This is a genomic window from Endozoicomonas sp. ALC020 (genome assembly GCF_049275935.1).
Classification (GTDB): Bacteria; Pseudomonadota; Gammaproteobacteria; order Pseudomonadales; family Endozoicomonadaceae; genus Endozoicomonas_A.
In genome coordinates this window covers 5521860-5637202 of the sequence record NZ_CP184830.1, presented here as the reverse complement: position 1 = coordinate 5637202, position 115343 = coordinate 5521860, and the positions used below count along the sequence as shown (strand labels likewise).

Genomic DNA, 115343 nt, shown 5'->3' with positions numbered 1-115343 from the left:
GCAGGCGAATAATCGCTCTCCAGCGAGAGATTTGCCATTGACTCGGCTAACGCCTCATCTTTCATAAAGGGCTGCAACCAATCACGAATTTGATTCCTGTCTTTTGCATTGATGGCCGTATTCAGTTGCTGCTGGTGTGCTGAAGAAAACTGTTGATACCAGGCTTTTGCCAGAGCGTTCTGTTCTTTGAAAGCCGTTCCAAGGTGTTCACGTCTCAGTGTTGTATTGTCAATATCTCTAAGCTGCAAACAGCGAAAAATTGTGGAAGGTGAGGATAAAGACACTAGTGATGGTCTTTGCTTTTTTTCCTCGCCAACAACAGTGACGCTCCTGCCCGCGCTGTCATTGGTTGGTGTTGCCAGTCGAGCTCGCTTTGGTGGTGAGACTGGACCTTCAACGATGGGATTATTATCTATTCCGTGCATGTCTGACTCCTGAAAAGTTTGGAATTTATCTTCGATCAACAGAGAGTTCGAAAAGTGTATGATGATTTAGAGACTGTTCTGGAATGAAAGTTCAAAACATTTTGTTAAGTACAACTAACATTTTTTTCGAGATCTGTATGTGGCTCGGCAACCTTCTCAGCCTTCGAAAACGATTCAAACCAGTCACTGAGTTGATGCCTGTTTTTTGAGGTGATGGCTGTTCTTGGTTGATACTCTGGCAAGAGGTAACAAGGATAAATGCTGCAGTGAAGGTTTTTTCAGCACAGGTGCAATGTCGTTAGTCATTGAAAAGCATTCATTTATTTCTCTGCAGTTCATTGATTTGCACTGTTCCATCCCAACTGGCGGTTACCACATAGCGATTATCGGCGCTAAAGTTGGCTGTCGTAATCCTGTCATAATCGCTGATGCTGGCTCTTTCTGACCATGACCCATCGATCGCCTGAGCAATAATTTTTACTATACCGTTATCGCAAGCCGTCGCTATAAGTTGGCCATCAAGGCTGAAGGTGGCAGAACACACAGCGTCAGAATGTTCAATCACGGCTTTTATTTGCCATGATTCATTAGCGTCCAGGTAGTAAATTTTCACTGTACCATCATGACTGGCAGTCACTATATGGCGGCTATCGGGGCTGAAGGCAGCTGAGTTGACAGAATCCTCGTGGTCAATGGTGGCTATTTGTACCCATAATCCATTGCTATCCCTGGTAAAGATTTTCGCCTCTTTGTCTCTGCTGGCAGTCACTACATAGCGGTCATCGGGGCTGAAGCTGACTGAATTGATCGTTTTTTTATGGGAAATGATACCTTCTAAGTCCCAGGATCCATCGGTCTTCCGGCTATGGATGTTCGCTGTGTGATTCCCCCAGGTGATTACCAAATGGTTGCCATCGGTGCTGAAGGTGGCAGATATCTCATTGGCGTCATCGGCCCTCATGAATTTACATGATTCGATAGGATCCCGGGAAAGGCTGGCTGTTACTGCCCATGATCCATCGTCCATCCGGCTATGGATTTTCGCTGTGTGATCCCGAAAGACGGTTATCACATGGCAGCCATCGCTGCTGAAAGCGGCTGATTGGACAATACCATCATTGCGCAGGGTGAGGGTGGTTGATAATGCCCATGATTCATCGGACCCCAGGCTATATATTTTCGCCGTGCAATCGCTGCTGATTGTTAGCAAATGCAGACCATCAGGGCTGAACATGGGTGGTTTGACCCTGCAGTTATGGGGAATGCTGGTTTTTTTTACCCATGATCCAACACTCTTATGGTCATAGATAGTTGCCTCATGGTTATCATTGGCAGTCACAAGATGACGGCCATCGACGCTGAGGGCGGCTGAGTTGATCAAACTATTTTCGTGAATAGTGGCTTCTGTATTCAGATTAAATGTTTCACATTGAGACATTAGCCGGGTTCTGGTGAAATATAACAGCGCAGGCGAATAATCGCTCTCCAGCGAGAGATTTGCCATTGACTCGGCTAACGCCTTATCTTCCATAAAGGGCTTCAACCAATCACGAATTTGATTCCTGTCTTTTGCATTGATGGCCGTATTCAGTTGCTGCTGGTGTGCTGAAGAAAACTGGCTATACCAGGCTTTTGCCAGAGCATTCTGTTCTTTGAAAGCCGTTCCAAGGCGCTCGCGTGTCAGTGTTGTATTGTCAATATCTCTAAGCTGCAAACAGCGAAAAATCATGGAAGGTGAGAATAAAGACAGTAGTGATGGTCTTTGCTTTTTTTCCTCACCAGCAACAGTGACGCTCCTGCCCGCGCTGTCATTCGCTGGTGTTGCCAGTCGAGCTAGCTTTGGTGGTGAGACCGGACCTTCAACGAAGGGATTATTATCTATTCCGTGCATGTCTGACTCCTGAAAAATTTGGAATTATCTTCGTCCAATAGAGACGTTCGAAAGTTAATCATTCAGGTTAGAAACTGTTTCGGAATGATAAGTTCAAAACATTGTGTTAAGTGCAACTAACAAAGTTTCTGTCTTTTCGCCTGCGCAGAAAGATGTCAGACAATGACAGCAGGTAATGAATCATTCATCCGTAGTTCAGTGATTTGCACCTCACAGTCCCTGCCGGCAGTAATCACATGGCTGCCATCGGCGCTGAAGGTAGCATATAAGACGTTGCCTTTGTGGTAAATTCTGGCTTTTTCTGACCATGATCCATCGTCGTTCTGGCCGATGATTTTCGCCGTTCCGTCCCAGCTGGCAGTGACCAGATGGCGACTATCAGGGCTGAAGCTGGCTGAATTGACCCCATCGTCATGGTTAAAGGTGGCTTTTTTTATCCATTTTTCATCAGCGTTCAGGTAATAAATTTTCACCGTGCAGTCGTTACTGGCAGTGAGCACGTAATGGCCATCGGGACTGAAGGTGGCTGACTTGACAGCACAATCGTGTTCAATGGTGATTTCTGGCAGCCATGACCCATTGGCCTGCCTGCCATAGATTTTCGCTGTGAAATCACGGCTGGCGGTCACGATATAGTGACTGTCCGGGCTGAAGTTGCCCGTGTAGACGAGACTTTTATGGGGAATGATACCTTTCACTTCCCATGATCCATCGGTCTTCTGACTGTGTATTTTTGCTGTGTAATCAAAACCCGCTGTGACCAGATGGCAGCCATCGGCGCTGAGGGCGGCTGATTCGATACGTGCATTATGGGAAAGGGTGGTTGGTAATTCCCATGATCCATCGTCTTTCAGGCCATGGATCATCGTCGTTCCGTCCCTGCTGGTAGTCAAGACATGGCGCTCATCGGCAATGAAGCTTAATGAATGACGATTATTTGCAAGGGTCGCTTTATGTTTCCATGACCCATCAGCCTCCTTGTCATAGATTTTCACTGTGCCATCGCTACAGGCGGTCAACACACGGTCACCATCGAGGCTAAAAATAACTGAGTTGACCCAGTCCTCATGGGGAATGGTGGTTATATTTTCCCATGATCCGTCAGTCTTATAAACGTAGATTTGCGGCGTTCTTTCTCTTGGGTCTTCAGCGACGGTTACCATATGGCGGCCGTCAACACTGAGGAGAGCTGTTCTGATAGCCCTGTCTTCCTTGATGGTGGCTTTATTAACCAATTTAAAGGTTTTACACTCGGACATCAGCTTAGTCTTGGTGAAATATAACCGTGCAGGTAAATAAACACTCTCAGGTTTGCAATCTTTGAACGACGTCAGTACCGCCTCATCATTAGTAAATGACTGCAACCAGGCACGGAGTTGATTCCCATTTTTTGTATTGATGGTTTTCCTGAGTTGATACTGGTGTGGTGAAGAAAACTGTCGATACCAGGCTTTTGCCAGAGCGTTATCTTCGTTGATAAGGTCGCGAAAGCGGGTACATACTTTTGTTAAGCTGCTAACATCCCGAAACTTCAAATGAGAAAAAATCATGGAAAGTGATAATGAAGATAAAACCTGCAATGAAGGTTTATTCTCGGTTTCCTTGTCGGGTTCAGTGACGCTCCTGCCCGCGCAGATAACCTTTGGTGTTTCCAAACGAACTTGCCCGGGTGGTGGTGAGTGTGAACCATCGGTGCTCGATTGATTATCTATTCCATGCATATTTTATTTCCCTGAAAGTGAGTATGGCAAAGACGTCCAATATTGATTCAGGTAGTTAGAATCGGATTTAGAGGGAAAGTTCATGACATGTTGTTTAGTTCAACTAACAAAAACAGGACTCTGATTCCGGACAATGGTTAATAATTTCTATCTTTCAACACAGGCAGAATGGCGTCACTCAGTGACGCTAAACAATGAATGATTCTTCCGCAGTTCAGTGATTTTGACCGAGCGGTTGCTGGCGACGCTTACCACATATTGGCCATCGGTGCTGAAGCTGGCTGAGTTGATCCAGCAGCCATCCTTGTGGGAAATGCAGGCTTTTTCTAACCATGTCCCATCGTCCTTTTTGCCAATGATTTTTGCTGTTCCGTCATTGCCTGCGGTCACTACATTCCGGCCATCAGGGCTGAAAATGCCTGAGAAGACTCCCTGTTCATGGACAATGTTGGCTTCTGGCTGCCATGATCCATCGGCTCTCTGGCTATGGATTTTTACCGTGCCTTCCAAACTGGCAGTTACCACATAGCGGCTATCGGGGCTGAAGTTGGCTGTGAGCACACGGCTAATATGGTGAATGGTGTCTTCTGGTTCCCATGACCCATCGGCCTTTTGGCCATTGATTTTTGCCGTTTTATCCATACTGGCGGTCACCACATGGCGGCCATCGGGACTGAAGGCGGCTGAGATGACCATATCAAAATGGGGAATGGTAGCTTTTTCTCGCCATGATCCATCGGTCTGCTGAGTATGGATTTTCGCCGTGTCAACTAAACACGCGGTTATTAGGTGGTAGCCATCGGGGCTGAAAGTAGCAAATATGATCGGACTGTTCGTGAGTATAGTGGCTTCACTTTCCCAGGACCCATCGTCCTTGAGGCCATAGATTTTCGCCGACATATCGGAACTGGCGGTCACCACACGGCGGCCATCGGTGCTGAAGGTGGCTGATTGGACTTTTTTGGTATGGGAAATGCGGCCCACTGGTTCCCAGGACCTGTCGGCCTTAAGGCCGTAAATTATAGCCGTGCCATCTTTACTGGCAGTCACCACATGGTCACCAGAGGGGCTGAAGCTGGCAGAAGTGACCGCTTTGGCATGAGGAAAGATGGCCTCTGGTTGCCATGATCCGTCAGGCTTATTGACGAAGATTTTTGCTGAGTCATTAATACAGGTGGTGATCATATGGCGGCCATCAACACTGAGGCTGGCTGAAGTTACCTGTTCATTTTTCTTAATCTTTGATGCTGTAACTAATTTAAACGTTTTACATTCAGACATCAGTTTACTCTTGGTGAAAAAAAACAGAGCGGGTACATAAACTTCCTCCGGGTTGCGGTCTGCCAGTGATTTCACCAGTGCCTGATCACTGGTAAACGACTCAAACCAATCATAAAGTTGATTCTTGTTTTTTGCAGTCATAGACATCTTCAGTTGGTACTGGTGTGACGAAGAAAACCGACGATACCAGGCTTTTGCCAGAGCATTATCTTCTTTGACAACCTTGTGAAGGAAGTTACATACCTGTTCTAAACTGCGGATATCCCGGAGCTGCAGATAACGAAAAATCCTGGAAAATGCTAATGAGGGTAATTTCCGCAATGAAGGTTGATCCTCCATTTTCTCGTCAGGTACCCTGATACTCCTGCCCGCATAGGTACCCCTTGGTGTTTCCATACGAACTTGCTCAGGTGGTAAGAGCGAAACTTGAGTTCTGGCGTTATTATCTGTTCCATTCATATTTTTTTCTCTGAAAGCAGGTAGCTATCCTCGATGAGCAACGATGTTCAATATTCATCCAGCTGCTTAGAGTTGGTTTTAGAATGAAAGTTCATGACATCTGGTGAAGTTTCTCGTCATTCCCGCGAAAGCGGGAATCCACACTGACTCACCACCAGAACCATACTGCCCGGTGCCCCCCGGCCTTGTCATCCCCGAGAAGGCAGAGACCCACTGTTGGCGCTGGATTCCCGCCTTCGCGGGAATGACGACTTCAGAGCGTGAGAACGAGCTGTTGAAGTTTTGCGACACCCTCTTGAGTAAGAAAAATCACAAGATGGTACAGATACGCTGAAGAAGGGGTGGGGCAGCAGGCAATAAATCACTCCACTGTAGTTCAGTGATTATCACCTTGTTGCCACCAGCGGTCACCACATGACTGCCACCGTCGCTAAAACTGGCTGACATAACCCGGTATCCATGGGAAATGCGGGCTTTTTCTAACCATGACCCATCGCGCTGCAGACCAATGATTTTCGCTGTGCCATCATTACTGGCGGTCACCAAATGGCGGCCATCAGGGCTGAAGGCCGCTGAGCTGACAGGATCATTATGTTTAAAGGTGGCTTTTATTACCCATGATCCATTGTTTTTCTGGCGATGGATTTTCACTGTATTATCCCAACTGGTGGTGACCACATGGTGGTTATCGGGGCTGAAGGTGGCTGATAGAACCGTGTGATCATGGGAAATACAGGCTATTTCTAACCATGAGCCATCGAGCTGCTGACTAATGATTTTCGCCGTGCCATCTTCGCTGGCAGTCACCAGGTGGCGGCCATCAGGGCTGAAGGTGGCTGAACTGACACGATTCTGATGGTTAAAAGTGAAGGCTGCTTCTTCCCATGATCCATCGGTTTTCTGGCGATGTATTTTCACTGTCTTGTCCCAACTGGCGGTGGCTACATGGTGGCCATCGGGGCTCAAGTTGCCTGAGTAAACAGCTTCATTATGGAAAAATGTGGCTGTCAATTGCCATGATCCATCGTCCTTCCGGCTATGGATTTGCGCCGTTCTGTCCGAACTGTTGGTTATCACATGGCGGCCATTGCTGCTAAAGCTGGCTGCCAGAACCGAGTCATTATGGAAAATGCAGGCTTTTTCTGACCATGATCCATCGCACCCCAGACGGTATATTTTCGCTGTGCCATCCCAACTGGCGGTTAACACTTGCTCCCCATCGGGGCTGAAAATAGCTGAGACGACCCTTCTTCCATGGGGAATGGTGGTGTTTGTTTCCCATGATCCATCAGCCATGCGGCGGTAGATTTTTGCTGTATAATCGAAACTGGCGATTAACAGATGGCGGCCATCGACACTGAGGGCGGCTGAGTCGACACATTCATTTGCGTGAATGGTATCTTTTCTCACCAAATTAAATATTTTATATTCGGACATCAGCCTGGCTCTGGTGAAATATAACTGAGCAGGCACAGAAGCCCCCACCGGGTTGAGGTCTGTGAGTGACTTCAACAATGTCTGATTATTCGTGAACGACTTTAACCAATCACGGAGTTGAGTAGCATCTTTTGTTTTGATGGCTGTTCTTAGTTGATACTGCTGTGGTGAAGGAAACTGACGGTACCAGGCTTTTGCCAGAGCCTTATCCTCTTTGACAGCCTCGTGAAGAAAGGTACAGGTACGTTCTATGCTGCGGATATCCCTAAGCTCCAAATAGGAAAAAATCATGGAAAGTGATAATGGGGATAAAAACTGCAATGAAGGTTTATCCTTTCTTTTCTGGTCAGGTACCCTGACCCTCCTGTCTGCATGGTTACCCTCTGGTGTTTGCAATTGAGCTCGCTTGGGAGGCGAGTGTGAAACTTCAATTCTGGGGTTATTGTCTATTCCATTCATATTTTTTTCTCTGAAAGCAGGTACGTATCCTCAATGAGCAGCGACGTTTAATATTGATCCAGCGGTTTAGAATCGGTTTTAGAATGAAAGTTCATGACATGTTGTTAAGTGCAGCTAACAAAATTTATTTTTTTCAACACAGGCCGTATGGTGTCACTCATTGACCACCCGTGTTGAGTAAGAAAAATCACAAGATTGTACAGATACGCTGAAGAAGGGGTGGGGCAGCAGGCAATAAATCACTCCACTGTAGTTCAGTGATTATCGCCGTGTTGTCACCAGCGGTCACCACATGACTGCCATCGTCGCTAAAACAGGCTGATATAACCCAGTATCCATGGGAAATGCAGGCTTTTTCTAACCATGAGCCATCGAGCTGCAGACCAATGATTTTCGCTGTGCCATCATCACTGGCGGTCACCAAATGGCGGCCATCAGGGCTGAAGGTCGCTGAGGTGACAGGATCCTCATGTTTAAAGATGGCTTTTTCTACCCATTTTCCATTATTTTTCTGGCCGTAGATTTTCACTTTGCAATCACTGCAGGTCACCAAATGACGGCAGTCGGGGCTGAAGCTGGCTGATAGAACCTTCTTATCATGGGAAAAGCAGGCTATTTCTAACCATGAGCCATCGGGCTGCTGGCTGATGATTTTTGCTGTGCCATCGTCGCTGGCGGTCACCAGATGGTGGCCATCAGGGCTGAAGGCGGCTGAACTGACTCGATCCTGATGGTAAAAAGTGAAGACTGCTTCTTCCCATGATCCATCGGTCTTCTGGCGATGGATTTTCGCTGTCTTGTCCCAACTGGCGGTGACCAGATGGTGGCCATCGGGGCTCAGGTTACCTGAGTAAACAGCATTATCATGGAAAAATGTGGCTGTCAATTGCCATGATCCATCGTCCTTCCGGCTATGGATTTGCGCCGTTTTATCCGAGCTGTTGGTTATCACATGGCGGCCATTGGCGCTAAAGCTGGCTTTTATAACCGAGCCATTATGGAAAATGCAGGCTTTTTCTGACCATGACCCATCGCACCCCAGACGGTATATTTTTGCTGTGTCATCCCAACTGGCGGTTAAAACTTGCTCCCCATCGGGGCTGAAAATAGCTGTGCGGATCCTTCTTCCATGGGGAATGATGGTGTTTGTTTCCCATGATCCATCAGCCATGCGGCGGTAGATTTTTGCTGCATAATCGCAGTTGGCGATTAACAGATGGCGGCCATCGACACTGAGGACGGCTGAGTCGACTGATTCATTTTCGTAAATGGTGTCTTTTCTCACCAAATTAAATATTTTATATTCGGACATCAGCCTGGCTCTGGTGAAATATAACTGAGCAGGCACAGAAACCCCCACCGGGTTGAGGCCTGTGAGTGACTTCAACAACGCCTGATTATTCGTGAACGACTTTAACCAATCACGGAGTTGAGTAGCATCTTTTGTTTTGATGGCTGTTCTTAGTTGATACTGCTGTGGTGAAGGAAACCGACGATACCAGGCTTTTGCCAGAGCGTTATCCTTTTTGACAGCCGTGCGAAGGATGGTACAGGTAAGTTCCAGGCTGCGGATATCTCTAAACTCCAAATAGGAAAAAATCATGGAAAGTGGTAATGGGGTTAAAGCCTGCAATGAAGGTTTATCTTCTATTTTCTGGTCAGGTACCCTGACGCTCCTGTCTGCATGGTTACCCTCTGGTGTTTGCAAATGAGCTCGTTTAGGAGGCGAGTGTGAAACTTCAATTCTGGGGTTATTGTCTATTCCATTCATATTTTTTTCTCTGAAAGCAGGTACGTATCCTCAATGAGCAGCGACGTTTAATATTGATCCAGCTAGAATCCAACCATTGACCACCCTGTTGAGTAAGAAAAATCACAAGATTGTACAGGTACGCTGTAAAAGGGGTGGGGCAGGCAATAAATCACTCCGCTTTAGTTCAGTGATTTTCACCATGTGGCCACCAGCGGTCAGCACATGACTGCCATCGTCGCTAAAGCTGGCTGATAGAACCCAGCCATCATGGGAAATGCAGGCTTTTTCTACCCATGACCCATCGGGCAGCTGACCAATGATTTTCGCCGTGCCGTCGTCACTGGCGGTCACGAAATGGAGGCCATCAAGGCTGAAGGCGGCTGACCTGACGCGATCCTTATGGTGAATGATGGCATTTTTTAGCCATGATCCATTGTCTTTCCGGGCGTAGATTTTCACTGTGCCATCATAGCCGACAGTCACCAAATGACGGCAGTCGGGACTGAAGGTGGCTGATTCGACAATACCATCATGGAGTAGTATGGCGGTTAATTCCCATGAACCATTGTCTTTGCGGCTATGGATTTTTACAGTGCAATCACTACTGGTGGTCACGAGATGGCGGTTATCAGGGCTGAAGGTGGCTGATAAGACACTACTCTCATGGTCAATGATGGCTTCTTCTTCCCATGATCCATCGGTCTTCCGGGCAAGGATTTTCGCCGTACTATCCCAACTGGCGGTGACTGCATAGCGGCTATCAGGGCTGAAGCTGGCCGATTCGACACCATCATTATGGGAAAATGTGGCTGTCAATTGCCATGATCCATCGTCTATCTGGCTATGGATTTGCACCTTTCCATCCGAACTGTGGGTTATCACATGTTGGCTATCGGCGCTAAAGTTGGCTGATAGAACCATGGTATCATGGGAAATGATGGCTTTTGGTTGCCATGATTCATCCAGTTTCCATGCTTCTTCGTACCCCAAACTATATATTTTTGCTGTGCCATCGCGGCTGGCGGTCAACACATGCTTCCCGTCGAGGCTGAAAATAGCTGAGTAGACAAAGCTTTTATGGGAAATGGTGGTTACTTTTTCCCATGATCCATCAGTCATGTGGCGATAGATTTTTGCCTTGTTTTGGTAATTGACGGCTACCAGATAGCGGCCGTCGGAACTGAGTGCGGCTGAGGCGATACGTTTTTTTCCGTGAATGGTGGCTTTTGTCAGCAAATTAAATGTTTTACATTCGGACATCAGCCTGATTTTGGTGGAATATAACCGGGCAGGGAAACAACTATCCTCGCGATCGAGATTTATGAGTGACTCCACCAACGCCCGGTCATTCGAGAACGACTCTAACCAATCACGAAGTTGATTATCATCTTTTGTTTTGATGGCAGTGCCTAGTCGACACTGCTGTGCTGAAGAAAACCGACGATACCAGTCTTTTGCCAGAGCCTTATCAGCTATGACAGTCTCGCGAAGGGGGGGACAAACCCGTTCTGAACTGCGGATATCCCGAGGCTCCAAATCGTGAAGAATCATGGCAGATGATGACGGGGATATAACTGATAATGAAGGTTTTTCTTTTTCTTCCCAGTCAGATACCGTGATGCTCCTTCCTGCCCTTGTAATCGCTGATGTTTCCAATCGAGCTCGTTTGGGTGGTGGCGAGTGAGGGCCTTGAACGATGGAGCTATTGTCTATTTTATTCATGTTTTGTTCCTTGAAAGTGAGTATTTCATCCTTGATAAGCAAGGGGCGCTATAGTTGATACTTGAATTTAGATTCGATTTTTGCAGGGAAGTTCATAACAGGTTGATAAGTAAAACCAACAAAATTTTATTATCTGACACTGGCAGAATGGCTGATTTTCAGGATGGTGCGTAACTTGAGTTATTTAAATCAGCTCATTTTTTGTATTTTCGGAGGTGTGGCTCCGTCAGTCGAGGAGTTAGTGAACGGACGCTTAGATGATTTCATTGTATTCCCACTATTTGTTGGGAAAGCACCGGCTGTTGAAACAACATCGGACAGAAATTCGACAATTGTATGAGCACCTTTTTTTCTTGCATAATCTAATGGACTATCACCTTCAGTTGTTAACTGGTCAAGACTGAAGTCAGATCGTTTTAATAGTAATTGGATGAAACTTAGTGAATCAGACTCAATAGCTGCCATCAGCACAGTTTTTTTGCAGCCTTTTTTCTGAAGAAGTGTTTTTCTATTGCTGATCGCCTCTTCAACTTTTTTACGTGCTTTATCATTATTGTGAGAAGTTTTATTGTACTCGCCAATTAATGCCACAATGTCATCTCCGTGAAATTCAACTCCCACTCTTGTATCTTTCAGATTATCTGCCAATGTCTCTATGTCACAAAATTGCTTCTCGTTTAGCCTCCTCTTTATAAAGCTACGTACTGTTATATCGCGTTTAATGGGCTGATCAATATTGGCACCCAGATTGATTAGTTTGTTAATAATCTCATAGCTTGTTGAATCAATTCTTCTCTGACGGGCAATATGGCATAATGCGGTCTTGCCCCGAAAGTCTTTAGCATCAACGCAGAGTTTATGACAATCTAATAGGGACTTAATTATCTCAGTAAAATCACTATTGGTATTCTTGTCTTTGCTTTTCTTGAAACAGTCAATAGCTACTTGGAGCGCTGTTTTTCCTTTGAGGCCGGGAGCATTGATATCTTGTTTTTCTATTAATATCCTGACAACCTTCACGGCAGTATTCTGGATAGCATAAATAAGTGGTGTTTCATTGTTGGCTTTTAAATTATTAATACCTAGGCGATTTATCATTATTTTCATCAGATCTGGTGTGTCGGTTTGGATAATCGACGTTAATAATCTTTCTTTGTAGTTATCTTTCAGATCACTAGCCTTGAGTGACAGCATCTCTTTTCTTATTATTTCATAAGCTTCGAACCGATCCATGTTGGGAAGTCTGTTTAGTTTGGCAATCGATGGTATTAATGGAAATCGGCCATTTCTAAAGTCTTCCAGATTATCTGCCAATGCCTCTATATCATAAAATTGCTCCTTATTTAGCCTCCCCTTTATAAAGTTACGTACTGTTATATCGCGTATAATGGGCTGATCAATATTGGCACCCAGATTGATTAGTTTGTTAATAATCTCAAGGCTTGTTGAATCAATTATTTTCTGAAGGGCAGTATGACATAATGCGGTCATACCCTCAGAGTCCTTAGCATCAACGCAGAGTTTATGACAATCTAATATGAACTGAATTATCCTAGTAAAATCACTAATAGAATTACGATCGGTAATCATATCTTTCCTTTTCTTGTAACAGTAAATAGCTACTTGGAGTGGTGTTTTTCCTTCGAGGCCGGGAGCATTGATATCTTGTATTTCTATTAATATCCTGACAACGTCCACGGCAGCATTCTGGATAGCATAAATAAGCGGTGTTTCATTGTTGACTTTTAAATTATTAATACCCAGGCGATTTATCATTATTTTCAGCATATCTGATGAGTCGGTTTGGATAATCGACATTAATAATCTTTCTTTGTGGTTATCTTTCAGGTCACTAGCCTTGAGTGCCAGCATCTCTTTACTTATTTTTTCACGAGCTTTGAGTTCATACCAGTTGGGAATTTTGTTTATGTTGGCGATCGATTCTATTAAAGAGTCAATAGTTAATTCATGGCTAATACCCTTTTGACTTCTGGAGTTCTCTGTTTTCTCGACATCCCATAAATTTTTTATGTGATCGATAATACGGAGTCCATTGCTTAAAATGCAGGAATATAAATCGCTATTCTTACCAGAACATCTATCAGGATGAAAATATTTTGTTAACGTTTTAATAATGTACTCTACATTTAAATTGTCTGCATTTTGATCAATCTTCAATATGTTGGCTAACAGAAACTTGAATATTTTTTTTTCGTTATAAGTTATTGTAACTTCGTTCTCAATTTTATTTAAAATTGATTCTATGAAGTTTCCGACACCTTTAAGTTCCCTTAAAGATTCTTTTAAATTGATCCTCTTCGATCTATGTTCCTTGTTGAGCTCTTCTAGAGCGTCTTGTATTTCTATTGAATCAGCAATATTACTCTCTATCGTTCTGCAGAAATTTTCGGCATGCTTGTTTAATCCATCAAAAAAATCAGAGGTTTGAGCAAGGGTGGGTAATATATGAATGAATTCGATAGTTCTTTCATTGATAGGTGTGTCATTCGGAAGTTTATTGGAAAATTTAAGGCTCTGCTGACTATAAACTTCCATAAGTCTAATTTTTAAAAAGCGTCCCACAGATCTGCTGTTGCCTGAATGAATCAGGCAGCCACCTGTGTTATGTTCGTCAAACAGAACCTTTGAAATCAAACCAAGCGCTTCCATGTTCATAGTTATGTACTTCCTTTCATTAATTTTTTGTAAATGGTTTTTAGACTTTATTATTGATTAGGTCATCCGTTAGACTTTTACTTCTACTAAAAGTTCAATTAAGAGAATTTTGACTCGTGCCCACGGACCAGAGAGGCTGTCGCAAAACACTGGTTCCCATGCTTTTAGACCCTGTGGGTCCCAGCGTGGGAACCCATACCCAGCTCGCGCTGCAGAGTCCGTTTCTCATGGCAGGTATGCATTCCCACGTAGGGCGAGTGTGTTGCAAAACTTCAACAGCTCGTTCTCACGCTCTGAAGTCGTCATTCCCGCGAAGGCGGGAATCCAGTGCCAACGGTGGATCTCTGCCTTCTCCGCGATGACAAGGCCAGGGGTACACCGGGCAGTATGGTTCTGGTGGTGAGTCAGTGTGGATTCCCGCCTTCGCGGGAATGACGAGAATGAAGCCGGGAATGACGAGAATGAAGCCGGGAATGACGGGAGTCAACTCGTTCCCAGGCTGGAGAGAGTTTTGCGACACCCTCTCCAGCGTGGGAACGAGCCATGTCACCTATAGTGACTGATTTTCAGGATGATGCGTACTTGAGTTAGTTAAATCAGCTCATTTTTTGTATTTTCGGACGTGTGGCTCCGTCAGTGGAGGTGTTAGTGAATGGACTATTTGATGACTGCTTTGTATTCCCACTATTTGTTGGGAAAGCACCGGTTGTTGAAACAACATCGGACAGAAATTCGACAATTGTATGAGCACCTTTTTTTCTTGCATAATCTAATGGACTATCACCTTCAGTTGTTAGCTGGTCAAGACTGAAATCAGATCGTTTTAATAGTAATTGAATGAAACTTAGTGCGTTAGACTCAATAGCTGCCATCAGTACAGTTTTTTTGTAGTCTTTTTTCTGAAGAAGTGTTTTTCTATTGCTGATCGCCTCTTCAACTTTTTTAAGTGCTTTATCATTATTGTGAGAAGTTTTATTGTACTCGTCAATTAATGCCACAATGTCATCTCCGTGAAATTCAACTCCCACTCTTAAATCTTTCAGATTATCTGCCAATGTCTCAATATCATAAAACTGCTTTTCGTTTAGCCTCCTCTTTATAAAGCTACGTACTGTTATATCGCGTATAATGCGCTGATCAATATTGGCGCCCAGATTGATTAGTTTGTTAATAATCTCAAGGCTTGTTGAATCAATTTCTTTCTGAAGGGCAATATGGCATAATGCGGTATTGCCCTCAAAGTCTTTAGCATCAACGCAGAGTTTATGAGAATCTAATAGGGACTGAATTATCTCAATAAAATCACTATTCGCATTCTTATCTTTCCTTTTCTTGTAACAGTGAATAGCTACTTGGAGTGGTGTTATTCTTTCGAGGCCGGGAGCATTGATATCTTCTTTTTCTATTAATATCTTGATAACCTCTACGGCAGTATTCTGGATAGCATAAATAAGCGGTGTTTCATTGTTGACTTTTAAATTACTAATACTTAGCCGATTTATCATTATTTTTATCAGCTCTGATGAGTCGGCTTTTATAATCGACCTTAATAATCTTTCTTTGTAGTTATCTTTCAGATCACTAGCCTTGAGTGCCAGCATCTCTTTTCTTATTTTTTCAGAAGCTTCGAATCGATCTATACTGGAAAGTTTTTTTAGGTTGGCAATCGATGGTATCAATGGAAACCGGCCATTTCTGAAGTCTTCCAGATTATCTACCAATGTTTCTATGTCACAAAATTGCTTCTCGTTTAGCCTCCTCTTTATAAAGCTACGTACTGTTATATCGCGTATAATGCACTGATCAATATTGGCACCCAGATTGATTAGTTTGTTAATAATCTCAAGGCTTGTTGAATCAATTTCTTTCTGAAGGGCAATATGGCATAATGCGGTCTTGCCCTCAAAGTCTTTAGCATCAACGCAGAGTTTATGACAATCTAATAGGGACTGAATTATCTCAGTAAAATCACTATTGGCATTCTTATCTTTGCTTTTCTTGTAACAGTGAATAGCTACTTGGAGTGGTGTTATTCTTTCGAGGCCGGGAGCATTGATATCTTCTTTTTCTATTAATATCTTGATAACCTCCACGGCAGTATTCTGGATAGCATAAATAAGCGGTGTTTCATTGTTGACTTTTAAATTATTAATACTCAAGCGATTTATCATTATTTCCATCAAATCTGATGAGTCGGCTTGGATAATCGACATAAATAATCTTTCTTTGTCGTTATCTTTCAGATCACTAGCCTTGATTGCCAGTATCTCTTTTCTTATTTTTTCATAAGCTTCGAATCGATGCATACTGGAAAGTTTTTTTAGGTTGGCAATCGATTCTATCAAAGAGTCAATAGTTAATTCATGGCTAATACCCTTCTGACTTCTGGAATTCTCTGTTTTTTCGACATCCCATAAAATTTTTATGTGATCGATAATACGGAGTCCATTGCTTAAAATGCAGGAATATAAATCACTATTCTTACCAGAACATCTATCGGGATGAAAATATTTTGTCAAGGTTTTGATGATGTACTTTACATTTGAATTGTCTGTGTTTTGATCAATCTTCAATATGTTGGCTAACAGAAACTTGAATATTGTTTTTTCGTTATCGGTTATTTTATCTCCGTTCTCAACTTTATTTAGAATTGAATCCATCAAGTTTCCGACACCTTTAAGTTCCCTTAAAGATTCTTTTAAATCGATCCTCTTCGATCTATGTTCCTTGTTGAGCTCTTCTAGAGCGTCTTGTATTTCTATTGAATCAGCAATATTACTCTCTATCGTTCTGCAGAAATTTTCGGCATGCCTGTTTAATCCATCAAAAAAATCAGAGGTTTGAGCAAGGGTAGGTAATATATGAATGAATTCGATAGTTCTTTCATTGATAGGTGTGTCATTCGGAAGTTTATTGGAAAATTTAAGGCTCTGCTGACTATAAACTTCCATAAGTCTAATTTTTAAAAAGCGTCCCACAGATCTGCTGTTGCCTGAATGAATCAGGCAGCCACCTGTGTTATGTTCGTCAAACAGAACCTTTGAAATCAAACCAAGCGCTTCCATGTTCATAGTTATGTACTTCCTTTCATTAATTTTTTGTAAATGGTTTTTAGACTTTATTATTGATTAGGTCATCCGTTAGACTTTTACTTCTACTAAAAGTTCAATTAAGAGAATTTTGACTCGTGCCCACGGACCAGAGAGGCTGTCGCAAAACACTGGTTCCCATGCTTTTAGACCCTGTGGGTCCCAGCGTGGGAACCCATACCCAGCTCGCGCTGCAGAGTCCGTTTCTCATGGCAGGTATGCATTCCCACGTAGGGCGAGTGTGTTGCAAAACTTCAACAGCTCGTTCTCACGCTCTGAAGTCGTCATTCCCGCGAAGGCGGGAATCCAGTGCCAACGGTGGATCTCTGCCTTCTCCGGGATGACAAGGCCAGGGGTACACCGGGCAGTATGGTTCTGGTGGTGAGTCAGTGTGGATTCCCGCCTTCGCGGGAATGACGAGAATGAAGCCGGGAATGACGGGAGTCAACTCGTTCCCAGGCTGGAGAGAGTTTTGCGACACCCTCTCCAGCGTGGGAACGAGCCATGTCACCTATAGTGACTGATTTTCAGGATGATGCGTACTTGAGTTAGTTAAATCAGCTCATTTTTTGTATTTTCGGAGGTGTGGCTCCGTCAGTGGAGGTGTTAGTGAATGGACTATTTGATGACTGCTTTGTATTCCCACTATTTGTTGGGAAAGCACCGGTTGTTGAAACAACATCGGACAGAAATTCGACAATTGTATGAGCACCTTTTTTTCTTGCATAATCTAATGGACTATCACCTTCAGTTGTTAGCTGGTCAAGACTGAAATCAGATCGTTTTAATAGTAATTGAATGAAACTTAGTGCGTTAGACTCAATAGCTGCCATCAGTACAGTTTTTTTGTAGTCTTTTTTCTGAAGAAGTGTTTTTCTATTGCTGATCGCCTCTTCAACTTTTTTACGTGCTTTATCATTATTGTGAGAAGTTTTATTGTACTCGTCAATTAATGCCACAATGTCATCTCCGTGAAATTCAACTCCCACTCTTAAATCTTACAGATTATCTGCCAATGTCTCAATATCATAAAATTTATTCTTATTTATCTTCCCTTTTAAAAAGCTACGTACTGTTATATCGGGCATAATGGGCTGATCAATATTGGCACCCAGACTGATTAGTTTTTTTATAATCAGAAGACTATTTGGATCAATTTTTTCCTGAAAAGCAATATGGCATAATGCGGTTTTACCATCAGAGTCCTTAGCATCAACAGAGAGTTTATGATAATCTGATATGAACAGAATTATCGCAGGTAAACAACTAGTGAAAATCTGATCTTTCTTTTTCTTGTAACAGTCAATGGCTATTTGGAGCGGTGTTTTTCCTTCGAGGCTGAGAGCATTGATATCTTCTTTTTCTATTAATATCTTGACAATCTCCACGGCAGAATTCTGGATGGCATAAATAAGCGGTGTTTCATTGTTTATTTTTAAATTATTAATACATAGGCGATTTATCATTATTTTCAGCAGCGACGATGAATCGGTTTGGATAATCGTCATTAATAATTCTTCTTTGTGGTTATCTTTCAGATCACTAGCTTTGAGTGCCAGCATCTCTTTTTTTATTTTTTCATAAGTTTTGAGTCGATAGCAGTTGTCAATTTTGTTTAGGTTGGCAATCGATTCTATCAAAGAGTCAATAGTTAATTCATGGCTAATACCCTTCTGACTTCTGGAATTCTCTGTTTTGTCGACATCCCATAAATTATTTATCTGTTTGATAATATCGAATCCATTGCTTAAAATGCAGGAATATAAATCACTATTCTTACCAAGACATTTGTCAGGATGTAAATATCTTATCAACGTTCTAATAATGTACTCTACATCTGAATTATCTGTATTTTGGTCAATCTTTAATATGTTGGATAACAGAAACTTGTATATTTTTTTTTCATTATCAGTTATTGTAACTCTGTCATAAATTTTACTTATAATTGATTTTATGAAATTTCCGACACCTTTAAGTTCCTTTAAAGATTCTTTTAAATTGATCCTCTTCGATCTATATTGCTTGTTGAGCTCTTCTAGAGCGTCTTGTATTTCTATTGAATCAGCAATATTACTCTCTATCGTTCTGCAGAAATTTTCGGCATGCCTGTTTAATCTATCAAAAAAATCAGAGGTTTGAGCAAGGGTGGGCAATATATGAATAAATTCAACAGTTCTTTCATTGATAGGTGTGTCATTCGGAAATTTATTGGAAGATTTAAGGCTCTGCTGATTATAAACTTCCATAAGTTTAATTTTTAAATCGGGTCCCACAGATGAGCCATTGCCTGAATGCATCAGGTAGCCACCTCTGTCATGTACGTCAAACAGGACCTTTGAAATGTAACCAATCGCTTCCATGTTCATAGTTATATACTCCCTTTTATTAACTTTTTGCAAATAGCTTTTAGACTTTATTATTGATTAGGTTATTAAGTTAGACTTTTGCTTGTACTAAAAGTTCAATTAAGAGCATTTTGATTCCTTCCCACGCTCCAGAGGCTGTCGCAATGACCTGCATATGCTCTCCACATATGCTCTGGTAGGATTTAGCTCAGTAGAACTCTTAATATGAGCTAAAATATTGGATGTCCCACACATGCCACACATGTTATATGCACATACGCTAAGTACTCAGCCATACGGAATCGAATATTTCTGGCTTATTGGGCAGGTGCTCTGCAAGGCGCAACTCTGGGAACATAGCAAGCTATGTGACCAGAGTTGCAACGCATCACGACTGCATGGATGCAGGAGCTAGAGCAACGCAGGAGCAGTTGCCGCGAGTGCCTGAACAGTAAGTCAGAAAATATGATTTCGTATGGTTGAGTACTTATGCTTCGGGCGAGGCCGCGTTTGACTTAACAGAGCCGTATCGTCATATGGCAGTGTGGTAAGTAATAGCGAGGGTGAAATCATGAAATTAATTATCTCCTTTTTAACTTCTCTGCTGCTATTTTTTCCGTTTTCTTTGTTTGCTGATTCTTTTGCATTGCACAATCCAGATGAATACACCATAGAAGTATTTGATGGGGATTCAGTCGTATACGACAGGCATGACAGAAGCGTCTATTTTGGGGTAAACCCTAAAACCAATTACTACACAGTAAAAGTAGATAAGTTCCCAACTCCTATAAATGTAAAATTAAACAGTTCTTTAAATCAAAAGTACTATGAAGGAGGTTGTAATTATACCTTTACACTTAGCAAAGAACTTGGTTGGGAATTTACAGGCTCTGCTTTCCCTTGCACAGAAGGTCAGCATCATTTTTACCCTGTATTTACCGTCCGAAACGATTCGAATGTCCCAGGTGATCCAACTAAAAAAGGAATCAATGTCTACCCAGCGATTGCTGCAACTAAAGACGATTTTGCCACTGATCACCTACGGGGGGTTCTCGAACCAGGAGACTCCAGACTGATTACTGAAGACAATATTATATTAGTGAACTTAGGTATAAAAATTGGTTCAAATATACAAATAGGATTTTTTGATCCTGAAATTCCTGGCTATATAGCTTGTGGGGATGATGTAATGACTTACAAGGGTCGATATACATTCACACTGACGAAAGTTAAAAAGTGTGTTATTACAAAAAGTATTGACCAGGCAAAAGCTGACTGATTATTGGAATGCGTTTGACTCCTTGCCGTGCTCCAGAGGCTATCGCAAAACTCTGGTTCCCATGCTTTTAGGCCCTGTGGGTCCCAGCGTGGGAACCCATACTTATCTCGAGCTGCAGAGTCCGCTTTTCGGGGGAGGTATGCATTCCCACGCAGAGCGTGGGAACCAGTTGTTGGGCTTTTGCGACAACCTCGCCAGCATGGGAAGGAGCCATAGCTAAATAACCAGAAGCACCCTGTTTTATTGCATCGAACTCAGTTTTGAGCAGTCAGGAACTTCTGCCTCCAAGCCAACAATCATTTCAAGTCAGAGCAGTAAGTTGCCTCGTTCCATCCTCACTGGTGGTCTCCAGGATGCGGCCATCGTAGTAGAAGATTAATGATTCGATCGGCCCATCGTGGTCAATGGTGATTTGTTTTGACCATGATCCGTTGGCCACCTCGCAATAGACTTTGGCCGTGTGATCGTCACTGGCGGTCACCACATGTTTGTCATCAGCGCTGAAGGTGGCTATTCCGATTTTGGCACTGTGGTAAATAGTGGCTTTTACTGCCCATGATCCGTCGACAGTCAACCCAAAAATATTTGCTGTGTGATCGTCACTGGTGGTCAGCAGATGCCTGTCATCAGAGCTAAAGGTGACTGATCTGATGTTGTCATCATGGTAAATGCAGGCTTTTTCTATCCATGATCCATCTGCCTGCAGGTCAAAAATTTTTGCCGTGTAATCGTCACTGATGGTCACCAGATGCTTGTTATCATTGCTAAAGGTGGCTGATCTGATCTTGTCACCATGGCAAATACCGGTTTTTTCTGTCCATGATCCGTCTGCCTGCAGGTCAAAAATTTTTGCCGTGTAATCGTTACTGATGGTTACCAGATGGAGACCATTGAGGCTTAAGGTGGCTGAGCTGACAGGACCTGTAGTGGGAACGGTGGACTCTGCTAGTGATCCATCGGCCTGCCGATTATAGATCTTCGCGCAGCCATCGGCACTGACGGCCACCGAACGGTGGAGACCAATGCTTCCTTCGCCTTGAGTATGGTAGCTTTGCTGTTGCAAACTCTCATAACGCTCCATACAAAATTGTCTCAGTTCAACTGCAGTAACAACCTTTCCGAAACCAACACCTGTTGATGCGCTCTGCGGCTGAGCAGGTTTTGTTGAGTGTAAGTCCGGAAGTCCGTTAGCACCGGGAGCGCTATTTAAGTTATTCATATCATGTTCCTTTTTATTAAGTTGGATTTATCCTTCATTGCATAGATATTGTATTGAAGGTCATCCAATATTGATTTTCTCCATTTATTGGGAGTTCCTTTCAGGATAAAAGTTCATAACATTGTCGTAAGTGCAGTTAACAAGAAAACAGGACTCTGATTCGAAAAATGATCAATAAGTACTCAGCCATACGGAATCGAATATTTCTGGCTTATTGGGCAGGTGCTCTGCAAGGCGCAACGACGGGAACATAGCAAGCTATGTGACCAGAGTTGCAACGCAGCACGACTGCATGGATGCTGGAGCTAGAGCAACGCAGGAGCAGTTGCCGCGAGTGCCTGAACAATAAGTCAGAAAATATGATTTCGTATGGTTGAGTACTTAAGACTGAGTTTTTAAATGTCTTTTTAAAGTGAAGAGTTTAAGGCCCTGGCATGAAAAGCGATATGATCGCTGATAAAACTGGCTATATAGAAATAGCTATGGTCATAGCCTTCATCCATCGATAGCTGGATGGGGTAATTCACCTTATCACACGCCGACTTGAAATGATTTGTCAGTAATTGCTGCTGCAAGAAATTGTCCGACAGACCCTGATTAATCATAATAGGCAAAACACGATCGTATGCCTGATTCGCAATTAATACAGTGGCGTCGTAGGCAAGCCATGCGTCCTGGTTGTGCCCTAAATAATAAGTAAATGCCTTTTGTCCCCATGGGCACTGACTGGGGTTTACGATCGGCGCAAAAGCCGAAATTGACTCATAATGATTGGCATTGTTCAGACCAATCACCAAGGCGCCGTGGCCACCCATAGAATGCCCTGAGATTGATTTTTTACCAGTAACGGGAAAGTTAGCCTCGATCAGGGCTGGAAGTTCGTGCACCACATAATCGTACATCTGATAGTGCTCAGCCCATGGCTGCTCTGTTGCATTGACATAGAAACCGGCCCCTGAACCCAAATCCCAGGCGCCTTCGGAATCGTCTGCCACAGCCTCTCCACGAGGGCTGGTATCTGGACAAACAATAGCAACACCATGTTCTTGCGCAAACTGTTGGGCACCCGCTTTTGTCACAAAGTTCTGATCCGTACAGGTAAGACCTGACAGCCAATACAGAACCGGAACCTTTTCGGATTCGGCTTTACTGGGTAAATAAATCGAGAACTGCATAGTGCAGCGGGTAGTGTCAGCTTCATGCTCATACTGCAGTTGAACGCCACCAAAGCATTTAACACGAGATAATTCTTTCATAGCTGGTTTTGTCTGTTGATTCACTTAAAAAGTTACCTGGCGAGTGAGTAGAATTCACGAGCCTCATTCACTCATTTGTCAATATTCGATGACAGTGCGAATCGATTTACCTTCATGCATCAGCTCAAAGGCTATATTAATGTCTTCTAACGGCATTGTATGGGTGACCATTTCGTCGACTTTAATTTCACCCGCCATATATTTTTCAACATACTCTGGCAGTTGCGTCCGCCCTTTAACCCCGCCAAAGGCGCTGCCGCGCCAGACACGGCCTGTGACTAATTGAAAGGGACGGGTACTGATTTCCTGACCAGCGCCAGCGACACCAATAATCGTCGACTCACCCCAACCTTTATGACAGCACTCCAGGGCGCTTCTCATGGTTTCAGTTCGACCGATGCACTCGAATGAGTAATCTACTCCGCCCCCGGTGAGTTCCACAATCACATCCTGAATCGGTTTATCGTAATCTTTTGGATTGATGCAATCGGTGGCACCAAGGTCTTTGGCCATTTGAAATTTATCGGGATTAATATCCACCACTAAAATGCGTGCGGCTTTGGCCATCACAGCGCCCTGAACTGCCGACAGGCCAACACCGCCCAAACCAAATATAGCCACCGTAGCTCCCTCTTCCACCTTAGCTGTATTCAGAACAGCACCAATACCGGTAGACACTCCACAAGCTAACAAACAGACTTTATCCAATGGTGCGGCCTGATTGATTTTTGCCACGGCAATTTCAGGTAATACCGTATGCTCTGCAAAGGTTGATGTACCCATAAAGTGATAAATGGGCTGCCCATCTTTTGAAAAACGCGAGGTTCCATCCGGCATCAGGCCTTTGCCCTGAGTTTCACGAATGGCCTGACAGAGATTGGTTTTACCAGAGGTACAAAATTTACATTCGCCGCATTCCGGAGTGTATAGCGGGATAACGTGATCACCCACCGCGACGGATGTAACTCCTTCTCCTACGGCTTCTACAACACCTGCACCCTCATGACCCAATATACAGGGAAAGATACCCTCAGGGTCCTCGCCACTCAGGGTAAAGGCATCGGTGTGACATACGCCGGATGCTGTTAATTTTACCAGGACTTCGCCAGCCTGGGGTTCTTGAAGGTCAACTTCCTCAATAGTGAGAGGCTTGCCTGGCCCCCAGGCGACAGCTGCACGTGTTTTCATGGTTATACCTTTTTAAGTTGGACAATAAGTACTCAACCATACGAAATCATATTTTCTGACTTATTGTTCAGGTACTCTGACTGCGTTGCAACTCTGGTCACATAGCTTGCTATGTTCCCGTCGTTGCGCCTTGCAGAGCACCTGCCCAATAAGCCAGAAATATTCGATTCCGTATGGCTGAGTACTTAACTGAAACTACCTGGCTTTTCTCAAACTGCTGCCGAGCTCAGCAAAATTGTAATGAGAATGAATCCTGAAATGAAGGTTTTTCCTTTTTTTCTTGTAGAGTGATGGGTCCACTCTCACTGGTTTGCTGTATTCAGTCAGAATTACTTCGGGAACACGACTTATATTTGGAAATCGTATACTTCGAAAAACATCTCATATTTTGGATCAATGCCTAAGTATCTTCTTGAAGCTGAGAATATTCTAAAGTAAGGACGATCATCCGAATTGCCTAAGGTTGAAAACAATGTAGGCAAAATCTTCTGGTTAAAAATAGCTTTAGAGCAGGATTTGTTTTTTCTTGTTTTTATTATTTTATTAAATGATGGTTCGATTTTATTTAAATCTTCTGTCATTTTTTTTATTTCATCTTCCCTTTCTTTAGAAAAAAGTGATGGCAAATTATTCTCCTGATAAAACAAAATCATATCATTGGTTTTTTTTAAGCTTTTTTTATTTTTGACTATTGTTGAAGAGTCACCATTCAGCCATTGATCAAGACTAAACGCGTCTACCATCGACTGTAAGATATGGAATCTGTTGTTTTTCCTCAGAATAACAAATTCATGAGAATATACTTTCACATTATCGTTTATGTAACTGATTCTGTGTGAAAAAGCATAATTATTTTCTGGATTGCCATTGATGTATTCCTTGTATAATTGTTGTTCGCCAAACATGAAGGTATGAGTTACTGAATACTTTTCTTTAGAGAGATGTTTTTCAAGAACTGATACCGTTGTGTGGCATATATTTTTATCTTTTAGTTCATTAATACTCAACTCTAATGGAGATAAGGTGGCAGCTCTTGCTTCTGCCTGAGGTTTTTCAGACAAACATTGTGTGTCTGCAGTCGATGTTTCAGAAGTAGCATGAGATAACAATCTACTGTCTTCCTTTACCTCATTATGAAGTGAGACACATCTTGAAAAGACAGAGGTGGCTTCATTTAAAGCTTCCTTAACAAGCTGTGATTTTTTCTCCGGAGCAATTGATTGGGCTGCACCTTCTGAGGGAGGAATATTGACTGACAAAAGTTCACTCTTGTTATGTACACTGATGTCTCTACCCATACTGACAACAGTTGGTGTTTCTGATGGCGGTTGATTAGATGTTGATGGGGTGGAGCTGTCAATACTGGGTTTGTTATTTATTCCGTTCATGCTTTCATCTCTTTAAGTAAGTATTTGTCCTCAATTAGGGGCTAAATCCTTTCCACCTGTCACAGCTAAATCGGCATAGAGAGGCAACCAAAAGGATCAGTAATTTACTCTAAACGGTATTTGTTTTGAATAATATTCAGGCGCTAATCTAACGATCCTTATTGATTCTGAAGGGTATGTCTCCAGAGCAGCAGGTAAAGATTGGAAAAATATATCAATCGGACCATGCTTACTTATACATCTTCCACCTCCGATATAAAACAGACTATGAATCAATTTTTCATTTGAAAATAATTGCAGAATATCTCCGATGCATAGTTTTGTTTTGTCATCTGTATGAATGGAAGCAAAAGGAAGTTTTTCATACCACCCATTGAATTTTATATCCTTTTGTTTATCCATACCAAATGCCAAATAATTTACAAGCTGGTGACAGAAACCGTGAGAATCAATTTCTTTATTTTCAAGAGGAAAAACCGTTTTGCAAACATTCTCAAAGCCCTTTGTAAAGAGACAGGACAGCCTGCTTTTTATTTGATTCAAATAACATGAATCAATATTTGCTTCCTCAGTTAAAGGCAAAGAAACCAAACATTCTTCCTTTAAAATAGGGGTATTAGCTGGCACTTTATAATGTTTGACTCCATTCAAAGTAAAAGGTAAAAGTTTAAGCTTCCAATACACAAGAGTTTCTTCAGCGTAGAGTTCTGGATTGTCAATTTGTTCAAAAAAGATTGTTCCATCGCATTTTTGGTTAGCATATAATATTTCCGTGTGGTGCTCTTCATCAAGGAACAAAAGTTTATTGGTGGAGCCAATCTTTCTTTCTGATAATGATTTCCCTTCAACCTGCGATGGCTGGCTTTGATCAGCTTTTAAGTGATGAGTTGCTAATTCTTTTGGTGCTGACTCTCTAGTGTCTGAAATGCCTATTTGCGCTAAAGCAGGGGCAAGTTGTAAGTTTGTTTCTGTCACTGGGTTCATTGTCATACAGTCCGTGATATTTTTGTAAGTTCCCGATCAGCTGGCTTCGCCTTCCTGGAAGGCGGCTTTTTCATCCTACTGCATTTCAGGCTTGGTTGTATTGACAGATAAAACGAACAGTAATTCATTATTTTGTTAATTAATACTAACCATAAAGTAAGCCAGAATAACAAAGAGTGGCATAGAAAGGATGACAGTTGCGCCGTTACTGATGACCCAGAGCATAAGCAACCTGTTTGCCATATAATGGGCACAAGTACGATCGCAATGGATTACTCACGGTATGTTTGAAACCATAGATGCTCTCAAAGCCCAATTGGATGCCCTCAGGCCCCTGCCAAAAAACAGTGTCCAGTCGCTCCATGAAGCAATGATGCTTGAGTGGACTTATCATTCCAATGCGATAGAGGGTAATACCTTGACTCTCAAGGAAACCAAGGTGGTTCTTGAGGGTATTACTGTTGGCGGCAAGTCAATCAGGGAGCATTTTGAAGCCATTAATCACCGGGAGGCCATTGAGTGGGTAGAGTCTGTAATCGCAAGAGATGAGCCATTCAGTGAACGACTGATTAAGTCTATTCATCAGTTGCTATTAAAAAATATTGATAACACTAATGCGGGTTGCTATCGACAGGAAAATGTAATGATTGCAGGTGCTCAACACATACCTCCTGAACACCTGCACTTGCAGTCGTTAATGACGGAACTGGTGGATGGCTATGAAAATCACTATGAAAATCAGGATTACCATCCTGTTGAGAGGGCAGCGAGGCTGCATGTTGATTTTGTAGGAATTCATCCTTTTGTCGATGGCAATGGCCGTACAGCCCGCTTGCTGATGAACTTTGACTTAATGAGCAGTGGTTACTTACCCGTCATTATCAGAGCGGAAAATCGTCTTGCTTATTATGAAGCTTTGGATAAAGCTCATACCAGCCTGTGCTATCAAGACTTCATAGCAATGGTCGTTGAAGCAGAGGAGGACGCTTTTAAACGTTATCTGAGCATTGTTAGTTGAATTTGCCACAGCCAAAGCTCCCGGACATAAATGATGGAGCATAACCATAAAACCAGGCTCCATCATTCTTCTGAAACACCCGGAAATCTGAATCCCTTCAGTCTTCGTAGTTCTGGAATACCAGACAAGCGTTGGTGCCACCAAAACCGAAGCTGTTAGACATGATGCGGTTCAGTTTCTGCTCGCGAGCTTTACCGACCAGAATGGGCAGATCTCTGGCTTCCTCGTCCAGGGTCTCTATGTTGGCTGAAGCCGCGATGAAGTTGTGTTTCATCATCAGCAGACAGTAGATCGCTTCCTGGACACCAGCCGCTCCCAGAGAGTGACCGGAGAGGGACTTGGTGGAGCTGATGGCAGGCATTGTGTCACCAAAGACTTCTTTCAGTGCTTTCAGTTCTGCTACATCACCAACGGGAGTAGATGTACCGTGGGTATTGATGTAATCGACAGGACCGGCAACCGTTTCCAGAGCCAGACGCATGCAACGGGAAGCCCCTTCACCGGAAGGAGCAACCATGTCATAACCGTCAGAAGTAGCACCGTAACCCACGACTTCTGCATAAATTTTGGCACCACGGGCTTTGGCGTGCTCCAGTTCTTCCAGAACCACCATGCCACCACCGCCGGCAATGACAAATCCGTCCCGGTCAGCATCGTAAGCTCGGGAAGCTTTGTCCGGGCTGTCGTTGTACTTGCAACTCAGTGCGCCCATAGCGTCGAACAGGCCGGTCTGTGACCAGTGCTCTTCTTCACCACCGCCAGCAAAGACAACATTCTGTTTGCCCAGCTGGATCTGTTCAACCGCACTACCGATGCAGTGAGCACTGGTAGCACAGGCAGAAGTAATGGAGTAATTGACGCCTTTGATCTTGAATGGGGTCGCCAGACAGGCAGATACTGTGCTGCCCATCGTTCGGGTGACACGGTAAGGGCCTACACGCTTGACACCTTTTTCACGCATGATGTCAGCGGCCTCGACAATGTTTTCGGATGAGGCGCCACCGGATGCAGCAATCAGGCCAGTTCTTGGGTTGGAAACCTGTTCTTCTGACAGGCCAGAATCTTCAATTGCCTGCTTCATGGCGATGTAGGCGTAAGAAGCCGCCATACCCATAAAACGCTGGGTTTTACGATCAATATGCTCGCTAAGGTCAATGTCGACAGTGCCGGAAACCTGGCTGCGAAAGCCTTTTTCAGCGTAGCTTTCGTTAAAGCTGATACCGGATTTTCCCTGTTTGAGACTGTCGGCCACGTCACTCTGGGTGTTTCCCAGGCAGGAGGTAATGCCGATCCCTGTAACTACAACACGTTTCATTAATCTAAACCTGAATTATCCGAATGAATCAGAATGCGTCGGTGCTCTGGAAAAGGCCTACCCGGAGCCCATCGGCAGTATAAATCTCACGTCCATCGACACTGACAGTTCCATCAGCAATACCCAGCGCCAGTTTGCGACTGATAATACGCTTGATATTGATCTGGTAGGTCACTTTCTTATTAGTTGGCAGAATCTGGCCGGTGAATTTGACTTCACCGCTGCCCAGCGCCCTGCCACGACCGGGATTACCCATCCAGCCCAGATAGAAACCGACCAGCTGCCACATAGCGTCCAGACCCAGGCAACCAGGCATAACCGGGTCGCCCGGAAAGTGACAGTCGAAGAACCAAAGGTCTGGAGTGATATCCAGCTCGGCAACGATTTCGCCCTTACCGTATTTACCGCCTTCCTCAGAGATCCGAACGATACGGTCCAGCATCAGCATGTTGGGTGCTGGCAGTTGGGCATTGCCTGGCCCGAAAAGCTCACCCTGTGAACAGCGGAGCAGGTCGTCTTTATCGAAGGATTGTTGCTTCATTCGTTCATTATTCCTGGAAAATGACATGGTCGCCCGATAAGGCAGGGGTGACACGGGTACATCGACTCCCTTTCTGGCTGATCACTGATCACGGGAATTCATTACTATCGTTCCGGCGTGCACTATACCACCGGTCTCAGACTGTCATCATCGAATTCTGTTGAAATTAACAAAAAAACAACAGATGTGGCAGCTCTCGTGACATTTAATCAAGATCTGACCTTAATGGTCAGGGTTTTTTGTGCCTTGAAAAACGCAATACCGACTTATGCACTAACTTATGTACTTAGCCCATGCAATAAACGTTTCAGGTATTGTATTATTTGTTCGAATCATTTTTCCCCGGCTTGAGGCTGAAAAGATGATTCTTGACTCATGGCCTGCCCAATAGGCTGATTTGCACCAGATCAAGAGAAATGAAGCCGAAATTATAATGATGACGCCGAATAACGATAGCAAGCAGTATACCATAGCCATCCTGGGTGGAGGCAGCTTTGGTACGGCACTGTCTGATATATCAGCTCACAACGGTCATCAGGTTAAACTCTGGATGCGCAGTGATGAGCAGGTAAAGGGGATTAACCGGGATCATATTAATCATCGCTATCTACCGGATTTTACCATTCATCCTTCGGTTCAGGCTTGTACTGATATCAAGGCCGCAGTCTCATCTGCAGATCTTGTCCTGATTGCCATTCCCAGCAAATCCTTCCGTTCAGTGGTTCAGATGGCGGGCGATGCACTGGAAGGCAAAATGGTAATAAGTACCACCAAGGGGATCGAACCGGTCACCTTTGACCTGATGAGTGAAATTCTGAATGAGGAACTTGACTCAGCCAGAGTGGGTGTTCTCAGTGGCCCCAACCTGGCCAGGGAAATTATCGCCAAAGCAGTGACGGCGACCGTGATTGCCAGTGAAGATAACGAGTTGTGTGAGATAGTACAAAAGGTGCTGCATTCGGATTACTTCAGAGTCTATTCCAATCGGGATGTCTATGGCGTTGAACTGGCCGGTGCCCTGAAAAATATTTATGCCATTGTCTCGGGTATCGGGGCGGCCATGGGTATGGGTGAAAATACCAAGAGTATGCTTATAACCCGCAGTTTGGCAGAAATGAGTCGTTTTGCTGTCAAGCTTGGTGCGGACCCTATGACTTTTCTCGGACTGTCCGGGGTAGGGGATCTGGTCGCCACCTGTACTTCCAGTCTCAGCCGTAATTTCAGGGTTGGTTATGCTCTGGGTCAGGGGAAAACCCTGGAAGAAGCTGAAGCTGAACTGGGTCAGGTCGCAGAGGGGGTTAATACCTTACAGCAGGTCAGGCAAAAAGCGGTTGAGCTGGAAGTCTATATGCCGATTGTTGAAGCATTGCATATGGTCATCTTCAAAGAGTTTGATGTCAATCAGCTGGTGCGCGGTATGATGCTTCGAGAACAGAAAACTGATGTCGAATTTATGGTCAGATGAAGGGCTGGAGGGCTTTCCTTCCTTAATATTGTCAATTAATGACGCATATCCATTAACAAAAACGGCGAGGGTTTTTTTATGGATGAGAAAGTGTTAGATAATCTGAAATCAGAGTCCCGATGGCTCAGGCTGTTGTTCATGGTGTTGTTTTACATGCTGGCCCATATTGTCGGGTTGCTGATTCTATTGATTGCCATTATTCAGGTGATTCACGGGTTTATTAAATCTGAACCGAATTCACGGTTGCTGGATTTCTCAGCCGGGCTGAATCAATATTTTTATCAGATTATCCAGTTTGTTACTTATAACGCCGACACCAAGCCTTACCCATTCAGTGACTGGCCCGGAGAGAAAGAGCCTGTCAGTGATGAGAAAGATGCCTGAATTCGTGTTGAGATGTTGTCGAATGAGCCAGAAATCCGGACTTTCACAGGGTGACAGGATGTAGCTGTTTTTGTATCCAAAATTGTATATATTCAGTCGTATATCAGCTCATTTAAACAAACAGGTATCTAATCATGAAACTGATCATAATGCGTCATGGACAAGCCAGTTGGTCAGCGCCAAATGATCAGGAAAGACCTTTAACGGGCATGGGTCAGCAAGAAGTGCTCAGCACAGCTTCGAAGCTGACCCATCTTGGCATTAACAGGATACTGGCCAGTCCTTATCTCAGGGCTCAGCAGTCCGGCAGGATTCTGGCAGAAACGCTGGGCTGCTCCCTGGAAACAATGGATTGCATTACTCCAGACGACGATCCGATGGCTGTTATCTCAGAACTGCCTGCTCAGGGAAATATCGTTCTTGCCAGTCATATGCCTCTTGTCGGCGCTTTAACCGGACTGCTCTGCGAAGGATCAATTCATCAGGGACCCGGCTTTATGACTGGCAATGCAGCTGTACTGGAAATGGAGCTTCCCGGTCCGGGATTGGCAACATTGGTTGAGATGGTCGTGCCCTGAAAACATTCCATTCTTCGCCACTTTGGCTAATCTTTCTCCAGGCCGCTTTGGTTAAACCGCTTTGTTCGAAACAATGGCAAAGAACAGCCGACCGCAAAACAAATATAGCCTTATCGTGAACTGTGGATTTTTGCCTGGATTTTTTGGCTCGAAACACTTAAGCAGGTATGCTTGGTGGCACTTTTAATCCTGTGTTATCGCAGTTGCAGGACGTTGAAAAGGACAGGTTAACTCGAGAATGCCATTACTAAGATTTGACAATATAAACCTTGCCTATGGCGATCATCCCCTGATGGATGGCGCTGAGTTTCAGATACGTAAAGGTGAACGGGTCTGTTTGCTGGGACGTAATGGTGCTGGCAAGTCCACCATGATGAAATTGGTATCCGGCAAAATCGATGCAGATGATGGCAGCATCTGGCGAAAGCCGGGTATGCGTATTGGCGTTCTGAACCAGGATCTTCCTGAGCAGGATGAGAAAAAAGTTTACGATGTCGTGGCTTCCGGCCTTGAACAAGTGGGCGATTGGATCAGTCAGTTTCACGAATTGTCCCAGAATATTCAGTCGGATGAAGATATAAAAGCTCTGGAAAAAGTTCAGCAAAAGCTGGAAACTGCCGATGGCTGGAGTCTTCAGCAGAAGGTAGACACAGTGATTCAGAAACTGGGTCTGCCGGAAGAGAAGAAAATGAAGGAACTCTCCGGTGGCTGGCGCAGAAGGGTAGAGTTGGCAAGGGCACTGGTGTGTGAACCTGATCTGTTATTGCTGGACGAACCCACTAACCATCTTGATGTTGTTGCCATTGACTGGCTTGAGAAGCAGCTGCTTGATTTTCAGGGCGCTCTTCTGTTTATCACCCACGATCGTTCATTCCTGCAGTCTCTCGCTACCCGGATTGTCGAGCTCGATCGGGGTATCCTGACCAGTTGGGACTGTGATTATAAAACTTACCTGGACAGAAAAGCCCATGCACTGGAAGTGGAAGCGGAACAGAATGCGCTTTTCGATAAAAAGCTGGCTCAGGAAGAAGCCTGGATTCGCCAGGGTATCAAAGCACGAAGAACCCGTAATGAAGGCCGTGTCAGAGCGTTGAAAGTGCTTCGAAATGAAAGAATGGAGCGCCGGGTAGTTCAGGGTAAGGCAAGCTTCTCTCTGGAGCAGGGCGGTAGTTCCGGTAAGCTGGTGATGGAAGCCAGGGGTATTTCAAAGTCCTGGGAAGGTCGGCACATTATTAAAGATTTTGATCTCAGGGTGATCCGGGGCGACAAGATCGGATTGATTGGCGCCAACGGTGCTGGCAAATCAACATTATTAAGTATTTTGCTGGGGCAACTTCAACCTGAATCCGGTTCTATCAAGGAAGGCACCAAGCTGGAAGTAGCCTACTTTGACCAGTTGAGAAATCAACTGGATCTTGAAAAAACGGTCATAGATAACGTGGCTGAAGGCCGTGAGAGCATCATGATTAACGGTGCCAGTCGGCACGTGATCAGCTATCTCGGAGATTTCCTGTTCCCCGCTAACCGTTGTCGTGTTCCTGTAAAGGCTTTGTCTGGCGGAGAGCGAAATCGTTTGCTGCTGGCAAGGTTGTTCAGTAAGCCCGCTAACCTGCTGGTCATGGATGAGCCAACCAACGATCTGGACGTCGAAACGCTTGAGCTCCTTGAGTCATTACTGGTGGACTTTGAGGGTACGGTGCTGCTGGTCAGCCATGATCGTGAATTTCTCGATAATGTGGTTTCCAGTACCCTCGTATTCCAGCCTGAAGGCAGGATTAAAGAGTATGTGGGTGGTTTTGAAGATTGGCTCAGACAGGGAGGCGAGGTCAGTCAACTGGTTGCGCAAGCGCAAACCAGCAAGCCAGAAAAGAAGGCTGAACCTGAACCCGGCATTCAATCCCGGTCGGAACCGAAAAAGAAAAAACTCAGTTACAAGCTTCAGCGTGAACTGGATGCTTTGCCGGGAGAGCTTGAAACGTTAGAAGAAGAGTTGATTCAGCTGGAAGAAACTGTCGCCGATCCTGTCTTTTATCAGAGTGATCAGGAAATTGTTCAAACCACTCTCGCACGTTTGGAAGCCGTCAATCAGGATATTGAAGAGAAGATGCAGCGTTGGGAAGAACTCGAAAATATGAGTTGAAAACCTTCGGTATTAAGTGGGGAGTTAGCAGTCGTTAATGTGCAGTCCTATATCTGCCAGCATTTCACTCACAGCTTCTGTTTTTATTTATGTGGCCGGTGCAGAACATCGGCTATGGTTCTGCCCAGGCTGGTTTTTTCTGCAATGATCAAACGCATCAGGTTAACAAAAGTTACTTTAGATCAATGGCTGACTATGATTACTTGCGAAGCGTTTGAAAATATTGCTGCCCTTTCTTAAGGATTTGAACCAGCTCCTTCACACTGTAAGCATCGAATTTATTAATATCATCAATTATGGTGGGTGAAAAACCTTCTCGCAGAAGGAGTCCGTTCAGCAGAATACAGCCGATGGTTCTGGCATTCCCATCTCTGAAAGGGTGGGTATGCTGAAGATTCCGACATAGTTCAACAATGGCATGAATAATTGCATCCTGTCGCCGTTGGCTGTCAGTTTCAGTTATTTCTTGCAACTTTTTCTCAAAGGTTTGGCAATAATTTTTTGATAACTCCATACCTTTGTGATCTTTATAATCAAAATCAACAAGATATGTATCAGAATTCAGCCTTTCTATTTTTGGAAAATTGTTCACACTAGCCAGTCTCGTTATTTCTTCTAAACCATCCTCTGTCAAGTTTATGCCTCTTTTATAGAAAACGCTGCCTTCGTTCCAGGAGATGTCTTTAATGGCCACATCTTCATTGCTTGACAAAACCCCGGATGTTGTCAAAGTATGAATGGCTTCAATTTTACTGTAATCCAGGGGTTTATTAGCCAATATATTACCAACTTCTTTAAAGGCTCTTAGCATAGCGGCTGCGTACCCGGGCTCATCCTCATAACAAAACAGCCCTAAACCGTACTCTTTCGAGTGATCCTCATCAATAAAAAGCCGGTACAGCTCTTCCACAGGAAAGCCTTTGCACTGTTCTGTGTGATCCAGCATGGTCTGCACTTCTTCAGCCTCCTCAGAAGCACGGCAAATACCCTTTAAAAGGTGATATAACCGCAAAGAGAAGCGCTTTTCACCTTTTTCGTGTTCAATAAGAGATTGTCGAATTTCTTCAATACTCATTTCTGAAAGAAGAAGGGCGCAAGCCTTACGTGTAAAAGCCCCAACCTTCTTATAATAATTAAAATAATTAGGCAGTTGGTCTATAGCGCTGACCAAGTCTTCACATTTACTCAGAGTGCTGTTTTCATTCCACTGAAACATGGGTACTGATTCAAAATGGCTGAGCCAGCCGTCCAGTCTCGCAAGAAAGTATGCATAATAAGTATGCCTCCGCCCTTGAACAACCGTTGCTACTCTTCCCAGATTAAATGCAGCTTTACAGTCGTTCACTATTTTTTCAAAACTGCGATCATTCTGTTTAAAATTATCGTGAGATAATCTGGTTATTTTTCTGGCATGTAACAGGGTATCAGGAGTTTGTGATGGGTCCGGGTACAAGTGTCTCTTTTCGGTAGAAGGACATCTGCCAAAAACAAATCGTGACTGTTCTTTCGAGCCAAACAGATAGCGGTCTTTATCGCTCAAATCGTCTAATGGATGAATCATATTCCTGAGTGCAGTAGCAAAATAAGAAGGTATCATTGGATAGTTCGTTGTTATTTTCTGAAGTACTTGTCTATCAATTTATTGATTTTTCTGTGATTCTGTCAAGAAAACTTAAGAAGTTACAGCCCGTCAACCAGACAGCTCAAGGTCTCCGGTCAGGGCAGTACTTATGATTCAATATACGTTCAGCAATGATAGCAGGTACTCCATAAGCCTCGAGCTATCAATTAACTTGAACAATTCACCAAACCGTTATTTAAGAAAGCACGATGGGTAAGAGCTGAGGTTACAGACGACAATATACCGGTGAGTGTCAGTTCAGATATTGGTGACTAAAGCTTAAAATTGAGCATTGCTGTGATCCTTGGACTACTTTATGAGGGGCGTTTAAAGACTAAGGGAAGCAGAATGATCAGTAACTCGCTGTCTCAGTTAACGAAAACAACAAGGTCCTCGAAATATCCCCATCGAAGTAAGACTAATCAGCTATTCGCAGCCTCCCTTGGTCTCGTTATCATGGCTTGCCCTTACTCAAAACTGCTGGCAGCAAACCCTTTGTTTACGCCGTTCGATGAAAGATTTGTTGAAGAAAAGGGGGCCAAGGCGTCTGACTACTTATCCGCTTTAATTAACCATAATGCCCTTACGGGTAGGTTTCCTTTCATCACCCCTAATGATACTGATTTTATCTTTGCCATGAACTCCGGGAATGAGCATGGCATAAATAAGAGAAAGGGCCGGAAAAAACCGCAGGGAGCTGGAGCACCGCAGATGCAGCCATTAATGAACTTTCCACTCCGGCCAATGTCCCGTGCACAGATCGCTGAAATTATCCGGAAATTGAATTCAGGCCTCTCAGAAGACACCATAACCACTCTGTTGAACAATATTCCGGAAATGCCTCCCGGTGATAACCTGACCATTGCAGGCTTGATTGAGCAAGTGAAGATGAGTCTTCAAATTAACATTGACCAAAATCATAATGCAATCCTGGAAACTCTATCTTATATTCAGGGGACCCAGTCCCCTGTTAATCCGAGCAATTCAGAACATCAACAGCGCCTTGCCTGTTTTTTGCTGGCTTACTATGCAGCCATAAATTCAAGCAGTGCTTCCCCTCAAAGTGCCCATGCTTTTTTTACTTCATTTCTGCTTCATGCCGCTGATATGGCTGGAATGTCTGGATTCCTCCACCATCTGCACATAGCTCAACTGTTAGGTAGAAATAAACCGATAAAAGATAAAGCTTCTTTAAAAGAAAATGTTGCAATATCATCTTTGGTATTCTCTGGTCTGAAAGTCTTGGAAACAGAACGCATCAAGTTTTTTCAACAAGTGCTGGATCCCTCAGAGTCTGAGCAATCCAGTATATCAGTCGATGCATTACTAAGAGACTCAGCCAAACTGCTGAACGATGGCATCGACAGGAACGGAATGTCGAGTCATAAGCGACAGCTAAAATCATCCGAACGAATGTTGGAACTAATAGAAGAATATGGTGAAGATAGACCTGAATTAATAGCCTGGAACTATCATTTCCTGAATTTGGTTGATGTCGTATGTCTGGTTCTTAACCCTTTCGCGCCACAATGTGAATATCCGAATGTAAATATTGAAGATATAGAGGATTATTTTAGAAAATCAGGTAAGGATACGACCTTTTATTCCGGTAGAGACAAAAGAAGGGATTTGTTTGAAGAATTCAAAAAAGTATCAATGGAAGTGATGCATGATCAAAACAATCAAGATGTTAAAGCATTTAAGAAATTGTTTTTATACATAAAAATATATGTAGCGCAACAATTGCACTTAACTTTTACTGATGAAAATGATTGCGACACCATAGAGGAAACCCTTGCTATTGGATTCAGGGCTCTATTGGAACAATCATATGATTTATTGGCACTGCTTCCTGATAAAGCTATTGGTTCCAATGATACTGTGCAGGTTGATGAAGTCATGCATGATGAGGCAGCTAAGGAACATGAAGGAACAGAGCTTAGTGAAGAAGAGAAGAGAAAAAGAAACCAGAAAAAACGAATAAAGTACTTAAAAGAACTCGTCGAATGGCTTGAATATTACTTTGGTACTAGTCAAATGGTTCCTGATTCTGCTGACAGTAGTGAATCTGAAAAAAATGATACTGACAGTAGTGATCTTGACAGTAGTGATTTTGACAGTAACCCTGACTGGACTGATTCAGACGGGAGCGATATTGATACACCGAAGCTGTAACTCAGTAAGTCAAATGTTCGCAAGTACGAAAAAAAGATAACAGGCTGTCAGCGGTCTGCGCAATGCAGGAGCTGTTACCGTGAAGGACTGGCTTAAAACAAGCTCCTGAAACATAAATCTGAGTGTAGTTGTGATCCCTGGTCTACTTTTCTAGCAGCCTGCCGTCCTCGCTACGGGCGCTATTCTCGGTCAGGCTCCTGGAGACATTCGAACACTTGAGGAGTTAGCATGATCAGCCACTCTATATTTGAATTACCAAAAACGACAAAGTCATCCATATTGTCCAATCGTGCTAAGACTAATCAACTAGTCGCAGGTTCCCTCGGTATTATTATGGCTTGCCACTGTTCAATATTGCTGGCAGCAAACCCTTTATTAACGCCGGTGGATGAAAGATTTTTTGAAGGAGAGAGAACAAAAGAGTCTCACTTTCTATCTGATTTGATTAACCATAATTCACTTACAGGGAGGTTTCCTTTAGTCACCCCAAATGATACCAATCTTATCTTTGCCATCAACATCGGGAATGAGCCAGACGTCAATGAAAGTGAGGTTCAGGAACAACCGCAGGGAGCTGTAGCACTGTATATGCAGCCTTTGATGAACTTTTCGCTCCCGCCAATGTCCCGTGAACAAATTGCTGAAATTATCCGTAAATTGAATGTAGGACTTTCAGAAGACACAGTAACTACACTGTTGAACAATATTCCGGAAATGCCCCCCGGTGATAACCCGACCATTGCCAGCATGATTGAGCAAGTGAAGGCTAGTCTTAACGTTGACGTTAACCAAAATCAGAATGCAATCATAATAGCCCTGTCTTATACCCAGGGTGCCGGGTCTCCTGTCAATCCTTATAATCCGCATGACATGGAGAACCTCGCCTATTTGCTGATGGCTTACTATGCAGCCATAAATTCAAGCAGTGTTTCCTCTCAAAGGGCTCGTACTTTTTTTACTTCATTCCTGCTTCACGCTGCTGAAATGGCTGGAATATCAAGACTCCACTGGCATAAAGATCTACTGTTAGGTAATGGTAAACCGATAAAAGATAAAAATGTTTTAAAAGAAAATGTTGCAAAATCATCTTCAGTCTTTTTTGGTATCAGATCTTTAGAAGCAGAGCGCATTAAGCTATTGGAACAATTGAAGGATCCCTTAGAATCTGAGCAACCCAATGTACCAGTCGAGGCATTACTGAGAGACACTGCTAAATTACTCAACCATAATATTGATAGTTACAGAATACCGATGTATAAGCGACAGCAAACATCAGCTGAGCACATGCTGGAGCTAATACAAGAATATGGTGGCGAAGAACCTGAATTAGTGGCTTGGGGAAATCAGTACCTGAATCTGATTGATGCCATTAGCCCAATGCTTGACCCTTTCGATCCAGAAGAGAGAGGCTTGATTACAAATATTTTTAACATGGAGGAATATTTCAAAAAAACAGGTAAAAAGACAACCTTTTATAATTATAAGAGTAAAAAAAGGAAATTACTTAAAGAAATCAAACAAGCAATGGCAGTTGAATTTTTTGGCCAGGAAAATCCAGACTCTAAATCATTTCTAAAAGTGTTGGTACAGATGAAGTTTTATATATGCCAACAATTACAAGTGGCTTTTCCAGATGAAAATGAATTTCAAGTCATACAGGAAACCATCACTAAAGGGTTTAAGGCCCTGCAGTTGCAATCATATGATTTAGTGGAAGCGCTTGACAGGTCTATCAGGTCTGATGTCGCTGAGCCAGCTGATGATACCATGCAAGACCGGGCAGCAAGCGGACAAGAAGACAAAGAGCCTAGCAAAGAAGAGAAGAAGAGGAAAAGAAAACGCCTGAAAAAACGGTTAAATCACTTGGATGAATTCGTGCAATGGCTCGATTATTTCTATGGTAGACGTCTCTCTGTTCCTTATCATTGTTGGAGTAGTGATTCTGATAGTGAGGATTCCCGATGTTATTCTAACAGCAGTGGTTCTGACAGGGATGATGTTGACAAGCCAGAAGGTGTAATTCGGTAAGTAAAATGTTCTCAAGTAAGAAAAAATTTCCTTTTTCCAGTAAACATTTGTCGTGTTCCTGTTAAGGCATTGACCGCTGGAGAACTCAGCCGCTTGCTGGCTGGCAAGACTGTTCGGGAGGTCAGCCAATCTGTTGGCCATAAACGAGGCTGCAACGAAATGGATGTTGAAATGCTTGAGCTGCCCGGGCCACTGTTGAAATTCTGGAATCAGGTAAAGTACGCTCTATGGAGAGCAGGTCGTTAGAATCAGACCACGACAATGAACCGGTGAGTGTCAGGTCTGATATTCGTGACCAGAATCGGGCATTATTGCGATCGTTGGTCTACTTTACGAGGGTTCTTCAAACCTTTAGGAAGTAGAATGATCAGCCAGTCCATTTCTCAATTATCAAAAACAACAAGGCTATCAATATTTACCCATCGTACCAGGGCGAGTCAGCTAGTCGCAGGTTCACTCGGTATTATTATGGCTTGCCACTGCTCAACATTGCTGGCAGCAAACCCTTTATTAACGCCGGTGGATGAAAGATTTTTTGCAGGAAAGGGAACAAAAGAGTCTGACTTTCTATCCGATTTGATTAATCATAATGCTCTTACAGGGAGGTTTCCCTTAGCCACCCCGAATGATACCAATCTTATCTTTGCCATGAATACCGGGTATGAACAAGACGTCAATGAGAGTGAGGTTCAAGAGCAACCGCAGGGAGCTGAAGCACCGCAGATGCAGCCTTTGATGAACCTTTCGCTGCCGCCAATGTCCCGCGAACAAATTGCAGAAATTATCCGTAAATTGAATTCAGGCCTCTCAGAAGACACTCTAACCACGCTGTTGAACAACATTCCGGAAATGCCCCCGGGTAATAATCTAACCATTGCAACTATGATTGAGCAAGTAAAGGCCAGTCTTCACGTTGACCTTGATGAAAATCAGAATGCAATTATGAAAACTCTATCTTATATCCTGGGTACCCTGTCTCCTGTCGATCTTAACAATTCACAACAACAAGAGAGCTTTGCGTATTTGCTGGTGGCTTACTATGCAGCCATAAATTCAAGTGGAGCTTCCTCTCAAAGAGCCCATGTTTTTTTTACTTCATTCCTGCTTCACGCTGCTGAAATAGCTGGACTATCCAGACTCCACTGGCATAAAGAGGTACTGTTAGGTAAACGTAAACCGATAGAAGATAAAAATGTTTTAAAAGAAAATGTTGCGAAATCATTTTCAGTCTTTTCTGGTCTGAAATTTTTTGAAACAGAACGCATTAAGCTTTTGCAACAATTGGAGAATCCCTTAGAGTCTGGGCAACCCGATAATGTATCAGTCGTTGGATTATTAAGCGGCGCTGTTAAACTGCTTAACCATGACATTGACAAGCACGGAATGCCGAAATATGTACGACAGCGAAGATCAGCTGAGCATATGCTGGATCTAATACGAGCATATGGTGGCGTAAGACCTGAATTAGTGGCTTGGGGCAATCAGTACTTGAATCTGATTGATATCATAAGCCTGATGGTTGACCCTTTCGATCATCCGGAGTGTTGGGACGTGATTGCAGACATTGCTAACATAGAGAAATATTTCAAAGCATCAGGTAAAAAGACAACCTTTTATAACAGTGAGCGCAAAAAAAAGAAATTGTTTAAAGAAATAAAAAAAGGAATAGCAGAGAAAATCATTGACTTGGGAAGTCTGGAACCTAGAACATTTTTAAAGCTGTTGGTACATATCAAATATTATATATGCCAACAATTACATGTAGATTTTCCTGATGAAAATGATTCTTTCGTCATACTGGCAACCCTCACTACAGGATTTAAGGCTCTGGTGGTGCAATCACTGAATTTATCGGAACTGCCTCCTGATACAACTATTGGCGCTGATGACGCTGAACAGGCTAACGAAGCCATGGATGACGAGGCAGCAAAGTTAGAGAAAAAAGACCTGATGAAACGTCTGGAGTTATTGAATGAATTCTCGAAATGGCTCGACTATTTAATTGGTTGGAGTACGGAGGTTTCTGAATTCAATTACGAGAGTGAATCTGAAAGAAGTGATACTGATAGTAGTGATTACAAAAGTTATTCTGACGGGAGTGATTCTGAACAGGATTATTGACACAGCAGAAGGTGTAAATCCCACGCAGCAACTGCTCCTGCGTTGCTCTGGCTCCTGCATTCATGCATCGGTTCGGTTGCGATAATTGGTCTGAAAATTTCTCGTAATCCTCGCTGCGGGGGGCCCAGACGGGGTCGCCCAGACGGGGTCGCCCAGACGGGGTCGCCCAGACGGATGCTGAAGTCCGACAGGCTCCCAAAGACGACAATGAACCGGTGAGTGTCAGATCTGATATTCGTGACCAGAATCGGGCATTATTGCGATCTCTGGTCTACTTTACGAGGGTTCCTCAAACCTTTAGGAAGTAGAATGGTCAGCCAGTCCATTTCTCAATTATCAAAAACAACAAGGCTATCAATATTGACCCATTGTACCAGGGCGAGTCAGCTAGTCGCCGGTTCCCTTGGTATTATCATGGCTTGCCCCTGTATGGCATTGCTGGCGGCAAATCCTTTATTAACACCGGTGGATGAAATATTTTTTGAAGGAAAGGGAACAAAAGAGTCCGACTTTCTACCCGACTTGATTAACCATAATGCTCTTACGGGGAGGTTTACCTTAATCAACCCAAATGATACCCATCTTATCTTTGCCATGAACACCGGGAATGAACAAGACGTCAATGAGATTGAGGTTCAGGGAGAACCGCAGGGAGCTGAAGCACCGCAGATGCAACCTTTGATGAACCTTTCGCTGCCGCCAATGTCCCGTGAACAAATTGCAGAAATTATCCGCAAATTAAATTCAGGCCTCTCAGAAGACACTTTAACCACGCTGTTGAACAAGATTCCGGAAATGTCCCCGGGTAATAATCTCACCATTGCAAGCATGATTGAGCAAGTCAAGGCTAGTCTTCACGTCGACCTTGATCAAAATCAGAATGCAATCATGGAGGCTCTATCTTATCTCCAAGTTACTCTGTCGCCTGTCGATCTTAACAATTCGCAACAACAAGAGAGCCTCGCGTATTTGCTGTTGGCTTACTATGCAGCCATAAATTCAAGCGGAGCTTCCTCTCAAAGGGCCCATGTTTTTTTACTTCATTCCTGCTTCACGCTGCTGAAATAGCTGGAATATCCAGACTTCACTGGCATAAAGATGAGCTGTTAGGTAAAAGTAAACCGATAAAAGATAAAAATGTTTTAAAAGAAAATGTTACAAAATCGTCTTCAGTCTTTTCTGGTCTGAAATCTTTTGATACAGAACGCATGAAACTTTTGCAGCAATTGGAGGCACCCTTAGAGTCTGGGCAATCCAATATTGTATCAGTCGATTTATTATTAATAGACGCTGCCAAACTGCTCAACAATAACATTAATAGTCATAGAATAGCGATCTATAAGCGACAGCAAAGATCAGCTGATCATATGCTGGAGCTAATACAAGAGCATGGTAATGAAGAACCTGAATTAGTGGCCTGGTGTAATCAGTTCTTGAATCTGATTGATGTCATAAGTCTGATGCTTGACCCTTTCGATCAATCAAGGTATTCACACGTAGAGACAGATATTGTTAATATAAAGAAATATTTCAGAGCATCAGGAAAAACGACAACCTTTTATAACTATGAGCGCAAAGAAAAGGCATTATTTAAAAAAATCGAGATTTGGATAACTCTAACATTCACTTCTTTGGGAAATCTGGAACCTGAATTATTTCGAAAACTATTGGTACACATCAAATATTATATAAACCAACAATTACACAGAGCTTTTCCTGATCAAAATGATTATTGCGTCATACTGGAAATCCTCATCGTCGGATTTAAGGATCTGGTGTTTCAATCATTTGAATTATGGGAACTGCTTCCTGGCACAACTATTGGCTTGCTTCCAACTTTTGTCTCTCATGACTCTGAACAAGTTAATGAAACCATGGACGAGGCAGCAAAGTTACAGAGAAAAGAACTGAGAAAACGTCTACGTGACAAAACAGCAAAGTTACAGAAAAGAGATCTGATAAAACGTGTATATTATTTGATGAAATTCACGGAGTGGCTCGATTATTTAAAGAAGATGCGAACAAGTCCTCAACCATGAGATAGTATTTTTATTAAGTCGGGAGTCAACAGTCAGCAGCGTGCAGTCTTAAGAACAGATATCTGCTAAATGTTAACTCACCACTTCTGTTCTTACTTATGGTTGTTATTTTTACCCACTCTCACCGCCAGAACGTCACAGCCCGCACCATGCAGAATGCTGGTTGATGTTGAGCCGAGGATCAGGGCCAGACCGTGTCTGCCGTGGCTTCCAACAACGATCAGGTCAACGTCTGATTCGTCAGCGATGCGATGTACTTCTCTTTCCGGGCGGCCATAAACGACATGCTGTTCGCCCTTGTCCAGATTAATACTCTCTGCCAAACGCGAAATACGCTCTCTGGCCTGCTGGGTGATTTCATCCTGAAGGGTTGTGAGGTCCAGTGGGATATCACTGCCATAAGCCACACTCAGTGGTTCAACCACATGCACCAGTGTCAGTCTTGCCTGGTAGGTTTCTGCAAGAGACTTTGCTTTATCCAGAACATCGTCTGCCTCGTCAGACAGGTCAATAGCAACGAGTATATGGTTATATTGACTCATAGACCGTCTCTCTCTTCCCGGTGTTTTTCAGAGAAATGCAGCTCAATCCAGTTTCGTAGCCATTTTTATCATCTGAGCCGGTGAGCTGCATTTCCGGATCATGGCTATGCACTATAACCACTACAGCTACAATACCGCTGCATAAAGTTGCGATATGAGGTTGTGACATAAAGTGGCGATTTACTGCAGGCATCATAGACCAAACGCCTATATTGTATGGCTGTAGCTGGAGTTGTCCAAGTAAATTTGCAATGGGTATTTGTTATGAATCAGTATTTTTGCGGATATATTGGTGTTCATTTCCTTGACATTGATAAAAAATTCAAAGAAGGTAGGCTCAAAAATTCAAACGGTTGTATGAATTTCTGGCGAACACAGTCTGAGATGTATTCATCAGGAGTCTTACTGAGAATAATCTGCCATTTTCGTTAAAGGCACTATTTTCAGTCAGACTTCTGGCGCCATTTGTTCAGACGTCAGTTATCAGGACAACCTTTTTCAATCCGTCCGGAGAGAGATAAATGATATATCAGGGGAAAGCGTTCAAGGTTCTGGCACTTGAAAGCGGCATCGCTGAGTTGAGATTTGACCTGGATGGGGAGTCGGTGAACAAGTTCAACCGGCTTGCCATTGAAGATCTTAATGCTGCAGTCCAGGCCATCAAGTCGGACGGCACCATTAAGGGTGTCGTTCTTACCAGTGGCAAGGAAGGCGTTTTCATTGTTGGTGCTGATATCAAGGAGTTCACTTCCAACTTCCGTCAGGAAGAGAGTGAACTGATGGAGATGGTCATGGGCGTAAACCAGACCTTCAGCAGTTTTGAAGATCTGGATATGCCGACCGTTGCCGCCATCAATGGCAGCGCTCTGGGTGGTGGTTTTGAGATCTGCCTGTGTGCTGACTATCGTGTTCTGTCCAACAAAGGCGGTGTCGGCCTGCCTGAAGTTAAACTCGGTATCTACCCGGGATGGGGTGGGACTGTCCGTTTGCCACGTTTGATCGGTGTTGATAACGCGATCGAGTGGATTGCTGCCGGTCGTGAACAGAAGCCTGATGCAGCTCTGAAAGTGGGTGCTGTAGACGCAGTCGTTGAAACCGAAAAGCTGGTGGACTCAGCGGTAGCTATCATCAAACGCTGCCTGGCAGGTGAGCTGGATTACAATGCCCGTAAGGATGAAAAGCGTTCACCTCTCAAGCTGCCTTTGCTGGAATCGCTGATGGCTTTTGAAACAGCTACGGCGGTTGTCAAGCAGCAAGCGGGCCCTCACATGCCAGCACCTGTGGCTTCTGTCAAAGCGATCAAAAAGCATGCCGAGCTGCCAAGAGACGAAGCCCTGAAAGTGGAAGCTGAAGGTTTCGTCAAGTTGGCCAAGACGCCTGTGTCTGACGTCCTGGTGGGTCTGTTTCTGAACGACCAGATGCTCAAGAAGAAGACCAAGGAGCTGACCAAAAAGGCAGGTAAAGTTGAGAAAGCCGCTGTTCTGGGCGCCGGCATCATGGGTGGTGGTATTGCATACCAATCTGCTTATAAAGGCACTCCCATCCTGATGAAAGACATCGCTCAGGAAGGTCTGAATCTGGGGTTGAGCGAGGCCAGCAAGCTGCTGTCCAAGCGAGTGGCCCGTGGTCGTATGGACCCTCTGAAAATGGGAGAGGTTCTTAATCACATTGTTCCAACTCTGTCGTACAGTGAGTTTGGTGATGTTGATGTCGTTGTCGAAGCCGTTGTCGAAAACGTCAATGTTAAGAGGGCAGTCCTGGGCGAAGTAGAAAATCACGTCAGTGAGGACGCTGTTCTGGCCTCCAATACTTCAACCATTTCAATAACAGAGCTGGCTAAGGATCTGAAAAGACCCGAAAAATTCTGTGGCATGCACTTCTTCAACCCGGTTCACGCAATGCCTCTGGTGGAAGTGATTCGTGGTGAGAAGACCAGCGAAGAAACGGTGGCAACGGTTGTTGCTTATGCCAAGAAGATGGGTAAGGTTCCTATCGTTGTTAATGACTGCCCCGGGTTCCTGGTTAACCGGGTGCTGTTCCCGTACTTTGGTGGTTTCGCCGCGCTGGTGAAAGACGGTGCCGACTTCCAGCAAGTCGATAAAGTCATGGAGAAGTTTGGCTGGCCAATGGGTCCGGCTTACCTGCTTGACGTAGTGGGTATCGATACTGGCTCTCATGCGGAAAAAGTGATGGCTGAAGGTTTCCCCGACCGTATGTCCCGTGACTGGAAGAGTGCCATTGACGTGATGTTCGAGAATGGGCGTTACGGACAAAAAAACAATGTCGGCTTCTACAAGTACGAGCAGGACAAGAAAGGTAAGCCCAAAAAGGTGGTCGACGAAGCGGCTTATGAGCTTCTCTCTGAAGTGGCTGGTGAAAGTCGTGAGTTTGAGACTCAGGAAATTATTGATCGCATGATGATTCCACTGTGTATGGAAACCGTTCGTACACTGGAAGACGGCATTGTTGATACAGCTGCTGAGGCTGACCTGGCTCTGCTCAACGGCATCGGCTTTCCGGTTTTCCGAGGCGGCGCCCTGAAGTACATCGATAGCATGGGTGTCGACAAATTCGTTGAACTGGCTGATCAGTACGCTCACATCAGTCCTCTGTATCAGCCTACTGAAAAGCTGCGGGAAATGGCCCGTGAAGGCAAGACGTTTTACGGCGCGTAAACAGCCTTGAGCGACAAAAAAATGGTTAATCACGAGCAACAGATTTAAGAGAGAATTGACTATGAGCCTTAATCCGAGAGACGCCGTAATTGTTGACTTTGGGCGGACCCCTATGGGTCGCTCAAAGGGTGGCATGTACCGAAATGTCCGTGCCGATGACCTGTCTGCCAACCTTATCACCGGAGTATTGAACCGTAATCCCGGTGTTAACCCTGAAGAAGTTGAAGACGTGATCTGGGGCTGTGTCAACCAGACTCTGGAGCAGGGTTGGAACGTCGCCCGTATGGCGTCTTTGATGACTCCCATTCCTCATACTTCATCAGCCCAGACTGTCAGCCGTCTTTGTGGTTCTTCCATGAGCGCACTGCACACCGCTGCTCAGGCTATTCAAACCGGTAACGGTGATGTCTTTGTTGTAGGTGGTGTTGAGCACATGGGCCATGTGGGTATGATGCACGGAGTGGATCCTAACCCGCGCTTGTCCAAGTACGCTGCCAAAGCTGCTGGTATGATGGGTCTGACTGCAGAAATGCTGGGGTTGATGCACGGCATTACTCGTGAAGCCCAGGATGAATTTGGTGTGAGGTCTCACATGAGAGCCTGGGAAGCGACCAAAGCCGGTCAGTTTAAAGATGAGATCATCCCTATGCAGGGACATGATGATGATGGCAATCTGGCCGTTTTCACCGAAGATCAGACGATCCGTCCTGAAACCACACTCGAAGGACTGGCGCAGTTGAAGCCTGCCTTTAACCCGAAAGGGACAGTGACAGCCGGAACGTCTTCCCAGATTACCGATGGTGCTTCCTGCATGATTGTTATGTCTGCACAGCGTGCACAGGACCTGGGTCTTCAGCCAATGGCTGTGATTCGTTCCATGGCAGTTGCCGGTGTTGATCCGTCCATCATGGGCTATGGTCCTGTGCCCAGCACCAAGAAAGCTCTCGAGCGTGCAGGACTGACTATCGATGACATTGATCATGTTGAGTTGAATGAAGCCTTTGCTGCTCAGGCTCTGCCTGTCCTGAAAGACCTGAACCTGCTCGACAAGATGGATGAGAAGGTGAATCTGCACGGTGGCGCTATTGCCCTGGGTCACCCCTTCGGATGCTCTGGTGCCCGCATCTCCGGTACTCTGCTGAATGTAATGAAGCAGAACAATGGTACGCTCGGTGTAGCAACCATGTGTGTAGGTCTGGGTCAGGGTATTACTACGGTATTTGAACGTCTGTAAGGCGTCGGCCTTTGCCAGACGGGTTCCTGTCTGGCTTATCCTGCCTGAAAGTACTCGCCCCGGAATTCTATTCCGGGGTATTCCTTTTTGATGCATTTTTATGCAGAGATTCTGCTTCGAAAATGAGTATATTTTTCAGTGTCTGCATAAGTTATTTTGTCGGTAAAACCCGACATTTTTTCCCGTCAATGATCATCATGAAATCTGTCAGGCTTCACAGTAATTAAATAATCTTTTGATATTCAAGGATATTATTGCTTATAACTGGCTGGATTAATCATTGAGGCTGTGAAACGATAAATAAGAGGGTCGTTCGAGAAAAATTCAGGATCATTGCAGGGTTTTCCTTGACCGATGTTTTTCTTGACCTTATATATTGAAACAATTTTCAATTCCCGACCTTTCTTGTTTTGGTCGCAGACAGCACTGAGTGTTTTATGATCTTTTTTCCAGGCTGGTCAGCATAACCGGAACAATGGAGCTGATTACAGGACGTGTAAGGTAGCATGGGTAAATCTTTAGTTATCGTCGAGTCGCCGGCCAAGGCGAAGACAATAAACAAATATCTGGGCAAGGACTTTGTTGTTAAGTCCAGTGTTGGTCACATTCGTGATTTGCCCACCGCAGGTGGCTCCAGGAAGCCTGTGGACCCCAAAGCTCGGGCAAAGGCTGCTGCTGAGACACGTAAGCTATCTCCTGAGCAGAAAATCATCCATAAGAAGCGCAAAGCCAAAGAACAGCTGATTGAAAGAATGGGCATCGACCCTGAAAAAGGCTGGCAGGCACGTTACGAGATACTGCCCGGCAAAGAGAAGGTGGTTGACGAGCTGCGTCGACTTGCCGCATCAGCTGACACAATTTACCTCGCAACCGATTTGGATCGTGAGGGAGAGGCCATCGCATGGCATCTTCAGGAAGCCATTGGGGGGGAGCCTGGTCGTTATAGGCGGGTAGTCTTCAACGAAATTACCAGGAATGCCATCCAGGAAGCCTTCAAAGAGCCCGGCTCTCTCAATATTGACCGGGTCAATGCCCAGCAGGCAAGGCGATTCCTCGATCGTGTAGTAGGTTATATGGTTTCTCCTCTGCTCTGGGCTAAAATTGCCCGTGGCCTGTCAGCAGGGCGGGTGCAGTCAGTAGCGGTTAAGTTGATTGTTGAGCGGGAGCGTGAAGTCAGAAGCTTTATCCCGGAAGAGTACTGGGAAGTTTACGCTGACCTGGCTACGGAAAATGGAGAAGTTATCCGTTTTCAGGTGGCCAAAGAAGCTGGCGATGCCTTCAGACCTGTCAGTGAGGCTGCCACCGGAGTTGTTCTTGAAAAGCTGAGACAGGCTGATTACAAGCTGACCGTGCGTGAAGACAAACCGACCCGAAGTCGTCCTTCTGCACCCTTCATTACCTCAACCCTGCAGCAGGCGGCCAGTACGCGTCTGGGATTCAGTGTCAAGAAGACCATGATGATGGCCCAACGTCTTTATGAAGCGGGTCACATCACCTACATGCGTACTGACTCGACCAATCTGAGTCAGGAAGCGGTGGAGAGTGCCCGGGAATTTATCGATGGTACGTTCGGCTCAAGGTATCTGCCTGAAAATCCGAACCGGTATTCCAGTAAAGAAGGCGCTCAGGAGGCTCACGAAGCAATACGTCCATCCTCTGTGACTGCTGAGCCAGGCTCTATTTCCGGTCTTGAGAAGGATGCAGAGCGGCTCTATGAACTGATCTGGAGACAGTTTGTTGCCTGTCAGATGACGCCTGCGGAGTACCTGAGTACGTCCCTGACAGTTCGGGTGGACGACTTTGATCTCAAAGCGAGGGGCAGAACCCTCAAGTTTGATGGTTACACCCGGGTTATGGCAGCCATAGCCAAAAAGGGTGAAGACATCATTCTGCCGGCTCTGGAAAAAGGTGATCCGCTGGATCTGAAAAAACTGGACCCGAAACAGCTGTTTACAAAACCGCCGGCCCGTTTCAGTGAAGCGGCTCTGGTAAAAGAGCTTGAGAAGCGTGGCATTGGCAGGCCCTCGACTTACGCTTCCATCATTTCGACGATTCAGGATCGCGGTTATGTTTCCCTGAAAAATCGTCGTTTCTATGCCGAGAAAATGGGCGATATTGTCACAGACCGGCTGGTTGAGAACTTCCATGATCTCATGGATTACAACTTTACCGCCAAGATGGAGTCCAATCTCGATGTAGTGGCTGAAGGTGGTGAGAACTGGAAAGATCTGCTGGACAGTTTCTACAGTGATTTCAGCAGCAAGCTGGAGCAGGCTGAAGACGACAGCGACGGTATGCGATCCAATGACCCTTCTCCTACCGATATCAAATGTCCTGATTGTGGCAGGGATATGATGATTCGCACGGCCAGTACGGGAGTATTTCTGGGCTGTTCCGGTTACTCGCTCCCGCCCAGGGAGCGTTGTAAATGTACCATTAATCTGGTGCCCGGCGAAGAAGTTGAAGATGCTGACGACGAGAATGCAGAAGTCAACGCCTTGCGGGCTATGCATCGTTGTCCCAAGTGTTCTACGGCAATGGAAAGCTACCTGATTGATGAGCAGCGTAAGCTTCATGTCTGTGGTAATAACCCGGACTGCTCTGGCTATGAAGTGGAAAAAGGTCAGTTCAAACTCAAGGGTTATGATGGTCCCGTGCTTGAATGTGACAAGTGCGGTTCTGAGATGCAGCTCAAATCCGGACGCTTTGGTAAATACTTTGGTTGTACCAACAGCGAGTGTAAAAACACCCGTAAGCTCTTGAAAAGCGGGGAAGCGGCTCCCCCCAAAATGGATCCGGTACCCATGCCTGAGCTCAAATGTCTGAAAGTGGATGATCATTATATTCTCAGAGATGGTGCCTCAGGTCTTTTTCTGGCGGCCAGTCAGTTCCCAAAGAACCGTGAGACCCGTGCTCCTCTGGTCAGTGAACTGATCCCGCATCAGGCGGCTATTGATCCAAAGTATCATTATCTTCTGGATGCACCGAGACAGGATGCTGATGGTAATCCCGCAATCATTCGCTACAGTCGCAAAACCAGGACTCAGTATGTTATGACTGAGTCTGAAGGTAAGGCGACAGGGTGGAGTGCTACCTTCCAGGACGGCAGGTGGGAAGAAAAAGTCACCAGGAAGCGTAAAAAATCCTGACCTGGCCTCGTCACAAACAAGACCTTCACAGAGATCCGTGGAGGTCTTTTTATTTTTGAGAAAGATTATGTCTGAGCAGTGGCGTTCCCATACCAACAAAAAATTACACTATGCCCGTTTACAGCTGGATGCCTGGGAAAGAGCAGAAGCTTTTGAGCAGGAGGCTTTTCGAGAGGCATTTCTGATGCATGCCAGTCAAGCCTATTCCTCGATGCTGGCGGAGATATTGTCTCCCTACGGTGAGCAGCTGACCCGGTTGCTGTCTCTGGAAGATGCTTGCAGATTGATGGATGAGCAACCTGCAGAAGTGTCTGAACTCGAGCAGTTAAAGCAGCTGGAGTCATCGGACAGTTGGCTGGCAGATTTACTTAAAGCTTATGACGATATTTTTAATGCTAATGGTAATATACAATCATATTCAAGTAATAGCAGTATGATTATGATTGCTTCGGATACTAGTGAAGTCACCAAAGGTATTAAGACGCCAGAAAGTGCCAAGAGTATTCTTGCCTCCCTCAAGGAGTTGGTAGGGCACTTTAGAAATTTCAATCTTGAATGGTGATTAGATTTTTTAGATCTGATTCATGACTCATAATAGTGTGCCTGGATTGATTCAAACCGTGCATGATTGTGGGAATGTTTAGAACTCTGTTGTTTATGGCTGTTGTTCAATTTGATCAGAGGTATCTTATGACTAAGATCATGCTGTGCTGTTCGGCAGGTATGTCTACCAGCATGTTCGTGGAGAAAATGCGCGAAGCAGCTGAAAGTCGGAGTGAAGAAGTCGAGGTTGAAGCCTTCGGCGCTAGTCATTTCGATGAACAGGTAGCCTGTTTCGATGTTGTTCTGCTGGGTCCTCAGGTTAAATATATGTTGAATGATCTCAAGCTGCGTGCTGCCGAATATGCTGTTCCGGTTGAGGCGATCAGCCCTGTTGATTATGGCACGATGAATGGTGCGAAAGTGTTGGGCTTTGCTCTGTCGCTAACAGCCTGATTAATTCCAGTTTATCGTGTGTATGCTGCAATACGGGGGCAAAAGCTGCAGCTCTTTTAAGGGTTTTTACTTTCCAGTCTGCAATAACACTTTGCATTACTCTCTACTGACCTATTGCATCATAAGTCACAATGCTGCATGATTTCTCCCTCTTATACGCTATTTATGGAACGAAATATGGCTGCATCGTTTTTGGAAATTGTGGAACTTCCAACAGGAGAGATTGTTCTGCGAAGCAGTGACGACGAGGGTGAGCCCCTGCTGACTATGAAATTTTCAGAGGAAGCCAAACAGTATCTTGAAGGGGACCATTTGCAAGTGGCAAAGGTCATGTTTGATGCTGGCATGCGTGAAGTTGCTGAACTCACTCGTCCGCAATCCTCTGAAGAAGAGATTCCTGAGAACAGAGTACTGCACTGACTCCATTTTCATGAAAATGACGGGCATCATGCAACCTGTCTACTGCGAATAGCCAGCCCCTGACACTGTCCATTCCTGGCTGCGCTTTCAAGCTTAGTTAGCCACCCTTTATCCAAATGCCCCAGCCAGCTGATGACAGTGTGGCTGGTTCCGGATGCCAGCGCTTTCCTGGTGAGTTCCAATGTCTGATTAATATTGTTGGAGCTAAAGATTTGCACCTTGTCATGATTTAAGTCGCAATTCTTTAACCAGTGCAGGGTTCTGGTGTCATCTGCCAGAATCAGGGTCAACCAACGTTCACTGTCAGTGGACAGCTGACTGAGCATGGGCGTCAGGAGTTCTTCTGCCTGCCAGGGTTGACCTGAAAGAATGAGTTCATTAATACTGGGCTTCAGAGACTTTTCAGTTTTTCCTGATAAAGTCTTTTCTAGGCGCGAGGGGTTAATGCAGACTGTATTGGTCTGGTAGCTTGGGGCTGAAAAATTGTGCCTTTCACTGCTGGTTCGGTACAGCATAAATTCTTCCTTCTGGCATAGCCCGGACGCTGTTTGTTATTCGCACTTCAGCGTAGTGGGCCTTTAACAACAGCTGCCTGTTGTGAGTAGTGTCTCTGGTAATGGTCAGGCTCATCTTATTCCGTCTCAGGACTGATTTCTGATGACTCCGACGCTTAAACCTTCGATGGCAAAGGCATCCTGAGTGAGATCAACGACTATGGTTTCGAACTCGTCGTTTTCCGGATGCAGCAATACTTTGTTTTTCTGTTTCTCGAATCTTTTCACGGTGACATCATCTTCAATCCGGGCGACGACAACCTGACCGTTTCGAACATCTGTTGTCTTGTGAACGGCCAGCAGGTCACCATCAAGAATCCCGATGTCCTTCATGCTCATTCCTTTTACCCTTAACAGGAAGTCTGCCGATGGGGTGAAGAAAGCGGGATTGAGCATCAGGTGGTCTTCGATATGTTCCTGGGCGAGGATCGGGTTCCCGGCAGCAACCTGTCCGATAATCGGAAGGCCTTCAGGCTGGCTGTCTGGAATGCGGATACCACGGGAGGCGCCGGGGGTAATCTCGATAGCGCCTTTACGGGCCAGTGCCCTGAGATGTTCTTCGGCAGCATTGGGTGAGCGAAAGCCGAAGGTCTTGGCGATTTCGGCCCTGGTGGGTGGGAAACCTGTCTCGTCAATATGAGATTTGATCAGGTCCAGTATCTCGGATTGCCGTTTAGTCAGTTTGATCATGGTCTCTCAATCTGTTTTTTTATACAGTATCTGTGATTATATACAGTATTCTTGTGGTGGCAAGTTATTATCCAGGCTGCGACGATAAGCAAAAAATGACAAGAGGGTCGTCAATGGTGCAGGTGAGGCATGCTTTGCCACCATAGTGATGAGTTGTTGGCTGAAATTCGCAAGCTGAGTCCCTGAAGCTTTTTTTAATAAAAAATCCGGAGGTGGTTAATCTCCGGATTTGGCATTTTATTTATGATTGTGTAGAAGTTAATTTCTTCCGCAGTGCATCCCAGGCATCATTTGAAACTTCTACTTCAAAGCCATCAAAACCATGCCAAACTTTAACAAAATCTACATGTTTGTAATCAAGCCATTCTAATATTCTTTCTCTGATATCAAGGGCATTATCCTTACTACCAGTATGGATAGCTAATCTGGATTTAACTGCTTTGGCACTTTTGATATTAAAATCCTCTTTCGGATCAAACTTATGGTATATTAGTTTACTCACATCAATAGATTCATCATCTGGTAACATATATTCTATAGAGTTAATAGTTTCTTCAATAATTTTTTCGTCTTTTTTGGGTTCATCTATTTTTCTGTAATTTTTGTAATTTTCGATAGGAGTCATTTTGCTATCAGCTGTCAAGTCATTTGGTTTCAAACTTTTATCAGATTTCAAATCATTAGATTTCAAGCTTTCAGCTGAGTCATTCCCGGCCGCATAAAATTCTAAAAAGCTGCCATCCTTAATCAGCATCTCCACCAACCGATTGCCTTGTCCATCTACAATGGCAATGTAACCAGGGGAGACAAAATGAAAGTGTGGTGGTTTTTTTGTACCGAAGCCTCTGAGTGTTCTTGTTGCGGCAGTGGCAACTTGACCATAAGCTCCCTCTTCATTAATGGATACTCTGGTCTTCTGAAGAATTTCCAGATCACAATTTGAGGGATGGCCTAATCTTGTTAAATCTTCAGACCTTATGACATCGGCTCCAAATGTCTGAGAAATTTTGTCGAGTAAATTGGTGTCACAACTGCCGTCTATTTTTATCCTGGGTAGCATTAGATCCATCTCTTTTTTACGGCCATTTAATCCGTCAATCAGGTGATTGATTGTATCAGAATCAAGGTTGTTAATCCCTGTCGGACTGTCATCAGGGGTTATTATTGCGACTAATTTAAGATCTTCACCATTCACTGATCGGAAATTTTTGCCAATGGCACCAAATTTTCCATTATCAAAAAATTGCACGTTTTCAGTTGACTTCATCATCTTGACGTTTTCAATCATACTTCCGTCTGCGCAGATAAATTTGCCCGAGGCCGTTTTTTCTTTAGAAAATGGCCTCTCCCAGATACCCTCGAATTCCATCACATTGCCAATTACCGTTGTAATCAGTTCTCGTCGAGTTTTACAATGACCATGAAACAACTTATTGATTTTTCCATGAGTCTTCTCTTTCACGAAGTCTTCTGCGATGTCGGCCAGGCACCTGTCCTGGTCAGGACGGTCCAGCTTTTCGGTTTGATAACATACAGACAGTATCTGATCAAGATGCTCGTTTATGACGGCAGAGTCAGAACCTATAAAGTTAGCGCAAGAGAGTACCTTCTGTATCTGATACGGATCCTTGGCGTAAGCATGGTTAACGCTGAATTCGCCTAGTTTTTTATGGATCTCAATCTCCATCTCATCAGTTAACTCTTCTTTAGAGATACCCAGGATCGATGCCTTTCTGGCTTTATCATCCATACTCGCCAGAAGCATACCCAGAACCGGAGCCAGGCTGGCAGAAGACACTACCTTGCTTTTATTGTCCCTGTCGTCTAAGGCGTTCAGAATTCCTAATGACACTTTATCAATCAATTTTTTTACAAGATATGAAGCCTGTGAGGTGGCTTTGAAGGATGTGTTTCGCAGATTTAGCGGTTGCGATGACAATGAAAATTGTCTGAATGAATGTCCAATAGGGTGCATAATATTTTCTCCTAACTCTGATAATAATTAATTTTTTATTCAGGACAAACATACTGCTTCCATGTTTGCGGACAGCGCATGCTTTTCAAATAGCCGTAAATTCTGTGTTATGTAGCATTACTATGAGTTAAGTATTTGCTTTTGCATTAATCACTAACTGGTTAGTTAGTTACGATAACATCTTGTTTCCTGCCATAAAACTTAACTTGTCTATCTGTTCATTTTATGGGGGCTAGTTTGCTTTCAGGCTTTTGTTAATAAAAAAATCCGGAGCTGATTAAACTCCGGATTTGGCTTTTTTTTATGATTGTCCAGAAGTTATTTTAGCAATCATTTTATGCCAGGTATTATTATTAACTATTATTTCAACAGGATTATCTCTTTCATAAATCTTAACAGCAGATCTATATTCTTCTCCTATGGATTTTAATATTCTTTCTTTAAGATCTTTAGCGTCATCCGAAGAAAAGAATTCGAGTGTTAAAATTTTATCATCTGCCATAGCGCTTTTAATTTCAAGTTTCCCATCCGGATCATAATAGTCTTTTATAAAATTACTCACATTTACAGTTTCAAAAAAGTCAAAAGATAACCGTTTTATTGCAGATAAGTCTTCTTGTACCAGCCTTATTTTTGTGGGCAAATCGATTTTAGGCTCTGTATTATAGTCACTATCAGGCATATCATCTTCACTATCAGACATGTCAAAATCGTAATAACCTGACTGGTTGTCAGAGCTCTGTTTTCCAGCGGGTGTGATTTCAGGTGTACCGCCAAGCTCAAAAAAGCTGCCATCCTTAATCACCATCTCAAGCAACCGATTACCTTGTCCATCGACAATGGCAATGTATCCAGGGTAATTAAACTCAAAGCTGGGACGAGAGGATGGGTCCCTGAGAGTAGTTGTTGCGGCAGTGGCCACTGTACCATAAGCTCCCTTTTCACCAATGGATACTTTGGTCTTCTGTAGTATCTCCAGATCACCGTCTGATGAATCGCCTAATCTTGTTAAATCAGCGGCCTTTATTATGTTGGTTCCAAATACCTCAGAAATTTTGTCGAGTAACCTGGTATCACAACTATTCTCTATTTTTATTTTCGGAAGTCTTAGATCCATCTTCACTTTACGATCATTTAATCTTTCAATCAGATGATTAATGGTTTCAGAGTCAAGTTTATTAATCACTTCAGGATCTTCAAAGTGTGGTTGTATTGCAACTAATTTAAGGTCTTCTCCATTCAAGGATTGGAATTCTTTACCAATGGCATCAAATTCACTGGTCTCAACAAATTGAAGCTCTTCAGTTGAAGACATCATCTTGACGTTTCTAATAAAACTTCCATTTGCGCAATTAAATGGGCGGTGGACCGTTTTGTCTTCAGAGAATTCATCTTTCCAAATACCGTCGAATTCCATCACATGACCTATCACCGCTTTAATTAGTTCTCGTCGAGCTTTAGAATGACCATGAAACAACTTTTCGATTTTTCCATTGGTCTTCTCTTTCACGTAATCTTCTGCGACATCGGCCAGGCACCTGTCATGGTCATGACATTCCAGTTTTTCGGTGTGATAACATTCAGACAGTGTCTGATTAAGCTTCTCATTCCCGAGGGCAGAGGTAGAACCTATGAAGTTACTGCAAGAGAGTGCCTGTTTCTGATCCGGATCCTTGGCGTAAGGATGGTTAACGCTGAATTCACCTAGTTTTTTATGGATCTCAGTTTCCATTTTATCAGTTAAGTCTTCTTTAGAGATACCCAAAACCGATGCCTTTCTGGCTTTATCATCCATACTCGCCAGAAGCATACCCAGAACCGGAGCCAGGCTGGTAGAAGACACTACCTTGCTTTTATCGTCCCTGGCGTCTGCAGCGTTCAGAATTCCTAATGACACTTTATCAATCAGTTTTTTAACAAGATATGAAGCCTGTGAGGTGGTTTTGAAGGATGTGTTTCGAACATTTAGTAGTTGCGATGACAATGATAATTGTCTTAATGAATGTCTAATAGGTCCCATTATATTTTCTCCTAACTCTGATAAAAATTTATTTTTATTCAGGATAAACACACTGCTTCCATGTTTGCGGACAGCGCATGCTTTTCAAATAGCCGTAAATTCTGTGTTATGTAGCATTACTATGAGTTAAGTATTTGCTTTCGCATTAATCACTAACTGGTTAGTTAGTTACGATAACATCTTGTTTCCTGCCATAGAGGCCGTTACCATGGTGGATTTATCTCTGTCCAAAGTACTGCTATAAAACTTAACTTGTCTATCTGTCCATATTATGGGGGCTACGATACTTTTAGGCTTTTTTTAATAAAAAAATCCGGAGGTGATTATACTCCGGATTTGCCTTTTTGTTTATGATTGCCCAGAAGTTATTCTATGAATCATTTTTTCCCAAGCATCAGTTGAAATATGTACTTGAAGAGGATAAGCGTTGATAGAAGATTCATATTCTTTTCCAATGGATTCTAATATTCTTTCTTTAAGATCTTTAGCGTCACGCAGAGAAGAGATTTTGATAGTTAAACGTTCATTATCTGCCTTAGCGCTTTGAATATCAAGCTTCCCATTCGGATTATAATAGTTATTTATAAAAGTACTCACATCTACACTTTCAGTAAGATCAAAAGATAACTGTGTTATCACAGATAAGTCTTTTTGTACCATCTTTGTTTTTGTGGGTAAATCGATTTGACTGCTTTGATCATCGTCACTATCAGACATATCATCATCACTATCAGATATACCAAAGCTCTGTTTTTCAGCGGGTATGATTACAGGTGTACCGTCAAGTTCTAAAAAGCTGCCATCCTTAATCACCATCTCAAGCAACCGATTACCTTGACTATCTACAATGGCAATGTAGCCAGGGCAATCAAAATCAAAGCTGGGACGAGAGGATGGGTCCCTAAGAGTAGTTGTTGCGACAGTGGCGACTGAACCATAAGCTCCCTCTTCACCAATAGATACTTTGGTCTTCTGAAGTATTTCCAGATCACAGTATGATGAATCGCCTAATCTTGTTAAATCACCAGCCGTTATTATGTTGGTTCCAAATACCTCAGAAATTTTTTCGAGTAACCTGGTATCACAACAATTATCTAATTTTATTTTCGGAAGTCTTAGATCCATCTTTACTTTATGATCATTTAATCTTTCAATCAGATGATTAATGGTTTCAGAGTCAAGTTTGTTAATCGCTTTAGGATCTTTAAAGCGTGGTTTAATTGCAACTAATTTAAGGTCTTCTCCATTCACGGATTGGAATTCTTTGCCTATGGCATCAAAGGCACGGGTATTAGCAAATTGAAGCTCTTCAGTCGATCTCATCGTCTTGACGTTTGTAATAAAACTTCCATTTGCGCAATAAAATGGCCGGTTGACCGTTTTGTCTTTAGAAAATTTGTCTTTCCAGATACCCTCGAATTCCATCACATTACCTATTACCGCTGTAATTAGTTCTCGTCGATCTTTAGAATGACCATGAAACAACTTTTCGATTTTTCCATTGGTCTTCCATTTCACGAAGGCTTCTGCGACGTCAGCCAGGAACTTGTTATGGCCATCACATTTCAGCTTTTCGGTTTGATAACATGCAGACAGTATCTGATTAAGCTTCTCATTAATGACGGCAGAGGCAGAACCTATAAAGTTAGTGCTAGAGAGTGCTTGTTTCTCATTACTATAAGGGTGGTTTACACTGAATTCACCGAGTTTTTTATGGATCTGAGACTCTAGCTCATCAGTTAATTCTTCTTCAGGGATACCCAGAACTGCTGCTTTCCTGGCTTTATCATCTATACACGCCAGAAGCATTCCCAAAACCGGAGCCAGGCTGGTAGAAGACACTACCTTGCTTTCGTCGTCCCTGACACCTTTGGCGCTGAGGATGCCTAATGACACTTTGTCCAGCAGTTTTTTAACAATATCAGAAGCTTGTGAGGTAGTCTGTAAGGATGTGTCTGGCAGATTAAATGGCTGCCACTGCGCCGTATTCATAGAAGTTCTCATTGATTCCATAGCCTTCTCTCCTTTACTTTATACAAATTAATTAGCGAGAATAAACTCACTGCTTCCATGCTGAGGAAATAGCCATAAATGCCAGGCTACAGCATTGCCCTTAATACTTGATATTTAAGTATTTCTTTTCTCTGAAATCACTGACCGGTTAGTTAGTTACGATAACACCTTGTTCCCTGCAATAGAGCCTGGTTGCCATAGTGGAGGTATCTCTGCCCGAAAAACTTTAATTGTCCGTCTGTCCATCCTATGGGGCCACTATAGTTTAAGCTTTTGTTAATAAAAAATCCGGAGGTGGTTAATCTCCGGATTTGGCATTGTATTGATTCATGATTGATTAGAAGTTAACTTATTGCGCAGTGCTTCCCAAGCTTCAAAAGAAACCTCTAATTCAAAAGGAGAATTTTGACCGAGTATCCTAACAAATTTGCTATGTTCATCTCCAATTGATTTTAATATTCTTTCTCTAAGCTCTATAACTTCATCCTTAGAAGACATATTGAGTGTTAGCTGCATATGATCTGCCACATCGATCCGAACATCAAACTCGCTATTCGGATTATAGTGGTGTTGTATTAAAGTACTAATCCTATCCATCGAAGTTAGATCGGTTACATCTTTCTCAATTGTGAATTGATTATCAGATGTATAAACTTTGCTATCAGGCATATCATAATCGTTAAGAGTTTCCAGATTATCAGAGCTCTTTTTTTCAGCAGTTGTAATTATAGGATTATCATTGCTATCAGAAATATAAGAATCGGTAGGTCCTGAAGTTATTTTATCAATCATTTTTTTCCAGGGATTAGTTAAAACATCTACTTGAATAGGTTTAGCTCTTTCATAAATCTTAACAGAATCAATATATTCTTTTCCAATGGATTCTAATATTCTTTCCCTGATATCTTTAGCGTTATCAAAAGAAGATGTTGTTATTTTTAACCTGCGATTATCTGCCTTAGCGCTTTTAATATCAAGCTTTCCATCCGGATTATAATAGTCTTTTATAAAAGTGCTCACATCTACAGTTTCAAGAGGGTCAAAAGATAAGCGTGTTATTGCAGATAAGTCTTTTTTCACCAGTTTTGTTTTTTTGGATAAATCTATTTCACTGCGATCCACTGGTTCTGGATCATCTTTGCTATAAGAACTATCATCTTCGCTATCAGAAATATAAGAACTGATAAATCCAGAAGTTATTTGATCAATCATTTTTTTCCAAGGATTAATTAAAACACTTACTTCAATAGGAGTAGCTCTTTCGTGAATATTAACATAGCAACTATAGCCTTCTCCAATGCATTTTAATATTCTTTTCTTGATATCTTTAGCGTCATCGAAAGAAGATGTTGTCATATTTAGCCTGTGATTATCTGCCTTAGCGCTTTTAATATCAAGCTTTCCATCCGGATTATAACAGTCTTTTATAAAAGCACTCACATCTATAGTTTCAAGAGGGTCAAAAGATAAGCGTGTTATTGCAGATAAGTCTTTTTCTACCAGCTTTATTTTTGTGGGTAAATCTATTTTACTGCGATGCACTGGTTCTTGATCATCTTCGCTATAAAAACTATCATCTTCGCTATAAAAACTATCATCTTCGCTATCAGATATATAAAAACTGTTAAAACTTGCCAGATTATTAGAGCCTGATTCTCCATCGGTGGAGATTATAGGGTCACCAACACACTCCAAAAAGCTGCCATCCTTAATGACCAGCTCAATCAACCGATTACCTTTTTTGTCTAAAATGGCAATGTAGCCAGGGCAGTCAAAATCAAAGCGAGGTTTTTCGCACCTTGTTTGAATTTGTGCAACAGTCGCCATCGCACAGCTGGCACCTTTTTCATCAACAGAAAATATGATTTTCTGAAGCATCTCCAGATTATCATCTGCCGAAATGCCTAATTTTGTTAGATCTCCCGCTACTATGTCAGTTCCAAATACCTTACATATTTTCTTGAGTAACTGAGTGTCACAACTGTCCATGTTTATTTTGGGTAGCGTTAGCGTATATTCCGCTTGTCTATGATTTAATTGTTCAGTTAACTCGTTAATCGTGTCAGAATCAAGTTTATCAATCGCTGTGGCACTTTTATTATGCGGCTTTATTGCGACCAGTTTAAGATCTTCTCCATTCACAGATTGGAATTCCTTTGCGATGGCACGAAATCTCCTGTTAGAAGCACATTGAACCGTTTCAGTTTTAGACATCATCTTGACGTTATCAATACAAGTTCCATTTGCACATAGAAAACGTCCAGCAGCCGTTTCATCTGGAGAAAAACTATCCTCCCAGACAGCCCGGCAATCTATTACATTACCAATTACTGCTTTAACTTCGTTCAACCCATCAAACAACTTTTCTATTTTTCCTTTGGTTTTATCCTTAACAAAAGCTTCTGTGACATCAGCTACGTCCCAGAAAGCACCTTCCAGCTTTTGGGTTAGATAACATTCAGAGAGTATTTTTTCAAACTGCTCAAATCTGACGCAAAAGGCAGAAGCAATAAAGTTAGCGCAAGAGATCAACTGATCAGGATGGCTTCCGTAAGGGTGGTCTTTGCTGAATTCACCGAGTTTTTTATGGATTTCAGTCTCCAGCTCATCAGTTAAGGATTCTTCGGGGATTTCCAGAATCAATGCCTTTTTGGCTTTATCATCCATACACAACAGAAGCATACCCAGTACTGGAGCCAGGCTGACAGAAGAGATCACCTTGCTTTTGTGGTCCTTGGCATCCTGAGTACATAAGATCCCGATTGACACTTTATTTATCAGTTTTTTAACAATATCTGAAGCCTGTGAGGTGATCTCAAAGGATGTTGCTGGCATATTAGATGGCTGCCATTGCATTGCCTGGCTTGAAGTTCTAATTGTTCCGGTTGGGGTAAATGAGTGCATAGTATTCTCTCCTTTGGTTGATACAAAGTAGTGAGAATAAACTCACTGCTTCCATGCTATTGCAAATAGTCATAAATGATGAATTACAGCATTGCCATTAGTACTTGATATTTAAGTATTTCCTTTCTCAGAAAACACTGACCGGTTAGTTAGTTACGATAACACCTTATTCCCTGCAATAGAGCCCGATTGTCATAGTGAAGGTATCTCTGCCCGAAAACTTTAATTGTCCGTTTGTCTAACCTGTGGGGGCAACTACAGGTTAAGCTTTTGTTAAAAAAAAACCGGAGATGGTTAATCTCCGGATTTGGCATTTTATTTATGAATGTGTAGATTTTAACTTCTTAAACAGTGCATCCCATGCGTCAAATGAAACTTCTACATGAGAGCCATCAGAGATCTCGAAAACTTTAACAAAACATTCATGTTTGTAATCCAGCCATTCTGATATTTTATCTTTGATTTTAATAGCGTCTTCCTTGGTACGAGTTTTGATAGATAAATCAGATCTACCTGAATAGGCACTTTCGATATTAAACTCCCCATTCGGATCAAAGCTATGACGTATTAGAGGACTCGCATCAATACTTTTGATTTTTGTTTTATCAGATAAGTGCTCTATTATAGAGTCAATACTAGCTTTACCGCTTTTTCCGCGTTTTTTGGAAGCAAGCTTTTTCCTACCATTTGTGTTGGTTTCGATTTTAGCTCTTTTGCTTTCAGCTTTACAGTCATCAGTGTTCAAACTTTCAGAAGAAATGGTCTCGGCCGGAGCAAATTCAAAAAAACGACCATCCTTAATGATCAACTCAACCAACCGATTTTCATTTTCGTCTACAATGGCAATGTAACCAGGGCAGACAAAGTCAAAGCTACCTACTTTGGGTAAGCACCTTACAGAAATTCTTTCATCACTCAAAAGCTTGTTCTGAGCACCTTCTTCATCAATGGATAGTACAGTCTTCTGAAGAATACTCAGATTACTATTTTCCGGTTTGCCTAATTTTGCTAAGTCTTGTGCGACTATTACGTCGGTTCCAAATGCCTCGCAAATTATCTCGAGTAATTGAATATCACAACTTTCTACTACGTTTATTTTAGGTAGCGTTATATTAAATATCGCTTTATTATGTCTTGTATCGCTAATCAGATCAGTGATTATTTTGGAACTAAGGTAGTTAATTGCTGTTGCACTTTCTTCGCGGGGTGATATCGCAACAAATCTAAGGTTTTCTCCATTCACAGATCGGAAATTTTTGGCTATGGCGCCAAATGTTCTGTTATAGGAATAGTGGCAATTTTCCCACATCTGCATCATCTTTACGTCATTAATATGAGTTCCATCTGCGCAAAGAAAATTGCCCGGGACTGTATCATTTGGAGAAAATGCTTTCTCCCAGTTACAATCGAATTGTATCACGCTACCAATGGCCGCTTTAATCTTATCCCGCTCAGTTTCAGGATAACAATCAAACAAGTTTTTAATTTTTCCATTGGTTTTCTCATTAATGTAACTTCCTGCGACGCGTGCTACGGAGCTGTCATGACAGTCGAGCTTTTCAGTTTGATAACATTCAGACAGCCTCTGATCAAACTGCTCATCCCTGCTGGCATCTTCAGTAGCCATAAAGCCAGCGCAAGAGACTGCCTGTTTCTGATCAGGATCCTTACTATAAGCGTGTTTTACGCTGAATTCACCGAGTTTTTTATGGATTGCATTCTCCAGGTCATCAGTTAAGGTATCTACGGGGATGTCCAGAATCAATGCCTTCCTTTTTTTATCATCCATACTCGCCAGAAGCATGCCCAGAACCGGTGCCAGGCTGGTAGCAGACACTACCTTGCTTTTGTCGTCATTGACCGCCTTAGGCAGGATTTTGAGTGACAGCTTTCTGATCAGTTTTGTAACGATATTAGAAGCCTTTTCGGAGACCTCCAGGGAGTTAACTGGCGGTTTTGATGTCTGCCATTGCATTGGTTCGGTTGATTGTCTGATAGGTTGCATAGTCTATTCTCCCTTTCTTGATAAAAATTAATTAGTGAGAATAAACTCACTGCTTCCATGCTGAGCAAATAGCCATAAATCCCGGGTTACAGTATTGCCCTTGGTACTTGATATTTAATTATTTCTTTTCTCAGAAATCACTGACCGGTTAGTTACGATAACACTTTGTTTCCTGCAATAGAGGCTCGTTATCGTGGCAGATGTTTCTCTTTCCGAAGTTCTGCCATAAAATTTAACTTATCTATTTTTCCAAATTATGGAGTCTGGTTTGCTTTCAGGCTTATGTTAATAAAAATATCCGGAGGTGATTAAAAACCGGATTTGGCTCTTTGTTTATGATTGTCCAGAGGTTATTTTAGCCACTTAATTAGCATTATATTTATTCACGATTTGCTAGCAGTTAACTTTTCCAGCAGAGCATCCCATGCATTAGATTGAACTTCAACTCTAAAATATTCGATAAAATCTTCAAGTCTAAGTAAATCCTCATATTCTTCTCCAATTAATTCTAATATTCTTTTTTTAAGCTTTTTGGCGTCATCCAAAGAAACGACATCGATATCTATTTCGGGTAAGCACTTTACCCGAGCGTTAATAATTTCAAGCTCTTCATCCTGGTTAAATCTATGTTGTATTAAAATAGTCATATCACCATAGCGAAGAGGGTTGGAAAGAAACTCATTGATTCTGGTTTCAATAGCGTCTTCAATATTTTTTATATTATTTGCGCTTTTTTGAACTGCGTACCATCTGGCATCAAATGTATAGTTTCTTTTGGGAGTTAGATCATCATCGCTATCAGAGTCATCAAAGCTATCAAACATCAGGTCGTCAGAGTCCGGGTTTTCCACTGTTTCCAAAAATCTGTCATCCTTAATGACCAAATCAAGCAACCGATTACCTTCTGAGTCTACAATGCCAATGTAGCCAGGGCAGAGAAATTCAAAGTCAGGGGTTTCAGGATCGTCTTTTACGGTGGTTTTTTCGGCATTGGTCAATGGGTTGCAAGTATCTTGTTCATCAACGGTTACTGTAATCTTCTGAATCATATTTAAATTTTGGTCTGCCTGTTTGCCTAATTTTGATAAATCTACTGCTGCTAGTGTGTTGATTTCACATGCCTGATGAATTCTTTTGAATAATTGGTTTTCACAAGTTTCCATGTTTATTTTTGGTAGCTTTACGTTTAATGTCATTTTATTATCATTTAATCTTTCAATCAGGTGATCAATTGTTTCAGAATCAAGGAATGTAATTGTGGACGTAGATTCAACACGCGGTTTTATTGCGACCAATCTAAGGTTTTCTCCATTTACAGATTTTAATTCTTTGGCAATGGCAATGAATTGTCCGTTGTCAGCAATTGGAAAATTATCAGTTGTACTCATCATCTTAACTTTCTTTAAATCAATTTCAGTTGTACATATAAAATTGCCCGTGGTGATTTTATCTGAAGATGCACTTGTCTCCCAGATGCCCTTGAAATCGAAACTCATCGCATTGACTATGGCTGCTGTAATTTCATGCCGTTGAGCTTCAGAATAACCACCAAACAAGTTGTTAATTTTGCCATCATTAATGTAAGTTTCTGTGACGTCTGCTATGCAACTGACAGGACACTCCAGTTTTTCGGTTTGATAACATTCAGACAGCCTCTTTTCAAACTGCTCATCCCTGGTGGCATCTTTAGTCGCTATAAAGTTAGTGCAAGAGATTGCCTGTTTTTGACCAAGGTGTTTAACGTAAGCGTGTTTTAGACTGAGCTGGCCGAGTTCTTTGTGGATTTCAGTCTCCAGCTCATCCGTTAAGGCTTCTACGGGGATGCCCAGAATCATTGCCTTCTTGTCTTTATCATCCATACTCGCCAGAAGCATGCCAAGACTGGCAGCCAGGCCAACAGAAGACAGCGCTATACTTGATTTGCCGGTAAAGTCCAGAATCGAGATTTTTACTCTATCCAGCAGATTTTTAACGACGTCGGAAGCCACTACGGTGATCTTGGAGGATGTGTCTGGCAGGTCTAATGGCTGCGCTGACAGTGATGTTTGTTCTATTGAATATCCGAGAGGTTGCATAGGCTAAACTCCTTTCCTGATGACTAAATAGTGAGTGAACTCACTGCGTCCACGCTTTGATATAGCTGTAAATCGTGAGTCAGGATGCAGCCATTCACATCTAATAGTTAACAATTTGTTTTCACAAATCACTAACCGGTTAGTCAGTTACGATAACGCCTTGCTCCCTGCAATAAAGTGGTGCGTTTGGATGCAGAAGACCTTCTATATCTTTTTAAAAATAATTTTTATATGTTTTTTTTCTCTATCCATTCCTGCGGCTTTTGTGGTATCTCCTGCTTTTAACCACAGTCCAGTAAGCAGCAGCTCATTCGTATACAGTCGCAATATAATTAGTGCCCGTCCGAAAACCCTCAAATACTTGAAAATAGCGGCTTATAGCCTAATTTAAGGAACGAAGGTTTTCCACAACAGGACGTTCCCGAACTTATGCGCCAGACCATTAATCCACAAATGCAGCTTGGCGAGGTTGATATCTCTGCCATTACATTCAATCTCAGGTCAAGGGATTACACTCCCCGCTTGCTCCTGGCATTGCAATATATCTGGACAAATATCGAGTTGAGGAATCAGGTTTTTCACGTGCTTCAGGGTATGATAGCTGCCGACCAAGGTAACGGGCGTCCCGGAATGGATCCCTGGAGGGTGTTGGTTTTTGGCGCCTTGCGGCTGGTCATTAACTGCGACTACGACCGGCTTCTTGAGCTGGCTAACGAGCATGGAACTCACCGAAAGATTCCAGGCCATGGGTCTTACTGTGAACACCAGTACAAACTGCAAACCCTGCAAGACAACATCTCATTGTTCACACCGGAAATTCTGGACCAGAACAATCAGGTCGTCGTCAATGCTGGCCGTGAATTGGTAAAAAAAAGAAGAGAGGCCACGCGCCCGCGCTGACTCGATCGTCGTAAAAACCAATGTTCACTTTCCGACGGATATCAACCTGCTCAGAGATGCTATTTGCAAGTTGATAGAGTGGGCAACCACTTTGTTTTCGGAGCAGCATGAAAGCCTGTGGCGACAGAGCCGCTGAACAGAAATAAACCAAAAAGTAGCACCCACAGATGAGTAGGCTGAATTTTAAACAAAAATTTTTGCTGCTGCCTGCTGAATCGGATTATTTGTGGGTTTTCGGGCAGGCACTACATGGAGTCTGAAAAGGTAATTATTATGAACAAACTCTTTTTAAAAAATATTTTTATATGTATTTTTTCTCTATCTGTTTCAGCGGTTTTTGCAGATCTTCCTGTTTTTAACCGCATTCCAGTAACCAGCAGCAATATGGGTGACCTTCCCGGTAAGCGACTTTATTTGAAAATTTATGGACCAGAAATGGCTAAAGGAAAGACATTACTACACAACTTCGGTAATACGCAGTATTACGGCGAGATAAAAATTGGATCTGACGATCAGGTATTTAAAGTTCTTTTAGATACCGGATCAAGTTATATCTGGGTTCCTGGTACAACATGTAGTTCTAACAGCTGCTCTGACAAAAAACGTTTTGATCCACAAAGCAGCAGCTCGTTTGTACGCACTAGCCACAGACTGAACCTAAGTTACGCCAGAGGTAAAATATCTGGTATCTTCGGTTATGATGATATTACTCTCGGTGGCATAAAGGTAGTATCTCAGGGATTTGCTGTAGCCGACGTTATTTCAGATGATATCGAGGACCATCCGTTCGATGGCGTTTTAGGCTTGGGCTTTAAGAGCAATAGTATCATCCCATCATGGTTAGACAATGCCCTAAAACAGGGTTTGATCGATAAAGCTGTCTTTTCGTTCTACCTGTCCCAAAAAACCAACAAGGGCGGTAGTGTTATGATTATCGGTGAGCCCGACCCTTTCTATTATCAGGGGCCTATATACTGGCACTCCCTGATAGCTATCGATGGTGAACATCCTTATTACGATATTTCTTTTGACGGCATCTCAGTCGGAGCAAAAAATATTCTCCTAAGCTGTCAAGAAAGACAATGCAAAGCCCATATTGATACAGGGGCACTTTATATTTATGGGCCAGAAAAAGACGTCGAATCCATTCTTGAATCTCTTGATGTGAAAGCAGATTGCTCAAACGTCAGCCAACTTCCACCTCTGAAGGTCTCCATTGGTGGCCATATCTATGAGGTTCCCCCACAAATTTATGTAGTCAAAGAGCAAAACTGCTTTGGAATGGTTGAATGTCATGCTGGAATTGACGAAATGCCCGGAATAAATAATGAATCTTGGATCCTTGGAAATCCATTCATGAGAGCGTTTTACACCGTTTTCGATAAAACAGATGATCGGATTGGTTTTGCCAAGTCACATGACAGGCTCAATGAACCAAAAACACTCAGGGCATTATACTGATTAATCAGATAGTTTTCGTACAAAAACATTACCCAATGAAAATCATGGTCATGAATCCATTAATTTATTATCTGGTTCGAGCTGAACCTCAAATGACCGTCTAAAATCAAGGAGGTTTTTTTTATCTACATAGAGTCTGAAAAGGTAATCGCTATGAGAATCATCATTTTTAAATAACATTCGTATATGCGTTTTTTTTCTATCTATTTCAGCGGCTTTTGCAGAACTTCCTGTTTTCAACCATTATCCAGTGACCAACAACAGTATGGATGATCTTGCGGGCAAGCGATTCTATTTGGAAATCTGGCTTTCCGTGATGCCTACCACATATTTCTCCGTCCCGTTGATAGCCCAAACATGAATGCCCTCAAAGCAAGAGCTTTCCCGTATTCCTTGCTATGCAGGACTTGACTTAAATTATTGATTTATTTTCTTGACATTAGCTCCACCATAGGGTCGTGTTGTAGAGGGTAAGCTAAAGGGTATGCAAGGTCGTCCAGAGCATTGGCTTGAAGTGTTGACTTGAAGTCGACTCAAGCTGCAGCAGCCTTGACAGTTCGGGGCCAGATACGTAGGTTCTACACAGTCGTTTAATAAACTTATAAAATTCTTTGTACCATGGCACAACTTTCAACTGTCGAAAGAATTCTGGATTCAGCCGAACTGCTCTTCGCTGAACATGGCTTCTCAGAGACTTCCTTAAGAACCATTACAAAACAGGCAGGGGTTAATCTGGCTGCAGTGAACTATCACTTTGGTTCCAAAAAAGCGCTGATACAGGCGGTTTTTGCCCGTTTTCTGGACCCCTTTATGAAAGGGCTGGATACCACTCTGGATGAGTGGTCCGATCAGAGTGAGCCACCTGATCTTGAGGCTGTGCTTGAGATACTTGTTGACCATATTCTTGCTGTAAAACCCAGAAGGCCCGATGACATCTCTATTTTTATGAAACTCATGGGGCTGGCTTTCACACAGAACCAGGGGCATTTGAAGCGTTATCTGACGGAAACTTATGGAACCGTCTTCAGCCGATACTTTGAGTTGTTGTTCAGGGCCTGTCCTGACCTTCCGATAGCCGATAAATTCTGGCGTACCTATTTCAGTCTTGGCTCTGCTGTCTTTTCCGTATCTGGCGCCGATGCACTTCTCTCCATTGCCCAGAGAGATTATGACATTGATGACAATCTTGAGAACATTATGAGAAGAATGGTGCCATTTATGGCAGCTGGTCTGCGTGCTCATGCCACCTATAAGAATGGTCGATAATATTTATTCGAGTTGCTGGCTCTCGAGCCTGAGCCAAAGCGAAACCAGTCAATACGAGATTCATCTGTGCACATTAATGTTAGAATTGCCTCGCAGACTCTGGAGCTGCTGCAAAAGGGTGCAGAAACGATTTGTTACTCTGTATCCACCGCCAGTAAAGGAACAGGGCAGCAGGAAGGTAGCTGGCAGACTCCACTGGGGCGTCATATTATTCGTGCGAAAATCGGTAAGGGCCTCCCTCTCCATGCGGTTTTTGTGGGAAGGCGATACACGGGTGAGATCTATTCACCCGAACTATTACAACAATACTCTGAACGTCGGGACTGGATTTTAAGCAGAATTCTCTGGTTAAGCGGTCTTGAACCCGGCTACAACCGTCTGGGAAATGTCGATACCATGCGACGCTACATCTATATCCACGGATCACCCGATACCGCTGTGATGGGCGAGCCGGGTTCAAGAGGCTGTATCAGGATGCATGGTCGTGACATGATTGATTTATTTGACCGGGTTCTTCCGGGAACTACTATTGATATTCTGCCAAAGTAGTTTTATCGCATTCAGACGGGTCAGGAGAGCAAGAAAAGTATGTACAGGCATGATCATAACAATGCGAAAAATAATGGCGTTCTGATAATCGACCTTGAAGGTCAGACCCTCCAGCCTGAAGAGCGGGAATTACTGCTGCATCCCGGTGTTGCCGGGGTATTGTTTTTTGCCCGGAATTTTCACGATCGTAAACAGTTGTGTGATCTGGTCAGAGACATAAGAAGTATCAGACAAAACCTGATTCTGATGGTGGATCAGGAAGGTGGCAGGGTTCAGCGTTTCAGAAACGATTTTACCCGTTTGCCGCCTGCAGAGCGTTATGCCAGCTATTTCAAATGTGATCCCCAGAAAGCCCTGGAGTTGGTTGAGGATTGTGGCTGGCTTATGGCTGAAGAAATACTCTCCTGCGGCCTTGACATGAGTCTGGCTCCGGTCCTGGATCTTAATCTGGGTCTTACAGATATAGTGGGCGACCGTGCCTTCGGCTGTGAGCCAGAAACCGTCATTAAACTGGCCGGTGCATGGTTCAGTGGTGTCCGTGAATCAGGAATGCCCTGTATAGGTAAACATTTTCCCGGTCATGGCAGTGTTAACGAAGATTCTCACCTGACCCTGCCCAGGGATAGTCGTGCGCTGGATGCCATCCAGCAGCAAGATATGGCGCCATTCAAAGCTCTGATAGAGCAGGGCATAGAAGCGATTATGCCCGCTCACATTGTTTTTCCTGAAGTAGATGATCAGCCTTGTGGTTTTTCATCAATCTGGTTGAAAGACATCCTTAGAGAACAGATCGGCTTTAATGGCTTAGTGATCAGTGACTGTCTGACCATGGAGGGTGCAGCTTCAGCCGGAAGTTACACTGTCCGGGTCGAAAAAGCCTTGAATGCGGGTTGTGATTTATTGTTATTAAGCAGCAGGGAGGGTGTCCGGGAAGTTCTGCCCTGGCTTGAACGGTCTTCTTTCTCTACGCCTGATCTTTCATCTCTTCAGGCCCGTGGCGGTCGAGCTCTGGAAGAGCTGGTGACCATGGATCGCTATCTTAGTTGCAAGGACAGACTGGATTATCTTTCTGAACGATTTAACTGATCTGCCATAAAACGTCCATAGAATGATTTCAACCTTGTGGGAATGAAATCATTCTCAGTGTTAAGTGTCCCGTTTTCTATCCGGAAGTCTGATAATGTCTCTTTCTCACCCTTTTTTTCATGAACTGGATATTCCTCAATGGGTTATTCAGGCCGTTATTGTCCTGTTGATTTCAGGCGTTATCCATCTGATCTTGTCCAGAGTGTTTGCTCATCTTTCCAGAGATGGTCGTGCAGCCCTTACCCCTTGGAATGATGCCGTTATCAGGGGACTGAGAACCCCTGTGATCCTGCTGATCTGGGTTATTGGTTTCTGCTGGGTTGTTGGTGTAGCTGCCAAGGCTACGGATTCTGAGTTAATTGATGGTCTGAATAATCTCAGGGATGTCATTATCCTGACTCTGGCGGGTTGGAGCATTATCCGTTTCATTCGTCAGCTGGAGCGAAACTTTCTGAATCCTGAACTGGCAGGCGATCGGTCTAATGATCCAACGACTGTAGTAGCGATTGGCAGATTAAGCAGAATTGTGGTCATCATCATCTGTTTTCTGACTGTATTACAGTCACTTGGCTACAGTATCTCAGGTCTTTTGGCATTTGGTGGTGTGGGAGGTTTGGCAGTCGGTTTTGCCGCTAAGGATATGCTGGCCAATTTCTTTGGTGGTCTGATGATTTACCTGAATAAACCCTTCCGGGTTGGTGACTGGATTCGTTCGCCGGATAGAAACATTGAAGGCACTGTGGAATACATTGGCTGGAGAGAAACCCGCATCAAGACATTTGATAAGCGACCACTCTACGTTCCCAACGCCACTTTCAACAGCATTTCTGTTGAGAATCCATCGCGAATGGAAAATAGAAGGATCAAGGAAACTGTTGGCCTGAGGTATCAGGATGGCCAGAAGGTGGAGGTGATCGTCGAGGAAATACGGCAGTATCTGAACGACAACGATGAAATCGCCAGCGATAAGACTCTTCTCGTATCGCTCAATGCCTTTGGACCCTCCAGCCTCGATATTTTAGTCTATTGCTTTACATGTACCAGAGACTGGGCAGAGTACCTCAGGGTTAAACAGGATGTCCTGGTCAGGATAATAGCTATTATCCATTCTCATGGTGCTGATATTGCCTTCCCGACCCGGACGCTTGATGTCCCGCAAGAGTGGCTCGGCAAGTTGAAACAGACACCGGCAAAAACGGCTGAACGAGCTATGATAGATTGATTTCAACCCTTCAGTGTTGAAATCAAAGTATGTTCGTCCAGCTTTTATCCCTTGAGGATAATTTCAATGGTCTGAATATAACCGGGAAGGCGATGGCCGATATCTCCTTTACCGTGGGGTTTTCTTGTGCGAGGAGCAGGCAATGTTTTGGGAGGGTCTTCTTAAAGGGGAGAATGTCGATTTAGTGACAGCGCTTGTGGCTGCTGTTATCGTTTCCTGGTTCAGCCACTTCCTTCTCAGTCGGTGGGCTCAATCTGAGAATCAATCGGTGAGAGCCTGTCTGGCCTCAGCTTTTCGTCCTCCGTTGTTGCTTCTTCCGTGGTTGTTATGTTTTTTTTACCTCGCTCACTGGTTTGTTGATCATAGTGAAGAAGAAGGCCATGACTGGCTGGCCACATCAGAAGCTGTCTGCTCAGTATTACTTCCACTCTGGCTTCTGCTGAGACTCATCAGGCAGTTACCGAACATTGCCGAGATCTCGGGCGTTCAAGATAAAGATCTCGACCTGGCCAGAACCCTGTCACGGTTTTTTCATATCGTTCTGATTGTTCTGGCGGTGATGATTCTGGCGCAAAAGTTGGGCTATTCGCTCTCCGCGCTGCTGACTTTTGGTGGCGTAGGCGGCTTGATTGTGGGTATGGCTGCCAGGGAATGGTTGGCCAACTTCTTTGGTGGTTTGATGTTAATGCTGGATAAACCCTTTAAAGAAGGCGATTGGGTTCGTTCTCCGGACCGACAGATAGAAGGCCATGTAGAACATATTGGCTGGCGCTTGACCCAGATAAGAAATTTTGATCGCAGACCCGTGTTTGTCCCGAACTCGGTCTTCACCAGTATCGTTTTGGAAAATCCATCCAGAATGCGTAACCGCCGGGTTGTTGAAAACTTTGGTATTCGCTACGAGGATCTGGACAAGATCCCCGCCGTCATGAATCAGATCACGACAGAATTTCTTCAGCATCCCGAGCTGGATTGTTCGGAGCCCCACTATGCAAGGTTTCTTAAATATGGGGATTCATCACTGGAGTGTCAGGTCCGGGTGCATGTCATTCCCAAGGGCAGAGTGGACTTTGTCAGGGTCCAGGAAAGCATCATGTTGATCATTGCTTCTGCAGTGCAAAAAGCAGGAGCGGAGTTCGCCTATCCGGTGATGAAAGTGATTCATAAAGCGAATGCTGAACCAGAGTCAGGTAACTCACCCGATAATGATAGCCACTGATTAAGATGAAATAAGGCCCGGCCGATAAAGGCTAAATGAATATTCTTATCGTTGAAGATGCTCGTGACCAGCGTTTGATGCTCTCCGTGGTATTGAAAAAGCAGGGGCACCAGGTACTCGAGGCCGAGAATGGTAGACAGGCTCTGGAGATTCTGCGGGAACATCAGGATGTCAGAATTATCATCAGCGATTGGATGATGCCAGAGATGGATGGTCTGGAACTGCTCAGGCAGACCCGAAAAACAGATCTTGGACGTTATATTTATTTTATCCTGCTCACCGGTAATGCAGATCATAAGGCAGTTGTTGAAGGCATGAATGACGGGGCGGATGATTTTCTTGCCAAGCCGGTTAATTTTGATGAATTGGCTGCCCGCCTGAAAGCAGGGATTCGTATCATCGAACTTGAGAGGCAGCTCGAGCTGCAGAATACACGCCTGGTTGAAGCGATTCAGACCGTTGAAAAAGATCTTGAATCGGCGGCCAAAGCCCAGGAAGTTTTGCTGGCTCAACCGGCGACCATACAACATGTTTCTTTTGACTGGTTTTTCCAGCCCAGCAAAATACTGGGCGGGGACATGTTTGGTTATCAGGCTATTGATGGTGAAACCTTAGGGTTCTATCAACTGGACGTGGCCGGGCATGGTATTCCCTCAGCGCTCTTTTCATTTACTCTGAATAATATTCTCTCAGAAACATCGGGCAGAGGCTCCATCGTCAAGGAAACATTGGATCATGAACCATTCAATAAGGTGCGTGCGCCCGAAAAGGTTCTGGCCTCACTGAACCGGCGGTTTCAGCTGACTCCGGAGTCGATGCTTTATTTCACCATTGCCTATGGACTTATCAATAGTCGCACAGGTCAGGTGACATTATCACAGGCGGGTCATCCGCAACCCTTATGGATTCATCGTGATAAAGCCTTTGTAGAGCCCGTAATGGGTGGAGGAGTGCCCATCGGTATGATGCCGGACATGGAATACATCTCCAGCACTTTGCAGTTTCAGCCGGGTGACCGTCTGTTTCTCTATTCTGACGGAGTGACGGAATGCGAAAACACTGAAGGTCAACAGTTTGGTGAGGCCCGTTTGCTGCAATGCCTGCAAGATACTTTAGATGACGATTTAAAATCAGTTGTTGACCAGGTAGAGAAAAATGTCAGAGACTGGAGTGAGCTGGACCGTTTCGATGACGATGTGACCTACCTGTTACTGGAATGGAAACCCTGAAAGCCAGGAGGATGGCATGGCGTTTGAACACTACGAGGAAGGCCAGATTACAGTGGTCCGGATTGATGAGTCCCGTCTCGATGCTTCCGTTGCCGAAGCGTTTAAAACCTATGTGTTTGATCTGATTGAAGAGGGCAAATCCGAGCTGATTGTCGATCTTGCCGAAGTGCGTTTTATGGACAGCACAGGCTTGAGCGTGCTGGTAGCGGGTCTTAAGAAATTGTCGGGTAACGGGTCACTCGGTCTGGCTTCTGCACAGCCTGCGGTACAAGATCTGTTTGATCTAACGTCCATGGATAAATTGTTCAAACTCCATGGTTCAGTGGCTGAGGCTGTTAAAGGGAGCTGACATGTCACAGGTGCTGAAGCTGGAAATCGACAGCCAGTTATCCAATACAACGCTGGTGGCTATGGCGGTCAGAGGTGTCTGTGCCATGACCACTCTCTCTCCTGTTGAAATTAATCGGCTAGAGCTTTGTCTGGTAGAGATTGTCAACAATGCCATTGAGCATGCTTACGAAAATGAAGCGGGCCATCCGGTGGAAGTGTGTATCAATCTGGACAAGACCATGATGAATATTTCTGTTAGCGACTGGGGACACAGTATTCCGGACGATGTCATGCAGAATAAGACTGAAATGGTCGTTGATCCTGAGCATCCTGAAGCCTGGTTGTGCAGTGGCCGTGGTCTACACATTGTGAACAAGCTGATGGATCAGGTGACCTATGAGTCAAACCAGGACAAGAACAGCTTTATCATGAAAAAAGAGCTGCGCCACTGACAGCTCTTTTTATACCAATCGAACTTTCCACGCCGCCTTGTCTCGGGTTAGAAAGCACGATGGGTATTACTCCGAATCAGCTGCCTTCCTGATCGACAATTCCGGGTAGTATCCCTGGCTCCGGGCTTTTTTCCTGGTCAGCTTCCATTTCAGGTAGCAAAGGTTTATCCGGCTTTTTATAGGGCGTCAGTTTGAACAGAACACCGATGACCGGGCTGTCCAGGTACTGAACCTCATCACTGTTTTTGATTCTGCGACTTTCCTGCAAATGAAAATTACGGGAAATCTTCATGGGCTGACCGTCAGGTGCCCTGACCAGTTGCAGATTTTTATCCAGGGTTGGTTTCTTTTGAGACTCCGGGTGCGGCTGAACATTCTCCATGTTTTTTGCCAGTGCTTCCCATGCCAGTTCGCTGTACCAGAGATTAACTTTTACATGCAGATAACGACTGGAGCTGATCGTAACGGTACCTTCCAACATACTGGGTTTTTTACTTTGTGTGTTGTAGTTGCCTATCCTGATTGGCCTCGAACTTTTGCCTTCCCTGAGCGGCATCAGCCAGGCTTTTTGATCGAGAATCCGGTAGCCACCATTTTTGGACAGGGCACTGCTTTCACTTTGCAACAAGTGTGATGGGTAGGGCAGGGACACAAAGGCATCCCGCTCCAGATCTGTTGCAGGCTTTTTGTCAGGACGATCCAGAAAGTCAGTGAGATCAGAAGAGGTTCCTTTTGCGTCTGTCCCGGAGTTGTAGGATTTTAGTTTAATGGTGTCAGCGGGAAGAGGGTGAGCCGTAATATCAGGCCATTTCTCATTGTCACTGGCACTCTGCTCGTTCAAAAATACAATCATGTCGGCCTGGTACCACTGCGTATCCTCACTGGCAATGGCTGTCATGGAGATTGTGCTCAGAAGTAGGGTGCCGATCGCTTTTTGTTTCATAAAATCCCTGCTCAATCCTGAAACTCGCAGACCTTCAGTCTGGTGTGCAGCCGTTTGCCACTGCCGAGGTATATGGGGCCAGTCGATCATGGGGTCAGTCGATCCAGTAGTTGCTCAAGCAGCTTGAATCGTGCTTCGCCTTTTTCCATGGAGCCACTGTACTTCAACACGCTGCTACCTTCCAGTTTGAATAGGTGCGGCTCAGATTGAATCAGCTGAATGATGGCAATGGGGTTAATGTCCGGTTGACTGTTAAATTCGATTCGGGCACTGCTGGCACCGGCATCAATTTTAATGATACCCATTTTCTCGGCTCTTAACCTGAGACGGGTCTGCCGAAAGAGGTTCTTGGTCTGTTCCGGCAACAGGCCGAATCGGTCAATCAGTTCAACCTGAAGGTTTTTCAGATCTTCGTCGTTTTTCGCTGCAGCAATTCGTTTATAGAGAATCAGTCGGTTATGAACATCATGAATATAGTCCTCCGGAAGCAGTGCGGGTAACCGCAGGTTCACATCGCTGCCTTGCTGTAAAGGTTTGTCCAGGTCCGGTGTTTCACCTTTTCGGATCGCTTCCACTGCTTTCTCAAGCATTTCGGTATAGAGTGTAAAGCCAACATTCTGAATCTGCCCACTCTGATCTTCACCCAGCAACTCACCCGCTCCCCGTATTTCCAGGTCATTGGATGCCAGCATAAAGCCAGCTCCCAGGTCCTGGGCTTCGGCAATGGCTTCCAGTCTTTTCAGAGCATCCCTGGTCATGGATTTTGGTGAAGGTGTCAAGAGATAAGCATAGGCTTGATGATGAGATCGACCGACCCGACCTCTCAACTGGTGCAATTGTGCCAAGCCAAACTTGTCCGATCGGTGGATGATAATGGTATTGGCATTCGGTATATCAATACCTGTCTCAATGATGGTAGTACAGACCAGGATATTATGTCGTTTGTGATAGAAGTCGGACATGACCTGCTCCAGCTCTCTTTCACGCATCTGACCGTGACCGACGGCAATACGTGCCTCAGGAATAAGCTCCCGCAAATCAGCAGCCGCTTTCTCGATACTGGAAACTTCGTTGTGCAGGTAATAGACCTGACCGCCGCGCAATAGCTCACGCAGAATGGCTTCTTTGACCAGTAATTGATCGTTTTGTCGAACAAAGGTTTTAACTGACAGCCGTCGTGCAGGTGGCGTGGCTATGATTGACAGGTCGCGAATACCCGACATTGCCATATTAAGTGTCCGTGGGATCGGGGTAGCCGTCAGAGTCAGAATATCAACTTCGGAACGCAGGGATTTCAGCATTTCCTTGTGCCTGACTCCGAAGCGGTGCTCCTCATCAATAATCAACAGGCCCAGATTTTTGAACTTGAAATCACCCTGAATCAGTTTGTGGGTACCAATAATGATATCCAGTTTGCCTTCTGCGACTTTCTCCCTGAGTCCTTGAATTTGCTTTGCCGATTTGAAACGTGAGGCTACGTCGATTTCAACGGGCCAGTCGGCAAAACGGTCACGAAAGCTTTCGTAATGCTGCTGAGCCAGCAGGGTGGTCGGGACCAGGATCGCTATTTGCTTGCCACTTTGGACTGCCAGAAAGGCTGCTCTCATAGCCACTTCTGTCTTGCCAAAACCGACATCACCACAGACCAGTCGGTCCATGGGTTTACCCTCAGACATGTCTTTTATGACATTGATAATTGCCTGCTGTTGGTCCGGTGTTTCCTCAAACGGAAAGCCGGCCGTGAATGCATGATACTGTTGATCCGGTGCCGAAAAGGCAAAGCCCTTTCTGGCTTCTCGTCGGGCGTAGATATCCAGTAGCTCCGCTGCAGCATCTCTGGCCTTCTCAGCCGCTTTGCGACGAGCCCTGGACCATTGTTCGCTGCCAAGACGGTGCAGAGGAGCAAGCTCATCATCCGTGCCGGTGTAACGGGCAATAAGATGCAGAGAAGCGACAGGAATGTAGAGTTTAGCTTCGCTGGCGTATTCCAGGGTCAGGAATTCGGTTTCCTGATCATCAACGGACAGGGTTTGAAGCCCACGATAACGTCCTACGCCATGATCAATATGGACCACTGGAGCACCTTCTCTCAGCTCGGTCAGGTTACGGATGGTTTGATCGGTATCGGTCTGGGTATCGCCTTTTCGCCTGCGGCGCTGCATAACTCTCTGGCCCAGAAGCAGGGATTCCGGAATTAGGGCAATATTCAGATCTTTGAGAAAGAATCCTGATGCTAAAGTACCCAGGGTAATCCCCAGCGTCTCTTTTCTGCTCAGGAAGGTATCCCAGCTGTTGAATGTATCGGGGCGAATATCGGACTGGGCCAGCATTTCCAGCAGGACTTCCCTGCGACCCGCGCTCTCGGTCACCAGAAGAACCCTTGGTCCTGACTCGATCAGGTCTTCAAGAGGCTTTAAAGGGTGGTCGGCTCGGGCATTCAGGGTCAGCTCAGGTAATGACTGGTGATCAAGGTTGAAGCTGTCCGGCGCATCAACATGCTCAGCTGACAGGATAATACGCGGGTATTGTTTCAGAGCCCGGTTGATTTCTTCTGAAGGCATTAAAACCTTTGCGGGAGGCAGAAGCGGGTGGTGTTTATCGACTTTCCGGTTTTCGTAGCGATCCGTCAGATCCTGCCAGAAGTGTTCAATCGCTTCCTGCACGCCCTGATATTGAATGATCGTTGTGTCAGTGGACAAATGATCAAACAGCGTGGCTGTCTTTTCGAAAAACAGGGGCAGGTAGTATTCAATACCCGGGCTTGCCATTCCCTGTCCTATGTCCTGATACACGGGACACTCACGGTGATCCACATCAAACGCTTCTCTGAACAGACTGCGGAAGCGATCTCTGGAGGTCTTGTCCATTGGGAATTCATGACCTGGAAGCAGTTCTATATGATCAACCTGTTCTATGGAGCGCTGGCTTTCCGGATCAAAAATTCGCAGGGTATCGATTTCATCATCAAACAGGTCAATCCGGTAGGGGGTATCGGAACCCATGGGGAAGATATCCATGAGTGACCCCCGAATTGCGAACTCACCATGCTCGTAGACTGTTTCAACACAACGATAACCCGCCTGTTCCAGTTGTTGCCTTTTCTCGGCAAGTACAAAGGTTTCACCCCGCTTCAAAACCAGACAGTTGGATTCCAGATAATCCCGGGGACAGAGTCGGTGCAGCAGGGTGGAAACCGAGATGATCAGCAGGGTCTTTTCGCTGCGAGGCAGTCGATACAGGGTTTTCAGCCGCTGGGAAATGATGTCCTGATGGGGAGAAAAAGCATCGTAGGGCAGTATCTCCCAGTCGGGAAAGTGCAGAATCCGGGTGGACCGATCACCTTTTAGGAAGAAACTCAGTTCTTCTTCAAGGGCATTGGCCTGAGCGGAATCCGGGGTAATAACCAGAAGCGGCCTGCGGGTTGACCGGGCGGCACTGGCTATGGCGTATGAGCTTGTTGACTGGCTTAAATGACCCCAGAAGGTTTTATGCCCCGGAGTCTCTGGAAGCTGGAAAGAAGATGATTTCAAGTTGGCCTGCGACATGAAAGGTGGTTTGTTCTTTATACGCTAGACCCGCAATTGTAGCTGCTCGGGGCGCCAGATACCATGCACTGGCGCAGCAACAGTCTTTTATGTATCGAAAGAATGATTAAACGTAGTGTTAAAGTTTGTTGTACTTTGTTGCCAAGTGGAGGTGAACTCTGGATAATAGCCCCAGAGCCGAAAGGCCAAAAAACGCAGACCAATGTTGTTTGAAGTAATCTGTCGGTTGCTTTCGGGTAACAGTCTGCCAGAAGTAAACAGCCTTGAGCTGATTGACAGCCTTGAGTGCATAAAAATTACAGGATTGGAACCGTGGGAAAAGACCATTTTCAGGACTGGAGAGAACGTGAAGCCTTAGCCGAATCCATGATTCCATTGATCGGCCGCTTGTATCGCGAAAACAACGTTGTGACCTCAATCTATGGCCGCTCAATCATCAACCGTTCTGTGATTGACATCCTTAAATCTCACAAATACGTCCGCCAGGTAGAAGGTTCTGCCCTCTGTGTCCGTCAGACATTCCCTGTCATTGAATTGCTGAGCAAGCTGAACCTGGCTCCGGGCAGAATTGATATTGGTAAGCTGGCATCCGGCTACGAAAAAAGTGAAGGCAAGCAAACCCTGGAAGCGTACGTTCGCAGTCAGGTCTCCGGGCTCGTGGATGGCAAGAATGGCAATGGCCATGACGATAAAGATGTCGTTCTCTACGGCTTTGGTCGTATTGGTCGACTCATGGCTCGAATTCTTGTTGAACGAGCAGGTGGTTCCGGCCTGAATTTGAGAGCGGTTGTCGTTCGCAAGGGCAAAGCGGAAAACGATCTGCAAAAGCGTGCCAGTCTGCTGAGACGTGACTCGGTCCACGGTTCATTCAATGGCACCATCAGTGTGGATGAAGAGAACAATATCATCTACGCCAACGGTGTGGCGATCCGGTTTATCTATGCCAACTCTCCGGATTCCATCGACTACACAAGCTACGGTATTAACAACGCCATCATCGTAGACAATACCGGTGTATGGCGTGATCAGGAAGGTCTGAGTCAACACCTTCAGTCTAACGGAGCTTCCAGGGTTCTGCTGACTGCCCCGGGCAAGGGCGATCTGAAAAATGTTGTGTTTGGTGTCAACCACAACATCATCAATGATGAAGATCAGATTATTTCTGCTGCGTCCTGTACCACCAATGCGATCACACCCGTACTGAAAGCGATCTGCGACAAATTTGGTGTTGAGAATGGCCATGTGGAAACCGTTCACTCCTACACCAATGACCAGAACCTGATTGATAACTACCATAAAGGTTCCCGCCGTGGTCGCAGTGCTGCCCTGAACATGGTGATCACTGAAACCGGAGCTGCAAAGGCCGTCTCAAAGGCGCTGCCTCAGTTGCAGGGTAAGTTGACCGGTAATGCCATTCGGGTTCCGACTCCCAACGTATCCATGGCTATCCTGAACCTGAATCTGTCCAAAGACACTACCGTTGAAGAGCTTAACAGCTATCTCCGCGAGATGGCGCTGTTCTCTGATCTCAAGAAGCAGATCGATTACGTGACCTCTTTTGAAGCGGTATCCAGTGACTTTGTCGGTAACCGTAATGCGGGTATTGTTGACAGTCAGGCCACCATTGTTGATGGCAACCGCTGCGTACTCTACGTTTGGTATGACAACGAATTTGGTTACAGCTGCCAGGTCAATCGTATTCTGCAACACATGACCGGTAATCACCACAAGACCCTGCCTCTTCAATAACAGGCATTAGTCTATCGTCCTGAAAAAGCTCATCTGATGAGTTTTTTCAGGGGGTGCAGTGTATTTCCGAGGTACAGTAACTGTGCTGTACCACACCTTTAGCGTCCACGGAATTCAACCGTACGTCAAACCCCCATAGCAGGTGCAGGTGTTTGAGAATTTCCATAGCAGTTCCTGCGTGAAGGTTCTGACCTAGGTGCATGGAATGAATCAGGGTCAGCGAGCGGTCTCCTCTTACATCAACATCATAAACCTGGATATTAGGCTCCTGATTACCCAGATTGTATTGATTGGACAATGCCTCCCTGAGTGCTTTGTAACCTGACTCATCGTGTATGGCGCTGACTTCCAGGAAGGCTTTTTTGTGGTCGTCATCAATGCAAAATAACTTCATATCCCGCATCACTTTGGGTGAAAGGAACTGGAGTATAAAACTCTCGTCCTTGTATTGAACCATGGCGTGATGGATAGCTTTCAGCCAGTCACTGCCCGCCAGGTCAGGAAACCAGAGCCGGTCCTCTTCAGTAGGGTGCTCGCATATCCGGCGAATGTCCCGGTAGATATTAAAGCCCAGGGTATAAGGATTAATGCCGGAATAGCGTGGATCATCAAAATCCGGCTGAAACACGACATTACTGTGGGAATGCAGAAACTCGAGTATGTAGCCTTCGTTTATCAGACCTTCCCGGAAGAGCTGATGCATCAGTGTGTAATGCCAGAAGCTGGCCCAGCCTTCATTCATGACCTGGGTCTGTCGCTGAGGATAAAAATACTGGGCTATCTTACGGACAATTCGAATCAGTTCCCGCTGCCAGGTTTTTAACAGTGGGGCGTTTTTTTCAATAAAGTAGAGAATGTTTTCTTCCGGCTCCGGAGGGAAACGTCTTCTCAATTTGGCAGGGTCTTCCTTTTTGGTCGGGACCGTACGCCAGAGGTCATTGATATTTCTCTGGATATATTCTTCTCTTTCCCGTGCCTGATTTTTTTCCATTTCTGCAGAAATAGCAGAAGGGCGCATATATCGATTGACCCCCTGGTTCATCAGCGCATGACAAGCATCAAGCATCTCTTCAACGGCATCCACACTGTATTTCTCTTCGCACTGATAAATGTAGTTCCTGGCAAACAATAAATAATCGACAATCGAGTCTGCATTGGTCCACTGGCGAAAGAGGTAGTTGCCTTTGAAAAAAGAGTTGTGACCATAACAGGCATGGGCAATCACCAGCGCCTGCATGGCCATGGAATTTTCTTCCATCAGGTAGGCAATGCAGGGGTTAGAGTTTATGACGATTTCATAGGCCAGGCCCATGTGGCCGCGCTGATAGTTTTGAAGGTTGGTGAGAAATTTTTTGCCAAAACTCCAGTGATGGTACATCAGGGGCATGCCTACTGAAGCGTAGGCATCAATCATCTGTTCCGAATTAATGACTTCGATCTGGTTCGGGTAAGTATCAAGCTTAAATTTTTCTGCCAGCTGACCAATGGCCCTGTCATAAGCATGAAGCAATTCGAAGGTCCATTCGGAACCGGTTGAAAGGTACTGGCGAGTCATGGCTATTCCACTTTCTTTTCGAAAAGACGTCGGAAGACCGGATAGATATTGCTCTGGTCACGAATCTGCTGCTGGGCAAACTGTTCACTGAAGTTTTTTTCGATGTCTTTGTAGGTATGCCAGAGGTTCTGATGCCGGTTGGCGATTTCTACGTAGGCGAAATACTGGACCAGAGGCAGAAGCTTCCGGGTAATGGCGTCATGACAGAGTGGGTTATCGCTGTCCCAGTTATCGCCATCTGAGGCCTGAGCAACATAAATATTCCATTTTGCCGATGGATAACGATCATCAATGATCTGCCTGGCTAGCACCAGTGCTGAAGAGACAATGGTACCTCCCGTTTCTCTGGCGTAAAAAAAATCCTGTTCGTTACATTCTCGTGCTTGGGAATGATGTCTTATAAAAACCACTTCAGTGGCTTCATAATTTCTTTCCAGAAACAGGTAAAGCAAAAGAAAAAACCGCTTGGCGATATCCTTGATCTCCCGGGTCATGGAACCCGAGACATCCATGATACAGATCATAACGGCTTTGCTGGAAGGTTGTGGCACCCTCACCAGATTGTTAAAGCGCAGATCAAAGTCGTCAATAAACGGCAACCGACGCAGCTTTTTGTTCAATTCAGTGATTTGATGGCGAAGCGCCTCTTCCTTCTCCCTGTCACGACCACCCGGTTGTACCTCAAGCTCCCTGAGTTGACGCTTCAACTCCCTGATCAATTTGCGTTCCTTGCCAAAAAGGGCAATTCTGCGGGCATTAGCGGCCCTGAGTGAACGCACGACATTCAACCGGTCAGGAGAGCCAAACAGGGTGAATCCGGCGCGCCTGAGAGAGTATTCGGTGGTGTCCATCAGGTTTTTCCTGATCAGATTGGGCAGCTTCAGATCTTCAAAGAGATACTGAAGAAATTCATCCCGGTTGATCTGGAAGACAAAGTCATCAATGCCCGAACCCTGATGACTGGCTTCGCCTTCACCTGCGCCCTGACTCTGACTACCCTCTGGGCGCTTGAACCTGTCACCTGAGTGGAACTCTTTGTTGCCGGGATGAACATGTTGTCTGCGACCATTATCGCCATGATGAAAGACCGGTTCTGATACATCCTTCCTGGGAATAGCGACATCCGTACCACGCTCCATATCGGTAATCGAGCGTTGGTTGATTTGCTCCTTTACAGACTCTTTGATGGTGTTTTTGTACCGTCGCAGAAAGCGTTGACGGTTAACGGTACTTTTTTTGCCACTGTTCAGGCGTCGATCAATGATGATACTCATGGCGGTCACTTGCTGGGCTACTGGGACTTTCTGACCCTGATGTACCATTCAGACAGCAGCCTGACCTGCTTTTCGGTGTAGCCATGCTGGACCATGCGGTCTACAAAGTCGGCATGTTTCTTCTGGTCGTCATGAGAAGCCTTGGCATTGAATGAGATGACCGGCAGCAGATCTTCGGTGTTGGAGAACATCTTTTTCTCAATCACGGCTCTCATCTTCTCGTAACTGAGCCAGATGGGATTCTTGCCCTGCATGTCGGCCCTGGCCCTGAGCACAAAATTCACCACCTCATTGCGAAAGTCTTTCGGGTTGGCTATGCCTGCTGGCTTCTCAATTTTTTCCAGCTCATCATTCAGTGCCTTACGGTCAAGAATCTGTCCGGTATCCGGGTCTCTGAACTCCTGATCCTGAATCCAGAAATCCGCGTAGGTAATATAGCGATCAAATATGTTCTGGCCGTACTCAGAATAAGACTCCAGATAGGCCGTCTGGATTTCCTTACCCAGAAACTCAACGTATCTCGGCGTCAGATACTCCTTGAGAAAGCCGATGTATCGTTCTTCCAAGGCATCAGGGAACTGTTGTTGCTCAATCTGCTGTTCAAGAACGTACAACAGGTGAACCGGGTTGGCCGCTATTTCGGTAGGGTCAAAATTAAAGACCTTTGAGAGAATCTTGAAAGCAAAACGAGTTGATAATCCTTCCATGCCCTCGTCAACGCCAGCGGCATCCTTGTATTCCTGGAGCGATTTGGCGTTGGGATCGGTGTCTTTGAGATTCTCGCCGTCATAAACCCGCATCTTCGAGTAAATGGAAGAATTCTCCGGATCAACAATTCGCGACAAAACGCTGAATTGAGCAAGCATCCGCAATGTGTCCGGGGCACAGGGGGCCTTGTTCAGAGAGCTGTGCTCAAGTAACTTCTGATAAATTTTTATCTCTTCACTCATACGGGTGCAGTAGGGCACTTTGATTATATTGACGCGATCAATAAAAGCTTCATTGGTTTTGTTGTTTCTGAATGCCTGCCACTCCGATTCGTTCGAGTGAGCAAGAATAATGCCTTCGTAAGGAATGGAGCCAAGACCTTCTGTGCTGTTGTAATTCCCTTCCTGGGTGGCTGTCAGTAAAGGGTGGAGTACCTTGATGGGCGCCTTGAACATTTCGACAAATTCCATAACGCCCTGGTTGGCTCTGCAGAGCGCCCCCGAGAAGCTATAGGCATCCGGATCATCCTGGGAATACTCTTCCAGTTGTCGTATATCTACCTTGCCTACCAGACTGGAAATATCCTGATTGTTTTCATCGCCGGGTTCGGTTTTGGCAACGGCAATCTGCTTCAGTCGGTCAGGGTAGAGTTTGACGACTCTGAATCGGGTAATATCACCCTTGTATTCCTCAAGGCGCTTAACAGCCCATGGGGACATAATGTAGCGCAGACAGCGACCGGGTATACCGAATTCTTTCGCCAGCAGCTCTCCGTCCTGCTCCGGGTTGAAAAGACCCAGCGGTGATTCGAACACCGGTGACCCCTTGATGGCATAGAAGGGCACTTTTTCTATCAGTTCTTTCAGTTTTTCTGCCAGAGACGACTTACCACCGCCCACCGGGCCAAGCAGGTAGAGAATCTGCTTTTTCTCTTCCAGTCCCTGGGCGGCGTACTGGAAGTAAGAAACAATCTGTTCAATGGCTTCTTCCATACCAAAGAAGCCATCAAACGCCGGATATCGTTTGATCAGCTTATTGGAGAAAATTCTGCTGAGCCTCGGGTTTCTGGAAGTATCGATAAGCTCCGGCTCACCAATGGCCTCAAGAATACGCTCGGCGGCGCTGGCGTAGGTTCCGGGTTCATTCTTGCACAGTTCCAGGAAAGCCTGAAGGCTCATCTCTTCTTCCTGGGTCAGGTCATATCTTTGCTGGTAATGTTCAAACAGGGACATGCTGCTTACTCCGACGGGATTCGTCTGCAGGTGAAGTGAAGATAGTTGAAAAGCCAGTGATGACAATGAATCAGGGAGTGAAGTATTTCATCTTCTTCATAAAAGAACGATGAAATACTCTCAGAATGCAGACTGTTTTTCCTGTCAGGAATCAGCGCCGCTGATGACTTTCGAAGGCGGCTTCAAGCAGCTCGCGGGTGTATCCTGTTTGCGGATGGTGAAAGATCTGTTCAGTTGATCCCTGCTCAATAATCTCACCGTCTTTCATCACCAGAATCCTGTGGCTCATAGCTTTCACTACAGCAAGGTCATGGCTGATAAAAATATAGCTCAGGTTGTATTTTTTCTGCAGGTCTCTCAACAGCTCAATCACCTGAGACTGGACAGTCCTGTCCAGCGCCGAAGTGGGCTCATCAAGAATAATCAGCCCGGGTTTCAGAACCAGGGCCCTGGCTATGGCAATACGCTGTCTCTGTCCGCCAGAAAACTCATGGGGATAACGGTGCCGCCATTGAGGGTTAAGACCGACTTCTGTCATGGCTTTTATGATCAGATGGTCCCGTTCACTGTTGCTGGCCAGCTGGTGGATATCGAGTCCTTCGCCAATGATATCGGCTATGGTCATTCTCGGACTCAGACTGCCATAGGGGTCCTGAAAAACAACCTGCATCTGTCGTCGGTATGGACGACACTGTTTCTGGTTCAGGAGGTGGAGGGCTTCACCTTCAAAGTAGATCTGACCCTGACTTTCCTGCAACTTCAGCAGGGCCATGCCCAATGTGGTTTTTCCAGAACCGGATTCACCGACAATACCCAGTGTTTCACCTTTTGCAACTGAGATGGAAAGATCGGTGACGGCTTTGATATGGTCAACCGTTCTTCGAAAGAATCCGGCTTTGACTGGAAACCAGACCCTGATGTCCTGTCCTTCGATAACCTTATGTTGCTCATCAGAGACAGGAGCAGGAGCCCCTGAAGGCTCAGCATTGAGCAGCTCTCTCGTATAAGGATGTTTTGGCTGATTAAAAACCGCTTCTGTGGCACCGGTTTCCACCAGTTCTCCATCTTTCATGACGCAAATTCGATGGGAAACATGATGGATCAGGTTGAGGTCATGGCTGATAAATAAAATAGCCATACCCATTTTCTGCTGCAACTCTGCCAACAGTGTCAGGATTTGCCTCTGGACGGTGACATCCAGTGCCGTGGTGGGCTCATCAGCGATAAGGACCTTTGGCTCGCAGGCCAGCGCCATGGCAATCATGGCTCTTTGGCGCTGGCCACCGGACAATTCGTGAGGATAGGCTGAAAGCTTTTTGGCGGGCTCCTGAATGCCCACCAGTTCAAGCAGCTCCAAAGCCCGCTGACTGGCAGATTGAGGGCGCATTCCCAGATGCAGACTGAGAACTTCGCAGATCTGCTTCTCTATGGTATGCAGTGGATTGAGAGCGGTCATGGGCTCCTGGAAAATCATACCAATCTGATGACCCCGAACGCCTCGCATTTCTCTTTCTGACAGAGCCAACAGGTTTTTGCCAGCAAACACTATCTCGCCCTGGTGACTGGCATTTTCAGGAAGCAGTTGCAGTATGCTCAGAGCTGTAATGGATTTACCTGAGCCGGACTCACCCACCAGACCCAGCGTCTCTCCGGGAAACAGTTCAAAACTGACGTTTTTTACCGCATCGCTGCTGCCACCGCTCTGGTTGAAGCGGACTTTCAGGTCTTTGATTTGGAGCAGGGAACTTGTCATCGCTTAGTGACCTGTAACGTATTTGCGTGGATCCAGAGCGTCGCGGGTGGCTTCCCCGATAAACACCAGCAGGGTCAGCATCACTGACATTACCATGAAGGCTGTAATGCCCAGCCATGGCGCTTGAAGATTGTTCTTACCCTGGGCGATCAGCTCACCCAGTGAAGGTGATCCGGCTGGCAGACCAAAACCCAGGAAGTCCAGAGAAGTCAGGGTGGTGATGGCTCCGGTCAGAATAAAGGGCATAAAGGTGACTGTTGCAATCATGGCGTTGGGCAGAATGTGACGAAACATCAATCGGCTATCGGTCATCCCCAGGGCTCTGGCTGCACGGACATATTCAAGGTTTCGACCACGCAGAAATTCAGCACGGACGACATCCACCAGTGCCATCCATGAAAACAGCAGCATAATCCCCAGCAGCCACCAGAAACCGGGCTCGACAAAACTGGAAAGAATGATCAGCAGATACAGACTGGGCATACCTGACCAGACTTCAATAAATCGTTGTCCTATAAGATCAGTTCGTCCGCCGTAAAATCCCTGTATGGCGCCGACGGCAACCCCTATGACAGAGCTGAACAGCGTCAGAATCAGGCCAAAAAGCACGGATATTCTGAAACCATAAATGACTCTTGCCAGCACATCTCTGCCTTGATCATCGGTGCCCAGCAGATTCTCGAGCGTGGGAGGCGCCGGAGCAACGCGGGCATAGTTGATGGTGTCGTAGCTGTAATGGATGGGAGGCCAGAGCATCCAGCCATGGGGCTCGATCAACTCTTTTGCGTAGTCCTGACGGTAATCCATTTCCAGCTCAAATTCACCACCAAAGGTTGTCTCAGGGTAGATATGTAAAATGGGGGTATAGATTTCACCCTTGAAATACACCAGAAGGGGTTTGTCATTGGCGATGAACTCGGCAAATAACGTGGTGAAAAACAGGAAACCGAAAATCCAGAGTGAGTAATAGCCCCGCCGATTACTTTTGAAACTTTGCCAGCGTCGCCGGTTGAGCGGGCTTATACGGGAAGGTTTTATGCTTTGAGACGATGCCATATTAGTCCCTCGCCTCGAAGTCAATTCTTGGGTCGACCAGCATGTAGGTCAGATCTCCCAGCAGTTTTACCACCATGCCTATGAGAGTGAAGATAAACAGGGATCCGAAGACCACAGGGTAATCGCGATTAATGGCGGCTTCGTAGCCGAGCAGGCCCAGTCCATCCAGTGAAAAAATAATTTCAATCAGCAATGAGCTGGTGAACAGTATGCCAATCAGGGCCGCAGGAAATCCGGATATCACCAGCAGCATGGCGTTTCTGAAAACATGTCCGTACAGCACCTGGTTATCATCCAGACCCTTGGCGCGGGCTGTCTGCACATACTGGCGATGAATTTCATCGAGAAAAGAGTTTTTGGTCAGCATCGTTAATGTTGCAAAACCACCAATAACAATGCAAAAAACCGGGAGAACCATATGCCAGGCGTAGTCTGCCAGTTTGCCGATCAGACTGAGCTGATCAAAGTTTTCCGAAGTTAACCCACGCAGTGGGAAGAAGTTCCAGTAACTGCCACCGGCAAACAGAACAATAAGCAGGATGGCCAGCAGAAAGCTGGGAATGGCATAGCCTGTGGTAATAACAGCGCTGGTCCAGACATCGAAGTGGCTACCGTGCTTTATTGCTTTTCGAATGCCCATGGGAATGGAGATCAGATAGATCAGCAGTGTGCTCCATAAACCCAGAGAGATTGAGACAGGCAACTTTTCCTTGATGAGATCAATGACTTTCGCATCCCTGAAAAAGGAGTCGCCAAACTCAAATTGAGCGTAGTTGACAACCATTTGTAAAAAGCGCTCGTAGGCGGGTTTGTCAAAACCGTAAAGCTTTTCGATGTCTTTGATGAGTTCCGGGTCCAGTCCCCGCCGTCCCCGATACTCACCGGATTCGTCCACACTCAATTGTTGAATCTCGGCACTGCTGGAGCCTCCGATGCGACTGGTGGCATTGATTTCAAAACCTTCCAGTTTGGCAATCATTTGCTCAACAGGGCCACCCGGTGCAGCCTGAATGATGACAAAGTTCAGAAGCAGGATGCCAAACAGTGTCGGAATCATTAACGCCAGACGGCGTAGAATATAGCTTTTCATAATTCAGTTGCGACGTTTTGAACGACGGATGACCCATCCCAGAAACAGGATGACCAGTAGAATGCCGACAGGCCAAAGTGGTATGCCTTTATTTTCTTCATTTTTTTCTTCGCCATCGGCGGTCGTGTCTGAAGAAGCCCTGATGGTTGTCGGTTCTATCCACCAGGAGTCCAGGTCCAACTGATAAAGAGGTTCCTGATCAGGACGGCTGAGAGGGTGTTTAAGGGGCTTCCAGTAGGCAACCCGGTTACTGGCCAGATACCATTGGGGGATCATGTATTGATTCCAGAGCAGCACCCGATCCAGAGCCTTAACGGCGGCGACCAGATCCTCTCTGGAGTCGGCATTGATTAATTCCCTGATCAGGCCATCAACCACCGGGTTTTTAATCCCTATCAGGTTTCGACTGCCTGGCAGATCCGCTGATTCGCTGCCCCAGAAGTCCCGTTGCTCGTTTCCGGGCGAACTGGATTGGGGAATGCGACTGACCAGCATATCGAAGTCGAAGCTTCTGAGGCGGTTTATGTATTGTGAAATATCCACGATTCGCAGGTTGGCATCGATGCCCATGGCTTCAAGGTTTTTCTTCATTGGCAGGGCCACTTTCTCCATGCTTGAATCATACAGAAGAATTTCGAATTCAAAGGGCTTGCCGTTTTTCCGGAGCGAGCCATTTTCCAGTTTCCAGCCCGCCTGTTCCATCAGGGACAGAGCTTCGCTCAGCTGATTGCGGATTCTGCCACTGCCATCGGTGACGGGCAGTTTGAAGGGTTGGGTAAATAACTCGGCGGGGAGTTGATCTCGCCAGGGCTCAAGGTAGGCCAATTCTTTACCTTCAGGAATGCCGGTTGCTTCCATATCAGAGTTGGCAAAATAACTCTGTGTCCGGGTGTAACTGTTATAGAACAGATTCTTGTTAAGCCATTGGAAGTCCATGGCGTAATTCAACGCTTTTCGAACTCTGACGTCCTTGAAAATATCTCTGCGCAGGTTAAAGACAAACCCCTGCATACCCTGAGGGGCTTTGGTTGGGATGGATTCCTGAATCAGGTCACCTTTTTTAACTGCCGGAGTGTCATAGGCGGTGGCCCAGTTTCTGGCAATATTTTCAAAGCGGAGATCGTATTCCCCGGCTTTCAATGCTTGCAGTGATACGTTGGCATCCCGGTAATAGTCATAACGACGTTCATCAACGTTATAGCGACCTTTGTTGACCGGCAAATCCTTACCCCAGTAATCAGCAACTCGCTCGTAAACAATACTGCGACCCGGCTCGGCAGAGCGAATTTTGTATGGTCCGCTGCCCAGAGGGTGAGTCAGGTTGCCCTCTTCGAAGTTATTCGACTCTTTTTCCCAGAAGTGTTTTGGAAGAACCGGGAGTTGGGAAATGATCAGGGGAAGTTCAGGATTACGGTTGTGTTTGAAAACGAAGCGCACACTGCGTTTGGACAGGGCTTCAGCCTTGGCAATATCGCCGTAATATGCCCGGTAAAACGGTGAGCCTTTGTCCCTGAGCAGTTCAAAACTGTAAACCACATCTTCGGCAGTTACAGGCTGTCCGTCGTGAAACCGGGCTTTTGCATTCAAGTGGAAAGTGATGCCGCTGTTATCAACGGCGGGCTCTGCATACTCAGCCACCAGGGCGTACATGGAGAAAGGTTCATCCGCACTGCTGGTCATCAGAGTATCGTAAATCAAGCCTAATCCAGCAGCGGGAGTCCCCTTATCTATGTAGGGATTCAGGCTGTCAAAAGTCCCCATGCTGGCCATCCGCATTGTACCACCCTTGGGTGCATCGGGATTCACGTAGTCAAAATGTTTGAAATCTTTTGAGTATTTGCTGTCGCCGTAGAGCGAGAGGGAAGGGAGTTTATTAACTGCGTCCTCTGCTTTTACCGTTACAGGCATCACAGACAGGGAAAGCAAGAGGGTCGCAATAGGGAGGGACTGGAAAATCGTTGTCTTCAACGATCTTTTTATCATCACTGTATGATTCATGGTTAGCCTGGATCGCATTGTTATAACTTTTGCCTCAAAACTATAGTCGGCTCCCTGACTACAGGTATTGCTTCTTGCGGAGTTGTTCCGATTTCTGACAATATTGTAAACACCTATCAAACCTGACAGGCAAGGTCTAATTCATCATAAAAAGGTCATTAATACTTTTAGATGACGGTAAAAGTTGATCTGAAGCAATTAAAATACCTGTGTTGCTTCAGAATCAACGCCTACAAACATGTAACCAGAGAGTTCCTGATTGTCAGTATCGCAATGTACCCTGTCTCCCAAGCGGTTAATCTACTTTCTTCAGTATTGAACCAGCATTAGCTCTGGCTGATGGTGGTTTATTCGTTTGATACCACCATGTACTCAGGTCAAGAGCATAAAGCGGCGTCGTCTCAGGATGCTTCAGAGTATCCCGGTACAGAACGTTCCAGGAGGGTGAGTACCAGAGAGGCAGTGAGTAGTGTCCCCACAGCAGAACTCTGTCCAGGGCATGAACCATTGAAAGCAGTTCTTTACGGCTGGTGGCTGATGGAATCAATTGAGCTATGTGATCGACCACCGGTGAATGAACACCCGACAGGTTTCTGGTTCCTGGTTGATCAACGGTTTCCGATCCCCAGAAGGATACCTGTTCGGTGCCTGGTGATGCAGTATGTCGATAGACATGCAGTACCAGTTCAAAATCCAGTTCACGGAGTCTGGCTACCATCTGGAGTGGGTCTATACGATGAACATTTAAGGTAATACCAAGACGACTCAGACCGTCCTTGATGGAAAGCAGAACTTTTTCATGTTCTTCAGTGGCTACCAGTGCGTTCAGGACCAGTGGTTCCCCCATGGCATTAACTTGTTGATTATCTTTTATTTCCCAGCCTGCCTGTTTTAATAACCTGAGTGCGCTTGCCATACTCAATCGGTCGCCCGATGCCAGTCGGCTATCAGGTACTTTGAAGGGTTCATGGAAGAGGGCTTCAGGCAGTTGTTGCTGAAAGGGGTTCAGCCATTTCAGTTCTTCAGGTGAGGGAATTCCACTGGCTGCTAGTTCAGAGCCTGCAAAAAAGCTTTCAGCAGGTCGATACATTCCAAAGAAAAGGTGGTCGTTGATCTGCCTGAAATCAAAAGCATATCCCAGACTTTCCCTGACTCTGGCATCTTTTAGAAAAGGTCGCCGGGTATTGTAGGCTAACGTCAGGGTTTGGGGGTTATGGTTCTTTATGACTTCTTGTACCAGACGATATTTTTTAATTCGGTTCTCGCTCAGCTGGGTATTCCAGATGGTTGGGTCTGTAATCAGTCTGAAGTCATATTGATTGCTGAACATCGCTTCTAACAGCACAGATTCGTTTCCGTAATATTCGAACAGCATGCGGTCAAAATTATACCGACCCCGGTTTACAGCCAGGTCTTGTGCCCAGTAATCTTCGTCTCTTTTATAACTGATGGATCGTCCGGGATTGATTTTATCGACTTGGTAAGGACCGCTGGTGACGGGGACTTCAAATCCGGAGGGCGGAAAATGTCTGTCTTTCCAGTAGTGTTCTGGAAGTATAGGCATTTGCCCCAGGATTAGAGGCAGCTCCCGGTTTTTGTTGTTTTTAAAGGTAAATAGTACCCTCATAGGCGCTGTGACTTCAGCTTTCTCGATATCATCATAGAAGTGGCGGTAGAACGTTGAGCCTTTCTCCCTCAGAAGATCAAACGAGAATTTTACATCACTGGCTGACACCTTATGGCCATCATTAAAGTGAGCTTTGGGGTTAATATGATAGGCAACCCAGCGGTTATCAGGGTCCAATTCTATGTACTGGGCAATCAAACCGTATTTACTTAAAGGCTCGTCCCAGGATCTTTGCAGCAGGCTGTCATACAGCAAGTCGCTGCCAGCCGCAGCTGAACCGCGATCTACAAAAGGTGTAAGACTGTCAAACTGGCCGGTCACGGCCTGTCTGAATTCACCGCCTTTTGGTGCGTCCGGGTTGGCATAGTCAAAGTGTTCAAAACCCTTATGGTACTTAGGTTCACCATAGAGACTTATGGCATGCTTCAGAGGAATGTTTTCTGCTCCCCATACCAAAGAGGACGTTACTATCAAAAATATTCCCGCAACAAGGCGTTTCATTTTGGTTCTTTCTCCCACCAGATGCTGAGGTCCACAGAGCCGTAAAGACCTCCGTTGTCAGGATAGTTGTAGTGGCTTCTGTATGCTACCCGCCAGTAACGATGGTAGAGCTGGGGAATGGTGTAATTTTCCCAGAGCAGGATGCGATCCATAGCTCTGGTGGCGGCCTGCAACTGGTTGATGGATTCAGCCTTGATAATAGACTCAATCATGGCGTCAACCGCAGGGTGATTGACACCTGCGAGGTTCTGCGTGCCCTGTTGATCGGCAGTACTGCTGCTCCAGTATTCTCTTTGTTCGTTGCCAGGCACATCGGGCTGGTGGAAGGTTCTGAGCAGCATATCATAATCCTGATTGCGCACTCTTCGAATGTACTGAGAGACATCCAGCGAGGTGATCTGCATTTCAATGCCGAGCATTTCCAGATTACTTTTGAACGGTATAGCAACACGTTCCTGTTCTGGCACCGCCAGCATCAATTCGAACCTGAGTGGCTCACCGGTTTCCTTGTTGACCCTTTTGCCGTTTTTGAGTTCCCAGCCAGCCTGTTTCAGAAGTCTATTAGCATAACTGAGCTGTTTTCGGATATTGCCAGTGCCATCTGTTTGTACACCAGTCCAGGGTTGTTTAAACAGCTTCTCAGGAAGTATGTCCCGATAAGGTTCAAGCAGTTGGGCTTCAGCTCTATCGGGTATGCCTGAGTGGGCAAAATCCGAGTTGGCAAACAGGCTTTCGGGCGCTGAATAAATTCCATAAAGAAGATTGGCGTTGGTCCAGGCTACATCGTAACCCTGACTGATGGCTTCTCTGACCCGTTGATCGTTAAAAGGGTATTTTCGACTGTTAAAGATAAAGGACTGAACCTGAAAGCTCTTGCGAGGGTAATTTTTCTTGATGATTTTCCCGCTCTCCAGGTCCTTACCCTTATAGGCATAAGTCCAGTTTTTGGCCAGATTCTCTATCCGGATATCGTAGTGTCCACTGAGAAAAGCCTCGAGAGAGAGCGTGGAGTTCCTGAAATACTCCAGTCTGATCTGCTTAAAGTTATTCCGGCCAATATTCACAGGCAGCTTCTGAGCCCAGTAATCCTCATTTCGCTCAAGAAAAACGGTCTGGCCAAGCTCATAGTGTTTGATGCTGTAAGCCCCTGAGCTGACAGGAATGTGGATCTTAGTGTCAACATCTTCAGACTTTGTCCAGTAATTACTGTGAATTATGGGTAGCTGGGCCAGTCGAAAAGGCAGCTTTTTGTCTTCGGGGACATTCAGGGTCAGTTTTACCCGGTTTCCGGGTTCAACTTCTATTTGATTAACATCCTTCAACAGGAGCTTGAAGTTGGAGAAGTCGCCATTTTTATATTGAAAAAATGTATCCCTCACAGTTTCGGCAGTAATCGGGTTGCCGTCGGAAAAACGGGCTTTCGGGTTAATAACGAAACGTACCCAGCGATTATCATCCGGGTATTCGATACGTTCGGCAATCATTGGATAAAGACTGCCGGGCTCATCCCGGCTGGCAAACATCAGGCTGTCGTAAATGTAGCCACCAACGGCAGCAGGCACACCTTTGGAACTTAAGAGATCAAAGGTATCGTAAGTGCCTAGAACCGCCAGTCTGACCTTACCCTGACGGGGAGCATCAGGATTGACATAGGAAAAGTGTTGAAAGTCGGCAGGATATTTGGGAGTGCCGATCAGGCTGATGGCATGACCTGTGCGATAGGATTCCTGAACACTGGCCAGTACAGAAGGATAAAACCAGGCAATGTTCAGCGCCATAAGAGTTATTGCCCATCGTTTGATCGTCATTTTTTTCCTTGTTGTTGAAGGGCTTTAGAGGCTGGTTTCATCCACCATGAAGTGAGACGAATACCAAAGGGTGGGAAAGTGTCAGGAGGTTGCACATGCTGCCAATGAGCGATTCTTATAAAACGCCCCTGCCAGTTGGGAATGAAGTAATATTCCCAGAGCAAGAGACGATTCAGAGCCTGCATAGCAGTATAAAGAGCTTCTCCGGTGTTGGCTGACAGCGCATGATCAATTAAGCCATCGACGGCCGGGTTATGAATCCCGGCCAGATTGCGGCTGCCTTCAGTGTCCGCAGACTCCGAGTGAAATAACCCTTTAAGGTCTTCGCCGGGAAGAAAAGGCACCGTCAGGGTTGTTTGAACCATATCAAAATCCCTTTGACGCAGTCTTCGCTGATATTGGCTCAGGTCTATGGCTCGAAAATCCATTTTGATTCCCACGCTGGCAAGGTTGGCCGCAAAAGGAAGTATGTAACGATCAGCCAGTTTTGAGTAGTGAATAAATGTAAAGTGAAAGGGTTCATTCCGGGCGCTTAATAATTGTCCCTGATGATAATGCCAGCCGACCTCTTTTAGCAGTTTCAGGGCCTGTCTTCGCTGGCTTGTGATATTCCCATCCCCGTTTGTTTTTGGGAGTTCAAAAGGTTGGGAATAGAGACCCGGTGGCACTATCGACTGAAAAGCTTTAAACAGTTCCTGCTCGCTCTCTGACGGGACCGCCGATGTATTATTCTCATGGGCGCCAAAGAAACTGGTGGTGCGGACATAGGCGTTATGGAAGAGGTTTGCTGAAGACCATTCCCAGTCGAATAACAGACTGATAGCCTGCCTGACTTTTCGATCCTGAAACAGTGGAGATCTGAGATTAAAGACAAAGAACCTTCTGCCATAATGCATCTTGTCGGGAATGTTCAGTCTGGTCGCCTTACCTTGTTGCATGGCTGGAAAGACATAAGCTGTTTCCCAGTTTTTCGCCTCGCCTTCATAGTGGACATCGGTCTCCCCGTTCTTAAAAGCCTGAAAGCTGACATGACGGTCACGGTAGAAATTCAGAGTAACTTTATCAAAATTATAAAGCCCCTTATTAACGGGAAGATCTTCCCCCCAGTAGTCTGGCACTCGTTCAAAGACGATCGTTGACCCCGGCTTGACTCTGGAAATCTTATAAGGACCACTGAGTAAGGGAGGGACCAGTGTGGTTTTTTCAAAATCACGATTCTGCCAGTAATGCTTTGGTAAGACAGGCAGCTCGCTGAGTTTAATTGGGAGCGCTTTAGAGGATGAGGGTTTCAGATAGAAGTGGATAATGTAGTGATCTTCGATTTGGATGCGTTCAACTTGCTCTAGTGTCAGTTTGAAGTTTGGGTGCCCGTGTTCCAGCAGTATTTTATAGGAAAACTCTACATCTTCCGTGGTAATGGGATGCTGGTCATGAAAACGGGCATTTGTTCTCAGCTTGAATGAGAGCTTATGTTTTTCCGTATCATAAGCTACCGCTTCGGCGATTAAACCATAGGCTGTATTTTTATGTTCCATGGAGGGGGCGTAAGGACCAGTGCCCACCATCAGGGGTTCGTTCAGCTCCAGAAAGCCAAACCTGAAAGTATTATTCGCCTGCGAGGGGGCTATTCCTCTGGCACTGTATGGATTCAGTGTATTAAAGGTTCCAAGGGCTGCTAATCGCAGATGACCACCTTTGGGCGCTGCGGGATTGACGTACCGGAAGTGTTTGAAATCTTTCTTATACAGAGGCTTGTCCATGATGGACAGATAATGTTGCCATTGCTCACCCGCAGCTATTGCGTGCATACCCTGCCAATAGAGCAGAAGAGAGAGCGTCAGTCGTTTCAATGATGCTTCCTGGTATTGTTAATCCGAATGAATATAGCATCGACAGGATAGGGGAGTGGTTTATAGAGAAAAATATCAGACCCGTTCAAAACCGGGTCTGAGCATTATGAATTTATCATTCGTAAGCGCGGGTCACATCAACATAGAGAGTCAATTGTTGACCAGGCTGCAGGTATTTGCTGTCAAAGGTATTCCAGGTTCTGATCTGGGCTACGGCGACATTGAACTTGTCAGCGATTCTGGACAGGGAGTCACCATTGCGAACCTTGTAATTGACCCTGCGAACAACACCGTCCTGGGGCGCATTGGTTTTGGTCCACACCACCAGTGTCTGTCCGATCCTGAGATTGTCTCTGGGTGACATACTGTTCCAGCGAGCCAGTTCCTGGACACCGGTATTGTACTTTTTGGCTATGCTCCAGATGCTGTCTCCGGATTTAACAGAGTGATTCAGTTTGTGTCGTCCGGCACGCTGAGTGTTTTGCTTGGCAATACGGCGCTGCGGCGCTGTCAGGGCATACTCTTCCTTCTCTTTGACAGCGACGGGAATTAAAAGACTTTGACCAACCCGGATCAAGTCTGTTTCCATTTTGTTCGCTTCCTTGATGAGCCCGGGCTTGGTATTAAAAGTATTGGCAATCCTGATCAGGCTATCACCAGACTTCACTGAGTAGCGCTGCCATTGCATACGTTTTTCCGCCGGCAATTGAGCCAGTTCAGTCCGGAAGGATTCGGCTTTGGCAACAGGCACCAGAAGGTGGTGTGGACCAGAAGGAGGGGTGGACCAGCGATTAATCCCGGGATTCAGGCGATATAACTCATTCAGAGTAACGCCAGCCAAATTGGCCGCTTTGGCCATATCCAGCTGGCCACCGGTTTCAACCTTGGCAAAATGAGGTTTGTTAGGAATTGACTTTAGCTTGATACCGTATTTGGCCGGATCACGAACGATCTTGCCCAGGGCGATCAGCTTTGGAACATAGGCGGTGGTTTCTCTTGGCAGGTCAAGATGCCAGAAGCGGGTGGATTTACCCCGCCTTTCGTTCTTGTTGACCGCATTCATGACTCGCCCTGGCCCAGAGTTGAAAGCAGCCAGTGCTAATTCCCAGTCGTCAAACATTTCGTGCAGACTGACCATATAGTCCAGAGCTGCACGGGTGGCCTCAACCACATCACGACGACCGTCATACCACCAGTTCTGCTCCAGTCCGTAATGTTCTCCGGTAGCTGGCATGAATTGCCATAAGCCGGATGCCCCTGCATGGGAATAAGCAAATGGATCGAAGGCACTCTCTACTATGGGCATTAATGCCAGCTCCAGGGGGACGCCACGTTTCTCAGCTTCTATCAGGATGAAATAGAAATAGGGACTGGCGCGATCAGAAACGCGGTCAAAGTAGCCCTGGTTTTTCTTGTACCAGCGTAATTCTGCCAATACCCGGGGATGATTATTATCCAGGTCCATAGCGAGACCCCGACGAGTTCTATCCCACAGGTCGGTCAATGGTTTTTTGGCCAGCTGATCCTTAAGTGTTTTTTTGGCCGTTTTCCCTTTGGCAACTTTTTGCTCAACTTTGACTGGTGGAGTACCTGCCTGCTCTGGAGAATGACTCTGACAGCTTGTTAGAGTCATTATGAGTGTGGCGGCACTCAAGACTCGAATCAGGGGTTTAACTTCAGGTCCGGTATAGCGACCAGACGTTTGCTCTGTAATCAAAGGTTCAGACATAAAAACTATATTTATCTTGAAGGAACACAGGGGTTATCGTCATCAAAAGTGATCCTTCCAATGACGCAATGCTCCAAATACCTCTGAATCGTTTGACAGAGGGGCATTTGGGGCGTGCTCCTTAACAGCAGTAATGACACTATTCTGGTCAGTACGCATGAATGGATTAATGGTAAATTCCAGCTTGAGGCTAGAGGGCAGGCTTGGCCTGTTCTGCTCGCGAAGCCGGATGACTTTGTTGCGATACTCCTTAATAGAGTGGTTGTCGGGTTCAACGGTCTGGGCAAAGGCAAGATTTGCCAGAGTGTATTCGTGTGCACAATATACCCGGGTGTTTTCGGGTAGAGCGCGGAGTTTATTGAATGAGCTCTGCATTTGTTCAGCAGTCCCTTCAAACAGTCGGCCACAGCCGGCTGAAAAGAGGGTGTCGCCACAGAATAGAATGGGATCATCCTGATCAGGATTAGCGAAATAGGCAATATGATCGAGCGTGTGTCCCGGTGTTTTCAAAATACTGAATTCAGTACCGAGCACTGCTAGTGTCTCTGTGCCATCCAGGGTGTGGGTAATGCCGGAAATTGCCGAATTATCAGGGCCATAGACTGGAATGCTACGGTTTTTTGTTAACTTTTCTATGCCGTTTGTATGATCCCAGTGATGATGGGTAATCAAAATGCCCGACAATTCCAGATCAAGTCTATCCAGTGCTTTCTCGACCACGCTAGCGTCACCCGGATCAACGACCAGACTTTGTTGACTGCAATCTTCAGAGAGCAGCCAGATGTAGTTATCTTGAAAAGCCGGGATAGCTTGAATGCGGATCATAGGACATTCTGTCGGATAATGGTCAATAACATTCTAATGCCTGTAATGGACAAAAAACCATTTTTACAAATTTTGCGTGTAAAGTCTGTACTATTTTCTTTACGATTGTCATAGGGGATGACACCGATGCTGGTTGAATCCTGCCGTGCCCGATAAGATGTGTATTTGAGCAGGACAACAATCTGGCTCGAGGTTTTTGCTGATTTCACTGCAGCATACACGGAAAAAGCCTGATGCAATGGTTTAAAAAAACGACCAGACCTGAAATGCCTCAAAAGTTGCAGGCCCTGCAGGGTTGGATGCAATCCGGTGCAGGAGAGTTTGTCCTTGAGACAGAACGCTGTCACATAGAACATGAGTTAAAGTATATCTTTGGTTATCATGCTGTTGAATTATCGGTATCTCCGACTGCGGCTCTGTTGTCAGAGTCCCAGGTAAGTCGAAACTTTCAGTTTCACCCCTTAAACTCTGAGCCGACGTCTTCGTTGTTGCTTGATCCTTATCACTGGCCGATAGCTCCGGGCAGCCTTGACCTGGTCCTGCTGCATCATATGGTAGAAGTGTCTGATCGCCCGCACCGACTTCTCAGCGAAGCGGGGCATACCATCATCCCCGGAGGGAAGATGATGGTAGTCGGTTTTAACCCTCTGAGTCTCTGCAACATCAAGCGTATGATACTTCCGGGTTATCGAAGGTTGTTCAGTGGTGTCCAGTTCATTAGTCCAAGTCGGATGAAGGACTGGTTAACCTTGCTGGGGTTCAGTGTTGAGAAAGTGATTCATGGTGCCTACCTGTTCCCTTCTACCCACTCAGCCATGGGCTTGAAGTCGGAATTGATTGAACAACGCTGTCGTAGTTGGATGCTGCCTTTTGGCAGTTTTTACATCATAGTTGCCACCCGGGAAGTGGCAGGCATGACACCCATCAAGCCTGTCTGGTCCTCCGTGGGGCAATCCCTGGTCGGAAAACCGATTACAGGGTCCAGTCGAGTGGGAGATAATCGTTGAGCAAGCTCGTTGAGCTTTTTACAGATGGTGCCTGTAAAGGAAACCCCGGCCCCGGTGGTTGGGGAGTCGTTCTGCGTTACGGTACTGCTGAAAAAGGATTGTATGGTGGCGAGAAAGAAACCACCAATAACCGCATGGAATTGATGGCCGCCATTGTAGGATTGGAAACATTAACCCGGGCCTGCGAGGTGCGTGTCACAACTGATTCCCAATACGTACGCAAGGGTATAACAGAGTGGTTGTCCGGCTGGAAACGCAAAGGCTGGAAAACAGCGGCGGGTAAACCTGTAAAAAACCAAGATTTATGGGAACGGCTTGATGCCCAGAATACTCATCATAAGATTGAGTGGTGCTGGGTAAAAGGGCATGCCGGACACCGGGAAAATGAAATGGCGGATGAACTCGCCTGTCGTGGTGCTCAAGAGATTATTGAAGGTAAGAAGCAATGAACCGCCAGATCATAATGGATACGGAAACCACCGGGATAGACCCTTCGCAGGGCCACAGGATTGTCGAAATCGGTTGTGTGGAGATGATTGACCGTAAGCTGACGGGTAATACTTATCATGTCTACATCAATCCTGAGCGGCATATGGATGATGAGGTTATCCAGGTGCATGGTATTACCAACGAATTTGTTCAGGACAAACCACTCTTTGCTGCAGTGGCCAAAGATTTTCTGGATTTTATCAAAGATGCTGAGCTGATTGCGCATAATGCCCCCTTTGATATTAACTTTCTCAACCATGAGCTAAAGTGGCTGGATCCCGCCTTTGGGCAGGTTGAGGACTACAGTAAAATTACCGACTCTCTGGCTATAGCCAGAAAGAAGCACCCTGGTCAGAAAAATAACCTGGATGCACTTTGCAAACGTTATTTTATCGATAACTCGGCTCGTACCTTCCATGGTGCGCTCCTTGACTCTGAGATATTGGCTGAAGTCTACCTTGCCATGACGGGTGGTCAGACTTCTCTGCTTCTGGGAGGAACCGGAGAGGGGACTGATGATGTAACGGTTATCAGACGTCTATCTTTGGACAGACCCGCCTTGAAAATCATCAAACCGACCGATGCTGAATTACAGTTGCATCAGGAAAAACTGGAAAAGATAGGCCAGCAGAATTGGTAATTGCTACCAGTTTGCAATGACCGACTGACCATTAACTCATCATCGAAAGCAGTGACATACATGCACCAATACCAACCTGCAAACGGCTGGACCCCGGAAGGGGGTAATGCTGATCGTTATCTAATTCTGTCTGGTCATGACATCCTGATGAATTCCGAGGGGGAGTTCCTCTGGGAGAAACACCCCTGGATGGATAACCACGAATCAATCAGAACTGGAAATCTGGACGAATATTCGGTGTCGGTTATAAAAACAGACCGAATTCCTGAAGAGGGGAGTGCTGTTAATGCCCGACAATATATGGCGATGCAACCTGAATCAATGGTGGCGTTATACAGTCACGCCGCTCAAATCCTGAGATCCAGAAAAGACCACCAATTCTGTGGCCGCTGTGGTAGTCCATGCATGTCAAGCGAAGGGGATTGGTCAATGGTTTGTTCAGCCTGCGAAATGACTTACTATCCAAGGATATCTCCGTGCATCATAGTTCTTGTTCATAAAGGGGATGAAGTACTGCTTGTTCAACATCAGCGACATTTGCGTGATACAACAATGCATACGGTCATCGCGGGCTTTGTCGAGCCGGGCGAGAGTGCTGAGGAAGCTGTAATAAGAGAGATCAGGGAGGAAGTGGGTCTGGAGGTCGGTGAAATAAAGTACCAACTCAGTCAGAGCTGGCCCTTTCCCCATGCCTTGATGCTGGGCTATCACGCTGAATATAAATCAGGTGAGATTAGCCTTGAAGAGGAAGAGCTGGTGAGTGCTGAATGGTTCCGCAGAGATGATCTGCCGGACATACCCCCTAAATTCACAATATCCAGGATGTTGATAGATAGTTAATAATATACAATCATATGTCTTGTTGTGTTTAAAGATTTTGCTCCGTGCAAATTCTACCACTCAAAAAATACGGAACACATGGTCATCAAAACGACTGTCTCTGCCTTTGTGTGACCAGTCAAATGACCTACGGCAGAGCCGGAGGCTCATCAGCTGATGTTCTCAAAAACTGGTCGCTGGAGATCACTCAAGCCGCAGGTAAGCAGATGGCCAACCAAGCATTAGTTGGACTTTTCACATTCTCTTTTTCAGGTATCCTTAAGCACTCATATTGAAATGAATTATTGGAGGCTCTCTTGGAGTATCTGGCGGAATACGGCTTATTCCTTGCCAAAGTGGTCACATTTGTTGTGGCACTGCTGATCATCATTGTTGCGGCAGCTGCAATGGGACAAAAATCCAAAAAGATCAGTAAAGGGCATCTTGAAATCAAGAAACTGAATGAACACTATCAGCATCTGAAGGATGATCTTCAGCATGCGACGCTCGACAAGGAAAGGCTGAAGCAGCTGGCAAAGGAAAAAAAGAAAGCCGACAAGGAAAAGAAAAAGGATAAAGAAAAGCAAGTAAAACCACGTCTGTATGTCCTTGATTTTCACGGCGATATGAAAGCTTCTGCAGTCAAGTCTCTTCGTGAAGAGATCACTGCAGTACTGTCTGTTATCACAGACAAGGATGAAGTACTTCTGAAGCTGGAAAGTGCGGGAGGTATGGTACATGCCTATGGTCTTGCAGCTTCCCAGCTACAACGTATCAGAGATCGTGGTATTAATTTCACTATTGCAGTCGATAAAGTGGCTGCCAGTGGCGGTTATATGATGGCCTGTACGGCTAATCAGATTGTTGCTGCGCCTTTTGCCGTGATTGGTTCCATAGGTGTGATGGCTCAGCTGCCCAATATCAATAAATTGCTTAAAAAGCATGATGTTGATATTGAACTGCACACTGCCGGTGAATTTAAACGCACTCTGACGGTTCTTGGCGAAAACACTGAAAAGGGGCGTGATAAGTTCAAGCAGGATATCCAGGACACTCATGAGCTGTTCAAAGAGTTTATCAAGGAGGAACGTGAGCAGGTCAACGTAGAAGAGGTCGCTACCGGTGAAATCTGGTATGGCCGTCAGGCGATTGAGAAAAACCTGATTGATCTGGTCATGACCAGTGATGAGTATATCTATAGCAGGGTAGACTCCTCAGACATTATTCAGGTCAGTTATGAAGTGAAGAAAGGAATGGCCAGTAAACTGGGCTTGGCTGCTGAAACGACTCTGGACAATGCCTTCGGAAAAATCTGGGAAAGATTGTCTCAGGGTCGATACTTTTCTTAACTGCTCAAAGTGATATCTGGATAGTTCCCATGCTCTAGCGTGGGAACGAGTTGACTCCCGTCATTCCCGACTTCATTCTCGTCATTCCCGCGAAGGCGGGAATCCACACAGACTCACCACCAGAACCATACTGCCCGATGCCCCCTTGGCCTTGTCATCCCCGAGAAGGCAGAGATCCACCGTTGGCGCTGGATTCCCGCCTTCGCGGGAATGACGACCTCAGAGCATGGGAACGAGTTGTAGTGTTATCTGGATGGGAGAACCCCGTATTGTGCGGTTTTTTTTGTTTTAGTCTCTTCTCAGCTTTTCCGATACCGCTATGGGTGATTCATAGTTAAACACCACCACGTAGGAAGAGATGATCAATGTTAATATGGCAGTTGCCTGGACGACGTGAGCTGCGATCTCTCCCATCAACATCTGTCCCGCTGCCAGTACTGCAATCAGAATAGAAAACTCACTGGTCTGGCCCAATCTGAAACCGACTTCCCATGCCGTTGATTTGTTCTCATTGGCACTCAGTAAGATACCAAATGTGGCAGGTTTCAGAAGCAGACAAATAACGGTCATGATAACCGCAGGCAGCCACACTTCTCCGAACAAATTGAGGTTAAAGCTGGCACCGATTGAGAAGAAGAACAGAACCAGGAAAAAATCCCGCAAAGGCTTGAGATTAATGGCTATGTACTGAGAAATCGGGCTGGTAGCAATGCTGACCCCGGCAATAAAGGCACCAATTTCATAGGAAAGATTCAAGGCATGGGCCAGTTCAGCGAAGCCAAGACACCAGCCAATGGCTAAGAGGAACATGTATTCATGAAACCGGTCGAAGCGTGCCATCAATGGCAGCAGAGCATAACGAACAGCCAAAAAAGCCGCAGCTATGATCATAGGAAGTGCGGCGAGAGCCATCAGAACATCCATTTTACTGTTGGCAAATCCACCATCAAAGTTGTACAGCAGCAGGAGAACCAGAATCGCCAGCAGATCCTGCAAAAGCAGCAGACTGACAAGAATTTCGCCTGTATGTTTGTGATGCAGTACCGTAGTTGGCAATAATTTGATACCAATAATGGTACTGGAGAACATCATTGTCGCACCGGTTATGACGGCTTCTTTTTGGCTGAAACCAAATGCCAGTCCCAGTCCATAACCGGTTAGTGCAAATATGATCGAACTGATTAATCCTACCGTAGCTGTTTTCTTGAGCAGATGACCAAGGTGAGCGGGCTGCATATCCAGTCCGAGCAAAAACAGCAGGAATATAATTCCGACGTGGGCAATATCATTTAAAAGCCCGGTATCCGTAACCATTTCCATGCCATAGGGGCCCAGAAAGGCACCCAGTACGATGTAGGCGACCAGGAGAGGTTGACGGGTAAACAGCGCAGCAGTAGCGAGTATTGCAGCACCACTGAAGATAAGGAAGAAAGAGAAGAGCAGGGAACCACTTTCCATTAGACTCGCCAGATAAATGATTGTTTATAAAAGGGCTATTCCAGCCCGCATTTTGCTTGAAGCTAAAAGGCCAAGTATATACCCAAGGCTGTGAGTCCGGTAAACAAGAGAAGGGTAGGGCCGCTGACAGCAGCCCTTAACAAGTTGGATCTGGCTCTTCTAAGATGCCTGTCTTTTTCTGTAGAGAGGTTCAGGATCATCAGTGCTTCCCTGATACCTTAGGGTAAAAGTGTCCAATGCCTTGATAGCATCTTCTGCTTTCTGGTCTTCTCTGAGGTAATAACTTGAAAAGCCACACCGCTGCAACATGAAAATCTGATCGACAAGCACGTCACCCACGGCTCTGATATCTCCTTTGTAATGATAACGGTCCCTGAGGATGCGGCACAGGGAGTAGCCTCTACCATCAATAAACTTGGGAAAATTAATGGTAATCAGGTCGAAGCTGGACAGTATGTCAGCATAATTTTCAACTTCGTCATCACTATCAAGGAACAAGCCGGTTGGTTGCTGCTTTTGTTCAAGCAGTTTCTTATATTGATCGAGTTCCTTAGCTGGAATCAGCAGTGTCCCTGCAAATACCTGATCTGCAGATTCTGAATCCAGAATCCGGTAATCATCCTCAAAAACTTCGCTATTTTTAAGCAGCCTGGGCATACACACGCTCCTTGAAAGGGGTTATGCCAATGCGCTGGCAGGTATCGATAAACAGCTCATCTTCATGACGCTGCTCTATGTAAACACTGAGGATCTTCTCCAGCACGTCAGGAATTTCTTCACGCTTGAATGAAGGTCCAATAATTTTGCCCAGGGCAGCTTCTTTTGAAGCAGAGCCGCCGACCTGAACCTGATAATATTCAATGCCTTTTCTGTCGACACCCAGAATACCTATATGACCCACATGGTGATGGGCACAGGCATTCATGCAACCTGAAATGTTCAGGTCCAGCTCACCGACGTCATGCAGATAGTCAATATCGTCGAACTTGCGCTGAATTTCCTCTGCCAGAGGAATAGATCGAGCATTGGCCAGTGCACAGAAATCACCACCCGGGCAGCAGATCACATCGGTTAACAGGCCACGATTGGCCGTCCCCAAGCCAACAGCTGACAATTTTTCCCAAAGTTCAATCAGTGCCGTTTGTTCCACGTCAGCGAATATCAGATTTTGCTCGTGGCTAACTCTGAGCTCTCCCAGGCTGTAATGATCGGCAAGATCAGCAATAACATCCAGCTGTTCTGCAGATACATCACCAGGAGCATCCCCGGTAGCTTTCAAAGTCAGGGTGACGGCACAGTAACCTGGTTTCTTATGGGGAAACACATTCTGTTTCAGCCAGGAATGGAAACCTGCTGGCGCTTTCAAAGCCAGTTCATTAAAGTCCTGATCCACCAGTCCCTTGTATTCTGGATCAATAAAGTGCTGGCTGACACGCTTTATCTCAGCTTCAGGCAGAAGGGATGCGGAATCTTTGATCTGCTCCCATTCTGATTCCACTTTCTCTGTGAACACTTCAGGTGTCATGGCTTTTACAAGAATCTTGATGCGCGCCTTGTATTTGTTGTCACGACGGCCATAGCGGTTGTAAACCCTCAGAATGGCATCCAGATAGGTCAATAAATGTTCAGGCTCTATGGACTCTCTGATGACACTGGCGACCATGGGAGTTCGTCCCAGTCCACCACCGGCCAGTATCTTGAATCGCACATTACCGTTCTCATTTCGAAAGGCATGGACGCCAATGTCATGAACCATGGTAGCTGCACGATCTTCTTCAGAACCACAAACAGCGATTTTGAATTTACGAGGCAAAAAGGCAAACTCCGGATGGAATGTGGACCATTGACGGATGATTTCACACCAGGGTCTTGGATCTACAATTTCATCTCGTGCAACACCGGCAAACTGATCAGTCGTCGTGTTACGAATGCAGGCACCACTGGTCTGCACAGCATGCATCTCAACTTCCGCAAGATCAGCCAGGATATCAGGAACCTGCTCAAGCAGAGGCCAGTTCAACTGTACGTTCTGGCGGGTAGTGAAGTGCACATAGCCCTTATCATATTTGCGCGAAATTTCAGAAAGTCTTCTAACCTGGCGGGTATTCAACATGCCGTACGGGATTGCGATCCGCAGCATGGGAGCAAAACGCTGAATATAGAGGCCATTCTGCAGACGCAGGGGTAAAAACTCGTCCTCTGCGATCTCACCGGCGAGGTAACGTCGAGTCTGCTCTCTGAACTGACTCACTCTTTCGTCGACGATGCGTTGATCGTACTCATCGTATTTATACATGGGAATAATTTTTCTAAATGGGTTGGCGAGCTATCCAGAGGCCTGACTATAAGTACTCAACCATACGAAATCATATTTTCTGACTTATTGTTCAGGCACTCTGACTGCGTTGCAACTCTGGTCACATAGCTTGCTATGTTCCCGTCGTTGCGCCTTGCAGAGCACCTGCCCAATAAGCCAGAAATATTCGATTCCGTATGGCTGAGTACTTATCAGGCTTCTGGAAATCTGTTTCAGGCTCGATGCAGATTCCAGCTACGACCGAGAGTAGACAAGATAACAGTATTTTTGTATTTAGTAATAAAAAATTTTTTTATATAACTAGATGAAAACTGCATATCCGAAGAATCCATGTATTCGGGAGACTGAATAGGTCGCTTTGCTTAAGTGCCACAAACACATTATTCCAGATAAACTTTTCAATCAAGACTTATGGCGCGGAAAAGGATCATTGAGCAGTTGCCCGAAAAGCGATAATCAGCTAGCTTGGAGGAGCACCATCGAATAACTGATTGAGGGAATGAGAAATGTCTCAGGGAAAGCCCATGAAAGACAGTACTGTTGATGCCATTGCAGCTGTTTCGATAGTAATGCTGATTGTTGTTACTGCTGTATACTGGGTCAGCCATCAATAAGCTACCCAGACTGACTGAGCACCAGTTTCACCAACATTACCAGGATCAGAATAAAAACAAGCGTTCCCACAATACCGGCGATGATGAAGTGCGCCGGACGTCCCTGCGAAAAATCACGCGCCCTGTTTTTTTCACTCTGCACACCAAACGCAGACGCTAAGGCGCTCTGCAGCGTTGACAGGAAGCCAGTGCCCTTTGCCATGATAATTCCCCGTTTCGTGAGTTCGTCTCATTTATTACATGCCAGTGATGAAGTCGCAAGTGATATGACAGGAGAAAAATTAACAAAGCGTGATAATCTTAAAAATCACCTCAAGGTAGACGTGTGAAAGTAGAGTTCAGACAATGTCATAAAAGTTGTAGTCGCCCAAATCATGAGATATTTTGCATAGCGATTGGTGAATCCGCTCGCAAATGTCTTACTGAATGAGTAGTTGCTGTAACTCATAAAAAGAGAGCCAGCCATTAACGCTGAATAGCGGGTAAAGTCACTGGCCCCCTGAGCCACCAGATATTTATCGGCACCATCAACCAATGCATACCCGGCTCCTTTTATGTAATGTCCACCGCATACAGTCATTCCAAGGCTATTAAACGCTTTTCCTATGGCAGCCTGTGTTATGGCTGACGGGATATAGGAAAGGCCAGATGTCACTTTTTTGGCCGGTTCCAGACTGGTGGCAGGAACAATGGTTATATCAGCTTCACCCAGAATACGATGGAAGAACAGTTGAATGCAGGCACCATTGACACTGATCGAGCAGGAGAGGAAGTGATCTGCCGGTACCGCCTTCAATATATTATTGGCATAGGTATTACCCGTAAAGGCAGTGACCATTAACTTTGTTCCATAGGGAAGGGCTGTAACTAAACTGGTGAACAGCGAGGATTTCATTTTATTAATCTCGCTATCGGTCTCTTTGGCAAATATTTTCTTCTCAGCAACCTCATTAATCGCTTTGGTCGCAATATTCGCAAACAGCTTCCACGTATAGAATATCCGCACATCAGACTCAGACATCTCTTTCTTGTTTAGAACCAGGCCCAGATTATCCCGATAATGTAAATAGGTGCAAAAAATAGCAAGAGACAAAGTGTAACCGCTGGCATCTATCTGAGGTGTGATGTAAGACCAATTATGATCTCTGATCAAAAGCGGTATTATATCCCCCAATGCCAGAGCTTCTGCCAGTATTTGAGCGTTGGCGAAATGTCCATAATATCCGTCACTGGTATCAACAGGTCCCGAGCTGAAGAGCAGGGAATTGAAAAGTTTGAGAAGAACAGTCAGTGATTTACCGGTGTAATAAACAATGTTATTCCTTATGACCAGACTGTCTCCATTCTCCTTATTTTGATAAACATGGACTTTTTCCAGCCAGTCCGTACCAAGTTCAGGCAGATCTGACTCCTGAAATAAAGCCGTTTTTGTTTCCGAATCAGTAGCGGTAGGACAATCCATTTTCGCAGTACAATGTAACTGGGCATCTTTTTCTAATGATGAATGATCAGAGCCTGAGGATACTTCGGCTGGCTTTATCTGCGTAAGTACCGTAAAGCGCACAATCTCTGTCAGCTGCTTTGAAGTTTCCTGTTGATTGAAAAGGTAAATCTCAACATCACACTTGAGTCTCTGCTGATTACAGGGTGCCCGAATTTCGTGATCCAGACTTCTTGCCTTTAACAAGCCAGGTAATGTCACCTCGAGATATTCTCTTGCCTCTTCCGAATACATATCCGGTAACTCAGTTATGATAAATTCTACGGACTCCTGCTCTTGTATAGCATCAACACCAAAGTGCTGCTGAAACCAGGCAGCATGTACATCGATTCCCGTTTCAAAACCCGGAGCCGGAGCAGTATGAAGATCACGCAACTTCGAGTTTGTTTGGCCAACACAGAGAGAAGTGAAGCAAGCAGATAAAACCAAAAAAATTAACTGTTTGAGCATTAATTGCATAGAGCATCCTTTAATAATAAAAACACCTGAAAGCTTGAGGGGTTTGATAACTGAGACCTTAAGGTCTTGGCTTACAGGCATAGTCATAATTTCCCATCACGGTATGACCAAGTGCCAGTACCTTTCCTGCAGTCGGATAAGAATGACTTACCAGTGCAGAGCCCGTTTCATAGATCATGATTAACCCGGAGCCCTGGAGTATGTACATCATCATCGATCCGGGGAAGTATCGGAGGTTGAGGTAAAGCGAACCTGCCGTAATAGCGCCTCCCATGGCGAGCCCTGCCGTATCTTTAGCAATCGGATGATCGAACAGGTTTCGACCCAGAGTGATCGCCATTTCAGTGTTGACCAGACCCGCTGCTTCTAGAGCATTCACAAGATAGACCCAGGGCAAACCACTGGATAATTTCAATAAGGCCAGACCGCTCATGCTGGCCATAGAAACAGAAGCTAACCCTTTACATAAAACCAGTTTTTCTGACTCCCCATAGTGGGCATGAGGTAAAACATGATCAAAGTTTGCCATACAGTAATTCTCAAGAGAGCCAATGGTTTCATAAGCGGCACTGATCATCAGGCCGCCCGATAGGGATACGTGGTAGTATTTTCGACCGACATAACGAGCCATCGCCAATGAATACTGCTCAATATCTTTGGCGTTTATACCTTCCATGGCTGCTGAGTTGAGCAGACCCGTGTTTACCACCCCAGCCAGAAGGACAACGTAGATGGTTGTTACATCTCTTGATGCTGCCGCAGTCGCTTCGTAACTTGTAAAGCCTTTACTCAGGTAGATATTTTTTAAGTGAGTTCTCAGGGCTGATGCCATATTGCTGGTGACACCAATGGATTTAGCTCCGATGGCGAAATTTTCCAGCATATTCACTCCGGGTCCCGGAGATGGATTGTTGGCATTATAAAATTCAGCGAATAAATTAAGGCCAACAAATGAAAGGCCCGTCAGGACGTAACCGGCTGAAGGTTCTTCCTTATAACGCTGAGTCTCGTTGCTTTCTGTCGTTTTTATTTGGTCTAACACCTTTTCGACTTCGCGGTATTCTGCAACAGGTAGAGCGTATTCGTTGGTGAAGCTGGTCTGAGGGATGGACCAGGAAAGAATGGTGACCAGATTCAACAGAAAAACAGGCTTGTGCCAGTAATTATGAGGATCAACTCCGCCTGCTATTGAATTGGTAAAAGCTGATCCCAACAATGCGAAACCACCAAACTTGATTAATGAGGCGGATGGAAGACTGTTAAAATAATTAAAATTAGTCTCGTAGTCATTGCAGAAAAAAGGTTCTTGCTGCTGGATCAGGGTAGTATTCTGAGGAAGTTCTTCTCTGGAAACAATCGGATGTCCTTCCATGCCGGAGAAGTAGGGTGGCAAGTAAAATTCAAGAAAGATGGCGTGACTGTTTAAGGGCTTTATGGTCAGAATCAACATCAGCAAAAAACACGAACTGAGGGACAGCCGAATCGATCGAATGACCATAGTATTCACCTATTTTAATATTATAAAAGTTTTTGTTAACGCCCTGTTTTACACAGAAGTCCTTTCGAAAATTCATTATAGTGTCTGTTTGAATAATTATTAGGTTATTCTTGTATCATATTGAAATGAATGGAGTTCTTTTTATTATATAAATGGTGACTGTTATCTCACACTGAAAAAAGCTAAATGTTTCGGAAGGGTTTTGAGAATGTGGCAGCCCGTATTTCAGGACTGCCAAAATATCAGATAAGGTTCTTTTCAGATTGCTGCATAGGTGCAAGAGGCCCGGTCAGAATAACAATATCGTCTTGTTCGAGGGCATCCACTTCTTCCGGATCCAGACTTTGGCCGTCCCGTTTTACTTCAACAACAGAAACATCGTCTTCAAGCGGTAAATCACGGGGATTCAATCCTTCACAGGTATTACCCCGGCAAACGTTAACAGCATGCCGTAAAGAAGTTTCCTCGCTGTCTCCCATAACATCTTCATAGCCGGGATAGTAACCATTGAGAATATCGTATTGTTGTTCTCTGGCTTTATGGATCTTGTCTCTGACCTGATTACGATCTATGCCCAGCATTAACAGAACATGCTTGACGATCAACAAACTGGATTCGAGCACTTCAGGAATAACGGCTGTGGCACCGGCCTTTTTGAGTGAGTCTGTCAGACTGTCATCCTGGGTTCTGACCAGAATGGGAATATCCTGATAATGGGAACGAATTGTTTTGACAATCTCCAGGGCATTTTCACTGCGATCGATACAGACAATGACTTGCCTGGCGCGTTTCAAACCAACTGACTCCAGAAGCTCCAAACGACGCGAGTCTCCATAAAAGACAGGTTCGCCTGCAAGTCCGGCTTCATGAACATGTAAGGGGTCATTATCTACTGCTACAAAGGCCAGCTTTTCCTGCCCCAGGAATCGGCTTATTGTCTGTCCCACACGGCCGTAGCCGCAAATGAGGGTATGCTGTCTGATGTG

At 45.1% G+C, this 115343-nt stretch carries 87 protein-coding genes (2 of these 87 cut by a window edge); 35 read left to right on the top strand and 52 right to left on the bottom strand.

Going from position 1 to position 115343, the window contains the following annotated elements:
- From ACOJUO_RS20670 to ACOJUO_RS20655, 4 genes are all read right to left on the bottom strand, one after another.
- On the bottom strand, nt 1–425 hold the 5' end (the start) of the coding sequence (locus ACOJUO_RS20670; RefSeq protein WP_422138001.1) for a WD40 repeat domain-containing protein. Its footprint begins 1150 nt before the window's first position; the window shows 425 of its 1575 coding nt (coding positions 1–425); the start codon lies at nt 423–425; the stop codon falls past the left edge of the window.
- Nucleotides 426–741: 316 nt separating this feature from the next.
- Nucleotides 742–2316, bottom strand: coding sequence for a WD40 repeat domain-containing protein (locus ACOJUO_RS20665; protein ID WP_422138000.1), 1575 nt, complete (start codon nt 2314–2316; stop codon nt 742–744).
- 155 nt (nt 2317–2471) lie between these two features.
- Nucleotides 2472–4037, bottom strand: a complete 1566-nt coding sequence (locus ACOJUO_RS20660) for an F-box/WD repeat-containing protein (protein ID WP_422137999.1) — start codon at nt 4035–4037, stop codon at nt 2472–2474.
- Between the two features lie 174 nt (nt 4038–4211).
- A complete protein-coding gene (locus tag ACOJUO_RS20655; RefSeq protein WP_422133813.1) occupies nt 4212–5777 on the bottom strand; it encodes an F-box/WD repeat-containing protein in 1566 nt (521 codons plus the stop codon).
- A 103-nt stretch (nt 5778–5880) separates the two neighbouring features.
- Here ACOJUO_RS20655 and ACOJUO_RS20650 point away from each other — a divergent pair, with 103 nt between their 5' ends.
- A complete protein-coding gene (locus tag ACOJUO_RS20650) occupies nt 5881–6111 on the top strand; it encodes a hypothetical protein (RefSeq protein WP_422133812.1) in 231 nt (76 codons plus the stop codon).
- On the opposite strand, the gene ACOJUO_RS20645 is transcribed toward ACOJUO_RS20650, so the two are convergent.
- The 9 genes from ACOJUO_RS20645 to ACOJUO_RS20605 all read right to left on the bottom strand — a co-directional run bounded on the left by ACOJUO_RS20645 (nt 6087) and on the right by ACOJUO_RS20605 (nt 19279).
- Nucleotides 6087–7673 (bottom strand): F-box/WD repeat-containing protein, encoded by a 1587-nt coding sequence (locus ACOJUO_RS20645; protein WP_422137998.1) that lies wholly within the window; start codon nt 7671–7673, stop codon nt 6087–6089. The genes ACOJUO_RS20650 and ACOJUO_RS20645 overlap by 25 nt on opposite strands.
- 187 nt (nt 7674–7860) lie before the next feature.
- On the bottom strand, nt 7861–9444 hold the full coding sequence (locus ACOJUO_RS20640) for an F-box/WD repeat-containing protein (RefSeq protein ID WP_422137997.1): 1584 nt from the start codon (nt 9442–9444) through the stop codon (nt 7861–7863).
- A 102-nt stretch (nt 9445–9546) separates the two neighbouring features.
- The gene (locus ACOJUO_RS20635) at nt 9547–11148 is read right to left on the bottom strand and encodes a WD40 repeat domain-containing protein (protein WP_422133809.1); all 1602 of its coding nucleotides are present in this window, start codon (nt 11146–11148) and stop codon (nt 9547–9549) included.
- Between the two features lie 189 nt (nt 11149–11337).
- On the bottom strand, nt 11338–13824 hold the full coding sequence (locus ACOJUO_RS20630) for an ankyrin repeat domain-containing protein (protein WP_422137996.1): 2487 nt from the start codon (nt 13822–13824) through the stop codon (nt 11338–11340).
- A gap of 286 nt (nt 13825–14110) precedes the next feature.
- On the bottom strand, nt 14111–14311 hold the full coding sequence (locus ACOJUO_RS20625) for a hypothetical protein (protein WP_422137995.1): 201 nt from the start codon (nt 14309–14311) through the stop codon (nt 14111–14113).
- A gap of 109 nt (nt 14312–14420) precedes the next feature.
- Complete coding sequence (locus ACOJUO_RS20620; RefSeq protein WP_422137994.1) at nt 14421–16895, bottom strand: ankyrin repeat domain-containing protein; 2475 nt, start codon at nt 16893–16895, stop codon at nt 14421–14423.
- A gap of 286 nt (nt 16896–17181) precedes the next feature.
- On the bottom strand, nt 17182–17361 hold the full coding sequence (locus ACOJUO_RS20615; RefSeq protein ID WP_422137993.1) for a hypothetical protein: 180 nt from the start codon (nt 17359–17361) through the stop codon (nt 17182–17184).
- A 109-nt stretch (nt 17362–17470) separates the two neighbouring features.
- On the bottom strand, nt 17471–17872 hold the full coding sequence (locus ACOJUO_RS20610) for an ankyrin repeat domain-containing protein (protein ID WP_422137992.1): 402 nt from the start codon (nt 17870–17872) through the stop codon (nt 17471–17473).
- A 39-nt stretch (nt 17873–17911) separates the two neighbouring features.
- Nucleotides 17912–19279, bottom strand: coding sequence for an ankyrin repeat domain-containing protein (locus tag ACOJUO_RS20605; protein ID WP_422137991.1), 1368 nt, complete (start codon nt 19277–19279; stop codon nt 17912–17914).
- 550 nt (nt 19280–19829) lie between these two features.
- On the opposite strand from ACOJUO_RS20605, the gene ACOJUO_RS20600 reads away from it, so the two are divergent.
- Nucleotides 19830–20537, top strand: coding sequence for a hypothetical protein (locus ACOJUO_RS20600; protein WP_422137990.1), 708 nt, complete (start codon nt 19830–19832; stop codon nt 20535–20537).
- 301 nt (nt 20538–20838) lie between these two features.
- On the opposite strand, the gene ACOJUO_RS20595 is transcribed toward ACOJUO_RS20600, so the two are convergent.
- The 5 genes from ACOJUO_RS20595 to ACOJUO_RS20575 form a co-directional block, all read right to left on the bottom strand.
- Nucleotides 20839–21756 carry a WD40 repeat domain-containing protein gene (locus tag ACOJUO_RS20595; RefSeq protein WP_422137989.1) on the bottom strand — a complete coding sequence of 306 codons (918 nt, stop codon included), beginning with the start codon at nt 21754–21756 and terminating at the stop codon, nt 20839–20841.
- 407 nt (nt 21757–22163) lie between these two features.
- Nucleotides 22164–23012, bottom strand: coding sequence for an S-formylglutathione hydrolase (gene fghA / locus ACOJUO_RS20590; protein WP_422137109.1), 849 nt, complete (start codon nt 23010–23012; stop codon nt 22164–22166).
- Between the two features lie 78 nt (nt 23013–23090).
- Nucleotides 23091–24200, bottom strand: a complete 1110-nt coding sequence (locus tag ACOJUO_RS20585) for an S-(hydroxymethyl)glutathione dehydrogenase/class III alcohol dehydrogenase (protein WP_422137988.1) — start codon at nt 24198–24200, stop codon at nt 23091–23093.
- Between the two features lie 347 nt (nt 24201–24547).
- Nucleotides 24548–25588 (bottom strand): hypothetical protein, encoded by a 1041-nt coding sequence (locus tag ACOJUO_RS20580; protein WP_422137987.1) that lies wholly within the window; start codon nt 25586–25588, stop codon nt 24548–24550.
- Between the two features lie 96 nt (nt 25589–25684).
- Nucleotides 25685–26572 carry a hypothetical protein gene (locus tag ACOJUO_RS20575; protein ID WP_422137986.1) on the bottom strand — a complete coding sequence of 296 codons (888 nt, stop codon included), beginning with the start codon at nt 26570–26572 and terminating at the stop codon, nt 25685–25687.
- 283 nt (nt 26573–26855) lie between these two features.
- On the opposite strand from ACOJUO_RS20575, the gene ACOJUO_RS20570 reads away from it, so the two are divergent.
- Nucleotides 26856–27590 (top strand): Fic family protein, encoded by a 735-nt coding sequence (locus ACOJUO_RS20570; RefSeq protein ID WP_422137985.1) that lies wholly within the window; start codon nt 26856–26858, stop codon nt 27588–27590.
- Nucleotides 27591–27687: 97 nt separating this feature from the next.
- On the opposite strand, the gene fabB is transcribed toward ACOJUO_RS20570, so the two are convergent.
- On the bottom strand, nt 27688–28905 hold the full coding sequence (fabB, locus tag ACOJUO_RS20565; protein WP_422133793.1) for a beta-ketoacyl-ACP synthase I: 1218 nt from the start codon (nt 28903–28905) through the stop codon (nt 27688–27690).
- Nucleotides 28906–28933: 28 nt separating this feature from the next.
- Nucleotides 28934–29446: a 3-hydroxyacyl-[acyl-carrier-protein] dehydratase FabA gene (gene fabA, locus ACOJUO_RS20560; protein WP_317146541.1), complete on the bottom strand. Its 513-nt coding sequence runs from the start codon at nt 29444–29446 to the stop codon at nt 28934–28936.
- Between the two features lie 433 nt (nt 29447–29879).
- Here fabA and ACOJUO_RS20555 point away from each other — a divergent pair, with 433 nt between their 5' ends.
- The 4 genes from ACOJUO_RS20555 (at nt 29880) to ACOJUO_RS20540 (ending at nt 34013) form a co-directional block, all read left to right on the top strand.
- On the top strand, nt 29880–30911 hold the full coding sequence (locus ACOJUO_RS20555; protein ID WP_422133792.1) for an NAD(P)H-dependent glycerol-3-phosphate dehydrogenase: 1032 nt from the start codon (nt 29880–29882) through the stop codon (nt 30909–30911).
- A 78-nt stretch (nt 30912–30989) separates the two neighbouring features.
- The gene (locus tag ACOJUO_RS20550) at nt 30990–31295 is read left to right on the top strand and encodes a DUF4389 domain-containing protein (RefSeq protein WP_422133791.1); all 306 of its coding nucleotides are present in this window, start codon (nt 30990–30992) and stop codon (nt 31293–31295) included.
- Nucleotides 31296–31429: 134 nt separating this feature from the next.
- On the top strand, nt 31430–31873 hold the full coding sequence (gene sixA, locus ACOJUO_RS20545; RefSeq protein WP_422133790.1) for a phosphohistidine phosphatase SixA: 444 nt from the start codon (nt 31430–31432) through the stop codon (nt 31871–31873).
- 238 nt (nt 31874–32111) lie between these two features.
- A complete protein-coding gene (locus tag ACOJUO_RS20540) occupies nt 32112–34013 on the top strand; it encodes an ATP-binding cassette domain-containing protein (protein ID WP_422137984.1) in 1902 nt (633 codons plus the stop codon).
- Between the two features lie 199 nt (nt 34014–34212).
- On the opposite strand, the gene ACOJUO_RS20535 is transcribed toward ACOJUO_RS20540, so the two are convergent.
- Entirely contained in the window at nt 34213–35610 is a 1398-nt protein-coding gene (locus ACOJUO_RS20535) for a hypothetical protein (RefSeq protein ID WP_422137983.1), read from the bottom strand.
- A gap of 480 nt (nt 35611–36090) precedes the next feature.
- On the opposite strand from ACOJUO_RS20535, the gene ACOJUO_RS20530 reads away from it, so the two are divergent.
- The 5 genes from ACOJUO_RS20530 to ACOJUO_RS20510 all read left to right on the top strand — a co-directional run bounded on the left by ACOJUO_RS20530 (nt 36091) and on the right by ACOJUO_RS20510 (nt 43997).
- Nucleotides 36091–37809: a hypothetical protein gene (locus tag ACOJUO_RS20530; RefSeq protein ID WP_422137982.1), complete on the top strand. Its 1719-nt coding sequence runs from the start codon at nt 36091–36093 to the stop codon at nt 37807–37809.
- A 228-nt stretch (nt 37810–38037) separates the two neighbouring features.
- Nucleotides 38038–39837, top strand: coding sequence for a hypothetical protein (locus ACOJUO_RS20525; protein WP_422137981.1), 1800 nt, complete (start codon nt 38038–38040; stop codon nt 39835–39837).
- 363 nt (nt 39838–40200) lie between these two features.
- The gene (locus tag ACOJUO_RS20520) at nt 40201–41958 is read left to right on the top strand and encodes a hypothetical protein (protein ID WP_422133784.1); all 1758 of its coding nucleotides are present in this window, start codon (nt 40201–40203) and stop codon (nt 41956–41958) included.
- Between the two features lie 429 nt (nt 41959–42387).
- Nucleotides 42388–43026: a hypothetical protein gene (locus ACOJUO_RS20515; RefSeq protein WP_422137980.1), complete on the top strand. Its 639-nt coding sequence runs from the start codon at nt 42388–42390 to the stop codon at nt 43024–43026.
- Nucleotides 43027–43166: 140 nt separating this feature from the next.
- Nucleotides 43167–43997, top strand: coding sequence for a hypothetical protein (locus tag ACOJUO_RS20510; RefSeq protein ID WP_422137979.1), 831 nt, complete (start codon nt 43167–43169; stop codon nt 43995–43997).
- Between the two features lie 92 nt (nt 43998–44089).
- On the opposite strand, the gene ACOJUO_RS20505 is transcribed toward ACOJUO_RS20510, so the two are convergent.
- On the bottom strand, nt 44090–44539 hold the full coding sequence (locus tag ACOJUO_RS20505) for a universal stress protein (protein WP_317146481.1): 450 nt from the start codon (nt 44537–44539) through the stop codon (nt 44090–44092).
- A gap of 521 nt (nt 44540–45060) precedes the next feature.
- Here ACOJUO_RS20505 and fadB point away from each other — a divergent pair.
- The 6 genes from fadB (at nt 45061) to ACOJUO_RS20475 (ending at nt 53013) form a co-directional block, all read left to right on the top strand.
- Complete coding sequence (gene fadB, locus ACOJUO_RS20500) at nt 45061–47214, top strand: fatty acid oxidation complex subunit alpha FadB (protein ID WP_422133781.1); 2154 nt, start codon at nt 45061–45063, stop codon at nt 47212–47214.
- Nucleotides 47215–47275: 61 nt separating this feature from the next.
- Nucleotides 47276–48448 (top strand): acetyl-CoA C-acyltransferase FadA, encoded by a 1173-nt coding sequence (gene fadA / locus ACOJUO_RS20495; protein WP_422133780.1) that lies wholly within the window; start codon nt 47276–47278, stop codon nt 48446–48448.
- Between the two features lie 506 nt (nt 48449–48954).
- Nucleotides 48955–51597 (top strand): type I DNA topoisomerase, encoded by a 2643-nt coding sequence (topA, locus tag ACOJUO_RS20490; RefSeq protein ID WP_422133779.1) that lies wholly within the window; start codon nt 48955–48957, stop codon nt 51595–51597.
- A 67-nt stretch (nt 51598–51664) separates the two neighbouring features.
- On the top strand, nt 51665–52159 hold the full coding sequence (locus ACOJUO_RS20485) for a DUF6586 family protein (protein WP_422133778.1): 495 nt from the start codon (nt 51665–51667) through the stop codon (nt 52157–52159).
- A 128-nt stretch (nt 52160–52287) separates the two neighbouring features.
- A complete protein-coding gene (locus ACOJUO_RS20480; protein ID WP_422137978.1) occupies nt 52288–52593 on the top strand; it encodes a PTS sugar transporter subunit IIB in 306 nt (101 codons plus the stop codon).
- 177 nt (nt 52594–52770) lie between these two features.
- Entirely contained in the window at nt 52771–53013 is a 243-nt protein-coding gene (locus tag ACOJUO_RS20475; protein WP_422133776.1) for a hypothetical protein, read from the top strand.
- Nucleotides 53014–53039: 26 nt separating this feature from the next.
- Here ACOJUO_RS20475 and ACOJUO_RS20470 read toward each other — a convergent pair whose 3' ends face one another.
- The 8 genes from ACOJUO_RS20470 to ACOJUO_RS20435 all read right to left on the bottom strand — a co-directional run bounded on the left by ACOJUO_RS20470 (nt 53040) and on the right by ACOJUO_RS20435 (nt 67249).
- Nucleotides 53040–53528 carry a SulA-like leucine-rich domain-containing protein gene (locus tag ACOJUO_RS20470; protein WP_422137977.1) on the bottom strand — a complete coding sequence of 163 codons (489 nt, stop codon included), beginning with the start codon at nt 53526–53528 and terminating at the stop codon, nt 53040–53042.
- 126 nt (nt 53529–53654) lie between these two features.
- Entirely contained in the window at nt 53655–54257 is a 603-nt protein-coding gene (gene lexA / locus ACOJUO_RS20465; protein ID WP_422137976.1) for a transcriptional repressor LexA, read from the bottom strand.
- A gap of 241 nt (nt 54258–54498) precedes the next feature.
- Nucleotides 54499–56232 (bottom strand): serpin family protein, encoded by a 1734-nt coding sequence (locus ACOJUO_RS20460; RefSeq protein ID WP_422137975.1) that lies wholly within the window; start codon nt 56230–56232, stop codon nt 54499–54501.
- 301 nt (nt 56233–56533) lie between these two features.
- Entirely contained in the window at nt 56534–58303 is a 1770-nt protein-coding gene (locus ACOJUO_RS20455; RefSeq protein WP_422137974.1) for a serpin family protein, read from the bottom strand.
- Between the two features lie 297 nt (nt 58304–58600).
- Nucleotides 58601–60265 (bottom strand): serpin family protein, encoded by a 1665-nt coding sequence (locus ACOJUO_RS20450; RefSeq protein WP_422137972.1) that lies wholly within the window; start codon nt 60263–60265, stop codon nt 58601–58603.
- A gap of 327 nt (nt 60266–60592) precedes the next feature.
- Nucleotides 60593–63169, bottom strand: a complete 2577-nt coding sequence (locus tag ACOJUO_RS20445; protein ID WP_422137970.1) for a serpin family protein — start codon at nt 63167–63169, stop codon at nt 60593–60595.
- Between the two features lie 319 nt (nt 63170–63488).
- Complete coding sequence (locus tag ACOJUO_RS20440) at nt 63489–65174, bottom strand: serpin family protein (protein WP_422137969.1); 1686 nt, start codon at nt 65172–65174, stop codon at nt 63489–63491.
- A gap of 383 nt (nt 65175–65557) precedes the next feature.
- Complete coding sequence (locus ACOJUO_RS20435; protein ID WP_422137968.1) at nt 65558–67249, bottom strand: serpin family protein; 1692 nt, start codon at nt 67247–67249, stop codon at nt 65558–65560.
- A gap of 429 nt (nt 67250–67678) precedes the next feature.
- Here ACOJUO_RS20435 and ACOJUO_RS20430 point away from each other — a divergent pair, with 429 nt between their 5' ends.
- Nucleotides 67679–68149: a hypothetical protein gene (locus ACOJUO_RS20430; protein WP_422137967.1), complete on the top strand. Its 471-nt coding sequence runs from the start codon at nt 67679–67681 to the stop codon at nt 68147–68149.
- Between the two features lie 249 nt (nt 68150–68398).
- Nucleotides 68399–69610: a pepsin-like aspartyl protease gene (locus ACOJUO_RS20425; RefSeq protein WP_422133766.1), complete on the top strand. Its 1212-nt coding sequence runs from the start codon at nt 68399–68401 to the stop codon at nt 69608–69610.
- 48 nt (nt 69611–69658) lie between these two features.
- Here the strand turns inward: ACOJUO_RS20425 and ACOJUO_RS20420 are convergent, their stop codons facing one another.
- The gene (locus tag ACOJUO_RS20420) at nt 69659–69850 is read right to left on the bottom strand and encodes a hypothetical protein (protein ID WP_422137966.1); all 192 of its coding nucleotides are present in this window, start codon (nt 69848–69850) and stop codon (nt 69659–69661) included.
- 378 nt (nt 69851–70228) lie between these two features.
- Between ACOJUO_RS20420 and ACOJUO_RS20415 the strand changes: the two genes are divergently transcribed.
- The 8 genes from ACOJUO_RS20415 to ACOJUO_RS20380 all read left to right on the top strand — a co-directional run bounded on the left by ACOJUO_RS20415 (nt 70229) and on the right by ACOJUO_RS20380 (nt 76963).
- A complete protein-coding gene (locus ACOJUO_RS20415; protein ID WP_422133765.1) occupies nt 70229–70876 on the top strand; it encodes a TetR/AcrR family transcriptional regulator in 648 nt (215 codons plus the stop codon).
- A gap of 66 nt (nt 70877–70942) precedes the next feature.
- Nucleotides 70943–71425, top strand: coding sequence for a L,D-transpeptidase family protein (locus tag ACOJUO_RS20410; RefSeq protein ID WP_422137965.1), 483 nt, complete (start codon nt 70943–70945; stop codon nt 71423–71425).
- Nucleotides 71426–71464: 39 nt separating this feature from the next.
- Nucleotides 71465–72511 (top strand): beta-N-acetylhexosaminidase, encoded by a 1047-nt coding sequence (gene nagZ / locus ACOJUO_RS20405; RefSeq protein WP_422137964.1) that lies wholly within the window; start codon nt 71465–71467, stop codon nt 72509–72511.
- Between the two features lie 94 nt (nt 72512–72605).
- The gene (locus tag ACOJUO_RS20400; RefSeq protein ID WP_422137963.1) at nt 72606–73733 is read left to right on the top strand and encodes a mechanosensitive ion channel family protein; all 1128 of its coding nucleotides are present in this window, start codon (nt 72606–72608) and stop codon (nt 73731–73733) included.
- A gap of 142 nt (nt 73734–73875) precedes the next feature.
- Nucleotides 73876–74952 (top strand): mechanosensitive ion channel family protein, encoded by a 1077-nt coding sequence (locus ACOJUO_RS20395; RefSeq protein ID WP_422133761.1) that lies wholly within the window; start codon nt 73876–73878, stop codon nt 74950–74952.
- A 35-nt stretch (nt 74953–74987) separates the two neighbouring features.
- Nucleotides 74988–76181: a PP2C family protein-serine/threonine phosphatase gene (locus ACOJUO_RS20390; protein ID WP_422137962.1), complete on the top strand. Its 1194-nt coding sequence runs from the start codon at nt 74988–74990 to the stop codon at nt 76179–76181.
- Nucleotides 76182–76197: 16 nt separating this feature from the next.
- Nucleotides 76198–76530 carry an STAS domain-containing protein gene (locus tag ACOJUO_RS20385; protein ID WP_422137961.1) on the top strand — a complete coding sequence of 111 codons (333 nt, stop codon included), beginning with the start codon at nt 76198–76200 and terminating at the stop codon, nt 76528–76530.
- A 1-nt stretch (nt 76531) separates the two neighbouring features.
- A complete protein-coding gene (locus ACOJUO_RS20380) occupies nt 76532–76963 on the top strand; it encodes an ATP-binding protein (protein WP_422133758.1) in 432 nt (143 codons plus the stop codon).
- 76 nt (nt 76964–77039) lie between these two features.
- On the opposite strand, the gene ACOJUO_RS20375 is transcribed toward ACOJUO_RS20380, so the two are convergent.
- Together ACOJUO_RS20375 and mfd are read right to left on the bottom strand one after the other, a co-directional pair.
- Nucleotides 77040–77996 carry a CsiV family protein gene (locus tag ACOJUO_RS20375; RefSeq protein WP_422137960.1) on the bottom strand — a complete coding sequence of 319 codons (957 nt, stop codon included), beginning with the start codon at nt 77994–77996 and terminating at the stop codon, nt 77040–77042.
- The gene (gene mfd / locus ACOJUO_RS20370) at nt 77993–81436 is read right to left on the bottom strand and encodes a transcription-repair coupling factor (RefSeq protein WP_422137959.1); all 3444 of its coding nucleotides are present in this window, start codon (nt 81434–81436) and stop codon (nt 77993–77995) included. The genes ACOJUO_RS20375 and mfd overlap by 4 nt, the downstream gene beginning before the upstream one ends.
- A 327-nt stretch (nt 81437–81763) precedes the next feature.
- On the opposite strand from mfd, the gene ACOJUO_RS20365 reads away from it, so the two are divergent.
- On the top strand, nt 81764–83200 hold the full coding sequence (locus ACOJUO_RS20365; RefSeq protein ID WP_422133755.1) for a glyceraldehyde-3-phosphate dehydrogenase: 1437 nt from the start codon (nt 81764–81766) through the stop codon (nt 83198–83200).
- A 46-nt stretch (nt 83201–83246) separates the two neighbouring features.
- On the opposite strand, the gene ACOJUO_RS20360 is transcribed toward ACOJUO_RS20365, so the two are convergent.
- From ACOJUO_RS20360 to gloB, 12 genes are all read right to left on the bottom strand, one after another.
- Nucleotides 83247–84755, bottom strand: a complete 1509-nt coding sequence (locus tag ACOJUO_RS20360; RefSeq protein ID WP_422133754.1) for a SpoVR family protein — start codon at nt 84753–84755, stop codon at nt 83247–83249.
- A gap of 2 nt (nt 84756–84757) precedes the next feature.
- The gene (locus ACOJUO_RS20355; protein WP_422137958.1) at nt 84758–86029 is read right to left on the bottom strand and encodes a YeaH/YhbH family protein; all 1272 of its coding nucleotides are present in this window, start codon (nt 86027–86029) and stop codon (nt 84758–84760) included.
- A 17-nt stretch (nt 86030–86046) separates the two neighbouring features.
- Nucleotides 86047–87969, bottom strand: a complete 1923-nt coding sequence (locus ACOJUO_RS20350; RefSeq protein ID WP_422137957.1) for a PrkA family serine protein kinase — start codon at nt 87967–87969, stop codon at nt 86047–86049.
- A gap of 151 nt (nt 87970–88120) precedes the next feature.
- Complete coding sequence (locus tag ACOJUO_RS20345) at nt 88121–89722, bottom strand: ABC transporter ATP-binding protein (RefSeq protein WP_422137956.1); 1602 nt, start codon at nt 89720–89722, stop codon at nt 88121–88123.
- A 3-nt stretch (nt 89723–89725) separates the two neighbouring features.
- On the bottom strand, nt 89726–90778 hold the full coding sequence (locus ACOJUO_RS20340) for an ABC transporter permease (protein WP_422133750.1): 1053 nt from the start codon (nt 90776–90778) through the stop codon (nt 89726–89728).
- 1 nt (nt 90779) lies between these two features.
- A complete protein-coding gene (locus ACOJUO_RS20335) occupies nt 90780–91868 on the bottom strand; it encodes a microcin C ABC transporter permease YejB (RefSeq protein ID WP_422133749.1) in 1089 nt (362 codons plus the stop codon).
- Nucleotides 91869–91871: 3 nt separating this feature from the next.
- Nucleotides 91872–93884 carry an extracellular solute-binding protein gene (locus ACOJUO_RS20330; RefSeq protein ID WP_422137955.1) on the bottom strand — a complete coding sequence of 671 codons (2013 nt, stop codon included), beginning with the start codon at nt 93882–93884 and terminating at the stop codon, nt 91872–91874.
- A gap of 277 nt (nt 93885–94161) precedes the next feature.
- Nucleotides 94162–95994: an extracellular solute-binding protein gene (locus ACOJUO_RS20325; protein ID WP_422137954.1), complete on the bottom strand. Its 1833-nt coding sequence runs from the start codon at nt 95992–95994 to the stop codon at nt 94162–94164.
- The gene (locus ACOJUO_RS20320; protein WP_422137953.1) at nt 95991–97802 is read right to left on the bottom strand and encodes an extracellular solute-binding protein; all 1812 of its coding nucleotides are present in this window, start codon (nt 97800–97802) and stop codon (nt 95991–95993) included. The genes ACOJUO_RS20325 and ACOJUO_RS20320 overlap by 4 nt, the downstream gene beginning before the upstream one ends.
- Entirely contained in the window at nt 97799–99652 is a 1854-nt protein-coding gene (locus tag ACOJUO_RS20315) for an extracellular solute-binding protein (RefSeq protein ID WP_422137952.1), read from the bottom strand. Before ACOJUO_RS20315 ends, ACOJUO_RS20320 begins: the two co-directional genes overlap by 4 nt.
- Before the next feature lie 115 nt (nt 99653–99767).
- The gene (locus tag ACOJUO_RS20310; RefSeq protein WP_422137951.1) at nt 99768–101381 is read right to left on the bottom strand and encodes a LysM peptidoglycan-binding domain-containing protein; all 1614 of its coding nucleotides are present in this window, start codon (nt 101379–101381) and stop codon (nt 99768–99770) included.
- 42 nt (nt 101382–101423) lie between these two features.
- Nucleotides 101424–102206: a hydroxyacylglutathione hydrolase gene (gloB, locus tag ACOJUO_RS20305; RefSeq protein WP_422137950.1), complete on the bottom strand. Its 783-nt coding sequence runs from the start codon at nt 102204–102206 to the stop codon at nt 101424–101426.
- Between the two features lie 233 nt (nt 102207–102439).
- Between gloB and ACOJUO_RS20300 the strand changes: the two genes are divergently transcribed.
- The 6 genes from ACOJUO_RS20300 (at nt 102440) to ACOJUO_RS20275 (ending at nt 106848) form a co-directional block, all read left to right on the top strand.
- Nucleotides 102440–103213: a hypothetical protein gene (locus ACOJUO_RS20300; RefSeq protein WP_422137949.1), complete on the top strand. Its 774-nt coding sequence runs from the start codon at nt 102440–102442 to the stop codon at nt 103211–103213.
- On the top strand, nt 103210–103662 hold the full coding sequence (rnhA, locus tag ACOJUO_RS20295; RefSeq protein WP_422137948.1) for a ribonuclease HI: 453 nt from the start codon (nt 103210–103212) through the stop codon (nt 103660–103662). Before ACOJUO_RS20300 ends, rnhA begins: the two co-directional genes overlap by 4 nt.
- Nucleotides 103659–104342, top strand: a complete 684-nt coding sequence (gene dnaQ / locus ACOJUO_RS20290; protein ID WP_422137947.1) for a DNA polymerase III subunit epsilon — start codon at nt 103659–103661, stop codon at nt 104340–104342. Before rnhA ends, dnaQ begins: the two co-directional genes overlap by 4 nt.
- Nucleotides 104343–104402: 60 nt before the next feature.
- Nucleotides 104403–105182: an NAD(+) diphosphatase gene (gene nudC, locus ACOJUO_RS20285; RefSeq protein WP_422137946.1), complete on the top strand. Its 780-nt coding sequence runs from the start codon at nt 104403–104405 to the stop codon at nt 105180–105182.
- A gap of 296 nt (nt 105183–105478) precedes the next feature.
- Nucleotides 105479–106510 carry a protease SohB gene (gene sohB, locus ACOJUO_RS20280; RefSeq protein ID WP_422137945.1) on the top strand — a complete coding sequence of 344 codons (1032 nt, stop codon included), beginning with the start codon at nt 105479–105481 and terminating at the stop codon, nt 106508–106510.
- A 50-nt stretch (nt 106511–106560) separates the two neighbouring features.
- The gene (locus ACOJUO_RS20275; protein ID WP_422137944.1) at nt 106561–106848 is read left to right on the top strand and encodes a hypothetical protein; all 288 of its coding nucleotides are present in this window, start codon (nt 106561–106563) and stop codon (nt 106846–106848) included.
- On the opposite strand, the gene ACOJUO_RS20270 is transcribed toward ACOJUO_RS20275, so the two are convergent.
- From ACOJUO_RS20270 to ACOJUO_RS20240, 7 genes are all read right to left on the bottom strand, one after another.
- Nucleotides 106799–107968, bottom strand: a complete 1170-nt coding sequence (locus ACOJUO_RS20270) for a cation:proton antiporter (RefSeq protein WP_422133737.1) — start codon at nt 107966–107968, stop codon at nt 106799–106801. The two genes, ACOJUO_RS20275 and ACOJUO_RS20270, sit on opposite strands and share 50 nt — an antisense overlap.
- A 159-nt stretch (nt 107969–108127) precedes the next feature.
- The gene (locus ACOJUO_RS20265; RefSeq protein WP_422137943.1) at nt 108128–108625 is read right to left on the bottom strand and encodes a DUF934 domain-containing protein; all 498 of its coding nucleotides are present in this window, start codon (nt 108623–108625) and stop codon (nt 108128–108130) included.
- Entirely contained in the window at nt 108609–110264 is a 1656-nt protein-coding gene (locus tag ACOJUO_RS20260; RefSeq protein WP_422133735.1) for a nitrite/sulfite reductase, read from the bottom strand. Before ACOJUO_RS20260 ends, ACOJUO_RS20265 begins: the two co-directional genes overlap by 17 nt.
- A gap of 636 nt (nt 110265–110900) precedes the next feature.
- Nucleotides 110901–111101, bottom strand: coding sequence for a DUF2970 domain-containing protein (locus tag ACOJUO_RS20255; RefSeq protein WP_422133734.1), 201 nt, complete (start codon nt 111099–111101; stop codon nt 110901–110903).
- 105 nt (nt 111102–111206) lie between these two features.
- Nucleotides 111207–112775 (bottom strand): hypothetical protein, encoded by a 1569-nt coding sequence (locus ACOJUO_RS20250; protein WP_422137942.1) that lies wholly within the window; start codon nt 112773–112775, stop codon nt 111207–111209.
- 142 nt (nt 112776–112917) lie between these two features.
- The gene (locus ACOJUO_RS20245) at nt 112918–114357 is read right to left on the bottom strand and encodes a hypothetical protein (RefSeq protein ID WP_422137941.1); all 1440 of its coding nucleotides are present in this window, start codon (nt 114355–114357) and stop codon (nt 112918–112920) included.
- 242 nt (nt 114358–114599) lie between these two features.
- Nucleotides 114600–115343, bottom strand: partial view of a cation:proton antiporter gene (locus ACOJUO_RS20240; protein ID WP_422137940.1) — the end only. 1218 nt of this gene lie beyond the right edge of the window; only the last 744 of its 1962 coding nucleotides appear in the window; its start codon lies off the right edge, out of view; the stop codon is at nt 114600–114602.

Coding starts and splice junctions, on each gene's coding strand:
- ACOJUO_RS20255 (WP_422133734.1), bottom strand. CDS start 111,101: ATGGCAAAGGGCACTGGCTTCCTGTCAACGCTGCAGAGCGCCTTAGCG.
- nudC (WP_422137946.1), top strand. CDS start 104,403: ATGCACCAATACCAACCTGCAAACGGCTGGACCCCGGAAGGGGGTAAT.
- fadA (WP_422133780.1), top strand. CDS start 47,276: ATGAGCCTTAATCCGAGAGACGCCGTAATTGTTGACTTTGGGCGGACC.
- ACOJUO_RS20540 (WP_422137984.1), top strand. CDS start 32,112: ATGCCATTACTAAGATTTGACAATATAAACCTTGCCTATGGCGATCAT.
- ACOJUO_RS20245 (WP_422137941.1), bottom strand. CDS start 114,357: ATGGTCATTCGATCGATTCGGCTGTCCCTCAGTTCGTGTTTTTTGCTG.
- ACOJUO_RS20630 (WP_422137996.1), bottom strand. CDS start 13,824: ATGAACATGGAAGCGCTTGGTTTGATTTCAAAGGTTCTGTTTGACGAA.
- ACOJUO_RS20485 (WP_422133778.1), top strand. CDS start 51,665: ATGTCTGAGCAGTGGCGTTCCCATACCAACAAAAAATTACACTATGCC.
- fadB (WP_422133781.1), top strand. CDS start 45,061: ATGATATATCAGGGGAAAGCGTTCAAGGTTCTGGCACTTGAAAGCGGC.
- ACOJUO_RS20460 (WP_422137975.1), bottom strand. CDS start 56,232: ATGCACCCTATTGGACATTCATTCAGACAATTTTCATTGTCATCGCAA.
- ACOJUO_RS20585 (WP_422137988.1), bottom strand. CDS start 24,200: ATGAAAACACGTGCAGCTGTCGCCTGGGGGCCAGGCAAGCCTCTCACT.
- ACOJUO_RS20435 (WP_422137968.1), bottom strand. CDS start 67,249: ATGCAACCTCTCGGATATTCAATAGAACAAACATCACTGTCAGCGCAG.
- ACOJUO_RS20325 (WP_422137954.1), bottom strand. CDS start 95,994: ATGAAACGCCTTGTTGCGGGAATATTTTTGATAGTAACGTCCTCTTTG.
- ACOJUO_RS20350 (WP_422137957.1), bottom strand. CDS start 87,969: ATGTCCCTGTTTGAACATTACCAGCAAAGATATGACCTGACCCAGGAA.
- ACOJUO_RS20505 (WP_317146481.1), bottom strand. CDS start 44,539: ATGAGTCAATATAACCATATACTCGTTGCTATTGACCTGTCTGACGAG.
- sixA (WP_422133790.1), top strand. CDS start 31,430: ATGAAACTGATCATAATGCGTCATGGACAAGCCAGTTGGTCAGCGCCA.
- ACOJUO_RS20665 (WP_422138000.1), bottom strand. CDS start 2,316: ATGCACGGAATAGATAATAATCCCTTCGTTGAAGGTCCGGTCTCACCA.
- ACOJUO_RS20580 (WP_422137987.1), bottom strand. CDS start 25,588: ATGAACGGAATAAATAACAAACCCAGTATTGACAGCTCCACCCCATCA.
- ACOJUO_RS20575 (WP_422137986.1), bottom strand. CDS start 26,572: ATGAACCCAGTGACAGAAACAAACTTACAACTTGCCCCTGCTTTAGCG.
- ACOJUO_RS20355 (WP_422137958.1), bottom strand. CDS start 86,029: ATGAGTATCATCATTGATCGACGCCTGAACAGTGGCAAAAAAAGTACC.
- nagZ (WP_422137964.1), top strand. CDS start 71,465: ATGTACAGGCATGATCATAACAATGCGAAAAATAATGGCGTTCTGATA.
- ACOJUO_RS20375 (WP_422137960.1), bottom strand. CDS start 77,996: ATGATCGACTGGCCCCATATACCTCGGCAGTGGCAAACGGCTGCACAC.
- ACOJUO_RS20425 (WP_422133766.1), top strand. CDS start 68,399: ATGGAGTCTGAAAAGGTAATTATTATGAACAAACTCTTTTTAAAAAAT.
- ACOJUO_RS20600 (WP_422137990.1), top strand. CDS start 19,830: ATGAAATTAATTATCTCCTTTTTAACTTCTCTGCTGCTATTTTTTCCG.
- ACOJUO_RS20440 (WP_422137969.1), bottom strand. CDS start 65,174: ATGCAACCTATCAGACAATCAACCGAACCAATGCAATGGCAGACATCA.
- ACOJUO_RS20265 (WP_422137943.1), bottom strand. CDS start 108,625: ATGCCCAGGCTGCTTAAAAATAGCGAAGTTTTTGAGGATGATTACCGG.
- fabB (WP_422133793.1), bottom strand. CDS start 28,905: ATGAAACGTGTTGTAGTTACAGGGATCGGCATTACCTCCTGCCTGGGA.
- ACOJUO_RS20340 (WP_422133750.1), bottom strand. CDS start 90,778: ATGGCATCGTCTCAAAGCATAAAACCTTCCCGTATAAGCCCGCTCAAC.
- ACOJUO_RS20530 (WP_422137982.1), top strand. CDS start 36,091: ATGGCTTGCCCTTACTCAAAACTGCTGGCAGCAAACCCTTTGTTTACG.
- fghA (WP_422137109.1), bottom strand. CDS start 23,012: ATGAAAGAATTATCTCGTGTTAAATGCTTTGGTGGCGTTCAACTGCAG.
- ACOJUO_RS20450 (WP_422137972.1), bottom strand. CDS start 60,265: ATGGAATCAATGAGAACTTCTATGAATACGGCGCAGTGGCAGCCATTT.
- ACOJUO_RS20430 (WP_422137967.1), top strand. CDS start 67,679: ATGCGCCAGACCATTAATCCACAAATGCAGCTTGGCGAGGTTGATATC.
- ACOJUO_RS20345 (WP_422137956.1), bottom strand. CDS start 89,722: ATGACAAGTTCCCTGCTCCAAATCAAAGACCTGAAAGTCCGCTTCAAC.
- dnaQ (WP_422137947.1), top strand. CDS start 103,659: ATGAACCGCCAGATCATAATGGATACGGAAACCACCGGGATAGACCCT.
- ACOJUO_RS20380 (WP_422133758.1), top strand. CDS start 76,532: ATGTCACAGGTGCTGAAGCTGGAAATCGACAGCCAGTTATCCAATACA.
- ACOJUO_RS20330 (WP_422137955.1), bottom strand. CDS start 93,884: ATGCGATCCAGGCTAACCATGAATCATACAGTGATGATAAAAAGATCG.
- ACOJUO_RS20515 (WP_422137980.1), top strand. CDS start 42,388: ATGGCATTGCTGGCGGCAAATCCTTTATTAACACCGGTGGATGAAATA.
- ACOJUO_RS20470 (WP_422137977.1), bottom strand. CDS start 53,528: ATGCTGTACCGAACCAGCAGTGAAAGGCACAATTTTTCAGCCCCAAGC.
- fabA (WP_317146541.1), bottom strand. CDS start 29,446: ATGAAGCAACAATCCTTCGATAAAGACGACCTGCTCCGCTGTTCACAG.
- ACOJUO_RS20550 (WP_422133791.1), top strand. CDS start 30,990: ATGGATGAGAAAGTGTTAGATAATCTGAAATCAGAGTCCCGATGGCTC.
- ACOJUO_RS20475 (WP_422133776.1), top strand. CDS start 52,771: ATGGCTGCATCGTTTTTGGAAATTGTGGAACTTCCAACAGGAGAGATT.
- ACOJUO_RS20510 (WP_422137979.1), top strand. CDS start 43,167: ATGAAACTTTTGCAGCAATTGGAGGCACCCTTAGAGTCTGGGCAATCC.
- ACOJUO_RS20620 (WP_422137994.1), bottom strand. CDS start 16,895: ATGAACATGGAAGCGCTTGGTTTGATTTCAAAGGTTCTGTTTGACGAA.
- ACOJUO_RS20640 (WP_422137997.1), bottom strand. CDS start 9,444: ATGAATGGAATAGACAATAACCCCAGAATTGAAGTTTCACACTCGCCT.
- ACOJUO_RS20445 (WP_422137970.1), bottom strand. CDS start 63,169: ATGCACTCATTTACCCCAACCGGAACAATTAGAACTTCAAGCCAGGCA.
- ACOJUO_RS20655 (WP_422133813.1), bottom strand. CDS start 5,777: ATGAATGGAACAGATAATAACGCCAGAACTCAAGTTTCGCTCTTACCA.
- gloB (WP_422137950.1), bottom strand. CDS start 102,206: ATGATCCGCATTCAAGCTATCCCGGCTTTTCAAGATAACTACATCTGG.
- ACOJUO_RS20360 (WP_422133754.1), bottom strand. CDS start 84,755: ATGACTCGCCAGTACCTTTCAACCGGTTCCGAATGGACCTTCGAATTG.
- ACOJUO_RS20395 (WP_422133761.1), top strand. CDS start 73,876: ATGTTTTGGGAGGGTCTTCTTAAAGGGGAGAATGTCGATTTAGTGACA.
- ACOJUO_RS20260 (WP_422133735.1), bottom strand. CDS start 110,264: ATGTATAAATACGATGAGTACGATCAACGCATCGTCGACGAAAGAGTG.
- ACOJUO_RS20555 (WP_422133792.1), top strand. CDS start 29,880: ATGATGACGCCGAATAACGATAGCAAGCAGTATACCATAGCCATCCTG.
- ACOJUO_RS20270 (WP_422133737.1), bottom strand. CDS start 107,968: ATGGAAAGTGGTTCCCTGCTCTTCTCTTTCTTCCTTATCTTCAGTGGT.
- ACOJUO_RS20635 (WP_422133809.1), bottom strand. CDS start 11,148: ATGAATAAAATAGACAATAGCTCCATCGTTCAAGGCCCTCACTCGCCA.
- ACOJUO_RS20335 (WP_422133749.1), bottom strand. CDS start 91,868: ATGAAAAGCTATATTCTACGCCGTCTGGCGTTAATGATTCCGACACTG.
- ACOJUO_RS20660 (WP_422137999.1), bottom strand. CDS start 4,037: ATGCATGGAATAGATAATCAATCGAGCACCGATGGTTCACACTCACCA.
- ACOJUO_RS20415 (WP_422133765.1), top strand. CDS start 70,229: ATGGCACAACTTTCAACTGTCGAAAGAATTCTGGATTCAGCCGAACTG.
- ACOJUO_RS20300 (WP_422137949.1), top strand. CDS start 102,440: ATGCAATGGTTTAAAAAAACGACCAGACCTGAAATGCCTCAAAAGTTG.
- ACOJUO_RS20645 (WP_422137998.1), bottom strand. CDS start 7,673: ATGAATGGAATAGACAATAACCCCAGAATTGAAGTTTCACACTCGCCT.
- ACOJUO_RS20390 (WP_422137962.1), top strand. CDS start 74,988: ATGAATATTCTTATCGTTGAAGATGCTCGTGACCAGCGTTTGATGCTC.
- ACOJUO_RS20320 (WP_422137953.1), bottom strand. CDS start 97,802: ATGACGATCAAACGATGGGCAATAACTCTTATGGCGCTGAACATTGCC.
- ACOJUO_RS20385 (WP_422137961.1), top strand. CDS start 76,198: ATGGCGTTTGAACACTACGAGGAAGGCCAGATTACAGTGGTCCGGATT.
- ACOJUO_RS20525 (WP_422137981.1), top strand. CDS start 38,038: ATGATCAGCCACTCTATATTTGAATTACCAAAAACGACAAAGTCATCC.
- ACOJUO_RS20400 (WP_422137963.1), top strand. CDS start 72,606: ATGTCTCTTTCTCACCCTTTTTTTCATGAACTGGATATTCCTCAATGG.
- ACOJUO_RS20520 (WP_422133784.1), top strand. CDS start 40,201: ATGATCAGCCAGTCCATTTCTCAATTATCAAAAACAACAAGGCTATCA.
- ACOJUO_RS20605 (WP_422137991.1), bottom strand. CDS start 19,279: ATGAACATGGAAGCGATTGGTTACATTTCAAAGGTCCTGTTTGACGTA.
- ACOJUO_RS20535 (WP_422137983.1), bottom strand. CDS start 35,610: ATGATACCTTCTTATTTTGCTACTGCACTCAGGAATATGATTCATCCA.
- lexA (WP_422137976.1), bottom strand. CDS start 54,257: ATGATCAAACTGACTAAACGGCAATCCGAGATACTGGACCTGATCAAA.
- topA (WP_422133779.1), top strand. CDS start 48,955: ATGGGTAAATCTTTAGTTATCGTCGAGTCGCCGGCCAAGGCGAAGACA.
- ACOJUO_RS20595 (WP_422137989.1), bottom strand. CDS start 21,756: ATGAATAACTTAAATAGCGCTCCCGGTGCTAACGGACTTCCGGACTTA.
- ACOJUO_RS20310 (WP_422137951.1), bottom strand. CDS start 101,381: ATGTCTGAACCTTTGATTACAGAGCAAACGTCTGGTCGCTATACCGGA.
- ACOJUO_RS20570 (WP_422137985.1), top strand. CDS start 26,856: ATGTTTGAAACCATAGATGCTCTCAAAGCCCAATTGGATGCCCTCAGG.
- ACOJUO_RS20480 (WP_422137978.1), top strand. CDS start 52,288: ATGACTAAGATCATGCTGTGCTGTTCGGCAGGTATGTCTACCAGCATG.